At 69.9% G+C, this 114,363-nt stretch carries 106 protein-coding genes and 1 pseudogene (2 of these 107 cut by a window edge); 64 read left to right on the top strand and 43 right to left on the bottom strand.

The genetic code is table 11. The features are described 5' to 3' along the window. Positions 1-715, top strand: the 3' portion of a protein-coding gene (locus ACFYTQ_RS04890) for an epoxide hydrolase family protein (RefSeq protein ID WP_387357315.1). It extends 440 nt beyond the left edge of the window; only the last 715 of its 1,155 coding nucleotides appear in the window; its start codon lies beyond the left edge, outside the window; it ends in the stop codon at positions 713-715. Between the two features lie 20 nt (positions 716-735). On the opposite strand, the gene ACFYTQ_RS04895 is transcribed toward ACFYTQ_RS04890, so the two are convergent. Then, positions 736-1,116 carry a PPOX class F420-dependent oxidoreductase gene (locus ACFYTQ_RS04895; protein WP_387357316.1) on the bottom strand — a complete coding sequence of 127 codons (381 nt, stop codon included), beginning with the start codon at positions 1,114-1,116 and terminating at the stop codon, positions 736-738. 40 nt (positions 1,117-1,156) lie between these two features. Then, positions 1,157-1,924 (bottom strand): type I methionyl aminopeptidase, encoded by a 768-nt coding sequence (map, locus tag ACFYTQ_RS04900; protein WP_387357317.1) that lies wholly within the window; start codon positions 1,922-1,924, stop codon positions 1,157-1,159. A 78-nt stretch (positions 1,925-2,002) separates the two neighbouring features. Between map and ACFYTQ_RS04905 the strand changes: the two genes are divergently transcribed. After that, positions 2,003-2,266, top strand: a complete 264-nt coding sequence (locus ACFYTQ_RS04905; RefSeq protein WP_387357318.1) for a helix-turn-helix transcriptional regulator — start codon at positions 2,003-2,005, stop codon at positions 2,264-2,266. Positions 2,267-2,270: 4 nt separating this feature from the next. Here the strand turns inward: ACFYTQ_RS04905 and ACFYTQ_RS04910 are convergent, their stop codons facing one another. The 6 genes from ACFYTQ_RS04910 to ACFYTQ_RS04935 all read right to left on the bottom strand — a co-directional run bounded on the left by ACFYTQ_RS04910 (position 2,271) and on the right by ACFYTQ_RS04935 (position 7,058). Beyond that, positions 2,271-3,230 (bottom strand): S1C family serine protease, encoded by a 960-nt coding sequence (locus ACFYTQ_RS04910; RefSeq protein WP_387357319.1) that lies wholly within the window; start codon positions 3,228-3,230, stop codon positions 2,271-2,273. Positions 3,231-3,307: 77 nt separating this feature from the next. After that, a complete protein-coding gene (locus ACFYTQ_RS04915) occupies positions 3,308-3,793 on the bottom strand; it encodes a hypothetical protein (RefSeq protein WP_387357320.1) in 486 nt (161 codons plus the stop codon). A gap of 204 nt (positions 3,794-3,997) precedes the next feature. Further along, positions 3,998-4,537: a hypothetical protein gene (locus ACFYTQ_RS04920; protein ID WP_387357321.1), complete on the bottom strand. Its 540-nt coding sequence runs from the start codon at positions 4,535-4,537 to the stop codon at positions 3,998-4,000. 121 nt (positions 4,538-4,658) lie between these two features. Then, positions 4,659-4,979, bottom strand: a complete 321-nt coding sequence (locus tag ACFYTQ_RS04925) for a hypothetical protein (protein ID WP_387357322.1) — start codon at positions 4,977-4,979, stop codon at positions 4,659-4,661. A gap of 345 nt (positions 4,980-5,324) precedes the next feature. Then, complete coding sequence (locus ACFYTQ_RS04930; protein ID WP_387357323.1) at positions 5,325-6,692, bottom strand: hypothetical protein; 1,368 nt, start codon at positions 6,690-6,692, stop codon at positions 5,325-5,327. A gap of 12 nt (positions 6,693-6,704) precedes the next feature. After that, entirely contained in the window at positions 6,705-7,058 is a 354-nt protein-coding gene (locus ACFYTQ_RS04935; RefSeq protein ID WP_387357324.1) for a hypothetical protein, read from the bottom strand. 1,425 nt (positions 7,059-8,483) lie between these two features. Between ACFYTQ_RS04935 and ACFYTQ_RS04940 the strand changes: the two genes are divergently transcribed. Together ACFYTQ_RS04940 and ACFYTQ_RS04945 are read left to right on the top strand one after the other, a co-directional pair. Then, positions 8,484-8,729, top strand: coding sequence for a recombinase family protein (locus ACFYTQ_RS04940; RefSeq protein ID WP_387357325.1), 246 nt, complete (start codon positions 8,484-8,486; stop codon positions 8,727-8,729). A 182-nt stretch (positions 8,730-8,911) separates the two neighbouring features. After that, positions 8,912-9,823 (top strand): hypothetical protein, encoded by a 912-nt coding sequence (locus ACFYTQ_RS04945; protein WP_387357326.1) that lies wholly within the window; start codon positions 8,912-8,914, stop codon positions 9,821-9,823. A gap of 1 nt (position 9,824) precedes the next feature. On the opposite strand, the gene ACFYTQ_RS04950 is transcribed toward ACFYTQ_RS04945, so the two are convergent. After that, positions 9,825-10,634 carry an ESX secretion-associated protein EspG gene (locus ACFYTQ_RS04950; protein WP_387357327.1) on the bottom strand — a complete coding sequence of 270 codons (810 nt, stop codon included), beginning with the start codon at positions 10,632-10,634 and terminating at the stop codon, positions 9,825-9,827. 2 nt (positions 10,635-10,636) lie between these two features. Further along, positions 10,637-10,882 (bottom strand): hypothetical protein, encoded by a 246-nt coding sequence (locus ACFYTQ_RS04955; protein ID WP_387357328.1) that lies wholly within the window; start codon positions 10,880-10,882, stop codon positions 10,637-10,639. Between the two features lie 1,633 nt (positions 10,883-12,515). Between ACFYTQ_RS04955 and ACFYTQ_RS04960 the strand changes: the two genes are divergently transcribed. Then, complete coding sequence (locus ACFYTQ_RS04960) at positions 12,516-12,722, top strand: hypothetical protein (protein WP_387357329.1); 207 nt, start codon at positions 12,516-12,518, stop codon at positions 12,720-12,722. A gap of 144 nt (positions 12,723-12,866) precedes the next feature. Further along, on the top strand, positions 12,867-13,130 hold the full coding sequence (locus ACFYTQ_RS04965) for a hypothetical protein (protein ID WP_387357330.1): 264 nt from the start codon (positions 12,867-12,869) through the stop codon (positions 13,128-13,130). A 64-nt stretch (positions 13,131-13,194) separates the two neighbouring features. Here the strand turns inward: ACFYTQ_RS04965 and ACFYTQ_RS04970 are convergent, their stop codons facing one another. Together ACFYTQ_RS04970 and ACFYTQ_RS04975 are read right to left on the bottom strand one after the other, a co-directional pair. Continuing rightward, on the bottom strand, positions 13,195-13,608 hold the full coding sequence (locus ACFYTQ_RS04970; protein ID WP_387357331.1) for a hypothetical protein: 414 nt from the start codon (positions 13,606-13,608) through the stop codon (positions 13,195-13,197). Positions 13,609-13,822: 214 nt separating this feature from the next. Beyond that, the gene (locus ACFYTQ_RS04975; RefSeq protein WP_387357332.1) at positions 13,823-14,410 is read right to left on the bottom strand and encodes a TetR/AcrR family transcriptional regulator; all 588 of its coding nucleotides are present in this window, start codon (positions 14,408-14,410) and stop codon (positions 13,823-13,825) included. A 91-nt stretch (positions 14,411-14,501) separates the two neighbouring features. Here ACFYTQ_RS04975 and ACFYTQ_RS04980 point away from each other — a divergent pair, with 91 nt between their 5' ends. Then, complete coding sequence (locus ACFYTQ_RS04980; RefSeq protein WP_387357333.1) at positions 14,502-14,972, top strand: nitroreductase/quinone reductase family protein; 471 nt, start codon at positions 14,502-14,504, stop codon at positions 14,970-14,972. Here ACFYTQ_RS04980 and ACFYTQ_RS04985 read toward each other — a convergent pair whose 3' ends face one another. The 3 genes from ACFYTQ_RS04985 to ACFYTQ_RS04995 all read right to left on the bottom strand — a co-directional run bounded on the left by ACFYTQ_RS04985 (position 14,973) and on the right by ACFYTQ_RS04995 (position 18,241). Next, positions 14,973-15,203, bottom strand: coding sequence for a hypothetical protein (locus ACFYTQ_RS04985; protein WP_387357334.1), 231 nt, complete (start codon positions 15,201-15,203; stop codon positions 14,973-14,975). Positions 15,204-15,335: 132 nt separating this feature from the next. Beyond that, positions 15,336-16,718, bottom strand: coding sequence for a metallopeptidase TldD-related protein (locus ACFYTQ_RS04990; RefSeq protein WP_387357335.1), 1,383 nt, complete (start codon positions 16,716-16,718; stop codon positions 15,336-15,338). Further along, positions 16,715-18,241 (bottom strand): TldD/PmbA family protein, encoded by a 1,527-nt coding sequence (locus ACFYTQ_RS04995; RefSeq protein WP_387357336.1) that lies wholly within the window; start codon positions 18,239-18,241, stop codon positions 16,715-16,717. Before ACFYTQ_RS04995 ends, ACFYTQ_RS04990 begins: the two co-directional genes overlap by 4 nt. Before the next feature lie 194 nt (positions 18,242-18,435). On the opposite strand from ACFYTQ_RS04995, the gene ACFYTQ_RS05000 reads away from it, so the two are divergent. Beyond that, positions 18,436-19,089, top strand: a complete 654-nt coding sequence (locus ACFYTQ_RS05000; RefSeq protein WP_387357337.1) for a TetR/AcrR family transcriptional regulator — start codon at positions 18,436-18,438, stop codon at positions 19,087-19,089. A gap of 1 nt (position 19,090) precedes the next feature. Here the strand turns inward: ACFYTQ_RS05000 and ACFYTQ_RS05005 are convergent, their stop codons facing one another. After that, positions 19,091-19,858 carry a TSUP family transporter gene (locus ACFYTQ_RS05005; protein ID WP_387357936.1) on the bottom strand — a complete coding sequence of 256 codons (768 nt, stop codon included), beginning with the start codon at positions 19,856-19,858 and terminating at the stop codon, positions 19,091-19,093. A gap of 84 nt (positions 19,859-19,942) precedes the next feature. Here ACFYTQ_RS05005 and ACFYTQ_RS05010 point away from each other — a divergent pair, with 84 nt between their 5' ends. The 8 genes from ACFYTQ_RS05010 (at position 19,943) to ACFYTQ_RS05045 (ending at position 41,798) form a co-directional block, all read left to right on the top strand. Continuing rightward, positions 19,943-21,121, top strand: a complete 1,179-nt coding sequence (locus ACFYTQ_RS05010) for a sensor histidine kinase (protein ID WP_387357338.1) — start codon at positions 19,943-19,945, stop codon at positions 21,119-21,121. Positions 21,122-21,125: 4 nt separating this feature from the next. Beyond that, the gene (locus ACFYTQ_RS05015) at positions 21,126-21,785 is read left to right on the top strand and encodes a response regulator (protein WP_387357339.1); all 660 of its coding nucleotides are present in this window, start codon (positions 21,126-21,128) and stop codon (positions 21,783-21,785) included. A gap of 85 nt (positions 21,786-21,870) precedes the next feature. Then, positions 21,871-22,353: an FxsA family protein gene (locus tag ACFYTQ_RS05020; protein ID WP_387357340.1), complete on the top strand. Its 483-nt coding sequence runs from the start codon at positions 21,871-21,873 to the stop codon at positions 22,351-22,353. A 314-nt stretch (positions 22,354-22,667) separates the two neighbouring features. Continuing rightward, positions 22,668-24,266, top strand: coding sequence for an amidohydrolase (locus ACFYTQ_RS05025; RefSeq protein WP_387357341.1), 1,599 nt, complete (start codon positions 22,668-22,670; stop codon positions 24,264-24,266). A gap of 79 nt (positions 24,267-24,345) precedes the next feature. Next, on the top strand, positions 24,346-25,983 hold the full coding sequence (lnt, locus tag ACFYTQ_RS05030) for an apolipoprotein N-acyltransferase (protein ID WP_387357342.1): 1,638 nt from the start codon (positions 24,346-24,348) through the stop codon (positions 25,981-25,983). A gap of 376 nt (positions 25,984-26,359) precedes the next feature. Beyond that, on the top strand, positions 26,360-39,946 hold the full coding sequence (locus ACFYTQ_RS05035; protein ID WP_387357343.1) for an amino acid adenylation domain-containing protein: 13,587 nt from the start codon (positions 26,360-26,362) through the stop codon (positions 39,944-39,946). After that, on the top strand, positions 39,943-40,929 hold the full coding sequence (locus ACFYTQ_RS05040) for an ATP-binding cassette domain-containing protein (protein WP_387357344.1): 987 nt from the start codon (positions 39,943-39,945) through the stop codon (positions 40,927-40,929). Before ACFYTQ_RS05035 ends, ACFYTQ_RS05040 begins: the two co-directional genes overlap by 4 nt. 86 nt (positions 40,930-41,015) lie before the next feature. Then, positions 41,016-41,798: an ABC transporter permease gene (locus tag ACFYTQ_RS05045; RefSeq protein ID WP_387357938.1), complete on the top strand. Its 783-nt coding sequence runs from the start codon at positions 41,016-41,018 to the stop codon at positions 41,796-41,798. A 57-nt stretch (positions 41,799-41,855) separates the two neighbouring features. Here ACFYTQ_RS05045 and ACFYTQ_RS05050 read toward each other — a convergent pair whose 3' ends face one another. Further along, positions 41,856-42,194, bottom strand: coding sequence for an RNA polymerase-binding protein RbpA (locus ACFYTQ_RS05050; protein ID WP_387357345.1), 339 nt, complete (start codon positions 42,192-42,194; stop codon positions 41,856-41,858). 176 nt (positions 42,195-42,370) lie between these two features. Between ACFYTQ_RS05050 and ACFYTQ_RS05055 the strand changes: the two genes are divergently transcribed. Both ACFYTQ_RS05055 and ACFYTQ_RS05060 read left to right on the top strand, forming a co-directional pair. After that, positions 42,371-42,697 carry a hypothetical protein gene (locus ACFYTQ_RS05055; RefSeq protein ID WP_387357346.1) on the top strand — a complete coding sequence of 109 codons (327 nt, stop codon included), beginning with the start codon at positions 42,371-42,373 and terminating at the stop codon, positions 42,695-42,697. Positions 42,698-42,756: 59 nt separating this feature from the next. Further along, positions 42,757-43,527: pseudogene (locus tag ACFYTQ_RS05060) on the top strand (2-phosphosulfolactate phosphatase). 1,846 nt (positions 43,528-45,373) lie between these two features. On the opposite strand, the gene ACFYTQ_RS05065 reads toward ACFYTQ_RS05060, so the two are convergent. Further along, positions 45,374-46,051, bottom strand: a complete 678-nt coding sequence (locus ACFYTQ_RS05065) for a M23 family metallopeptidase (RefSeq protein ID WP_387357347.1) — start codon at positions 46,049-46,051, stop codon at positions 45,374-45,376. Positions 46,052-46,237: 186 nt separating this feature from the next. Between ACFYTQ_RS05065 and ACFYTQ_RS05070 the strand changes: the two genes are divergently transcribed. Continuing rightward, complete coding sequence (locus ACFYTQ_RS05070; RefSeq protein ID WP_387357348.1) at positions 46,238-46,564, top strand: ArsR/SmtB family transcription factor; 327 nt, start codon at positions 46,238-46,240, stop codon at positions 46,562-46,564. 627 nt (positions 46,565-47,191) lie between these two features. Here the strand turns inward: ACFYTQ_RS05070 and ACFYTQ_RS05075 are convergent. After that, complete coding sequence (locus tag ACFYTQ_RS05075) at positions 47,192-48,178, bottom strand: glycosyltransferase family 9 protein (protein WP_387357349.1); 987 nt, start codon at positions 48,176-48,178, stop codon at positions 47,192-47,194. Positions 48,179-48,446: 268 nt separating this feature from the next. On the opposite strand from ACFYTQ_RS05075, the gene ACFYTQ_RS05080 reads away from it, so the two are divergent. From ACFYTQ_RS05080 to ACFYTQ_RS05120, 9 genes are all read left to right on the top strand, one after another. After that, positions 48,447-48,740 carry a hypothetical protein gene (locus tag ACFYTQ_RS05080; protein ID WP_387357350.1) on the top strand — a complete coding sequence of 98 codons (294 nt, stop codon included), beginning with the start codon at positions 48,447-48,449 and terminating at the stop codon, positions 48,738-48,740. A 124-nt stretch (positions 48,741-48,864) separates the two neighbouring features. Further along, positions 48,865-50,190, top strand: coding sequence for an NtaA/DmoA family FMN-dependent monooxygenase (locus ACFYTQ_RS05085; protein ID WP_387357351.1), 1,326 nt, complete (start codon positions 48,865-48,867; stop codon positions 50,188-50,190). Positions 50,191-50,196: 6 nt separating this feature from the next. Next, complete coding sequence (locus tag ACFYTQ_RS05090; protein WP_387357352.1) at positions 50,197-51,324, top strand: ROK family protein; 1,128 nt, start codon at positions 50,197-50,199, stop codon at positions 51,322-51,324. Positions 51,325-51,532: 208 nt separating this feature from the next. Continuing rightward, positions 51,533-52,429: an ABC transporter substrate-binding protein gene (locus ACFYTQ_RS05095; RefSeq protein ID WP_387357353.1), complete on the top strand. Its 897-nt coding sequence runs from the start codon at positions 51,533-51,535 to the stop codon at positions 52,427-52,429. A gap of 8 nt (positions 52,430-52,437) precedes the next feature. Next, positions 52,438-53,274, top strand: a complete 837-nt coding sequence (locus ACFYTQ_RS05100) for an ABC transporter permease (RefSeq protein ID WP_387357940.1) — start codon at positions 52,438-52,440, stop codon at positions 53,272-53,274. Then, positions 53,250-53,972, top strand: a complete 723-nt coding sequence (locus ACFYTQ_RS05105) for an ABC transporter ATP-binding protein (protein WP_387357354.1) — start codon at positions 53,250-53,252, stop codon at positions 53,970-53,972. The genes ACFYTQ_RS05100 and ACFYTQ_RS05105 overlap by 25 nt, the downstream gene beginning before the upstream one ends. Before the next feature lie 11 nt (positions 53,973-53,983). Continuing rightward, positions 53,984-55,327, top strand: coding sequence for an LLM class flavin-dependent oxidoreductase (locus ACFYTQ_RS05110; protein WP_387357355.1), 1,344 nt, complete (start codon positions 53,984-53,986; stop codon positions 55,325-55,327). Next, a complete protein-coding gene (locus tag ACFYTQ_RS05115; protein ID WP_387357356.1) occupies positions 55,324-59,073 on the top strand; it encodes an ABC transporter ATP-binding protein in 3,750 nt (1,249 codons plus the stop codon). The genes ACFYTQ_RS05110 and ACFYTQ_RS05115 overlap by 4 nt, the downstream gene beginning before the upstream one ends. A 2-nt stretch (positions 59,074-59,075) precedes the next feature. Then, entirely contained in the window at positions 59,076-59,978 is a 903-nt protein-coding gene (locus ACFYTQ_RS05120) for a TIGR03564 family F420-dependent LLM class oxidoreductase (protein ID WP_387357357.1), read from the top strand. Positions 59,979-59,981: 3 nt separating this feature from the next. On the opposite strand, the gene ACFYTQ_RS05125 is transcribed toward ACFYTQ_RS05120, so the two are convergent. Beyond that, positions 59,982-60,383, bottom strand: coding sequence for a Dabb family protein (locus ACFYTQ_RS05125; RefSeq protein ID WP_387357358.1), 402 nt, complete (start codon positions 60,381-60,383; stop codon positions 59,982-59,984). Between the two features lie 103 nt (positions 60,384-60,486). Between ACFYTQ_RS05125 and ACFYTQ_RS05130 the strand changes: the two genes are divergently transcribed. Continuing rightward, positions 60,487-61,113, top strand: a complete 627-nt coding sequence (locus ACFYTQ_RS05130) for a TetR/AcrR family transcriptional regulator (RefSeq protein WP_387357359.1) — start codon at positions 60,487-60,489, stop codon at positions 61,111-61,113. Here ACFYTQ_RS05130 and ACFYTQ_RS05135 read toward each other — a convergent pair. Continuing rightward, the gene (locus ACFYTQ_RS05135; protein ID WP_387357360.1) at positions 61,110-62,216 is read right to left on the bottom strand and encodes a TetR/AcrR family transcriptional regulator; all 1,107 of its coding nucleotides are present in this window, start codon (positions 62,214-62,216) and stop codon (positions 61,110-61,112) included. The genes ACFYTQ_RS05130 and ACFYTQ_RS05135 overlap by 4 nt on opposite strands. Positions 62,217-62,436: 220 nt before the next feature. Here ACFYTQ_RS05135 and ACFYTQ_RS05140 point away from each other — a divergent pair, with 220 nt between their 5' ends. The 3 genes from ACFYTQ_RS05140 (at position 62,437) to ACFYTQ_RS05150 (ending at position 65,300) form a co-directional block, all read left to right on the top strand. Then, positions 62,437-63,783: a cytochrome P450 gene (locus tag ACFYTQ_RS05140; protein ID WP_387357362.1), complete on the top strand. Its 1,347-nt coding sequence runs from the start codon at positions 62,437-62,439 to the stop codon at positions 63,781-63,783. Positions 63,784-63,811: 28 nt separating this feature from the next. After that, positions 63,812-64,714 (top strand): UbiA family prenyltransferase, encoded by a 903-nt coding sequence (locus tag ACFYTQ_RS05145; RefSeq protein WP_387357363.1) that lies wholly within the window; start codon positions 63,812-63,814, stop codon positions 64,712-64,714. Positions 64,715-65,087: 373 nt separating this feature from the next. Continuing rightward, positions 65,088-65,300 carry a histone-like nucleoid-structuring protein Lsr2 gene (locus ACFYTQ_RS05150; protein WP_387357364.1) on the top strand — a complete coding sequence of 71 codons (213 nt, stop codon included), beginning with the start codon at positions 65,088-65,090 and terminating at the stop codon, positions 65,298-65,300. Here the strand turns inward: ACFYTQ_RS05150 and ACFYTQ_RS05155 are convergent. Then, the gene (locus tag ACFYTQ_RS05155; protein WP_387357365.1) at positions 65,297-66,280 is read right to left on the bottom strand and encodes a terpene synthase family protein; all 984 of its coding nucleotides are present in this window, start codon (positions 66,278-66,280) and stop codon (positions 65,297-65,299) included. The genes ACFYTQ_RS05150 and ACFYTQ_RS05155 overlap by 4 nt on opposite strands. 182 nt (positions 66,281-66,462) lie before the next feature. On the opposite strand from ACFYTQ_RS05155, the gene ACFYTQ_RS05160 reads away from it, so the two are divergent. Continuing rightward, positions 66,463-66,933: a CinA family protein gene (locus tag ACFYTQ_RS05160; RefSeq protein WP_387357366.1), complete on the top strand. Its 471-nt coding sequence runs from the start codon at positions 66,463-66,465 to the stop codon at positions 66,931-66,933. On the opposite strand, the gene ACFYTQ_RS05165 is transcribed toward ACFYTQ_RS05160, so the two are convergent. Continuing rightward, the gene (locus tag ACFYTQ_RS05165) at positions 66,922-68,328 is read right to left on the bottom strand and encodes a helix-turn-helix domain-containing protein (protein ID WP_387357367.1); all 1,407 of its coding nucleotides are present in this window, start codon (positions 68,326-68,328) and stop codon (positions 66,922-66,924) included. The genes ACFYTQ_RS05160 and ACFYTQ_RS05165 overlap by 12 nt on opposite strands. A gap of 408 nt (positions 68,329-68,736) precedes the next feature. Between ACFYTQ_RS05165 and ACFYTQ_RS05170 the strand changes: the two genes are divergently transcribed. Together ACFYTQ_RS05170 and ACFYTQ_RS05175 are read left to right on the top strand one after the other, a co-directional pair. Beyond that, entirely contained in the window at positions 68,737-70,107 is a 1,371-nt protein-coding gene (locus tag ACFYTQ_RS05170) for a hypothetical protein (RefSeq protein WP_387357368.1), read from the top strand. A gap of 7 nt (positions 70,108-70,114) precedes the next feature. Next, entirely contained in the window at positions 70,115-70,996 is an 882-nt protein-coding gene (locus ACFYTQ_RS05175; protein ID WP_387357369.1) for a DUF5995 family protein, read from the top strand. A 19-nt stretch (positions 70,997-71,015) separates the two neighbouring features. On the opposite strand, the gene ACFYTQ_RS05180 is transcribed toward ACFYTQ_RS05175, so the two are convergent. After that, the gene (locus ACFYTQ_RS05180) at positions 71,016-71,462 is read right to left on the bottom strand and encodes a MarR family winged helix-turn-helix transcriptional regulator (protein WP_387357370.1); all 447 of its coding nucleotides are present in this window, start codon (positions 71,460-71,462) and stop codon (positions 71,016-71,018) included. Between the two features lie 69 nt (positions 71,463-71,531). Here ACFYTQ_RS05180 and ACFYTQ_RS05185 point away from each other — a divergent pair, with 69 nt between their 5' ends. The 6 genes from ACFYTQ_RS05185 (at position 71,532) to ACFYTQ_RS05210 (ending at position 76,522) form a co-directional block, all read left to right on the top strand. Beyond that, a complete protein-coding gene (locus ACFYTQ_RS05185) occupies positions 71,532-71,930 on the top strand; it encodes a 4-oxalocrotonate tautomerase family protein (protein ID WP_387357371.1) in 399 nt (132 codons plus the stop codon). A 176-nt stretch (positions 71,931-72,106) separates the two neighbouring features. Beyond that, entirely contained in the window at positions 72,107-72,913 is an 807-nt protein-coding gene (locus tag ACFYTQ_RS05190) for a GntR family transcriptional regulator (protein WP_387357372.1), read from the top strand. 4 nt (positions 72,914-72,917) lie between these two features. Beyond that, positions 72,918-74,345 carry an amidase gene (locus ACFYTQ_RS05195; protein ID WP_387357373.1) on the top strand — a complete coding sequence of 476 codons (1,428 nt, stop codon included), beginning with the start codon at positions 72,918-72,920 and terminating at the stop codon, positions 74,343-74,345. Further along, positions 74,342-74,485, top strand: coding sequence for a hypothetical protein (locus ACFYTQ_RS05200; RefSeq protein ID WP_387357374.1), 144 nt, complete (start codon positions 74,342-74,344; stop codon positions 74,483-74,485). Before ACFYTQ_RS05195 ends, ACFYTQ_RS05200 begins: the two co-directional genes overlap by 4 nt. A gap of 88 nt (positions 74,486-74,573) precedes the next feature. Beyond that, positions 74,574-75,530, top strand: a complete 957-nt coding sequence (locus ACFYTQ_RS05205; RefSeq protein ID WP_387357375.1) for a TIGR03620 family F420-dependent LLM class oxidoreductase — start codon at positions 74,574-74,576, stop codon at positions 75,528-75,530. A 14-nt stretch (positions 75,531-75,544) separates the two neighbouring features. Beyond that, on the top strand, positions 75,545-76,522 hold the full coding sequence (locus ACFYTQ_RS05210; protein WP_387357376.1) for a TIGR03619 family F420-dependent LLM class oxidoreductase: 978 nt from the start codon (positions 75,545-75,547) through the stop codon (positions 76,520-76,522). Between the two features lie 44 nt (positions 76,523-76,566). Here ACFYTQ_RS05210 and ACFYTQ_RS05215 read toward each other — a convergent pair whose 3' ends face one another. Continuing rightward, positions 76,567-76,992, bottom strand: a complete 426-nt coding sequence (locus ACFYTQ_RS05215; protein WP_387357377.1) for a MarR family winged helix-turn-helix transcriptional regulator — start codon at positions 76,990-76,992, stop codon at positions 76,567-76,569. 82 nt (positions 76,993-77,074) lie between these two features. Between ACFYTQ_RS05215 and ACFYTQ_RS05220 the strand changes: the two genes are divergently transcribed. From ACFYTQ_RS05220 to ACFYTQ_RS05245, 6 genes are all read left to right on the top strand, one after another. Then, complete coding sequence (locus tag ACFYTQ_RS05220) at positions 77,075-77,845, top strand: alpha/beta fold hydrolase (RefSeq protein WP_387357378.1); 771 nt, start codon at positions 77,075-77,077, stop codon at positions 77,843-77,845. A gap of 531 nt (positions 77,846-78,376) precedes the next feature. Further along, positions 78,377-79,468: a hypothetical protein gene (locus ACFYTQ_RS05225; RefSeq protein ID WP_387357379.1), complete on the top strand. Its 1,092-nt coding sequence runs from the start codon at positions 78,377-78,379 to the stop codon at positions 79,466-79,468. A gap of 314 nt (positions 79,469-79,782) precedes the next feature. Beyond that, positions 79,783-81,072 carry a cytochrome P450 gene (locus tag ACFYTQ_RS05230; protein ID WP_387357380.1) on the top strand — a complete coding sequence of 430 codons (1,290 nt, stop codon included), beginning with the start codon at positions 79,783-79,785 and terminating at the stop codon, positions 81,070-81,072. 96 nt (positions 81,073-81,168) lie between these two features. Continuing rightward, positions 81,169-81,978 carry an alpha/beta fold hydrolase gene (locus ACFYTQ_RS05235; RefSeq protein WP_387357381.1) on the top strand — a complete coding sequence of 270 codons (810 nt, stop codon included), beginning with the start codon at positions 81,169-81,171 and terminating at the stop codon, positions 81,976-81,978. A 2-nt stretch (positions 81,979-81,980) separates the two neighbouring features. Beyond that, on the top strand, positions 81,981-83,225 hold the full coding sequence (locus ACFYTQ_RS05240) for a SpoIIE family protein phosphatase (RefSeq protein ID WP_387357382.1): 1,245 nt from the start codon (positions 81,981-81,983) through the stop codon (positions 83,223-83,225). A gap of 99 nt (positions 83,226-83,324) precedes the next feature. Next, positions 83,325-83,618 (top strand): hypothetical protein, encoded by a 294-nt coding sequence (locus ACFYTQ_RS05245; RefSeq protein WP_387357383.1) that lies wholly within the window; start codon positions 83,325-83,327, stop codon positions 83,616-83,618. Here the strand turns inward: ACFYTQ_RS05245 and ACFYTQ_RS05250 are convergent. Next, entirely contained in the window at positions 83,557-83,808 is a 252-nt protein-coding gene (locus tag ACFYTQ_RS05250) for a hypothetical protein (RefSeq protein WP_387357384.1), read from the bottom strand. The two genes, ACFYTQ_RS05245 and ACFYTQ_RS05250, sit on opposite strands and share 62 nt — an antisense overlap. 390 nt (positions 83,809-84,198) lie before the next feature. On the opposite strand from ACFYTQ_RS05250, the gene ACFYTQ_RS05255 reads away from it, so the two are divergent. From ACFYTQ_RS05255 to ACFYTQ_RS05265, 3 genes are all read left to right on the top strand, one after another. Beyond that, positions 84,199-84,381 carry a hypothetical protein gene (locus ACFYTQ_RS05255; protein ID WP_387357385.1) on the top strand — a complete coding sequence of 61 codons (183 nt, stop codon included), beginning with the start codon at positions 84,199-84,201 and terminating at the stop codon, positions 84,379-84,381. An 86-nt stretch (positions 84,382-84,467) separates the two neighbouring features. Next, complete coding sequence (locus tag ACFYTQ_RS05260; RefSeq protein ID WP_387357386.1) at positions 84,468-85,112, top strand: dihydrofolate reductase family protein; 645 nt, start codon at positions 84,468-84,470, stop codon at positions 85,110-85,112. Positions 85,113-85,222: 110 nt separating this feature from the next. Continuing rightward, positions 85,223-86,158 (top strand): cutinase family protein, encoded by a 936-nt coding sequence (locus ACFYTQ_RS05265; RefSeq protein ID WP_387357387.1) that lies wholly within the window; start codon positions 85,223-85,225, stop codon positions 86,156-86,158. 52 nt (positions 86,159-86,210) lie between these two features. Here ACFYTQ_RS05265 and ACFYTQ_RS05270 read toward each other — a convergent pair whose 3' ends face one another. Then, positions 86,211-87,071 (bottom strand): oxygenase MpaB family protein, encoded by an 861-nt coding sequence (locus ACFYTQ_RS05270; protein WP_387357388.1) that lies wholly within the window; start codon positions 87,069-87,071, stop codon positions 86,211-86,213. 326 nt (positions 87,072-87,397) lie between these two features. Between ACFYTQ_RS05270 and ACFYTQ_RS05275 the strand changes: the two genes are divergently transcribed. Continuing rightward, complete coding sequence (locus tag ACFYTQ_RS05275) at positions 87,398-88,927, top strand: acyl-CoA synthetase (protein ID WP_387357942.1); 1,530 nt, start codon at positions 87,398-87,400, stop codon at positions 88,925-88,927. Positions 88,928-89,052: 125 nt separating this feature from the next. On the opposite strand, the gene ACFYTQ_RS05280 is transcribed toward ACFYTQ_RS05275, so the two are convergent. Further along, positions 89,053-89,721 (bottom strand): GntR family transcriptional regulator, encoded by a 669-nt coding sequence (locus ACFYTQ_RS05280; RefSeq protein ID WP_387357389.1) that lies wholly within the window; start codon positions 89,719-89,721, stop codon positions 89,053-89,055. 58 nt (positions 89,722-89,779) lie between these two features. Here ACFYTQ_RS05280 and ACFYTQ_RS05285 point away from each other — a divergent pair, with 58 nt between their 5' ends. From ACFYTQ_RS05285 to ACFYTQ_RS05295, 3 genes are read left to right on the top strand one after another with little or no spacing between them, the layout of a single operon-like run. Further along, the gene (locus ACFYTQ_RS05285) at positions 89,780-91,135 is read left to right on the top strand and encodes an LLM class flavin-dependent oxidoreductase (protein ID WP_387357390.1); all 1,356 of its coding nucleotides are present in this window, start codon (positions 89,780-89,782) and stop codon (positions 91,133-91,135) included. An 18-nt stretch (positions 91,136-91,153) separates the two neighbouring features. Beyond that, on the top strand, positions 91,154-92,338 hold the full coding sequence (locus ACFYTQ_RS05290) for a CaiB/BaiF CoA transferase family protein (protein ID WP_387357391.1): 1,185 nt from the start codon (positions 91,154-91,156) through the stop codon (positions 92,336-92,338). A 14-nt stretch (positions 92,339-92,352) separates the two neighbouring features. Then, a complete protein-coding gene (locus ACFYTQ_RS05295) occupies positions 92,353-93,285 on the top strand; it encodes an HpcH/HpaI aldolase/citrate lyase family protein (RefSeq protein WP_387357392.1) in 933 nt (310 codons plus the stop codon). On the opposite strand, the gene ACFYTQ_RS05300 is transcribed toward ACFYTQ_RS05295, so the two are convergent. Genes ACFYTQ_RS05300 through prpD form a run of 3 tightly spaced genes read right to left on the bottom strand, consistent with a single transcriptional unit; the run spans position 93,282 to position 96,828 of the window. Beyond that, entirely contained in the window at positions 93,282-94,385 is a 1,104-nt protein-coding gene (locus tag ACFYTQ_RS05300; protein WP_387357394.1) for a bifunctional 2-methylcitrate synthase/citrate synthase, read from the bottom strand. The genes ACFYTQ_RS05295 and ACFYTQ_RS05300 overlap by 4 nt on opposite strands. Beyond that, positions 94,382-95,326: a methylisocitrate lyase gene (gene prpB / locus ACFYTQ_RS05305; protein WP_387357395.1), complete on the bottom strand. Its 945-nt coding sequence runs from the start codon at positions 95,324-95,326 to the stop codon at positions 94,382-94,384. Before prpB ends, ACFYTQ_RS05300 begins: the two co-directional genes overlap by 4 nt. Continuing rightward, entirely contained in the window at positions 95,323-96,828 is a 1,506-nt protein-coding gene (gene prpD / locus ACFYTQ_RS05310) for a 2-methylcitrate dehydratase PrpD (protein ID WP_387357396.1), read from the bottom strand. The genes prpB and prpD overlap by 4 nt, the downstream gene beginning before the upstream one ends. A 212-nt stretch (positions 96,829-97,040) precedes the next feature. On the opposite strand from prpD, the gene ACFYTQ_RS05315 reads away from it, so the two are divergent. Continuing rightward, the gene (locus ACFYTQ_RS05315) at positions 97,041-97,991 is read left to right on the top strand and encodes an SAM-dependent methyltransferase (RefSeq protein ID WP_387357397.1); all 951 of its coding nucleotides are present in this window, start codon (positions 97,041-97,043) and stop codon (positions 97,989-97,991) included. Here the strand turns inward: ACFYTQ_RS05315 and ACFYTQ_RS05320 are convergent. Genes ACFYTQ_RS05320 through ACFYTQ_RS05330 form a run of 3 tightly spaced genes read right to left on the bottom strand, consistent with a single transcriptional unit; the run spans position 97,955 to position 99,350 of the window. After that, positions 97,955-98,524, bottom strand: a complete 570-nt coding sequence (locus ACFYTQ_RS05320; protein ID WP_387357944.1) for a DUF5753 domain-containing protein — start codon at positions 98,522-98,524, stop codon at positions 97,955-97,957. The two genes, ACFYTQ_RS05315 and ACFYTQ_RS05320, sit on opposite strands and share 37 nt — an antisense overlap. Next, complete coding sequence (locus ACFYTQ_RS05325; RefSeq protein ID WP_387357398.1) at positions 98,525-98,995, bottom strand: helix-turn-helix domain-containing protein; 471 nt, start codon at positions 98,993-98,995, stop codon at positions 98,525-98,527. Next, positions 98,898-99,350, bottom strand: a complete 453-nt coding sequence (locus tag ACFYTQ_RS05330) for an NUDIX domain-containing protein (RefSeq protein ID WP_387357399.1) — start codon at positions 99,348-99,350, stop codon at positions 98,898-98,900. Before ACFYTQ_RS05330 ends, ACFYTQ_RS05325 begins: the two co-directional genes overlap by 98 nt. A gap of 199 nt (positions 99,351-99,549) precedes the next feature. Here ACFYTQ_RS05330 and ACFYTQ_RS05335 point away from each other — a divergent pair, with 199 nt between their 5' ends. After that, positions 99,550-100,920, top strand: coding sequence for a hypothetical protein (locus tag ACFYTQ_RS05335; RefSeq protein ID WP_387357400.1), 1,371 nt, complete (start codon positions 99,550-99,552; stop codon positions 100,918-100,920). Here the strand turns inward: ACFYTQ_RS05335 and ACFYTQ_RS05340 are convergent. Further along, positions 100,904-101,440, bottom strand: coding sequence for an NUDIX domain-containing protein (locus tag ACFYTQ_RS05340; RefSeq protein WP_387357401.1), 537 nt, complete (start codon positions 101,438-101,440; stop codon positions 100,904-100,906). The two genes, ACFYTQ_RS05335 and ACFYTQ_RS05340, sit on opposite strands and share 17 nt — an antisense overlap. A gap of 264 nt (positions 101,441-101,704) precedes the next feature. On the opposite strand from ACFYTQ_RS05340, the gene ACFYTQ_RS05345 reads away from it, so the two are divergent. Next, positions 101,705-102,085, top strand: coding sequence for a hypothetical protein (locus tag ACFYTQ_RS05345; RefSeq protein ID WP_387357402.1), 381 nt, complete (start codon positions 101,705-101,707; stop codon positions 102,083-102,085). A gap of 20 nt (positions 102,086-102,105) precedes the next feature. Continuing rightward, complete coding sequence (locus tag ACFYTQ_RS05350; protein WP_387357403.1) at positions 102,106-102,990, top strand: phosphotransferase enzyme family protein; 885 nt, start codon at positions 102,106-102,108, stop codon at positions 102,988-102,990. Positions 102,991-103,146: 156 nt separating this feature from the next. Here ACFYTQ_RS05350 and ACFYTQ_RS05355 read toward each other — a convergent pair whose 3' ends face one another. Together ACFYTQ_RS05355 and ACFYTQ_RS05360 are read right to left on the bottom strand one after the other, a co-directional pair. Continuing rightward, positions 103,147-103,434: a DUF6968 family protein gene (locus ACFYTQ_RS05355; protein ID WP_387357404.1), complete on the bottom strand. Its 288-nt coding sequence runs from the start codon at positions 103,432-103,434 to the stop codon at positions 103,147-103,149. Positions 103,435-103,576: 142 nt separating this feature from the next. After that, complete coding sequence (locus ACFYTQ_RS05360; RefSeq protein ID WP_387357405.1) at positions 103,577-103,753, bottom strand: DUF6011 domain-containing protein; 177 nt, start codon at positions 103,751-103,753, stop codon at positions 103,577-103,579. Between the two features lie 310 nt (positions 103,754-104,063). Between ACFYTQ_RS05360 and ACFYTQ_RS05365 the strand changes: the two genes are divergently transcribed. Then, positions 104,064-104,345 (top strand): hypothetical protein, encoded by a 282-nt coding sequence (locus ACFYTQ_RS05365; protein WP_387357406.1) that lies wholly within the window; start codon positions 104,064-104,066, stop codon positions 104,343-104,345. 9 nt (positions 104,346-104,354) lie between these two features. Beyond that, the gene (locus ACFYTQ_RS05370) at positions 104,355-104,753 is read left to right on the top strand and encodes a hypothetical protein (protein ID WP_387357407.1); all 399 of its coding nucleotides are present in this window, start codon (positions 104,355-104,357) and stop codon (positions 104,751-104,753) included. Between the two features lie 81 nt (positions 104,754-104,834). Here ACFYTQ_RS05370 and cutA read toward each other — a convergent pair whose 3' ends face one another. Beyond that, positions 104,835-105,167 (bottom strand): divalent-cation tolerance protein CutA, encoded by a 333-nt coding sequence (cutA, locus tag ACFYTQ_RS05375; RefSeq protein WP_387357408.1) that lies wholly within the window; start codon positions 105,165-105,167, stop codon positions 104,835-104,837. 19 nt (positions 105,168-105,186) lie between these two features. After that, positions 105,187-106,404, bottom strand: a complete 1,218-nt coding sequence (locus ACFYTQ_RS05380) for a cytochrome P450 (protein ID WP_387357409.1) — start codon at positions 106,402-106,404, stop codon at positions 105,187-105,189. A gap of 63 nt (positions 106,405-106,467) precedes the next feature. Here ACFYTQ_RS05380 and ACFYTQ_RS05385 point away from each other — a divergent pair, with 63 nt between their 5' ends. After that, entirely contained in the window at positions 106,468-107,001 is a 534-nt protein-coding gene (locus tag ACFYTQ_RS05385) for a TetR/AcrR family transcriptional regulator (protein WP_387357410.1), read from the top strand. 3 nt (positions 107,002-107,004) lie between these two features. Here the strand turns inward: ACFYTQ_RS05385 and ACFYTQ_RS05390 are convergent, their stop codons facing one another. Next, complete coding sequence (locus ACFYTQ_RS05390) at positions 107,005-108,243, bottom strand: multidrug effflux MFS transporter (RefSeq protein ID WP_387357411.1); 1,239 nt, start codon at positions 108,241-108,243, stop codon at positions 107,005-107,007. 116 nt (positions 108,244-108,359) lie between these two features. Here ACFYTQ_RS05390 and ACFYTQ_RS05395 point away from each other — a divergent pair, with 116 nt between their 5' ends. Next, entirely contained in the window at positions 108,360-108,944 is a 585-nt protein-coding gene (locus ACFYTQ_RS05395; RefSeq protein WP_387357412.1) for a dihydrofolate reductase family protein, read from the top strand. Between the two features lie 130 nt (positions 108,945-109,074). Beyond that, positions 109,075-109,893: a hypothetical protein gene (locus tag ACFYTQ_RS05400; protein WP_387357413.1), complete on the top strand. Its 819-nt coding sequence runs from the start codon at positions 109,075-109,077 to the stop codon at positions 109,891-109,893. Here ACFYTQ_RS05400 and ACFYTQ_RS05405 read toward each other — a convergent pair. Then, on the bottom strand, positions 109,874-112,216 hold the full coding sequence (locus ACFYTQ_RS05405; protein ID WP_387357414.1) for an ATP-binding protein: 2,343 nt from the start codon (positions 112,214-112,216) through the stop codon (positions 109,874-109,876). The two genes, ACFYTQ_RS05400 and ACFYTQ_RS05405, sit on opposite strands and share 20 nt — an antisense overlap. A 173-nt stretch (positions 112,217-112,389) precedes the next feature. On the opposite strand from ACFYTQ_RS05405, the gene ACFYTQ_RS05410 reads away from it, so the two are divergent. After that, on the top strand, positions 112,390-113,298 hold the full coding sequence (locus ACFYTQ_RS05410) for a universal stress protein (RefSeq protein WP_387357415.1): 909 nt from the start codon (positions 112,390-112,392) through the stop codon (positions 113,296-113,298). Between the two features lie 6 nt (positions 113,299-113,304). Here ACFYTQ_RS05410 and ACFYTQ_RS05415 read toward each other — a convergent pair whose 3' ends face one another. Together ACFYTQ_RS05415 and ACFYTQ_RS05420 are read right to left on the bottom strand one after the other, a co-directional pair. Next, positions 113,305-113,952, bottom strand: coding sequence for a response regulator (locus tag ACFYTQ_RS05415; RefSeq protein ID WP_387357416.1), 648 nt, complete (start codon positions 113,950-113,952; stop codon positions 113,305-113,307). Positions 113,953-114,007: 55 nt separating this feature from the next. Next, positions 114,008-114,363, bottom strand: partial view of an Acg family FMN-binding oxidoreductase gene (locus ACFYTQ_RS05420; RefSeq protein ID WP_387357417.1) — the end only. It continues 649 nt past the right edge of the window; the window shows 356 of its 1,005 coding nt (coding positions 650-1,005); its start codon lies beyond the right edge, outside the window — the gene reads right to left on this strand; its stop codon occupies positions 114,008-114,010.

A 114,363-nucleotide genomic window follows, 5' to 3' on the forward strand; every position in this document is an offset into this window, starting at 1 on the left:
CTCAACGCCGCTGTCGGCCCCCGGATGGGAGCTGGCGCGCACCACCGACGCCTTCGCGGAACTCATGCGTCGCCTGGGATACGAGCGGTTCGCGGCACACGGCGGGGACGTGGGGGCCGGGGTGACCGGGCGGCTCGCCGCCCTGTTCCCCGATCGCGTGATCGGCACGCACGTCACCAGTGACCGCGGCTCACTCGGTTTGGCGGGCGAGCAGTTCCCCATTCCCGAGGGCCTCGACGAGAACGAACTCTCGGTCATCGCCGCCGCGCGGGAACACTGGTCGCAACGCAAGGGATATCTGGTCCTGCAAACGACCCAGCCCAATGGTCTCGCCGTCGGCCTCACCGATTCCCCGGTCCTGCAACTGGCCTGGATCGCGGAGAAGTTCACCACCTGGACCGGCACCGCGAACGCCATCGGCCGCGACCGGATCCTCACGAATGTGAGCGTGTACTGGTTCACCCGGACCGGAGCCTCCGCGGCTCGATTCCTGTGGGAGGCAGCGCATTCCGGCCTCGCGTGGACCGCTCCGTCGGCGGTTCCGCAGGGCTGGGCCGTCTTCGACGCCGATCCGGTCCTGCGCAAGGTCATGGATCCCGGGCAGTGCGTCGAGCACTATCGCGAATACGCCGAGGGCGGGCACTTCCCGGCGTTGGAGGTCCCCGCCCTGCTGACCGCGGATCTGCGTGCCTTCTTCGGTCCGCTGCGCGCCTGATCAGAAATTCGCGCCCGGGTTCACTCGGGCGCGATCTCGATCCCGATCGTCCCGCTCCGGCCGCGGCGCAGCACGCTGCCGCTCACCGTCAGCCATCCCATGATCCCGTACTTGCGTTTGATCAATCCCCGTACCCGCTCGGTACCGGCCTCGTCGAGCACCCGGCCGGTCCCGCGCACCACCTCGCCTCGCGGCTTCCCCGACACCGAACACGGCTGCAGGGTAACGGCCGGATTGTTCCGCACCCGCTTCACCTTCCAGCTGTCACTCGCGGTCCACACGTACAACTTGCCGTCGTCGAGCGCCGCCCACAGCGGCGTCCCGACCGGATTCCCGTTCTTACGGAACGTCGTGAGCAGCACGTACTTGGCGGTACCGGCCGCACCGAAGGGATTGTCCACTCGGGCAGCCTAACCCGTCCAAGTCCGGACGGGGATCCGCTCAGGCCGCGAGGGTCAGCACCGTCGGCCCGTCCTCGGTGACGGCGATGGTGTGTTCCGAATGCGCGGTCCGCGAGCCGTCGGCGGAGCGAAGCGTCCAGCCGTCCGGATCGGTGAAGATGCGGTCGGTGGTGGCGGCGAACCACGGTTCGAGGGCGAGGGTGAGGCCCGGGACCAGACGGAAACCGCGGCCCGGCTTGCCGTTGTTGGGGACGTGCGGATCCTCGTGCATGGTGCGGCCCAGGCCGTGGCCGCCGAACTCGGTATTGATCGGATAACCGTACGAGCGGGCGACCCCCGCGATGGCCGCGGAGATGTCGCCGATCCGATTGCCCGGCACCGCCACGGCGATGGCGGCCGCGAGGGCCTCCTCGGTGGCGCACACCAGGCGGCGATCCTCCTCCGACGCGGAACCGACGATGACCGTCACGGCGGAATCGGCCACCCAGCCATCGATCTCGACCGCCAGATCCATGCTCAGCACATCCCCGTCGCGCAGCGTGTAGTCGAACGGAAGACCGTGCAGCACAGCGTCATTGACCGACAGGCAGATCGTATTGCGGAACGGGCCGCGGCCGAAGGAGGGCGCGTAATCCCAGTAACACGACGTCGCCCCGCGCTCCTGGATGCGGCGGCGCACATGCTTCTCCAGATCGAGCAGATTCACCCCGACCTGGGCGCGCTCACGCAGCTCGCTCAGGACATCGGCGACGAAACGCCCGGTCACCCGCATGCGCTCGATCTCCGCCCGACTCTTCAACTCGACCACGACCACCTCCGTTTTCGGTATTTAAATACCGACCATAGCGGTTGCGGTATTTGAATACCAACCCGTAGGCTGACCCGCATGGTCCGCCTTCCCCTCACCCCTACCCAGGTCGAGGCCGGTCGGCGACTCGGCACCTACCTCCGGGCCGCCCGCGCCGACCGCGACCCCGCCGACATCGCCCGCGCGGCGGGCATCTCCCCGGAGACGCTTCGCAAGATCGAGACCGGCCGCCTCCCGAGCCCCGCCTTCGGCACGGTCGTCGGCTTGAGCCGCGCCTTGGACATCCCGTTGCAGGAGTTGGCCGAGGTGTGGCAGTCCGCCGCGCTGGCCGAATCCGCCTGAGTCGTCACTCGCCCGTCAGTTCGGCGGGCGTGGCCACCACATCCACCATCGCCCCGTTCCGGAGCACCGTGACGGGCAGCTCGCGGCCGATGCTATCGGCGAACAGATGACGCTGGATGCCCTGCGCGTCACGGATTTCCGCGCGATCGATGCTGAGCAGCAGATCGCCCCGGCGAAGTCCGGCCCGGTCGGCCGGACCGTCGCGCACGACATCCACGATGCGCAGGGCGGCGCGCTGCCCCGTGCGTGCGGCGACGGCGTCGGGTAGGGGAGCGGGCACCCCGACGATGCCGAGATAGCCCCGGCGGACCCGTCCCTCGCTGAGGAGCGTCGTGATGATGCGCCGGGTGGTGGCGTTGATCGGAATCGCCAGTCCCAGCCCGATTCCGGCCACCGCGGTATTGATCCCGACCACTCGGCCCGACGAATCCGCCAGCGCCCCACCGGAATTCCCCGGGTTGAGCGCCGCGTCGGTCTGGATGACGTCCTCGATCACCCGCGTCGTGCGCCGCGTCCCCACCGGCACCGACCGGCCCAGCGCGCTCACGACCCCCGCGGTCACCGATCCCGCCAGCCCGAGCGGACTCCCGACCGCGACCACCAACTGACCCACCACCAGCCCGTCCGCGTCCCCCAACACGACCGCGTCCGGCGCCCCGCCCCGCGCCCGCACCACCGCCAGATCCGACAGCGGGTCCACCCCCACGACATCGAACCGCCCCTCGTTCCCATCCGCGAACACCACGCTCCCGGCGTTCGCGCCCCCCACCACATGCGCGTTCGTCAACAGGAACCCGTCATCGGTGAACACCACCGCCGACCCGCCCCCGCGCCGCACCTGAACGCTCGCCACATGCGGCGTCACCGCCCGGGCCACCGACACCACGACCCGCGAATAGGCATCCAGCGCAACGGAATCCGCGTCCAACGCGTCCGCCTCGCTCGAGATCGCGTCCTCAGCCACGGCGATCACCACCTACCGATTACAGAATTACACCGTTTACTCCAGCATCCCCCGTCCTCCCGTCCCTGCCACCGTGTTCACCACCAGCGCAATACCGTTCCGGACCGTGTCGATCCAACGACGCGCAGCAGGTCGAGTTTGCTCGCGGCGTCGGTTCCCGGGCGAGCGCTGTACACCATGACTCGGAGGTCCGAATCCAGCGTCGTGAGCACATCGCAGTCCAGCGTGACGAGGCCGACCGTGGGGCTCTCGATCGTCTTGGGCTGCGATCCGCGCGGCGCGAGAGCGAATGTGTCGTAGTGCTCGGCGAATTCGGGACTCCCATCGCGGAGATCCCGGACCAGCTCCGCGAGGGCGAGGTCGTCCGGGTACACGGCGCTGGCACGCCGAAGGTCGGCGGCGAGTTCCCCTCCGAGCCGCCGATGGTCCTCCTCGGTGTGGACGACGCGATTCGGCAGTCCTCGAAAGTGGCGCCAGACCACGTTCCGCTCCCGAATCGGTTGTTGCTCAACGGGTTCGAACAAGGAGATCCACAAGCTGGCGGCGATCTGCGGGTCACGCATCGTTATGAGGAGCCATCGGATCGAGTTTGTCGCGCCTCCGTGTCATCGTGGGGCGCCGGACGCGGCCGAGTAGCTAGGTATAGATCCAGATTTTCCTCCAGCAGCTTCAGTCAGGTGACGTCCATCCCCGGCCGCTTTCCAGCATCCGCCAAGTCGCCGAGGACATCGCGATCATCCGAAGTAGCTGCCACAGAGCCTGTTCGGTCATTCGAGGGTTATCCCTCGCTGGACTGCGGCGGCTTCGAATTCTTCGGCCGAAATCATCTGTCGGGCCATGAGCCGACGTCGCGCGCGGGCTTCGTCGCTGTGGCTGTCGGTGACATCGAAGCACTCAGCGATCAGGGAGACGTCGTGCTGGAGCATCTCGCCCCAATGATGATCTCCATTTACCTCGTGGCGCGGATGCCGGACCAATGGCAAGGAGGTCGTGAACTCCCGCAGATCACGAGTCTCGGTGGATGCGATCGTGCACCACTGGCTGACGTCGACCCAGCCCTCGTCGATAAGCATCTGCTCGCCATGTCCGACCAGCTGCCATGCCAACGGCGGGAAGAACACTGAAGCCCAGGTCATCGACACACAGGGGTTCCCGTCGGGCGTGCGGTCGGTCGATCGTGGCCCGCTGATGTAGCCACCCGCGCCGGTTCCCGAAATGTACGCTGTCTTTCCTTTAGTCATGGCAAGACACAGTTTCCAATTGGCGGGAAGCGTCAACTTTGAGGTCGGATCGAGCAGACGTGGCATATCGGGCCATTCCTGGCGAGCATGATTGTTGTCGTGCCCATCCCGGCCAGAAGTGACCGGGCTACCGCGCCCGGGCTGAACTCCACCGACGGCATCGGCATATGGCCGGACGACGGCCGGGTCAGCGACGCGAGCCATAGCGGCCGTAGCGCGCCGGCGAGTTGAGCGTAGGCAGGATCGAACACCCGGCCCACAGCGGAGTTGCATGAACGGCACTGGCTGAGGAACCAGATCCCGCCTTCGTCGGCGCGGCCAGGGTGACGGTGCTGCCCGTGCGCATCCAGTGCCCGCGTGTTACCGCGCCCTCATTGCCCGCGCATTGGGGCGGCACGTGCGCCTTGCTCATCTTGCCGACCGTGCCGCAGACGCCACATTCGTAGCGCCCTTTCCTGGTTTGGTAACCCATTGCCAGGCGGGTTCCGGGGCGATCGGTCCGGGTCATGTCACTCCTCGGTCGCGCTGGTGATTGGTAGATTGTCGCGCTACCCACCGACATCTCCGCGCACAGGCTGCACAGGCTATTGAAGAGTGCGTAACCGACGTGTGACCCGGCAAGCTGTGCGAGATCTGCACTCCGTACGGTCGGAACAGGTGGGCTATACCTCACGCCTACGGCCGTAGATAACCCCCGAGTCGAACAGTTCGCAGGTCGATCAGCTCGTCCTTCAAGTGGCCGAAGCCCACGGTGGCCGGCTGGAGTTCTCGTACTGAGAACGCCGCGAACCGGCTACCTAAAAATCTAAAGCCTTCCCGGTCCATTGATGATGGCGCATCCAAAGCAAGGACGTTATTCGCGGCTGTTATAAAATTCATCCATTGGCAATTGCATGAAAACCAGCCTTCTCTTCAGGCGCCAGGGATCATCGGGATTCTGCCTCTGCAGTTCTTCGAGACCCTCTATTACTACGTTCCAAGATTCTTTTATGCTTTGCGGAGTTGCAGATTCGAGTGCCACCAGCGCATATAGGTGAGAGGATATATCTCCAAGGCTTGTGCGGAGCATGTCTTGCGCAGTCCACATAAGCATCGCTCGTCGATGTTGCAGGGATAGCCCCTGTAGGTCAATCGTTTGGTCGTTAGCAATTCCTTCCTCAAGTCCGTCAAAATCTAGTTGTTTTCGCAGGAGTTCGTAGGCGCTAACCAGATTCTTCGTGAGTTCACTGATATCTGCATGCATGGATCGTGCAGTGTTGGCCAGTGTGGACATCGCAATTCGGAGCTCATCCTGCAACGCGTCGCGCTTTTGAACAACTCCGCGAGCATAATCGCGGTTATCGGTAATTAGTGCCGCTTGCTGGTCGACTTGATTGATCGCCGTGTCAGTTCCAGATCGCGCCGGATTTGGGAATAATGGCATATTGCACAGGTCGACTGAGCGTTGATCGGGTGCGTGAAGTTCTGGCAGAGGCGCATTATCGAACCCTTCTAGGTATCGCCGGGTAAGCTTGTAGACATGCCCCAAACTCATGGCACCGTGTAGCTCAGCGTCCCCTGCCTTAAGGACTTCGAGCATGGCGTGTCCGAACATTGTCGCGAGCCCCGATCTGTCCAGCTGAGCTGGATTTCTTGCGCTGGCTGAGCAAAGTAGGACGACACCGCGTGCATCGACTTCACGGAGGTCATTTTCTATCTTCTGATAGCCGATCTGCTGGATGTCGCTTTGAAAGTCTTTAAAGGCAACCCCGGCAAAGCAGGCATCGAGGACTATGAACTGTGAGCTCTGAGGCGCGCGGGCTCTCAGTGCGTTTGCAAGGTCGGCGACACGGAGGCTTGTTGCCGCAAGATGCGGTTCATGCGTATCGCGCAACAGTAGGCAGTACATTCGTTCACGTCCGAAGAATGCTCCATGTCCAACGTAAATAAGAACTATTGTCACCGCAGCGCCACTCGGGGCTTCAAAAATTCGAAACCTTTCTTCAAAAAAGGCATCGATTTGATCGAGCTGGTTTATAGATCCTTCCGGTGAGTCGAACAACCATAGTAAATTCTCCGGCCTGATCCGTAATCCATTCTCACTAGTCAGATATCCACTTAATTGGTTGGCAGTATTGCTAAATCCTTGATTTGACTCAAAATTATTCAGTCTGGGCCAGCGACTAGCTCCACATATTATTGCAAGTGTGCGTTGCTCTTGCGTAACCTCAAATCCGGTCATATCTATGCACACCTAATCGGCGAAGAACTTTTCGATCAGTTTCTCTGTCTGTCGCGCTCCCAGTCGGCCGTTGACAGAGACTTCAACTTCCTTGCCGTCCATGTCGACCCTTCGCATATGCAGCTTTGCATCTGATCGACGAGCCAGCCATTTCGCGATACCGCCAGCCAGCTTTGCCATGAAGGGGGCTCCCACAATCGCCACAACCGTTGCCCCAAAGTCCTGGTTTTGCTTGTCGGTCCTAGTCCGCGTCACCGAGACTTCAGGGAGTTGCTCGCGTAGGCTCTCAGTCAGATCGCCAGCCAGCGCATCTGCCTCGGAGGCATCCGTATCGGCGAATGAGAAGGTGATCGAGTGATCCGTCATGTAGGAAGGGTCCTTGCTCGGCTGGTTTGCTGGCGGTACTGCTGGACTGCATGATCGTAGCGCTCGTAGTCAACGCGGCAATGGAAGATCACGCAGCCAGAGAGCAGCCCTCCTCCCAATTACCGGAACACCTGGTCGCTCCGGTTACCCTGTCGGAGTGAGCACGTCCAGACGACTACATGAGCCCGATCTCGTGATCAATGGTCGAGTGGTCATGGAGTGCGAAGGGCCTTCTCTCCTCGGAAAGACTCGTGCCCCGGAGCTTGTGAACTGGCTAGTGGAGCGCGCGAATCGTCGCCGCACTGGCATCGACGACAGCGCGGTTGTCCGCTGGGCTCACACCGGTTCAGGAAAGACCGAAGCCGCGCTCGCTTTTGCTGCTGTTCTCCGGCGAAAGTGGGACTACTGCGACAGTGCCACACTTCCGCAAAATGACTGCTGCGACTGCTCTCACGTCAACATCCGGTGGCCCGACTCGGCCGGCATGTTCGTCAGTCGTGCCACAGTCGCCAGCACCGGCCATGACATAGGTTTCCGTCTCGGCGGGCTGCGCCGAGGAGTGGTCGACGTCGAGCAGCGGGTATTCGGTACAGCGGTCGACGAACCACAGCTTGGCGCGCTGCCCCGGTGTTCGTCCAGCTACACGTCTGCCCGCACGCTGGCCTCACGGGTACTGTCGTCGCCTCGCTACGCTGACGATGCCGCCCGAGCTGAGCCGTCCTACAGCCCGACGGAAGGCGCTCTGGACCGACGGTACGACGCAGCTTGTCGACTGCCAGTTGCTTGGTGGTCCAGTCGGTTGAGTCCCTTCAAGGCTGCAGTGACGGCGATGGCGAACGTGGTGTCCGCAGCCCTCGCTGTGGAGTACCACCACGCTTTCCAGTCCCTGTACTCGGCTCAGAGCATCGCGGGTTTCGCCGAGGGGGACCGCTCGGTTCGTCGACGCCTGGACACGACTGTGAGGCAGGCGATACTCACCGCGATGCGTATGCGTGCGCTTCGGCGCGCGACCAGGCTCAGATCTCCCGGCCGGGTTGTCACCGCGTTTCCGTGCGTATGCCGAGGTCCCAATCCTGTAGGCGGTTCTGTTCATCCAAATCGTCTGCGGGGCAAGCACATCCATCGATAGACACCGTGCGCCCCTTGTCTTCCACAGGAGTGCACTGTGCCGAACCTGTTCCATCTTCCTTGGGCCGCGGCGTCCACCGTAGTCAGCTTTCTGCTCCTGACACCGTTGATCGCGCTGACGGTGTTGGCGTCGCTGGCGGCGTGTGTAGCTCTGTTTGGACCGAAATGCCTCCGTAGCAACGCGATCCGGCTCCTGGAGATCATTCTTGACGCTCTACTGCGACTGATGTGCATCGTTCTACGGTCCAGCCAGTTCTCGGAGAGGCATAGTCGGCGGCGCGGCCGAGGACGTCGGAAATGACCTCCGCTCGTCGGCGTGGGCGGCCTCGCTGCTGTCCTGACGAGGTACTCCTCCGGATCGTCGCCATGCATCACAGCGGCATCGGGTATCGCGCTATCTGCCGGATCCTCAACGAGGAAGGCACGCCCACCGCAGCGGGTCGGCCGCAGTGGTACCCCTCGTACGTTTGGCGGCTGTTGAACACCGCGAACGTGATCGAGCAATTCGGACGACCTCGGTCGCGACGAGGTCATCGTACGTGACGAGGCGGGCTTGACGATCTAGTAGCGCGCCACCGTCACGATAAACGACGTCCGAATTCGCCAGCGCAGCCACCACATGCCTCCATCTCGGCTGCCCACCGCTGCTGCAGGCTGAACGGCCCGGAGTAGGCGAAGCGTGGATCGATTGGGCTGAGCTAGTCGGACGGTTCAGTCGGTAGTGGGTGACTTCATCGATCGGTGCGGCCCTCTGGCCCGCACCCCGCCGCATCGGACAGAGCAACCCGTTCGTCTGGGCCATCGTGGACGAGGCCAACGCGACCACGCCGCAATTCCCGTTCGGCAACGGGTCGCTGACGCTGAAAGACGTTGGCCCCGGCGGTATTTGGCCGGAGTGGGCGCGGGTCGACAGCGAACCCGGAATACGGTCACCCAGTTTCGCCATCGATTACGTTCCCACGTCGAACAGCTGGCACGTAATGGCCCGGTCCCCGCTCGCCTCGGCCGACTTCACCGCGGACCATCCCGTGCCCGGCTCCTTCTATCGGGTTCCCGTCGACGGGGACGGCACCGAACCCACGGATGTCGACGCCGTGATCAACAGTCGGGTGACCGGCAGCGTCACGATGAACGGCCGCACCATCGATGTCACCGGCTGGCGCGGCGAATATTGGCGAATGAGCCTGTTCCCCAGCCTGATCGGCAGTCAGCTCGATCCGGGCACGTCGTGGCGCGGGTGGGAATGGACCGATGTCATGGAGCCCGACGGCGGGTCCAGTCAGTTCTACGGATTCATCGGCCCGAACGGGCGCTACAGCGGGGTCCTGGTCGACGCTCGCCCCACCGGCACCCGGATCTGCTCGAAAACGACCGTGGAATTCGGGGACTACGCGCCCGGCAGGTCGATGTACGGGGACCATACGCCACCGATGCGGCAATACGCGGTCCCCGGCCGTATCACCGTTACGTGCGCTCCCGGCGAGAGATTCCATATGACCAAGACGTTCTATCCCGACAGCCGAGACTACGCGGACGTCGGCATCGTGGACTTCACGGAGCTGCCCGTGCACACGGTTCCCGGCTCCTTCGGCAGTTATGAGCACGAGCGGTACGCCACTTATCGCGCAGGGCATTGAATCAGGGGTGGCGGGTTACCGGGGTGGGGAGGGAGGCGGGGAAAGTCGTTGTGTCCTCGATGTATTCGTGGTATTCGGTGAGGGCGTGGTCGAGGAGGCGGGTGAGGGCGGCTTGGAGGGTGGGGGGTTCGGCGGGGCGGACGGTGAGGGTGCGGGTGCCGGTTTCGAGGTAGCGGCCGTCGTTCTCGATGTCGTACCAGCGGACCGTGCCGACCTTGCGGGGTTGGCGGTTGCCGACGTGGCGGGGGCCGCGGAAGACGGTGATGACGCCCGCTCCGGTGGCGGGGCGGCGGACCAGGCGGCGGTAGCGCTGGAGGGGGGTGGAGTCGCCGGGGTAGTGCAGGGTGGGTTGGTTCTCGGGGTAGAGGTCGGCGGCTACGAAGGCCTCGGCGGGGAGGGTGCCGGGCGGGGTCGGGGGGAGGTGGCCGAGGAGGCGGGCGGGGAGTTGTTCGGCGGTGGTGATGGTGAGTTCGATGCGGGGGTCGCGGGTGAACTGGACGGCGAGGGCGGCGTGGCGGTCGTGGCGGGCCGCGGCGACGCGCAACGGGCCGAATTCGTCGGAGACGCCGTGTATTTCGGCCCACGCCTCCGGGGCCGTGAGGACGGTGAACGCCCGCCGCAGCAGGTCGGCCTCGTTCCAGCCGAGGCGGCCGTGCTCGGAGTACTCCGCGCGCACCCGAGCCCAGAACTCGTCGCGCTCGTTGACGTGGCTGAACCTGGACAGATAGTCGAGCGGATAGAGCATGCGATCGTTGGCCGGGCCGTACCAGAGCGCCGCGAACTCCTCCATATCGAACGACCAGGTTGCCATCGCTACTCGCCGATCGTCGGTGGGACGTTCTGATCCTTACCCGGATCCGCCCCCGAGGTCTCCCGTCGTCCCTCGTACTTCCGGCCCATCCGATCCCGATCCCCCGTGAACCGCACGCGAATCCGCGGCATCCGATGCTCATCGGACTGTGCCGGCGGAACATCATCGGCGGCATGCACCGCCGCGGCCCCGATAACCCCCGCCGCCGCGGGCCCGGCCTCCGGCATGATGTCGACGGGCTCCTCCACCCCGACCGCCTCCCCAGTCGGCGGCGGCTCGGGCGTATTCGCCAGCGGCGCAGGGGGAACCGGCTTCGGCGGTGCGGGCGGCGGGGTGCCGGGGCGCGCCGAATCCGGCGAGCCGTGGGGCGCGGGCGGCGGAGTGCCGGGCCGCGCCGGATCGGGCGAAACGTGGGGCGCGGGCGGAAGATTCGGCCGCGTCGAATCGGCTCCGTGGCCCGCCCCGGGCGAAGGTCCGGGTACGCCACCCTGATTCGGTGGTACCTGGGCGTGCGGCGCGGCCCCGCCCGGTGCCGGAGATCCACCCCCGGCCGGGGGCGCCCCACCATCCGGAACCGGAAGCGACGGAACATGCGGCACCACACCCCCTTGTGGCACCGGCACGAAAGGCGCATGACGCGGAGCCGAAAGCCCCGGTCCCGCAGGCGCATTCGTCTGCGGAGCCGACCCGCCACCTCCCGAACTCGGCGCACCGGGCGACCCCGATGATCCGCTCGCCCCGCCCTGCACCGAGGAACCCGAGGGAGCGGGCGCACTCGGAGCCGGACCACTCTGGGGACCCGGCGCGATGGGCGTCTGCGGGGCAGAAGGACTCGGCGCGGGCGCGACAGGCGTTTGCGGCCCCGATGGAACTGGGGTGGGCGCGACCGAATTAGCCTGCGGCCCAGGCGAAACCGGTGAACTGGGCGTATGGGAAGACAGGCCCGGCCCCGGGGCGGGTGTATTGCTCTGTGGCGCAGGCATGTCCGGCGCGGCGGGCGAGTGCGGCACCACGGGGCTCGCTGGGCTCGGCGCGGGAGCGAACGTGTTGGCCCCGAGCGCATTCGGTGTCGAGGGCGTCTGCGGGATCGAGGGGCTCGGCGCGGGGGCGAAGGTACTGCTCCCGGGCGCACTCGGTGTCGCGGGTGTGTGCGGTAGCGACGGATTCGGGGTGGGGGCGAATGTATTGGCCCCAGGCGAATTCGGTGTCGCGGGTGTCTGCGGCAACGACGGATTCGGTGTGCCCAGGGTGGGGGCATTGCCCCCGGGCGCATTCGGTGTGGCGGGTGTATGGGGTAGCGACGGATTCGGTGTACTCGGGGTGGGGGCGAAGGTGTTCGGCCCGGGCGCGTTCGGTGCTGTGGGTGTGTGCGGTAGTGCGGGATTCGGTGTGGCCGGGGTGGGAGTGAACGTGCTGCCTCCCGGCGCGGGCGCGCTCGGTGGCGAGGAGGGGCCAGGGGTGCTCGGTGCTGGAGCGGGGAGGCCGTGGGATGTGGGTGTATTCGGGGTTGGAGGGGTGGTCGGGGGCGGAGTGGCGGTGTGTGGTTGGGGTGCGGGGGCGTTGTGGTCGGTGACCGGAAGGGCGGGGGCCGAGGAGGGGAGGGTGGCGGGCGGGGCGACGTTGTCTGTGGCCGTGAGGGTTTCGGGAGGAAGCGAGGCGGTCGTGCTCTGGGGTAGGGGAGAGGTGTGGGGCTGGGGGAGGGTCGGCTCTTGGGCAGGGGGTGCCGTGGCCGATGCCGGGGTGCCGTGGGCCTCGTCGGCAGGAGGGGACCACAAGCCGTCGCTGTGTGATCCGCCGGGCTTGTCCGACGGCGTGTAGGACGCCGGGAGGACCGGTGACGAATCGCCGTGCGCCAGTTGACCCGTCGTGTACGAGGCGGTCGTGATCGATCCGTGCGCCGGAATGTCCGAGCCGGTCGACGCGGAATCGGCCCCGTTCCGCGGAATCCCGGACACGGACCCGGCCGCCACCGGCGAATCCTCGCCCACCCCACTCCCCGACAGCGAACTGACCGAATCCCCCGTCGCCGCGGCCGCCCCGGACCCCACCTCCATCGCCGCCGGAAACGTCGGCAACTTCCCGGACTGATCCGTGAACGGAATGACGTACCGCTGCAACATCACCTGCCGCGCGTCGTCCTGCGCCTTCTGCGCCGCCCGCGACTGGGTGTCGTAACCCGTCGGATCCTGCTTCGGGTCGGCGGTCGGGGTCTGCGGTTCGGGGATGTAGGACTTGGTCGTCAGCGCGGCCTGGGCCGTGGTGGCGACGGCCTGCCCGGTCTGCTCGAACAGCTCGCCCAATTGCCCGGCGTGCTGCGCGTACCCGGACAACGAGGTGACGGCCGTCTCCGCCGCCGTGCCGGTCCACTTGCCGTCGACCGCACCGCGCACCGCGCGCAACATCTCGTCGGTCGAATCGCGCCACTGGCTGTGCGCCTGGGTCCACGTGCCCACCACGTCGGAGCTGCGGTCGGCGACGGTCTGGAAGGCGTCGTAGATCTGGCGATGGGTGAGGGCGTCGACGTTCTCGGGATCGGTGACGGCGGGCTGGTCGTACTCGGTCATGCCAGTTCCCCGGTCTGCTGGGCGGCCTCGGCGGCGCGGATGCGGGCGGCGAAGTCGGCGTCGGTCTGCTCCAGGCGTTCCCGGATCGCGCGGAACAGCGTCTGGAGTTCGTCGGCGACCTGCCAGTGGCTCTGCAAGGTCTCGGTCGCGCTGGCCGGACCGCCCGCGGCCTTCTCCCGGAACCGCCGCACCATCGCCTGCGCCGAGGTGAGCACGCTGGCCTGTTCGCCCAGCCCCCACGACTCGTGTTGCGCCACCGAACGAGTGAGCCGCTGAATGGCCTCGATATCGGACTTGCGCTTGCGCATCGCGCGGTCCAGCGCGAGGAACGCCTCCGGATCGGCCTTCAGCGAAACCGCCCCCGCCCTGGCCTGTTCGATCAAAGGACCGAAACCGCCGCTGTGTTGCATGCTGTCCCCGCTCGACTGTGTTCCCTGCGTTCGCTTGGACGCGTCCGGGGCCCTCGCGGTTCCCGTCGATATCGGCGGAGTTCCGAACCCCTTGGGCGACAAGGCATTCGCGCACGATATCCGCGGAATCCGCGGCCCGGCAGGCGTCGCGATCGAACCGGTGGGGCGATTCTGTCACACGCGCGCCGGTCGCGACAGCCGATGCGCGGATCGATCACCGGCGCGGATCGGGGGTGAACAGGGGTAGCGCCGCGTCGACGACGGCGTCGGCGGACGGCAGCGCCGACAGGGCCGCGGGCGGGCTGAGGTGCCGTTGCAGTGCCCGCTGATGCGCCGCCCCGACCAGCAGCAGCGCGGCGGGCCGCAGTTCGGCCGCGTCCGGGGCGAGCTGGGCGAGCACCGCGTCCACCGCCCGATGCGGTCCCAGATCCAGGTCGCGGCTGCGTGTCTCGTAGGTCGCGCGCAGTTCGGCGTCGGACAGGATCGCGGCCATGATCGGAATCGCCGCCAGGAAGAACTCCTCGAGCGTCGCCACCAGCGCCAGCAGATCCGCGCGCAGGTCGGCCGCGCCGGAACGCTCGCCGAGCATCTCCTTCAACGGCCGCAGATGCTGCTGGATCACCGCGTGCAGCAACCCCATTCGATCACCGAAGTGATAGAAGATGCTCGATTCGGCGACCCCGGCGCGCGCGGCGACCTCCTTGGTCGACAGGCGGGCCACCCCGGATTCGGTCAGCAACCGCTGCGCGCTGTCGATCACGGCCTCGCGCACACCCGTGCGCGGGCGGCCCCGAGGTGTCACATCGTCTCCTTCACCCTCGTCGAACTATTGCAGTATGCCGTACTGCCCCGTATTTTTTGAGTATCTACTCAGTAAATGGAGGTGTTCGTCGATGACCAGTCCGACCACGACCCCGCCGAGCAGGCTGCGCGCCCAATCCCTCGTCGACTCCGTCATGCGGGCCCTGCTGCGGTCGCCGCTGCACCGGGCGCTCAGCGGGAAGCTCATGATCGTCACCGTCGTCGGCCGCAAGACCGGACGCGTCTACGCCAATCCGGTGGGCTACGCCGAACACGACGGCGCGCTGCTGGTGGGCACCGCGGCGGGATGGCGGCGCAATCTGCAACCCGGCGAGCCCGTGCGCATCACCTGGCGCGGGCGCACGCTGCTCGCGGACTGGGAGGTGATCTCCGATGAGGAGGCCCTGGTGGAGCCGTACCGAATCATCCTGAGCCACAACCCGACCCACGGCCGGTTCGCGGGCATCGAACTGAATCCGGACGGCGGCGTCAACCGCGAACAGCTGCACGCGGCCGTCGCCCGCGGCACGGTCGTGGTCCGGCTGCGCCCGCGCGCGGCGTAGTCAGCGGTCGTCGGGGCGGCACTTGTGCAGCCACTCGTCGAGTTTGTCGAGGCTGCCGGTGCACACCACGGACCCGGACTCCTCCTCGACGAGATTCCAGCCGTAGGGCGGGCGGAGTTCCCGTTCGATGTGGAAGCCCGTGCCGGCCTCGGATTCCAGGGCGCACAACCAGGCCCGGATCGACTCGGGTTCCCGGGAGTGATCCGGTTTGCGCGGCGGTGGCGTGGTCACCGCGGACCCGCCCCGAGGACGCGGGCCCGAACGACGAGTGGGCGCACCTCTCGAATCGTATCGAGCCGCACCCGTCCCCCGGGGCGGTTCGGCCCGAATCCGTGCCCGCGAGTTACCGTTCAGCAGCCGCGCTCAGGTGGCCCGGCTGACCGAGGACATGTGGAAGTCCGGAATCCGCAAGGGCGGCATGGCCGTTCGGGTGAACCAGTCCTTCCACTCGCGCGGCAGGGTGACCTCGGTGGCCCCGGCCTCGGTGACCCGGCGCAACAGGTCCACCGGACTCTCGTTGAAACGGAAGTTGTTCACCGCCGCGCTGACCGTGCCGTTCTCGACCAGATACACCCCGTCCCGGGTCAACCCGGTGAGCAGCAGCGTCGCCGGATCGACCTCGCGGATGTACCACAGGCACGTCAGCAGCAACCCGCGTTCGGTGCGGGCGACCAGATCGTCGAGCGTCGCGTCCGAACCGCCCGTCATGAGCAGGTTCTCGCCGGGAGCCGTGACGGGCGCGTCGTATTCGGCGGCGATCGCGCGCGGATAGATGAGCGAGGACACGGCCCCCTCGCGGATCCAGTCGACCCGCTCGGCGGGCAGCCCGTTGTCGAACACCGACACCGACTCCGAGGACGCGCTGGTCGCGACGAACGGGCGATACTCCAGTCCGGCGGCCGACGGATCGGAGTACAGGGTGAGCGGAATGTCGCTGAGCCGCTCGCCGATTCGCGTGCCGCCCGCGCGGGCGAACGCGGTGTGCCCCTCGTGCGCGCCCCGGCCCTCCATCGACCACACCATGTCGATCATCAGATCCGCCACCGCCGAGGGCGGCAGCAGGGTCTCGTACCGCCCGGCGGGCAACTCGACGCGGTGCTTGCACCAGTCGAGGCGTTTGGTCAGCTCGCCCAGCAGGGCCGCGGTGTCGACGTCGGTGAAATCGAGCGTGCCCGCGCCCACCCACGCGCTGGCCCCCGAGTCGGGATCGCCGCGCTTGCCGTTGATCTCGATCGATCCGGTGGGCTGGGTCCAGCGGCTGCGGATACCGGTCGAGGTGCCCAGCCAGGTGGTGTGCAGCTGGTGGTGGGCGAAGCCGTAGAGGCGGTCCGCGGCCTCGAATCCGATGGCCAGATCGCGGGCGAGGTCGGTGAAGACCTCGATGCCGGTGGTGGCCGCCGCGTCCGCCCAGTCCGGCGCCGCGAGCCCGGTCTCCAGCAGCGGCATGGCGTCGCGCGCGGGTTCGGCGTCGGCGGCGGCGGCCTCGGCGGCGCGGACCACGGCCGCGATGTCGTCGGGGTCGACGCTGGTCGAGCTCACGCTGCCGACCCGGGCATGGTTCGGTCCCGCCCGCAGGATCGATACGACCGCCCACTGCCGCGACACCGAGGAACCGTTGGTGGTCATGGAGTTTCCGGCCCAGCGCAGCGACGCCTCGTGCGCGTCGGTCACGATCACGATCGTCTCGTCCGCGCGCGCGGCCGCCAGCGCGCGTTCCACCACCGCACCACCGTGTGGAATCGTCATCGCCCCGCCTCCGCCTGAGTGTTGAGCACATTGACCCCCCGCACCAGCACCGACGGGCAGCCGTGGCTGACCGCGGCGACCTGGCCGGGTTGGGCCTTACCGCAGTTGAACGCGCCGCCCAGCACCCACGTCGACGGGCCGCCGACGGCCTCCATCGCGCCCCAGAAGTCGGTGGTGGTGGCCTGATAGGCGACGTCGCGCACCTGACCGGCCAAGCGCCCGTTGCGAATTCGATAGAATCGCTGGCCGGTGAACTGGAAGTTGTAGCGCTGCATATCGATCGACCAGGACTTGTCGCCGACGATGTAGAGGCCGTCCTCGACTCCCGCGATCAGCTCCTCGGTGCTGGTGTCGCGCGCCGGGTCGGGCCGCAGCGAGACATTGGCCATGCGCTGGATGGGCACGTGGTGCGCGGAGTCGGCGTAGGAGCAGCCGTTGGAGCGGTCCAGCCCGAGCCGGGGCGCGAACACCCGATCGAGCTGATAGCCCACCAGGACCCCGTCGCGGATGAGATCCCAGCGCTGCCCGGCCACGCCCTCGTCGTCGAAACCGACCGTGGCCAGGCCGAATTCCTCGGTCCGGTCCCCGGTGACATGCATGATCGGGGTGCCGTAGCGCAGCGTGCCCAGCTTGTCGGGCGTGGCGAACGACGTTCCGGCGTAGGCGGATTCGTAGCCGATGGCCCGGTCGTATTCGGTGGCGTGACCGATGGATTCGTGAATGGTCAGCCACAGATTCGTCGGATCGATGACCAGATCGGTCGGGCCGGGTTCGACGGTGGGCGCCTTGACCTTCTCGGCCAGCCACTCCGGGATCCGCGCGAGTTCGCCCGGCCAGTCCCACACCCCGTCCGCGCCGGTGACGTACTCCCAGCCGCGCCCGGCCGGGGCGGCCAGCGTGCGCATCGTCTCGAACCGCCCCGCCGCCGGATCGACCGTCACCGCCTCCAGTTGCGGATAGACCCGCACCCGTTGCTGGGTGATCGACGAACCGGCGGTGTCGGCGTAGAAGACCTGCTCCTTGACCTGATACACCGACGCGGTGACGTGATCGACGCCGTCGGCGGCCGACAGCCGCTCCGAATAGTCCTGTAGCAGCGCCACTTTCTCGCGGGTCGGCACCGCGAACGGATCGATCGCGTACGACGAGACCCACGACGCGTCGGCGTAGGCGGGCTCCGCGGCCAGCTCCACCCGCTCGCGGTTCAACGCGCGCAGCGTGGTCGCGACCGCCACGGCCCGGCGCGCCACGTCGGCGGCCGTCGCGGGGGTCAGATCCGCGTGCGAGGCGAAACCCCAGGTGCCGTCGACGATCACGCGCACCGCGAAGCCCAGATCGGTTGCGTCGTGGACGGATTCGACCCGGCCGTCGCGCAGGGCGATCGACTGGGTGACGAGCCGATGCACGCGCAGATCGGCGTGTTCGGCACCGGCGGCGCGCGCCGCGGCGAGCGCGGCGTCGGCCAGCGCGGCCAGCGGTAGCGCGCGGAACTGTTCGTCCACGTCCCGGGTAGCGATGCTCACCCCGGACACGCTAACCGCTGGTGAACGTCGGGTTCAACCGGAACGCCAGGTGAGCGGCCGCGCCCGCGCGACACGCCGTGCAAACCGGCATCGAGTGCAAACCCGCACGAAATGCGGCCTGGCACAAGGTGAAGAACGCGCACGACACGCAGCTTGCCGCGTGTTCGCCGATCCATGCCGTACTGTCTGCCCGCGTGCCGCCATCCGCACTCCGTGACCGTAAACGAGAACGTACCCGTCGCGCCATCCTCGAGGCCGCCGTCGACCTGTTCGAGCGCCGTGGCTACGAGGCGACCACCGTCGCCGACATCGCCGCGACGGCCGAGGTGGGCACGCGCACGTTCTTCAACTACTTCGAGAGCAAAGAGGAGCTACTCTTCCCCGAACCCGACGATCGGGTGCAGGCCGCCGTCCACGCCATCGCCACCCGGCGCCCGGACGAACGGCCCGTCGAGGTGCTCTTACGCGCCTTACGCGCGGCCGGGGACAACCCCGGCGACCACATCGGCGACGATCTCGCCGCCCGCATCGCGGTACTGCGCGCGCAGGTTTCGCGCACGGTGCCCGCGGTGAGCGGCCGCGCCGCGCACGCGCAGCTGGCCGCCCAGCAGGAGATCGCCCGGCAGTTGCGCACCGCGTTCCCCGACGAACTCGACGAGGTCGGCGCGGCCGCGTTGGTCGGCGCGGTCGTGGGCGCGGTGTCGGGCGCGCTGACCGTGTTGTTCTCCGGCCGGTACGCCATCGAGGACGGCGATCGGCTGCACCACAAGATTCGCGAGACCACCTCCCGCGTCCTCGCGCCCTGGCTGTCCTCGGGGCGGCACATGACCGCCGAGATGGTGCGCTGACTCAGCCGAACTGCTGCCAGCCCAGTCGAATCACCATGGCCGCCACCACGATCAGCAGCACCGCGCGCACGAATCCGGCCCCGCGCGCCAGCGCCATGCGCGAACCCACCACGGCCCCGGCGATATTCGCGATCGCCATCACCAGGCCCAGCGCCCACAGCACGTGCCCGGTGGCCGCGAGCAGCACCAGCGAGCCCAGATTGGAACCGCAGTTGATCACCTTCGCCATTGCCGCCGCGCGCACGAACTCCGTGCCCAGCAGCGTGGCGAACGCGATGATGAGGAACGTTCCGGTGCCCGGTCCGATCAGGCCGTCGTAACAACCGATCAGCCCCGCCGCGAGCAACACCACCAGCACCGTCTTGCGCCGGGTCGGTGGATGCGTGGCGAGGGTGACCCCGATCGAGGGCCGCAACGTCACGACGAGCGCCACCGCGGCCAGCACCACCATCACGATCGGGATGAAGAACCGGCGTTCGATCAGTCCCACCGCGGCCGACCCCGCGGCCGAGGCGATCGCGGCGACGAGCGCGCCCGGCACCAGCACGCGCCAGTTCATCGGCACCCGGCGCGCGAAAGTGGCTGCCGCAGCGCTGGTTCCGCAGAACGCGGCGAGCTTGTTGGTGCCCAGCACGGTCTGCGGGGCCAGGGTCGGGGCGACCAGCAGCAGGGTCGGCAGGATGATCAGCCCGCCGCCGCCGACCACCGCGTCGACCCAGCCCGCCGCGGTCGCCGCCGACACCAGCGCCGCCCAGTCCGCGAAATCCACGCCGCCGAGACAATCAGACATCGGAGGAATCCGGCAAATCACCGGACAACCCGGCGCGGCGGGCGCGGCGCATAGGCTGGGGCCGTGCGTCGATTCAGTCTCTGGCTGCGCGGCAAACCCGTGGTGGCCGATTCGATCCTGGCCTTCGCGCTGCTGGTGATCGATGTGCTGTCCGGGCGCACCAGCACCCACCCGTACATCGATCTGCCGCTGAGCGTGCTGATTCCGCTGCCGCTGGTGCTGCGCCGGGTGTATCCGCGGGCGGCGGCCGCGGCGATGCTGGCGTTGTCGCTCGCGGTCACGGTGATCGATGTGGTGCTGCACGGCGAGCCGGAGTATCCGGCGTTGCTGGCGCTGGGGATCATGCTCTACACGTTGGTCGCCTACGTGGGTCGTCGCGACGGGTTGGTCTATCTGGTGGGCCTGGCGGCCGACGGGGTGCTGTCGGTGACGCTGGACGATCAGCCGGTCGGCTCGACCCTCGCGTTCCTGACCCTGTACTACGCGCTGTGCTGGACGCTGGCCGAATTCCTCGGCGCGCGACACGCTTACGACAGCGAGGTCGCCGCGCGGCTGGCCGTCGCCGACTACGACCGGGAACGCGGTGCGCACGAAGCGGTTTCGGTCGAACGCACTCGCATCGCCCGCGAACTGCACGACGTGGTCGCGCACGCGGTGAGCGTGATCGTCGTCCAGGCCGACGGCGCGAAGTACGCCCTGCGCCGCGACCCCGACGCCGCCGAACAAGCGCTGGCCACCATCGCCGCGACCGGGCGCGACGCCCTGCGGGAACTGCGCCGCACGGTCGCGCTGCTGCGGACCGAGCACGCCCCCGAACAACTCCCGCAGCACGGCACCGCGGGCCTGGCGAAGGTCGTGGAGATGATGCGCAACGCCGGGCTGGCCGTCGAACTGGAACTCACCGGCGAACTCGACGACGTGACACCCGAGGTGAGCCTCGGTGTGCACCGCATCGTGCAGGAGTCGCTCACCAACACCTTCCGGCACGCGGGGACCGATCCCACCGCGTGGGTCAAAGTGCGCCGCCGCGCCGACGACGTCCTGGTGGAGGTGATCGACTCCGGTCCGCTCTGCGGCACCGAGGCCGCGGGTCCGCGCAGCGGGATCATCGGCAGCGGGCTGGGACTGGTCGGGATGCGGGAGCGGATCGCGGTGCTCGGCGGCACACTCGAGGCGGGGCGGCGGCCCGAGGGCGGTTGGCGGGTGCGTGCCACCATCCCGTTGGCGCGGCCGATAGATTGAGGGCGTGCCGATCACCGTTCTCGTCGTCGACGATCAGGAGCTGATGCGGGCCGGGCTGAAGATGGTCCTCGGGGCGCATCCCGACATCGAGGTGATCGGCGAGGCCGACAACGGGGCGGCGGCCGTGCGGCACACCGTGGATCTCGTGCCCGACGTGGTGCTGATGGATGTCCGGATGCCGGTCGTCGACGGCGTGACCGCGACCGCGCAGATCCTCGAATCCGGTTGCGGCAGCAGGGTTCTGGTGATGACGACGTTCGATCTGGACGAGCACGCGCTGGGCGCGCTGCGCGCCGGGGCGAGCGGCTTCCTGCTCAAGGACACGCCACCCGAGGACCTCATCTCGGCCATTCGCAGCGTGGCCGCCGGGGACGCGGTGGTCTCACCGAAGGTGACCAAGCGGCTGCTGGACCGGCTCATCGCCGACGACCCCGGCGGCATGCGCGATCCGTCGGTGCTCGATGTGCTCACCGCCCGCGAACGCGAGGTGCTCGAGCAGATCGCCGCCGGGCGCTCCAACGCCGAGATCGCCGCCGAGCTGTATCTGTCCGAGGCGACGGTCAAGACGCACGTGGGCCGGGTGCTCACCAAACTGAATCTGCGCGACCGGGTGCAGGCGGTGGTGCTCGCCTACGAGACGGGTCTCGTGCGGCCCGGCGCCTGAATTCTCAGTCACCCCACAGGCCGGGCGGGAGAAAATTCGGACATCCGCGCGTTGGATCGGGTAGAGAGTCGCCGAAAGGACCGCCATGCCCGCCCTGCTGTTCGCCCTCTATCTGGTCGCCGAGGTCGCCACCCTGGTCGTGGTCGGCCACGTCCTCGGTGTCGTACCCACCATCCTGCTGCTCATCCTCGGTTCCGGCCTGGGCCTCGTCCTGGTCCGCGCCCAAGGCCGCAAGGTCTTCGACCAGTTCCGCCGCGCGAGCCGCGGCGAGATCGCCCCCGGCACCGCCGTGGCCGACGGCTTCCTGGTAGCGGTCGGCGCCGTCCTCATGTTCGTCCCCGGCCTCCTCACCTCCCTGGCGGGCCTCCTGTTCCTCCTCCCCACCCGAGCCCTCCTCCGCCCCCTCCTCACCGCCTTCGCCGCCCGCCAGGCCACCCGCCTAGCCACCTCCCCCCGCTACCGCGGCGTCGTCATCGACCCCACCGGCGACATCATCGACGCCACGGTCACCCACGAGTACTACGACGACGGCCAAGGCCGAGCCCACCGCATCATCGACGCGAACTGAGCGGCCCTACCCGGCCTTCGGCCGGGCAGGGACAAATTGGTGCGCCCGGCCGGGAATCAGGGACTGATCGGTGCCCCCGGCCGGGGATCAGAGACAGATCGGTGCCCCCCGCCGAGGATCAGAACAGATTGGTGCCCCCGCCCGGGGAATTGGGTGAGACTGACCCCACCGAATGCTTGGGCGACCCAGGTGGACAGGCAACCCAGCCGCACCCTTTATTCGGATCCGCACCCGTTGCAGGGCTATACAACGGGTGCGGATTCGAATAAGGGGTGCGGGTGGGGTGGTGGGGGTGGGGTGGCAGACTCGGCGGGGTGAGTACGCGGTTGCTGGTGGGGGGTCGGATCCATAGTTCGAGTTCGCCGGATGCGACGGCTATGGCGGTCAGTGATGGGATCGTGGTGTGGGTGGGGGCGGATCGGCCGGGGCGGGCGTTGCATCCCGAGGTCGAGGTGGTGGAGTTGGATGGGGCGTTCGTGGCGCCGGGGTTCGTGGATCCGCATGTGCATGTGACGGGGTTGGGGTTGCGGCTCATCGGGTTGGATCTGTCGGGGGCGGGGTCGCTGGGGGAGTGTCTGGAACTCGTGCGGGAGTACGCGGCGGCGCACGACGACGCGGTGCTGACCGGACAGGGATGGGACGAGACGAGCTGGCCGGAGGGTCGGCCGCCGACGCGCGAGGAGATCGACGCGGCCGTGGGGGCGGGCAGGCTCGCGTATCTCGTTCGGGTGGACGCACATTCGGCCGTGGTGTCGACCGCGATGCTCGACGCCGTGCCGCGGGTGCGCTCCGCCACCGGCTACACCCCCGGCGAACCGCTGCGCGCCGAGGCCCATCATCTGGTGCGGCAGGCCATGATCGAGCGAATGGACCGCGCGCAGCGCGACCGGGCCCGCCGCGCGGCGCTGGATCACGCGGCCGCACACGGGGTCGTGGCCGTCCACGAATGCGCGGGTCCGGAGATCTCCGGCCGCGCCGACGTCACCGAACTGCTCGAATTCCCCCACGGCGTCGAGGTCCGCGCCTACTGGGGTGAAGCCGTGCGCGACGCGGGCGAGGCCGCCGCCCTGACCAAGGAACTGGGCGTGCACGGATTGGCGGGCGACCTGTTCGTCGACGGCTCGATCGGCTCGCACACCGCCTGGCTGCGCGCCCCCTACGCCGACCGCGACACCACCGGTGTCGGCTACCTCGACGCCGACGCCATCGCCGCCCACGTGCGCGCCTGCACCGAAGCGGGCGTGCAGGCCGGCTTCCACGCCATCGGTGACGGCGCGATCGACGCTGTGCTGCAAGGCTTTTCGCGGGTGGCCGCCGAACTGGGCACGCCCGCCGTCGCCGCCCGCGGCCACCGCCTCGAACACGCCGAACTGCTCGACGCCGACCAGATCGCGAAACTCGCCGAATTCGGCGTCATCGCCAGCGTGCAACCCGGCTTCGACGCCGCCTGGGGCGGCCCCGACGGCATGTACGCCCAGCGCCTCGGCCCCGACCGCGCCGCCGCGCTGAACCCGTTCTCCGCCCTGGCCGCCGCGGGCGTCGCCCTGGCCATCGGCTCGGACGCACCCGTCACCGCCCTCGACCCCTGGGCGGCCGTGCGCGCCGCCGCCCACCACCGCACCCCCGGCCACCACCTCTCCCCGCGCGCCGCCTTCGCCGCCGCCACCCGGGGCGCCTGGCGGGCGGGCGGCGTCCGCGACGGCATCGCGGGCACCCTCGTCCCCGGCGCGCCCGCCTCGTACGCCATCTGGGACGCAAGCGAATTGGTGGTCGCCGCCGCCTCGGATTCGGTGCAGCGCTGGTCCACCGATCCGCGTTCGCGCGTGCCCGGCCTGCCCCGCCTCGATCCGGACGCGCCCCTGCCGACCTGCCTGCGCACCGTCCACCGCGGCGAGACGATCTACCGGGCATGAACTGTTCACACCCCGATGGGACGGATGTACCAACGGTCCGTAGCATCGGCCGCGTGCCGAGATCGCCCGAGTGCCCGCGATGAGTGAGTCCGATTCGTCCGGGACGCGGGCACATTCGATCGACGCGATCCGCGGGTTCTGGACCCACCACCCCGTCCTCGGCCGCAGCCTGCTGTCCGTCGCGGCGGGCCTGCTGATCTTCGCCAGCTTCCCGCCGCGCACCTGCTGGTATCTCGCCCCGCTGGGCATCACGCTGCTCACCCTCGCCGTGCGCGGCGAGGGTCGCCCGCGCGGCGGATTCGGCTACGGCATGCTGGGCGGGCTGGCCTTCTTCCTCCCGCTGCTGCCGTGGACCGGAATCTACGTCGGCCCCGTCCCGTGGCTCGGACTCTCCGCGGCCTGCGCGGTCTACGTCGGACTGTTCGGGCTCGCGGCCCGGCTCGTCGGCGGCCTGCCGGGCTGGCCGCTGTGGGTGGCGACGGCGTGGTCGCTCACCGAATGGGGACGATCCAGCTTCCCCTTCGGCGGATTCCCCTGGGGCAGGCTGGCGTTCGGGCAGGCCGACGGCTGGTATCTCCCGCTGGCGATGCTCGGCGGCGCGCCGCTGGTGAGCTTCGCGGTCGCGCTCACCGGAACCCTGTTGGCCGCCTTGGCCATTCGCGTGTACCGTCGCGACGCGCGCGGCCTGCGCCGCGGAATTTTCGCTGTCGCAACACTTGTGGTTATCATCCCGGGTACCGGAGTGATCCTCCGGGCCGCGCTGCCCGCCCCGGACGACGGTAACCGGCCGATCACGGTCGCCGCGATCCAGGGCAGCGTGCCGCGCCTGGGCCTGGACTTCAACGCCCAGCGCCGCGCCGTCCTCGACAATCACGTCCGCCGCACCGAGGAGTTGGCCCGTGCGATCGACGCCGGGCAGGCGCCGCGGCCGGATGTGGTGATCTGGCCGGAGAATTCGTCCGATATCGACCCTTTGCGCAATTCCGACGCGGCCGCGGAGATCACCGCCGTCTCCCGCCGCGTCCACGCGCCCATCCTGGTCGGCGCGGTCCTGGTCAACGACGACGACACCACCACCAATTCGGTTCTGGTGTGGGACGGCGACCGGGTGGGGGAGCGGCACGACAAGAAGATCGTGCAGCCCTTCGGCGAGTACCTGCCCTATCGCGACTTCTTCCGGCACTTCTCGAAATACGCCGACCGCGCGGGCTATTTCGTGCCAGGCCACGGCGACGGCGTCGTGCACGCGACGCCCGCCCGCGGCGGTCCGCCCGTCGCGATCGGCGTGGCCACCTGCTACGAGGTCGCCTTCGACCGCGCCTTCGAGGACTCCCTGCGCGCGGGCGCCCAGATCCTCACCGTGCCCACCAACAACGCCACCTTCGGCCGCAGCGAGATGACCTATCAGCAGCTGGCCATGTCCCGCGTGCGCGCGGTGGAACACGGTCGCGCCCTGGTCGTTTCGGCCACCACCGGGGTGAGCGCCATCATCGCCGCCGACGGCACGGTCACTCAGCAGACCGAGCAGTTCGTCCCCGCCGCCCTCGTGGCGACGCTCCCGCTGCGCGACGCCACCACCCCCGCCACCCGGCTGGGCCCGCTGCCGGAACGCCTGCTGGTGGTCGTCGGCGCGCTCGCCGTCGGCGTTGCGGCTATCCGGCGGCGAACCTCGCGGCCCGCATCGCCCGCGCCCGCCGAGGGTCGGGTCGACGCGTAGCCGGGCACGGGATCGCCCCGGCGCGCGCACCTTTCGGGCGTACCCGTGACCGCAACCGCGCGGGCACGGCGGCAGCGGGCGTTTCGCAATGTTTGCCCGAACTTAGCTGAATTACCAACGTGTGACTTGCTTCTGCCGTAGCATGCCTGTTTACTTGATCTTCGTCCTGTGATATCGACGGTTGCGGTTCGTTAGCCTCTCGAAGATCGCCTCCGCCAACGTCGTTCGAATCGAAACAAGTCGGGGACCTTACCGATCCGCCCGACTCGATGCTCCGAATCATAGGACGTGAATCACGATCACGGTCGGCGCTGCGCGCGCCGGCCGTGGCGGTGCTTGCGCAGATGCGTCTACGGCGGCAGAAACGGAGTGATTGATGAGTTCATTGGCCACGGATCGGGTCGACCACCGCCCCTCCGGCGAACTCTCAGCACCGCCCTTCGCTCTCTCACCCGCGCAGACCGCTCTCTGGTACGCCCAGCGCATCCGGCCCGACGTGCCGCTCACCATCGCGCAGTACGTCGAGATCCACGGCGATCTCGACGTGGGCCGATTGCTCTACGCCATCGAACGTTTCGGCGCCGAATCCCAGGTGGGCCAGGTCCGCCTGCTGGAGATCGACGGCGTTCCGCACCAGGTGATCGATCCCGCGCGCCGACCGGGCTGGGCACGCATCGATCTGCGGCACGAGGCCGATCCGCGCGCCGCCGCCCTGCGCTGGATGACCGACGACGCGGCCACCCCCATCGATCTGGAACGCGACCCGCTCACCGCGAATGTCGTGCTGCGCACCGGCGATCAGGACTACATCTGGTACGCGCGGGCGCATCACATCGTCATCGACGGCTACGGCGCGATGAACGCGCTGCTGCGCACGGCAGAGATCTACACGGCCCTGGAACAGCGCACCGAACCGGTGGCCTCCCGCGCGACCCCGCTGGCCGAGCTCTACCTCGAGGAGTCCCGCTACCGCGACACCAGCCGCTTCCGCGCCGACCGCGAGTACTGGCTCGAACAGCTCGCGGGCGTCGGCGCGCCGATGAGCCTGTCCGGCACCGCGATCGCCGCCGGCACGCCGGACGCGGGCCGCCGCCTGGCCACGGCCGTGCTGGACGAGGCGGTCGAGGCCCGGCTGGCGGAGGTCGCGAGCGAATTCGGTACGCAGCCTTCGGCATTGGTGGTGGCGGCGCTGGCCTGCTACGCGCGGGCGGCCACCGGCAATCCGGACGTGGTGCTGAGCCTGCCGGTCTCCGCGCGGACCACGGTGGCCCTGCGGCGTTCGGCGGGCGTGGTGTCCAATGTCGTACCCATCCGCGTGCGCTTCGACGACGACACCAGCTTCCGTCAGGTGGTGCGCACCGCCGAATTGCAGATCACGGGCGCGCTGCGGCATCAGCGGTACCGCCACGACGACATCAGACGCGACTGCGGCTACTCCCGCGACGCCCGCGGCTTCTTCGGGCCGATGGTCAACATCATGCTGTTCCACAGCGAACTGCGCTTCGGCGGCCTCGTCGGCTCGCTCAACGTGCTGGCCACCGGACCGGTGGAGGATCTGTCGATCAACCTCTACAACGGCGAGGGCAACCGCATCCACGTCGACTTCGAGGCCAACCCCCAGCTCTACGGCGCCGCCGAGGTCGCCGCGCACCACGGCCGTTTCCTCGATTACCTGGGCCGCGTCCTCGCCGGGGACCCCGACGCCGCCGTCACCGCACTGCCCGTCATCACCGACGCCGAACGCGATCGGGTACTGCGGCAATGGAATTCGACCGCGGTCGCGCGCCAGGAGGGCACGCTGGCCGACCTGTTCGCCACCCGCGCCGCGGCCTGCCCCGATGCCGTCGCACTCGAATTCGGCGACGAGACCCTGACCTACGCCGAGTTCGCCGCCCGCGCGAACCGCTGCGCCCGCGCGCTGATCGCGCGGGGGGCGGGCCCGGATACCGTGGTGGGCCTGGCGATTCGACGCGGCATCGATCTGCTCGTCGGCATGTACGCGATCACCCAGGCGGGCGCGGCGTACCTGCCGATCGATCCCGACCATCCCGCCGAACGCACCGCCCACATCCTCGACGCCGCGCGCCCGCTGTGCGTGCTCACCGCCGCCCGCGACGAGGTCCGACTCCCGGCCGGGGTCGAGCGCGTCGGCATAGATGCGCTCGACGCCTCCGGTCACGCGGCCGATCCGATCACCGACGCCGACCGGCGCGCACCGCTGCGCCCCGACCACCTGGCCTACGTGATCTTCACCTCCGGCTCCACCGGAAAGCCCAAGGGCGTGGGCGTCTCCCACGCCGCCATCGTGAACCGGCTGCGCTGGATGCAGCACGAGTACCCGCTCGACGCGACCGACGCGGTGTTGCAGAAGACGCCCGCCACCTTCGATGTGTCGGTGTGGGAGTTCTTCTGGCCGTTACAGATCGGGGCGCGGCTGGTGATCGCCGCCCCCGACGGGCACCGCGACCCCGCGTACCTGGCCGCGCTGATCGCCGAGAAGGGCGTCACCACGGCCCATTTCGTGCCCTCGATGCTGTCGGTGTTCGTCACCGACACCGATGTGCGCGGCTGCGGCTGCCTGCGCCGGGTCTTCTGCAGCGGTGAGGCGCTGCCCGCGGCGACCGTGCGCGATTTCCATGCGGCGCTGGGCGATTCGGCCCCCGCGCTGCACAACCTGTACGGCCCGACCGAGGCCGCGGTGGACGTCACCCATTGGCCGTGCGCGCCCGAACAGGACACGGTGCCGATCGGCGCGCCCGTGTGGAACACCCGGGTCTACGTCCTCGACGAGCGGCTGCGCCCGGTCCCGCCCGGCGTGGTCGGCGAACTGTATCTGGCCGGTGTCCAACTGGCCCGCGGCTATCTCGGCCGTCCCGGCCTCAGCGCCGAACGCTTCGTCGCCGACCCCTTCGAGGCCGGGGAGCGGATGTATCGCACCGGCGATCTGGTCCGCTGGCAGGTGCGCGACGAGCCCGTCGGCGCGCTGGAATATCTGGGGCGCAGCGACTTCCAGGTCAAGATCCGCGGGCTGCGCATCGAACTCGGCGAGATCGAGGCGGCCCTGCTGGCCGACGCGCGGGTGGCCCGCGCGGTGTGCGTGGCGCACGCCGCGCCCGGCGGCGACGAACTGGTCGCGTATGTGGTCGCCGTTCCCGGCGTCGCCCTCGACACCGCCGAACTGACCGCCGCGCTGCGCGGCCGACTGCCCGGCTACATGGTCCCCGCTCACCTGCTGGTGCTCGACGAACTGCCGCTGAGCCCCAACGGCAAGGTCGACCGGAAGGCGCTGCCCGCACCGCGTTTCGCGGCCCGGCGCACCGACCGCGGATCCGCCGCCCCGCGCACCGAGGTGGAACGCCGCCTGGCCGCGGTCTTCGCCGAGGTGCTCGGCGTCGAGGCGATCGATGTGGCCGACAGCTTCTTCGATCTCGGCGGCAACTCGCTGTCCGCGGCGCGCGCGGTCGCGCGGATCAACGCCGCCCTCGGCGCCGGTCTCACCATCCGCGACCTGTTCGAATCCTCGACGGTGGCCGCGCTCGCCGCCCGCCTGGACGAACACAACCCCGACACCTCCTCGCCGAAACTCGTGGCGGGCCCACGGCCGGAACGGATTCCGCTGTCGCTGGCCCAGCAGCGGCTGTGGATCCTGAACCGGTTCGCCGAGCACGCCTCGGCCTACAACATGCCGCTCGCGGTCGAGTTGACCGGACCGCTGGACCGAGAGGCGTTGCGCGCCGGGCTGATCGACGTGCTCGAGCGGCACGAGAGCCTGCGCACCACCTTCCCCGACTCCGCCGACGGCCCGACCCAGGTCGTGCATCCCGCCGCGGAGATCCCGCTCACGCTCGACCCGATCGACGCCACCGACGACGACGCGCTCGCCCTCGCCGCCGAATACGCCGGGTACGGTTTCGATCTGCGCAGCCAGGCCCCGATCCGGGTGGCGCTGTACGCGACCGGGCCCGACCGGTACATCTTCCTGGTGGTGCTGCACCACATCTGCGGCGACGGCTGGTCGGTGGCCCCGCTGGCTCGTGACCTGATGACCGCGGTCGCCGCGCGGGCGGGCGGCCACGCGCCGGACTGGGCGCCGCTGCCGGTGCAGTACGCCGACTTCGCTCTGTGGCAGCGTGAATTGCTCGGCGACGAAACCGATCCCGCGAGCGCGCTGTCGCGCCAGCTCGCCTACTGGCGGTCCGCGCTGGCCGACCTGCCCGATCAGCTCGACCTGCCGATGGACCGCCCGCGCCCGCCGCGACGCACCGCCGCCGGGGCGAGCGTGCGGTTCACCATCCCGGCGCAGACCCGGCGCGCTGTCGCCGCGCTGGCCGCCGAGCGCGGCGTGTCCACCTTCATGGTGTTGCACGCGGCGCTGGCGACCCTGCTCGCGCGGCTGTGCAACAGCACCGACATCGCGATCGGCACCCCGATCGCCGGCCGGTCCGATCCGGCGCTCGACGACCTGGTCGGCATGTTCGTCAACACGCTCGTGCTGCGCACCCGCGTCGACCCCGCCGCCGGATTCGATCGAATGCTCGACCGCGCCCGCGAAACCGACCTCAACGCCTTCGCCAATTCCGATGTGCCGTTCGAACGGCTGGTGGAGGTCGTGAACCCGGCCCGCGACGCGGGGCGGCACCCGCTGTTCCAGGTGATGCTGTCCTACGAGAGCACCCCGGAACTGAGCATCGAGCTGCCCGGCGTGGCCGCGCGGGTGCTGCCGCTGGCGGTCGGGGTCACCAAATTCGATCTGCAACTCACCGTGCAGGACACCGTGCCCGCCGACGCCGCTGACCCCGAGGACCGGCCGTTCACGGCCGAATTTGGTTACGCCACCGACGTTTTCGACGACGCCACGGTGTCGGCCCTCGCGGGCCGGTTCGTGCGGTTGCTCACCGCCGCCGTCGCCGCGCCCGACGTCCCGGTCGGCGATCTGGACCTGCTCGACGTGCGGGAGACCGGCCGGCTGGTGCCCATCACGGGCGCGCCCGGCGAACCGTCGGTGACCCTGGCCCGGCTGCTCAGCGAGACCGCCGAGCGCCTCCCGGACGCGGTCGCGGTGCGCTACCAGGGCCGCGACACCACCTACCGCGAACTCGACGAGCGCTCGAATCGCCTGGCGCGCGTGCTGATCGAGCACGGCGCGGGGCCGGAGGTGGTGGTGGCGATCGCGCTGCCGCGCGGCCTGGAATCGATCCTGGCGGTCTGGGCGGTCGCCAAGACCGGCGCGGCCTACGTGCCGGTCGATCCCGACTACCCGGCCGACCGGATCGCGCACATGCTCTCCGACTCCGGTGCGATGCTGGGCCTGACCAACGCGACATGCCGTGCGGCGCTGCCGGATTGGCCGGTGCGGCGCGGGCGGCACCGCAAGCAGTACGTGGACTGGCTGCTCATGGGCTCGGCCCAGCTGGCGGCGGAGTCGGCGCGCTACCCGATCACCCCGGTCACCGACGCCGAGCGGCACCATCCGCTGCGCGTCGCGCACCCCGCGTACCTGATCTACACCTCCGGTTCGACCGGCACGCCCAAGGCGGTCGTCGTCACCCACGCCGGGCTGGCGTCGCTGGCACACGAGCAGATGCATCTGTTCGGCGTCACCGATTCCGCACGGACACTGCTGTTCTCGTCGCCGTCGTTCGACGCGTCGGTGCTGGAACTGCTGCTTGGCTTCGCCGCCGGGGCGACCGTGGTGGTGGCCCCCGCGGGCCTGTACGGCGGCGCGGAACTCGCGGCGCTGCTGCGCGCCGAGCGGATCACCCACGCCTTCGTCACCCCCGCCGCGCTGGGCACGGTGCCGCCGGACGGCCTGGCCGACCTGGAGGCGGTGATCGTCGGCGGCGACGCCTGCCCGGAGGAACTGGTCCAGATCTGGACCGCGAACCACCGCATGCACAACATGTACGGCCCCTCGGAGGCGACGGTCGCCGCCACCGCGACCGGGCCGCTGATCGCGGGCCGCCCGGTGCCGATCGGCCTGCCCGTGCGCGGGATGCGGCTGTTCGTGCTCGACGCGCGCCTGCACCCGGTGCCGCCGGGCGTGCCGGGCGAGCTGTACCTGTCCGGGCCCGGCCTCGCGCGCGGCTATCTGGGACGGCGCGGGCTGACCGCGGCCCGCTTCCCGGCCAACCCGCACGGCCGCCGCGGCGAACGCATGTACCGCACCGGCGATCTCGTGGTCGCCGACGCGGCCGGACAGCTGCGGTTCCTCGGCCGCGCCGACGACCAGGTCAAGATTCGCGGCTTCCGGATCGAGCTGCGCGAGATCGACCATGTGCTGCGCGCCCATCCCGGCGTCCGGTTCGCCGTCACCGTCGTGCACACCGGCGAACCCGGCAGCACCCGCCTGGCCTCCTACATCACCGCCGACGAGGGCACCGATCCCGCCGCGGTGCTGGCGACCGCCCGGCAGCGGCTGCCCGGCTACATGGTGCCCGCCGCGATCACCGTGCTGGACCGCGTGCCGGTCGGCCCGTCGGGGAAACTGGACCGGAAGTCGTTGCCGGAACCGGTGTTCGGCAGCAGCGGGCCGTCGCGCGCGCCGGAGACCGAACTGGAACATCGGGTCGCCCGCGTCTTCGAGACCGTGCTCGGACATCCGGTGCCGGGCGCGGAGGACAGCTTCTTCGATCTGGGCGGCAACTCGTTGCTCGCCACCCGGCTCGCCGCCGCCCTGTACGACGAATGCGGCGTCGACCTTCCGGTCCGGGAGATCTTCGACGCCCCCACCGTCGCCGGGGTCGCCGCCCGGCTGGCCGACGCGCCGCGCGCCCGGCGCACCGCGCTCGTCCGCTACGACCCGCGCCCCGCGCGGGTGCCGCTGTCGCCGCCGCAGCGGCGCCTGTGGTTCCTCAACCGCTACTCGCCCGAATCCAGCGCCTACAACATCGCTTTCGTCGTCGGCGTCGACGGCGACCTCGACGTGGCCGCGTTGCGCGCCGCGCTGACCGACGTCATCGACCGACACGAGGTGCTGCGCACCGTGTTCCCCGAGGACGCCGACGGGTCGGGGGCCCACCAGGACGTGCTGGACCTCGAGACGTGCGTCCCCGCGCTGGAGCCGATCGCGGTCGACGACGACGAGGCCGACCGGCTGCTGGGCGAATTCGCCCGGCGCGGTTTCGATCTCACCGTCGAACCGCCGGTGCGAATGATGTTGCTGCGCACCGGCCCCCGCGCCCACCGGCTCGGCATGGTGCTGCACCACATCGCCGCCGACGGCTGGTCGCTGGCGCCGCTGACCCGCGACCTCGCCGTCGCCTACGCGGCGCGGCGCGGGGGAGCCGCCCCGGCCTGGACGGTGCTGCCCGTGCAGTACGCGGATTACGCGCTGTGGCAACACGATTGCCTCGGCGACACCGGGGACGCGACCGGTCCGGCCGCGGAACGCCTCGCGTTCTGGCGCGAGACGCTGGCCGACCTGCCCGCGCGCATGCCGCTGCCCTACGACCGGCCGCGCCCGGCCGAACCGGCGCAGCGGGCCGGCACCGTCACCCTCGCGGTGCCCGAGGAGCTGACGGGCCGCATCGAGGAGTTGGCCCGCGCCGAGGGCGTCAGCCGGTTCATGGTGCTGCGTTCGGCGCTGGCGGTCCTGCTGCGCATCGTCACCGGCACGCGCGACGTCGTGATCGGCACGCCGATCGCCGGGCGCACCGATACCCGCCTCGACGACCTCGTCGGCATGTTCGTCAACACGCTGGTGCTGCGCTCGAACGTCGACCCGGATCACGGCTTCGCCGAACAGCTTCGGGCCGACCGCGACGGCGAACTGGCCGCCATGGCACACGCCGACCTGCCGTTCGACCGCATCGTGGAGGAACTCGGCCGCGGCGGCGCCGACCCGCTCGTGCAGGTGGCGCTGACGGTCCAGGACGGTCCGGCCCCCACCTTGGAACTGCCCGGGCTGCGGCTCACCGCGGACGAACTCGACATCGCCACCGCCAAATTCGATCTCGAACTGCGCGTGCCCGCGACGGGACCGTTCGAATTCGTCTACGCCGCCGAGCTTTTCGATCGCGACACCGTGGCCACGCTGGCCGAGCGGCTGGTGTCGGTGCTCGCTGCGGTCACCGCCGATCCGCGGATCATGGTGCGCGACATCGACGCCCGCACCGAGATCGAGCGCGAGCTGTTCACCCCGGCGTACGGCCCGGTGCCCACCCCGCAGTGCAGCCTGGCGAACTACTTCACCGCCACCGCGCATCTCAACGTGGACCGCCCCGCCATCCGCAGCGGCGGGGTCGAACTCACCTACGGCGAGGTCGACCGGTACTCGAACCGGCTGGCGCGCACCCTGATCCGGCGTGGCCTCGGTCCCGGCGACCGGGTGGCGATGGGTCTGACCCGATCGGTGGAATCGGTCGTGACCATGCTCGCCATCGCCAAGGCGGGCGCGGCGTTCGTCCCCATCGACCCGAACTACCCGGTCGATCGGCAGCGCCACATGCTCACCGACGCCGACTGCCGGGCCGGGGTGTCGCTGTCGCGGCACCTGGCCGGGCTGCGCGCGGCGGCGGACGACGATCGCTCGACCGAATGGCTGCTGCTCGACGATCCGGAGCTGACCGCCGAACTCGACGAATTGTCGGACAGCACGGTCACCGACGCCGAGCGGGTGCGCACCATGTGGACCACGGATCTGGCGTACGTCATCTACACCTCCGGTTCCACCGGAAAACCCAAGGGCGTGGCCGTGACCCACGCCGGGCTGTCGAATTTCGGCGACGAGATCCGCGACCGGATGCGGGTCGACCGCGAGGCGCGCACCATGCACTTCGCGACGCCCAGCTTCGACGCCGCGATCTTCGATCTGCTGCTGGCCCTCGGCGCGGGCGCGACCATGGTCATCTGCCCGACCGACATCTACGGCGGCGACGAGCTGGCCGCGCTGATGGACCGCGAGCGGATCACCCACACCTTCATGACGCCCGCCGCGCTGGCCACCATCGACCACGAGCGCTGGCCGCTGCCGCACCTGCGGTCGCTGCTGGTGGGCGGCGAGGCGCTCAGCGCGGAACTGGTCGCCCGCTGGGCCCCGAACCGCTTGCTGCTCAACGGGTATGGCCCCACCGAGACGACCGTGGTCATCACGGTGTCGCCGCAGTTGGCCGTCGGCGAGCAGATCACGATCGGCACTCCGGTGCGCGGCGCGCGGGTGGTCGTGCTCGACGAGCGGTTACGCCCGGTGCCGATCGGGGTGGCGGGGGAGCTGTACCTGGGCGGCCAGGCGCTGGCGCGCGGATATCTGGACCGACCCGGACTGACCGCGGGCCGGTTCGTCGCGGACCCGTACGGTCCGGAGGGCACCCGCATGTACCGCACCGGCGACATCGTCCGCTGGAACGAGCGCGGCGAACTCGTCTACCTCGAGCGCGGCGACCAGCAGGTCAAGATGCGCGGCTTCCGCATCGAACTGGGCGAGATCAACGAGGTGCTGGCCGCCCACCCCGCGATCCGGTTCGCGCACACCGAGGTTCGCGAGATCGCCGGGACGGACCGGCTGGTGTCCTACGCGCTGCCCGCCGATCCGCGGGCCGGGATCGACGCCGAACAGCTCCGCGCGCACATCGCCCGGCAACTGCCCGCGCACATGGTGCCCGCCAGCATCACCGAACTCGACCACATCCCGCTCACCCCGGTCGGCAAGCTGGACCGCGCGGCCCTGCCGCGGCCGCGGCTGCTCACCACCGCCGCCCGCGAACCGGACTCGGAGGCCGAACGCCTGGTCGCCGAGGTGATGGCCGAACTGGTCGGCGCGGATCGCGTCGGCGCCGACGACAGCTTCTTCGCCGTCGGCGGAAACTCGCTGCTGGCAACGCAATTGGTGGCCCGGCTGGCCGCGGCCACCGGCGTCCGGCTCGAGGTGCGCACCGTCTTCGCCGCGCCGACCGTCGCCGAACTGGCCACCCTGCTCGAGGTCGGCGGCGGCACCGACACCTCGCCCCGGCTGCGTCGCCGCCCGCGCCCGCCGCGCGTACCGTTGTCGGCCGCGCAACGGCGGCTGTGGTTCCTGGCCCGGTTCAACCAGACCGCGGGCGCGGCCCTGTCCGGGGTCTACAACGTGCCGGTCGCGCTGCGGCTGCGCGGCGAACTCGACGGCGAGGCCCTGCGCGCCGCGCTGCACGCGGTCCAGGAACGGCACGAGACGCTGCGCACGGTCTTCGGCGAACTCGAGGGCGAACCGTTCCAGCGGGTGCTGAGCCCCACCGAGGCGGCGATCGACCTGCCCGTCGCCGAGGTCACCGAGGACGAGGTGCCCGACGCCGTCCACGCCGTCGCCGCACCGGGATTCGACCTCGCCACCGCGGCCCCGCTGCGGGCGCGACTGCTGCGGCTCGCCGCCGACGAGCACGTGCTGGTACTGGTCGTGCATCACATCGCCATGGACGGCTGGTCGCTCGAGCCGCTGGCCGCCGACCTCGCCGTCGCCTACACCGCACACCGGGCGGGAACCGCGCCGCAGTGGGACGAACTGCCCGTGCAGTACGCCGATTACACGCTGTGGCAACGGGATTCGCTCGGCAGCGAGGACGACCCCGGCTCGGTGATCAGCCGCCAGCTCGACTACTGGCGCACGGCTCTGGACGGCATCCCCGAACTGCTGGCCCTGCCCGCCGACCGCCCCCGCCCGCCGACGCCGAGCTACCGCGGCGGCACCGTCGAGGCGGAGATCGACCCCCGCACGCACCGGGAGTTGCAGGCGGTCGCGCAGCGGCACGGCGTCACCATGTTCATGGTCCTGCACGCGGCCCTCGCGGCCCTGCTGCACCGGCTCACCGCGGTCGGCGACATCACCGTCGGCACCCCCACCGCGGGCCGCGGGCATCCGGCGCTGGATCGGCTCGTCGGCATGTTCGTCGGCACGCTCGTCCTGCGGACGCGGGTCGACGGCGGGCAGTCGTTCGCCGAACTGCTCGACGGGGTGCGGGAGACGGATCTGGCGGCGTTCGACCATCAGGACGTGCCGTTCGAGCGGCTGGTCGAGGTGCTCAATCCGGCGCGCTCGCAGGCGCATCACCCGCTGTTCCAGGTGATGCTGTCGGTGCGCAACCAGCCGGTGGGCGCGCTGGAACTGCCGGAGCTGCGCATCGAGGCGGCCGACGCCGACCCGGGCATCGCGAAATTCGATCTCCAGTTCACCGTCACCGAGGCGTGGACCACCGAACGGGAACCCGGCGGCATGACCGTGGCGGTGAACTTCGCCCGCGACCTGTTCGACGAGACCACCGCCGCCGGACTCGGCGCGCGGCTGGTTCGCCTGCTCACGGCCGCCGCGGCGAATCCCGCACTGCCCGTGGGTGATCTGGAGCTGCTCGACGGCGCGGAATGGTCGAGCCTGGCCCCGGTGCGCGGCGCGGCGGCCGACCGGCCCGTCACCCTCGCCGAGGTGTTCGAGGCCGCGCTGCGGATGAACCCGAAGGGCGTCGCGCTGCGCAGCGAGGGCACCCAGGTCACCTACGACGCGCTCGACCGCTGGACCAACCGGCTGGCCCGGGTGCTGCTCGCGCTCGGCGTCGGCCCGGAAACCCTGGTGGCCGTGGGCATTCCGCGCTCCGCCGAATCGGTGGCGGTGACGCTCGCGGTGGCCAAGGCCGGGGCGGCGTTCGTGCCGATCGACCCGACCTATCCCGAACACCGCATCGCGCACATGCTCACCGATTCCGGTGCGACGCTGGGCATCACGCTGTCGAGCCACCGCGAGCGGATGCCCGACGGCGCGACCTGGACGGTGCTGGACGCGCCCTCGTTCCGCCGCCGGGTGCTGCGCACCTCCGACGCGCCGCTCACCGCCGACGAACGGCCGCTGCCGGTGCGGATCGGCAATCCGGCCTACGTCATCTACACCTCCGGTTCCACCGGCGTGCCCAAGGGCGTGGTCGTCACCCACGGCGGCCTGTCGAACTTCGCCGCCGAGACCGCGCGGCGTTTCGACGTGCGGCCCGGCTGTCGCGTCCTGCATTTCGCCACACCGAGTTTCGACGCGGCCATGCTGGATCTGCTGCTGGCCCTGGGCGGGGCGGCGACGCTGGTGATCACGCCGCCCGGGGTGTACGGCGGCGCGGAGCTGGCCCGGGTGTTCATCGAGGAGGCGATCACCCACGCGTTCATCACCACCGCCGCACTCGGCACGGTCGACCCGACCGGGGTCACCGCGCTGCGGCACGTGCTGGTCGGCGGCGAGGCGCTGCCCCCGGAACTGGTGAACCGCTGGGGAATCGGCCGCGACCTGCACAACGTGTACGGGCCGACCGAGACCACGATCGTCACCGCCATCTCCGAGCCCATCCGGCCCGGTATGCCGATCACCATCGGCGGCCCGATCCGGGGCGTGGCCGCGACCGTGCTCGACGCGCGGCTGCATCCGGCCCCGGCCGGGGTGACCGGCGAGCTGTACCTGGCGGGCGCGGCGCTGGCGCGCGGATATCTGCACCGGCCGGGCCTGACCGCGCAGCGATTCGTGGCCAACCCGTACGGCAAACCGGGCGACCGCATGTACCGCACCGGCGATCTCGTGCGCTGGGTCGCCCGCGACGGCCGCCGCGACCTCGAGTACGTGGGCCGCACCGACCATCAGGTCAAGATCCGCGGCTTCCGCATCGAACTCGGCGAGATCGACGCCGCGCTCGCGCGCCACCCCGCCGTCGAATTCGTCACCACCATCGGCCACACCACCCCCGCGGGGGCGACCGCCCTGGTGGCGTACGTGAAGCAGCACCGCGGCCACGAGGTCACGGTCGCGGAGCTGACCGCGCACGTGGCCGAGTTGGTGCCGAATTACATGGTGCCGCAATCGATCACATTGTTGAACGCGGTGCCGCTCACGCCGGTCGGCAAGCTCGACCGCAAGGCGCTGCCCGAACCGGTGTTCGGGGCCGGTTCGGGGTATCGGGCCCCGTCGACGCCGGTGGAAGAGGCGCTGTGCACCGCGTTCGCGGAGGTGCTCGGCGTCGAGTCCGTCGGCGTCGACGACGGCTTCTTCGAACTGGGCGGCAACTCGCTGCTGGCGACCAAGGTGGTGTCCCAGTTGCGTTCGGCGGGCATCGATCTGCCGGTGCAGGCGATGTTCGGCGACTCCAGCCCGGCCGCCATCGCGCGCCGACTGGCCGTCAGCACCGGTGACGCGCTGGCGGCCGCGCTCGAGCCGATGCTGGCCATCCGGTCCGCGGCCGGATCGTCCACGCCGCCGCTGTTCTGCGTGCATCCGGCGATCGGATTGTCGTGGTGCTATTCGGGTCTGCTCGCGCACCTGCCCGCCGACCGTCCGCTCTACGGCCTCCAGGCGCCGCACGTATCCGGCGGCGTCGAGCACGACTCGATCGTCGAGGCCGCCGAAAGCTATGTGGCCCATATCAAGTCGGTGCAGCCGGAGGGGCCGTATCATCTGCTCGGCTGGTCGCTGGGCGGGTTGATCGCCCAGGAGATCGCCGTGCAGTTGCAGCGGGCGGGGGAGCGGGTGGCCCTGCTGGCCATGATGGACAGCTACCGGCTCTCCGACGATCTGCTCGACCACGCCGTGCCCGGAATCGCCGACATCATCGGCGAATTCGGCAGCGATCTGCTCGGCGGCGACCACGCCGTCGATCCGAGCCTGACCCTGACCGACGCGGCGGAGCTGCTGCGCAACCGGCCGGGACCGTTCGCGGCGCTGACGGTGGAGCATCTGCGACGGCTGCACACCGGATACGCCAACGGCGCCGTGCTCGCGCACGGCTTCCACCCCCGCGTCTTCGACGGCGACCTGTTGTTCTTCACCGCCGCCGACGACGAGATCAACCGGGCCGACCCCACCCGGTGCGCGCAGGCCTGGGAGCCGTATGTGACCGGCGCGATCCACGATCAGAAGGTGCGGTGCCGCCACTCCGGCATGACCACGCCGGAGGCGCTCGCGGTGATCGGACCCGTCCTGCGAGAACACCTGGGCGGCAACGACGTCCGCGCCGACCAAGCGAAGGAGATCAAGTGAGTCTGGCGGTGGAGGTCGCGGGCCTGGTGAAGAACTACGGCCGGGTTCGTGTCCTCGACGGAATCGACCTGGAGATCCCGCGCGGCACCGTCATGGGGTTGCTCGGCCCCAACGGCGCGGGCAAGACCACCACGGTGCGCATCGTCACCACACTGCTACGGCCCACCGGGGGCGCGGTGCGGGTGGCGGGGATCGACGTGCTGCGCGATCCGGCCCGCGCCCGCACCCGCATCGGGTTGTCGGGCCAGTACGCGGCGGTGGACGCGAACCTGTCGGGTTTCGAGAATCTGCGGATGGTCGCCCGGCTCTACGGGATGAACCACAAACGGGCCGCGGCCCGCGCGGGCGAACTGCTGTCGGCGCTGGGCCTCGACCACGCCGCGGGCCGCCGGGCGGGCACCTACTCCGGCGGCATGGCCCGGCGGCTCGACCTGGCCGGGGCGCTGGTGGCGCGGCCGCCGGTGGTGGTGCTCGACGAGCCGACGACGGGTCTGGATCCCCGTGGGCGCCTCGACATGTGGCGTGTCATCGGCGATCTCGTCGACGACGGCACCACGGTGCTGCTCACCACCCAGTACCTGGAGGAGGCCGACCTGCTCGCCGACCGCATCACCGTGATCGACCGCGGGAAGGTGATCGCGCGCGGCTCGGCCGACGAACTCAAGACCGCGATCGGCGGTGACCGCCTCACCGTCACCCTGGCCGCCGGGCAGGACCCGAAACAGGCCATGTCGGTGCTCGCGCAGGTCGGGGTCGGCGAACCCGCGCACGAGGCCGGGACCGACGAGGTGTCCGTCGTGGTGGGCGACGGCTCCCGGACGATGGTCGAGGCGTTGCGCCGACTCGACGACGCCGGGGTGTGCGTGGTCGACGCCACCGTGCACCGGCCCAGCCTCGACGAGGTGTTCCTGGCGCTGACCGGAACCCCCACGGCGGCAGCCGAACCCGAAACCGACGATGTTGCAGAGGAGATCATGTCGTGACGACCGCGGAACTGATCGACCGGCCGGAAACTCCGGCGGCCGAAGGGTATTCGACGCGGGTGAGCCCGATTTCCGCGCCCGTCAGGGTGTTTCGCGACAGCGCGATCGTCGCCTACCGGAATCTGCTGACTATTCTGCGGGTGCCGACGCTGCTGGTGACCGCGACCATTCAGCCGTTGATGTTCGTATTCCTGTTCGCCTACATCTTCGGGGCCTCGCTGGGCGGCAGCCAGTATCGGGAGTTCCTGCTCGCGGGCATCTTCACCCAGACCGTCGCGTTCAACGCCGCGTTCACCACCGTCGGGCTCGCCAACGACCTGTCCAAGGGCATCATCGACCGGATGCGCACGCTGCCGATGTCGCGGCTGGCGGTGCTGATGGGCCGCACGCTGTCGGATCTGGTGGTCAACGTGCTGGCGCTGGCGGTCATGGTGGGCTGCGGGTACGTGGTGGGCTGGCGCGTCAACGGCGGATTGGCCGATGCCGCACTGGCTTTCGGGGTGATCCTGCTGTTCGCGTTCGCCATGAGCTGGGTGGGGGCGCTGACCGGACTTCTGTCGCCGAGTGTGGAGGTGGCGCAGAGCGCGGGACTGATCTGGCTGTTCCCGTTGACGTTCATCTCCTCGGCGTTCATCTCCGCCGAGACGCTGCCGGGTCCGCTGCGCACGATCGCGGAGTGGAATCCGATCACGGCGGTCGCCGCGGCCGGGCGCAAGCTGTTCGACAACGGGGCGCCGCCGAGTTTCGTGCCGCCGCACGGGTGGGCGGCCGAGCACTGCGTCGAATACTCGGTGTACTGCTCGCTGGCGATCCTGGCGGTCGCGGTGCCGCTGGCGCTGTTGCGGTACCGCAAGGTGGCCAGCCACTAGCCCCGGATACGCGAAAGGCCGCATCCGTCTCGGATGCGGCCCTTCGGCGTGGGTGCGTTAGACGCGGCCCCGGCGGGTCTTGAGCAGCTCCAGACGCTCCTGCAACAGCTCCTCGAGCTCGTCCTTGGAGCGGCGCTCGAGCAGCATGTCCCAGTGGGTGCGCGGCGGCTTGACCTTCTTGGGCTCCTGGGTGGTGCCCTCGATCAGCACGCCCTCCTGGCCGTTGCGGCACAGCCAGGTCGGGGGGATCTCGGCGTCGTCGGCGAAGGGAACGTCGAACTCCTCGCCGTTGTCGGTCCGGTACCGCGCCACCCGACGCGGCGCCAGGTCGTGGTCGCGGTCGGTCTCGTAGCTCACCGCTCCGAGCCGGCTGCCTCGGAGTACGCGATCTGCCATGGTGTGCGGTCCTCTCTTAGCCTGTCGGCGTCGTTCTACGTGTCGTGTAACGCGCCGTGCTCTATAACAGTTCCCGGCGACGGTCAACCCCATCATTTTAGTCGCTCTCGCGCGGGTGCGGAAATTTCGGCGCGCCCGCCACCGTAGCGGGCCGGATGCCGTTAAGGTGTCGCCTCATGCCGCGTCGTGACCTGTCGTCCTGTTCGTGGTGCGGACGGGAGATCGCCGAATCCGAGATCGGCAGGCGCCGCCGCTACTGCCGCCAGTCCTGCCGCCAGCGCGCCTACGAACACCGCAAGAACCTGGAGGGCACCGGCATCCCCGAAGACGCCGTCGTCCTCTCCGCCCAGGAGGCCGCCGACCTGGCCGACCGCTGGTTCGCCGCCCGCTGCGCCGCCGAGGATGTGGCCACGGCGGTGGCCGAGGGCGCCGACCACACGGAACTGGCGGCGCTCACCGAAACGCTCGTTCTGCTGACGAAGGACGCGGAGCGGTTGCGTTGACGGGTCGCCGGTACGCTGGCGGATTCGTCTGTCCCGTGTGAGGAGCGCTCCGAATGGCAATGGCCGACACCGAATTCCCCGCCTGGGCGAGCCAGGCCCCCGCCGGGGTGCGGTTCGAGTGGGGCGTGGCCGGTGCCCGGGCGCTGGCCCCGCACTGCGCCGCGCTCGTGGTGGTCGACGTATTGTCGTTCACCACAACGGTTTCCGTGGCGGTGGAGGCCGGAACCCGCGTCCTCCCGTACCCGTCGCGCGGCCCCGACGCCGCCCGTTTCGCCGCCGACCACGACGCGGAACTGGCCGTCGGCCGCACCGCCGTCTCACCCGAGCACCCCTGGTCCCTCTCACCCGCCGCCCTCCGCCGGGCACCCGCCCCCGCCCGCCTGGTCCTCCCGTCACCCAACGGTTCCGCCATTTCCGCTGCGGTACAAGGCATTCCACTGATAGCGGCCTGCCTCCGCAACGCCACCCCCGTCGCCCACTGGATCCGCGATCAAGGCTGGGCCACCCCCGACCACCCCGTGGCGATCATCGCGGCGGGTGAACACTGGCCCGCCCCCCACGGCCTCCGCCCCGCCCTCGAGGACTAGGCAGGAGCCGCCGCCGTCATCACCGCCCTGACCCACACCACCACGACCCTCTCCCCGGAAGCCCACGCCGCCGCCTCCGCCTACCGTCACATCGACGACATCCCCGCCGTGATCCGCGACTGCGCCTCGGCCCGCGAACTCGTCGCCGCGGGCTTCGCCGCCGACGTCGCGATCGCCACAGAACTGGACACCAGCCCGACCGTGCCCGTATTGACTGACGGCTCCTTCGTGAACGCCATCTGACCGAACCGAGCCCCTCCCGCGACTCCCAGCCGCGAAGGAGCCCGACCCTACGCCTTACCGCCCTGGGCGAATCACATTCGCTACCTCGCCGTCCGGGCCGGGCTGTATCCAGCTGGGCGAGCCATTCTCGATTACCCCGCGATCCTCCGCCGCTGGTGTCCTCTGAAGCCTCGACCCCAGCCTCCGGCGAGGTCCCGTTCCCGCTCTATGGCGAGGTCCCGTCTGTGTTCCTGGGGGAGGTGCCTCTCCTGTTCCCGGGAGAGGTGCCGTTTCTGCTCTATGGCCAGGTTCCGTCTGTGTCCCTGGGGAGGATGCCGCTTCTGTCTCTCGGCGAGGCCCCGTTTCAGTTCCTCGGCGAAGTCGTTCCTCTGATCCTCGAAGACTCTTCGCTGTTCCTCGGCGAGGCCCCGTCTCTATTCCTTGACGAGCACTCTCCTCCGTTCCTCGGCGGCCACTCTCTTCTGTTCCTCGGTGAAGTCCCGCCTGTGTTCCTGGGCGGGCGCTCTCTTCTGTTCCTCGGCGAAGGCCCTTCTCTGTTTCTCGCCAAAGGCTCTTCTCTGGTCCTCGACTGCGGAGCAGTCGAGGACCGCGGGCCCACCCCACAACGGCCCCCGTCGCGGCGATCCACGCGAGCGCCAAGCACGCGAAAGCGGTGGCCGTCCGGGCATCGGGATGGATCAACGGCTGGGCACGGAGGGCCTGCCAGAGCAGGAGGGCCACGGCGGTCAGATAACTGAGCCCGAGGATGCCGATCAGGCGGGCGCGGACTCGCTCGGTGAGCCAAGGACGGCGGCGGGAGAGATAGCCGAGGGTGAGGGTGGCGAGGAGCAGGACCTGGATGCCGTGCAGCCCCGCGAAGTGGGGGACGCGGAGGTCGCCGCCGACCGTGCTCCAGTGGGTGACGGGAAGGCCCGGGAGATCGTCCCGGACGGGGAGGGAATGGGGGAGGACCGTATGGCCCGCGGCGAGTTCGACGGGCCGGCCCGCGGCGTCGCGGACCAACTGGGAACCGGTGCCGCCCATCAGATAGGCGAGGGCCATACCGAAAACGGCGATCGTCAGGCCCATGTGGATGGCCCGAGCGGTAGGCCGATCGATCAGCCGCTGCCACGAAACCACCACGGCGATAACGAGATTGGCGACGAACAACCCCGGCACCCCGGACGTGAAGATCACCTGCCCGATCCGATTGACACCGTCGACATCATCCATATTGAAATGACTGAACGTCCCCCGCGCCGCCTGCAACACGATGAACCCGACATCCACCAGCCCCGTGACCGCGAACACCGTCCCCAACCACCACGTGACCCGAGACCCCTTGTGCGGCAACGACAACAACCACGCCAACGTCGCAGAATACAACGCGAACGCCACCCCGAACTTCAACGGCTTAAGCCACACCGACTCCCCGAGCAGCATCCTCCCATCGAAAATCATTGCGACCGAACAAAACCCGGCCAACACCCCCATGACCACGGCCAACCACCCCAACGGCCGATGCCACCCTCGAACAAACCCCGCCCCATCAGTTATCCCGATCATGCCCCGACGCTAAAACCCCCACCCCAAACCCCACCTCCCCCCAAAGTGCTGCCCCCACCCCCTACCCCAGTACCAGCCGCACCCTCTATTTGGATTCGCACCCCCTGCAAGGCCCTGAAGGGGGTGCGAATCCAAATAAGGGGTGCGGCTGAGCTTCGCGAACCCCTGACTCGTCCGCGAAGCGGCCTGGGTTCCGCAGGCCTCTCGTCGGTCCGCGGTGTCGCCTGGGTTCCGCGGGCCCCTCATCGACCCGCGGAGCCGCCTGGTTTTCGCGGGCCCCCTCATCGGCCCGCGAAACGGATCAATCCTGGGGCCTGCCCAGTTCGAGGCCGCGGGCGAGGAGCCAGGGGAGGGGGTCGAGTTTGGCGCCGCCCTCGTCGGCCCAGACCTCGTAGTGCAGGTGTGGGCCGGTGGAGAAGCCGCGGTTGCCGACGGTGGCGATGATGTCGCCCGCGCGGACCTGTTGGCCGAGCGTGGCGAGGATGTCGTTGACGTGGCCGTAGACGCCGATGGTGCCGTCGTCCTGGCGCACCCGGACCCACATGCCGAAGCCGGAGGCGGGGCCGGCCTCGACGACCACCCCGTCGGTGACGGCCGCGATGGGTGTGCCGATCGGATCGCCGAAGTCGATGCCGCCGTGCAGCGCGCCCCAGCGCATGCCGAAGCCGGAGGTGAGTACGCCCGCCACCGGGCGGACCGTGCGCTTGATCTCGCGGGCGGCCTTCGCCTCGAGCCAGGGGCCGTCGTCGGCGGGGGCGGGCTGCGGCCGCGCCACGACGGGCTCGACGGCAAGGGGTGCGGGCGCGGCGGGAGCGGTCTCCAGCGAGCGGGCGACGGCGGCCAGTCCGGGCGCGGAGCCGGAGCCGTGGCGGTCGGCGGCTCCCAGCGTGGCGATCGACGCGCCGACAACCGCGGTCATCGCCACGGCCTGCGCGGCGCGCCGGGCCCGCCGCGTTGGTAACGAAACGGTCACGGGCATGCAGGGAAAGCTACGACAGCCAAACCCGAGGACCGTAATCCTGTCGTGACCATCACAGCCGGGCACTACGCACCACCAGATCGACCAGCAGCCGCGTAGAGACGGACGAACTGCCAGGTAAATCGCCCTACGCAAACCGGCAAAAGAGACCTTGACCCCACCCTGGCTAACCCACAGACTACTTAAGTGGCCACTAACGGTACCCAAGCCCTATCCGCCCTCGCAGACCCCACCCGCCGAGCCATCTTCGAGGCCCTCCCATCCACCCCTCGCTCGGTCACCGACCTGGCCACCACCCTCGGCATCACCCCCTCGGCCGTCTCCCAACACCTGCGCGTCCTCCGAGAGGCCCGCCTCGTCCTCGTCCGCCCCGAAGGCACCCGCCGCCTCTACTCCCTCGACCCCCGCGGCCTGGCCGCCGCCCGCGACTACCTCGACCAGTTCTGGCCCTCCGCCCTGGCCTCCTACTCCGCCGCCCTGACCCACGCCGAATCCACCAGCCCCGAACCCTGACCACGCCTCGACCGCACGGAATCCGTTTACACCCACCTGACCGAGGTCCCCGCAACACCCTTCCCGCCTCGGCCCACTGAACGGCGGAACCTGATCGCGGCCCCCACGCGCGCTCGGCCCCTCGATCCCGCCGCCCGGCCTGGTCGAGCCCCTCAGCCCACCGTGAGCGCCCGCGCTGGAATCAACCACGCCGTGCCTGATGAGTTCCCGCGACTCCGCCCACCTTGCCCGTGCTCAATCCTTGGTCGAGTACGCGCAGCGCGAGCAGCCCGGCAGCGCCGCGCCCTGCCTGGGTGCACTCATCGCCCCACCCTCCTCACCCTCGCCAACGCCGCTCCCATCGTCGCGCCTCGACCCACTGCCGCCTCAGCAGTCACCCCCTCGCCACGCGGCCTCCACCACGCGCCTACTCGGCCCACGAACGCGACATGCCAGTTCGGCTCCATCCACCCGAATCACGCTGCGCGAAAGCACATTTCGAACACCCCCGACCCAGAATGCCCCACCGCTACCCGCGAGCGCCGCCCCCTCCACAGCCAGCCCACCGCCACCCCTCACCCCAAACAACCACGGGCAACGGCCCCTCACGCCGCTGCCCGCCACCGAAACCCTTACCCCAACCCCTTCTCACCCCACCCGCCGAAACGCCGACCGCCGCCGCTCCAACGCCGCCCCCGGCCAACTCCGCTTGCTGAGCTGCTTGTCGACCGCCTCGATCACCTCCGGCACCTCGATCTCGAGCAGCCCGGGATCGGGGGAGTGCTGATCATGCTCGCCGGTCCGTCCCGCCCACAGCACCACATGCCGGTTCAGCAGATGCGGCGGTGGGCCCCCGCGGCTCGGTGGCGTCGGGCCGAACAGCAGGACCGTGCGGGTGCCGAAAGCCGTTGCCAGATGGGCCACTCCGGTGTCGCCACACACCACCAGGGCCGCCTCGGCGATCGTCGCGCTCACCTCGAGCAGGGTCTGCCGACCCGCGAGCACCTGGTGGGTGGGCAGCCCGGCGCGCGCCGCGATCGACAGCGCGATATCGCGTTCGAATTCGTCGCCGGTGAGCACCACCTCGCGGCCCTGCACCAGCAGATGCCGCACCACCGCGGCGAACCGGTCCGGCGGCCAGCGTCGCGCGGGCGATCCGGCGCCGACGTGCACGACGACGCAGTCGCGATGACTCGTGGTCGAAACCGGCGGCACCAGACCGAGATTGCGGCGGTCGGCCGCGATGCCGTCCGACTCGAGCAGATGGCACCAGCGGTCCACCTCGTGCATATCGTGCTGCCAGTCCGGACCCTCGAGATCCGGGAAGGCCGGATTGCGGTAGGTGAGGATGCGCGCCGGATTGGTGCGGGCCAACTCCACGATGCCCTCGGCGCCCCCGCTGTGCAGATTGACCGCGAGCGCGGGCGCCTCCCCGTCCCAGCGCATGCTCTCCGGATCGGCGGTCGGCACCATCTCGTCGATCGACGCGATCAGATCCACGATCGGCTCGAGCCGCAGCGGCGCGGCGAGCGCGATGTGATCGCGGGGCCGGGCCCGGCGCAGCGCGCGTAAAGCCGGGACCGCGGTGAGGAGATCACCCAATCCGCGTGCGCGCAGCACGAGTACAACCGCCACCCTCTTCTCCTAGCCTCCACCAAGCGATCCATGCGGTCCCGAGACCCCCTCGGCCCCCCGCAGGACGGCACGGCTGAGAAGAGCCACCAGAATGGGATACCCGGCGCCCCGATGGCCGAAACTCGTCGATCCCCCGTGATATCGGCCGCATTCCACCCGCCGACCCGATAGCATGCTCCGGACGGCTCGAGCGACCGGTGTGTGGTGCCCGGCGCGGCCGCGAGTAGCCTGTCGTCGGTCGGGACGTCGAATTGGACTGGAGGATCACATGATTCGGACCGCTGGATTCGCCGCCGCCGTGGTGGCGGTCGGCGCATTCGGGGTGCTGGGCGCCGGGACGGCGCAGGCCGCGCAGGGCACGGTCAGCATCAACGGCAAGCTGTACGACAACCCGACCGGTTGCATCGATACCGGCAACTCGTTCCAGACCACCGTCGGCAACACGACCGACAAGGTCGTCGAGGTGCACGCGGGCCGCAACTGCACCGGCCCCGTCATCGGCCGCGTCGACCCCAACGGCCTCGCCCTGGTCCCCAACGGCAGCCTGCTCATCGTCGAATAATCCCGCCGCCCAAACCCTTCCGCGCCCCGGTCCCGAAACCGGGGCGCGGTCGTGTCTTCCGGCGAAAAGATCTCGCTGAGCGGAACCGGGGGCCGCGGCCCCGACGCTGATTAGCGTCGACAGGATGGCGAGCAGGTCGGAGCGGCGCAGGCCGTTGAAAATCGTTACGGGCGTGAGCGGCTCACCGAAGGTGTACGACGCCGCGCTGGATCCGGACCGGTCCACGCTGGCCGACGCGGTGGAGATCGCGCGAATCGCCGAGGCGCACGGCTTCGACGCCCTGTTCGCCGCGGATCTGCTCACCTTCGGGGCGCAGGGCGCGATCGGCGCGCAGGAGCCGCTGATCTATCTGTCCGCGCTGGCTGCCGTCACCGAACGGGTCGGGCTCATCGCGACCGTCACCACCACCTTCCATCACCCGTACAACCTCGCACGGCTGTTCGGCACGCTCGATCACGTGAGCAACGGCCGCGCGGCCTGGAACGCGGTCACCTCCTCGGTCGGCGAGGAGAACTACGGCGACGGCGAATTGCCCGGCCCCGAGGAGCGATACGCGCGCGCCGCCGAGGTCCTCGAGGTGACCGACGCGCTGTTCGACAGCTGGCAACCCGGCGCGCTCACCCGCACCGACTCCGGCGCGCGCCTGGACCCGGCCCTGGTGCGGCCCATCGATCACGCCGGCCGCTTCTTCACCGTGCGCGGCCCGCTCAACATTCCGCCGCTGCCGCAACGCCGCCCGGTCCAGTTCCAGGCCGGGCAGTCCGCGGGCGGCATCGAACTCGGCGCCCGCTTCGCCGAGGTCGTGTTCACCTCGCTGGCCACCCTCGAGGACGCGGTGGTGTACGCCAAGCGAATCCGCTCCCGCGCCGCCGAACTCGGCCGCCCGCACGGTCTTCCGCTCATCTTCAGCTCCCTGCACGCCACCTACGGGGCCACCGAGGAGGAGGCGCGCCGACTGGTCCGCGAACGCGTCGAGGCGATCGACCTCGACGCCGCCCGCAGCACCCTCGAGGACATGCTCGGCGGCGTCGACCTCTCCGAGCTGCCCCTCGATCGGCCGATCCCCGACCACGTCCTGCCCGACGTCCACGCCGTGCACCGCCGCCGCGGCCGCGTCGAGATCTTCACCACCCTGGCCCGCACCGGAAAAACCCTGCGCGAGTTGATCATCGCCGCCCAGGACACCGGCCACTGGGCCGCCGCGGGCACCCCCGAACAACTCGCCGACGCCATCGAGGAGCGCTACACCGCCGGTGTCCTCGACCTCATCGGCCTCGGCGGCCTCGATGACCCCCGCACCCGCGACTTCCTTCTCAACGGCCTCCTCCCCGAACTCCGCCGCCGCGGCATCGTCGCCCCCGAACCCGCCACCGGCACCTTCCGCGAAATCCTCGAACTGCCCCCGCTGCCGGACCGCCCCACCGCGCGATCCGAGCGGGTACCCGCGTAACCACCTGTGACCGCGGACAACAGCGCGGGGGCGGTGCTGCGGGCGGTGCTCGAGCAGGGGGCCGTGCCGCGCAGTGCCATCGCGCGGGCGGCGAATCTGTCCCCGGCGACGGTGACCGCGCAGGTGCGGGCGCTGGTGGCGGCCGGGCTGCTGGTGGAACTGCCGGAGACCGCGGGGCCGGCGAAGGTGGGGCGGCCGCATTCGCCGCTGAGCCTCGACGTGACCGGGAACGCGGTCATCGGGGTGCACATCGCCGCCGAGCACGTGACGGTCGCCGTGCTGGATATCGCCGGGGGCGTGCGGCTTTCGCATCGGCTGCCCCATCGCGGCCCGGATCCGGACGAGATCCTCGCCACCGCGGCGGCGGAGGTGCGCCGGATCCGCGACGAGTTGACCGAACGGGTCATCGGCGTCGGCGTGGCCGTCGGCGGCTGGGTCGATCCCCGCGCCGGGGAGGTCGTCGACCACGCCACCCTGCACTGGCGCAATGTGGCGGTGCGCCAACACATTTCGGAGCACACCGGCCTGCCGGTGTCGCTGGACAGCCACACCCGCGCCCTGGTGCACGCCGAGCAGTTGTTCGGCCACGCCCGGGACGCTGCGGCCACCGTGGTCCTGTTCGCGGGCAATGTGATCGACGTGGCCTTCGCGGTGCACGGCCGGGTGCACTACGGTCCGCGATCGGCCGCGGGGGCGATCACCCGGCTGGTCGGCGGCGAGGCGGCGGAGGACGAGCTGGCGGGCTGCGCGGATCGGGTGCTGGTCGCCCGGGCGCGCCGCGCCGGACTGGCGGTGCGCACCCTGCCCGACCTCATCGCGGCCGCCGCCGAGGACGAGACGGCGCGGGAACTGTTCGCTGACCGCGCGCGCGTGCTCGGCCGGGTGGTGGCGGTCGTGATCGATCTGCTCGACCCCGACGCCGTGGTGATCGTCGACCCGGCCCTGGTCCGGGTGCCGGGGGTGCGGGCCGCGTATCTGGCCGCGGTGCGGGAGTTCTCGGCCTGCGAGCGACCCGAGGACGTGGTGCGCGGCTCGTCGTTCCTGGGCCGCGCCCTCGAGACCGCGGCGGGCGCGGTGGTGTTGCAGCGCTTGTTCACCGACCCGCTCGGCGTCACCGCCGCGGCCCGACTTTGATTCCGACTAATTTTAAGTCGAACGAATATTGCCCTCGCGCAAGGGTTTCCGCGAAAGTTCAAACATGTATCCCGCCATCAGAAAAATAGGGATCGCGCTCACGGCGGCGCTTTTCCTGGGCGCGTGCGCCACCCACGGCGACGGTGACGCGGCCCTGTCGGCACCGCTGCCCACCTCCGTGCCACCGGGCACGAAACTATCCATTTCCGTGAACACCACCCGGGTCGCGCTCGAGGCGTCCGGCCAATCGAACACCCTGCCGTTCACCGTCTCCGACTGGCCCGTCGTCACCGCCGGACCCGATGTGATCCAGGCGTTCCGCGGCGGCGCGGTCGATCTGGCCACCAACGCGGGCATCCCCCCGATCCACGCCCACGCCACCGGGCTCGACGCCCGCATCGTCGGCGTCAAGGTCCGCTCGACGCCGCTGTATCAGCTGGCCACCGCGCCCAATTCGACCATCGGGTCGCTCGCGGACCTGCGCGGCAAGCGCATCGGCTTCTCACCCGGCCAGGCGCAGGGCGTGGTGGTGCTGCGCACCCTGCGGACCGCCGGGCTGAAACCCTCGGACGTCCAATTGGTCGAGCTGAACAGCCCGCAGTTCCTCACCGCGTTGCAGGGCAAGCAGATCGACGTCGCCCCGCTCGCCGAGCCGTCGCTCACCAAATACCTCGCCCAATACCGCGATCAGGGCGCCCGCGCGATCACCACCCCCGCGGTCGACGCGCTCACCATTCTGTGGGCCCCCACCGCGGTGCTGAAGGATTCCGCGAAACTCGCCGCCGTCGCGGAATTCGTGAAGGTCTGGGCGCGCACCGACGTCTGGTCGTGGGAACACCCCGACCAATGGCTCGACGCGTATTACGTGAAGGATCAGAAGGTTTCGGCCGAGGACGGCCGCCGCATCATCGGCACCCTCGACAAACCCTATTTCCCGGCGAATTGGGACGCCGCGATCGCCTGGGAACAGGAAACCGTCGACCTGGTCACCGCCTCCGGCTATTTCGGGAAGAGTTTCGACGCCCACGACCTGTTCGACCGGCGCTTCGAACCCCTTGCGGCGCAAGCGGTTCCGGAGCAGTACCGAACCAAGGAGGCGTCGTGACCGTCGCCCTGCCGCGCACCGCGGTATCGATCCCCCAGCCCGAGGAGGGTTTCGTCGAGCGACGTCGCCTGCGCCGCCTCGGACTGCGCAAGCCGATCCCCTTCGCCCGCCTGCTCGGCGTCGCGCTGGTGCTCGCCGCCTGGGCCGCGGGCATCCACTTCGGCCTGCTCGACCAGCGCAAACTCTCCGCACCGTGGACCGTGCTCGACACCGGCTGGCGACTGGTCCGCGACGGCACCCTCGGCGAGAACACGCTCGCCTCGCTGCGCCGCGCCGCCATCGGCCTCGGCATCGGCGTGCTCGTCGGCACCGGTCTGGCGCTGCTGTCGGGCCTGTCCCGGCTGGGCGAATCGCTGATCGACGGCCCGCTCCAGGTCAAGCGCGCCATCCCCAGCCTGGGGCTGATCCCGCTGCTGATCCTGTGGCTGGGCATCGGCGAGACGTTCAAGATCGTGCTCATCACCCTCGGTGTCGTCATCGCCATGTATCTGCAGACCCACGCCTCGCTCACCACCATCGACAAGCGCTTCGTGGAACTGTCGGAGGTGCAAGGGGTTTCGCGCGGCGAGTTCATCGGCCGGGTGGTGATCCCGGGGTCGCTGCCCGGCTTCTTCCTCGGCCTGCGGCTCTCGGTCACCGGGTCCTGGCTGTCGCTGGTGGTCGTCGAACAGGTCAACGCCACCGACGGGCTCGGCAAGCTCATGTTCAACGCCCAGAACTACGGGCAGGCCGACGTGATCTTGGTCTGCCTGGTCGTCTACGGCGTGTTCGGACTCGTCTCCGACTCCCTCATCCGGCTGATCGAACGCAAGGTGCTGTCATGGCGTCGCACGATCGCGACCTAGGCGTGCGGACCCGGGACCTGGTGCGGTCCTTCGGGGATCGCACCGTCCTGGACCGGATCACGCTCACCATCCCGCCCGGCCAGTTCGTGGCGCTGCTGGGCCGCAGCGGCTCGGGCAAGAGCACCCTGCTGCGGGCCCTGTCGGGACTGGACCACGACGTGCCCGGCACCGGCTCGCTGCGGGTGCCCGCGAAAACCTCGATGGTGTTCCAGGATTCGCGGCTGCTGCCCTGGCAGCGGGTGCTCACCAACGTGCTCTACGGCCAGCCCCGCGCGCGGCGGGCGGCCGGACGGGCGCTGCTGGCGGAGGTCGGGCTCGCCGGACGCGAACGCGCCTGGCCCACTGAGCTTTCCGGGGGAGAGCAACAGCGGGTGGCGCTCGCGCGGGCCCTGGTCGGCGAGCCCGACCTGCTGCTGGCCGACGAACCGTTCGGGGCGCTGGACGCGCTGACCCGCATCCGCATGCACGAACTGCTGCGGGCGCTGATCGCCCGGCACACCCCGACCGTACTGCTGGTCACCCACGACGTGGACGAGGCCGTCACCCTCGCCGATCGCGTGCTGGTGCTCGACGACGGCCGCATCACCGTCGACCTGCCCATCGACCTCCCGCCCGCCCGCGACCCGGGCGGACCGGAGTTCCAGCGCATCCGCCGCTCCCTGCTCACCGCGCTGGGCGTCGTGCCCACCGCCGTCTGAAAGCGAATCCCATGCCGAAACAGTTGCACCTCAACGCCTTTCTCATGTCCACCGGCCACCACGAGGCGTCGTGGCGGCTGCCCGAATCCGATCCGCACGCCAACACCCGGATCGAGCACTACGTGAACCTCGCGCGGATCGCCGAACGCGGGAAGCTGGACTCGATCTTCTTCGCCGACAGCCCGGTCCTGTTCGGCGACACCGGCCGCCGCCCGGCGGGCAAACTCGAACCCACCGTGCTGCTCACCGCCATCGCCGTGCAGACCTCGCGGATCGGGCTGATCGCGACCGCGTCCACGAGCTACAACTCGCCGTTCAACCTCGCGCGCCGGTTCGCCTCGGTGGACTGGGTCTCCGGCGGGCGCGTGGGCTGGAACATCGTCACCACCGCGGGCGCGGACGCGGCCCGCAACTTCGGTCTCGACGACGTGCCCGACCACCGGCTGCGCTACGAGAAGGCCGCCGAATTCGTCGATGTGGCAACGAAACTGTGGGACAGCTGGGCCGACGACGCCGTGCTCGCCGACAAGGAGGCGGGCCTGCACACCGACCCCGATAAGGTGCGCGCCATCGACCACGAGGGCCGGTTCTTCAAGGTCGCGGGCCCGCTGAACGTGCCGCGCCCGCCGCAGGGCTATCCCGTTCTGGTGCAGGCGGGTTCGTCCGAGGACGGCAAGGAGTTCGCCGCCCGCTACGCCGAGGCGGTGTTCACCGCGCAGCAGACCCTCGACGACGGGCTGGCCTTCTACACCGACCTCAAGCGCCGCGCGGTCGCGCTGGGCCGCGACCCGGAGACCATCAAGATCCTGCCCGGCATCGTGCCCGTCATCGGCGACACCGAGGAGCAGGCCCGCGCCCTGGACGCCGAACTCGAGCGGCTCATCTCCCCCGAGTACGCCAAACGCCAATTGGCGCGCACCTGGGGCATTCCCGTCGAGGATCTGGATCTGGACGCCGAACTGCCCGCGGACCTGCCCACCGAGGACGACATCCAGGGCGCCAAGAGCCGCTTCACGCTCATCGTGAATCTGGCTCGGCGCGAACGGCTCACGCTGCGCCAGCTCATCGGGCGGCTCGGCGGCGGCCGCGGGCACCGCACCTTCGCGGGCACCCCGGAACAGGTCGCCGACACCATCGAGGAATGGTTCACCCGCGGCGCGGCCGACGGGTTCAACATCATGCCCGCCGTGCTGCCCTCGGGCCTGGAGCGCTTCGTCGATCAGGTGGTGCCGATCCTCCAGCGGCGCGGCCTGTTCCGCACCGACTACACCGAGACCACGCTGCGCGGCCACTACGGCTTGGCGCGGCCGGTCAACCAATTCGACGGGGCGGACGAGCTCGTGGTCGCCGGATGAGTTCCTGTCCCGACTGGATCCGCTATCTGGTCCGGCGGTGCGCGCGGCACCGCCGGACCGTCCTCGTCGCCGCGTCGGGCTCGGTGGTGGCGGCGGTGCTCACTGCCGTGCTGCCGCTGCTGGTCCGGCACGTGGTCGACGCGCTCACCACCACGACCGCGTCGGTGCTGCCGTGGGTGGCGGTGCTGCTCGCGGTGGGGGCGGCCCGATTCGCGGCCGCCTTCGCGCGGCGCACCGGATCGTCGCGGCTGTCGCTGGACGTGCAGCACGATCTGCGCCGCGACCTGTTCGCGGCGCTGCTGCGGGTGACCGGGCGGCAGCGCTCCGGGCTCTACACCGGACAGGTCGTGAGCCGGGCCATCACCGACGTGACGCTGATTCAGATGTTCCTGCAACTGGTTCCGCTCGTGGCGGGCAATGCGCTGCTGGTGGTCGTGTCGCTGGCGCTCATGGCGACCCTGTCCCCGGCGCTCAGCCTGATCGCGCTGCTGGTGATCCCGGCGCTGTGGCTGATCACCCGGCGCAGCCAGCGCGACCTGTTCCCCGCCAACTGGGATGCCCAGGCCCGCGCCGCCGAGGTCGCGATGCGGGTGGAGGCCGCGGTCACCGGGGTGCGGGTGGTCAAGGGTTTCGGGCAGGAGTCCCACGAACTCGACGGGCTCGCCGCGTCCGCGCGCGACTTGTACCGGTCGCGGCTGCGGGTCACCCGGCTCACCGCCAGGTACACCCCGGTCATGCAGGCCGTGCCCGCCGCCGGGCAGGCGCTGGTGCTCGTGGTCGGCGGCCTGCTCGCGCTGCGCCACTCCCTCACGCTCGGAACGTTTCTGGCGTTCATGACCTATCTGGGGTCGTTCGTCACGCCCGTGCGTATGTTCACCATGCTGCTCACCGTCAGCCAGCAGGGGCGGGCGTCGCTGGAACGCGTGCGCGAGGTGATCGAGTCCGCGCCCCCGGAGACGGTCGCGCCGCGGCCGTCCGGCGCGGTGGGTCCGCCGCCGCGCCTCGAATTCCGCGGCGTGCGTTTCGCGTTCGAGGACCAACCGCCGGTGCTGCGCGGCCTGGACCTCACCGTCGCGGCGGGGGAGACGGTCGCGATCGCGGGCGCGGCCGGTTCCGGGAAATCGGTGCTCGTCCAGCTGTTGCCGCGGCTGTTCGAACCGGACGCGGGCCGAATCCTGCTGGACGGCACCGACATTCGGGAGCTGCCCGACCTGCGTGCCCGGGTGGCGATGGTGTTCGAGGACACCGCGCTGATGGCCGACACCGTGCGCGCCAATGTCGCCTACGGCCGCCCCGACGCCACCGACGCGCAGGTCCGGCACGCCCTGTACCTTGCCGCCGCCGACGACTTCGTCGCCGCCCTGCCCGAGGGGCTGGACACCCTCATCGGCGAACGCGGGCAACGACTCTCGGGCGGGCAACGGCAGCGGATCGCGCTGGCCCGCGCGCTGCTCACCGACGCCCCGATCCTCGTCCTCGACGACGCCACCTCCGCCATCGACGCCCAGGTCGAGGAGGAGATCTTCCGGCGCGTCGCCGCCGAGGTCCGCCAGCGCACCACACTCGTGGTGGCGCACCGCGTCTCGACGCTCGCCCTGGCCGATCGGGTCACGGTCCTCGACGAGGGCCGCATCGCCGAACAGGGCACCCTCACCGACCTCCAAACCTCCGGGGAACTGTTCCACGCCCTGTTCACCCCGCCCGACCCGGTGAGCATCGCCGCCGACCTGAGCGCCGTGCGCGACCCCGTGCCCACGGCCGGGCTGTGGGCGGCCGGGGACGGCGACGGCGACGAATCCCGCGCCCTGGAGCAGATGGCCAAGGCGTTCGCGCGCCGCGCCGCCAGCGCGCCCGGGGCACTGGGCGGGCACCTCGGCGGCGGGCTCATGTCCAGCGCCCCACCCAGCGGCGACGTCCGCGCCCGCATCGATCGGCTCCCGCCCGTCTCCGGGGAACCCGATGTGCCGCACTCGTTCTCGCACACCCCCGATTCGCGGTTCGATCTCGCGCGGCTGCTGCGGCCGTTCGCGATCCCGCTGCTGGCCGGGCTCGGGCTGGTGGCCCTGGACGCGCTGGCGCAGATCGTGATCCCGGTGCTGGTGCGGCACGGCATCGACCGCGGTGTGCTGGCCGGATCGCGCGCGGTGCTGCTCGGCGCGGCCGGGGCCGCGCTGACGCTGGTGCTGGTGGACTGGGCGATCACCGTTGCCCAGGTGCGGGTCACCGGCCGGGCCGGCGAGCGGCTGCTCTACGGCCTGCGGGTGAAGGTGTTCGCGCATCTGCAACGGCTCGGGTTGCGATTCTACGAGCGAGAGTTGGCCGGGCGCATCATGACCCGGATGGTCACCGATGTGGACGGGCTGTCGACGTTCCTGCAAACCGGTCTGGCCGTCGCGCTGACCAGCACCCTCACCATCGCGGGAGTGGTGGTGGCGCTGCTGGTGATCGACGCCCGGCTCGCGCTGGTCGTACTGGCGGTGCTGCCGGTGCTGGCGGTCGCGACGATCGCGTTCCGGCGGGCCTCGGTGCCCGCCTATCATCTGGCGCGCGAACAGGTCAGCGCCGCCAACGCCTATCTCCAGGAGAACGTCGACACCATCGCCGTCACGCAGGCGTATCGGCGCGAGGCGGTCAATCAGCGCGAATTCGAGCGCCGCTCCTGGGGTTACCGTAACGCGCGGTTGCGCAGCCAGACCCTGATGGCGTTGTTCTTCCCGTTCGTGGAGATCATGTCGGTGGTCGCCACCGCGGCCGTACTCGCCGTGGGCGTGCACGAGGTGCGGGCGGGCGCGCTCACCGCGGGCACGCTGATCGCGTTCCTGCTCTACATCGATCTGCTGTTCGCGCCGATCCAGCAGCTGTCGCAGGTCTTCGACAGCTATCAGCAGGCGGTGGTCGGGGTGGAGCGGCTGGGCGCCCTGCTGCGCGAACCGGTCGACACGCCGGACGAACCCGATGCCCGCCCGGTCGAACGGCTCGCGGGCCGAATCGAATTCCGCGGCGTCGGATTCGCCTACGATCCGGCCGGGGCGCGCGTGCTGTCCGGCATCGATCTGGTGATCGAACCGGGGCAGCGGGTCGCCGTGGTCGGCGAGACGGGCGCGGGCAAGTCCACGCTGGTGAAACTGCTTGCGCGGCTGTATCACTCGACGGAGGGGGCGGTGCTCGTCGACGGCGTCGACGTCCGGGGCTATCGGCTGCGCGACTACCGCAAACGGCTCGGCGTGGTCCCGCAGGAGCCGTTCCTGTTCGGCGACACCGTCCACGCCACCATCGCCTACGGCCGCCCCGAGGCGAGCCCGGCCGACATCGAATGGGCGGCTCGGGCGGTCGGGGCTCACGAGATGATCGCCGCCTTGGAACACGGCTACCGTCAGCCCATCGGCGCGCACGGCGCGGCCCTGTCCGCGGGCCAGCGTCAGCTGCTCGCCCTGGCCCGCGCCCAACTCGTCGAACCCGACATCCTCATTCTCGACGAGGCCACCGCCTCCCTGGATCTGGCCACCGACGCCCGCGTCCGCGCGGCCATCGACGTGCTCACCGCCGGACGCACCACGATCGTGGTGGCGCACCGCCTGGCCACGGCCGCCGACGCCGACCTCATCGTGGTCATGGGGGAGGGCCGCCTGCTCCAAACCGGTTCGCACGCCGACCTTTCCGCGATCGACGGCCCGTACCGGCGGCTGTGGTCGGCCTACGTGGGCGACGACGAGTCGCTCGCCGATCATGATCGTGCGAAGGTGTGAGGATGCGCCTGGGGATCTATCTCGCCGACAGCCCGCCCGTGCCGGAGGTGCTCGCCCTGGTGGCGAGCGCCGCCGAATCCGGTTTGGACAGCGTGTATTTCAACCAGGCGTTGAGCTGGGACGCGGCGACCGTGGCGGCGGTCGCCCTGCGCGAGGTGCCCGGCATCGAGGTGGGCACCGCCGTGGTGCAGACCTATCCCCGGCATCCGGTCGTGCTCGCCGCACAGGCCCGGACGATCGCCGCCCTCGCGCCCGGCCGCTTCACCCTCGGCATCGGCCCCAGCCACCCGCCGATCATCGAGGGCACCTTCGGGCTGTCCTACGACCGCCCCGCCCAACACCTTCGCGAGTACCTGTCGGTGCTGATGCCGCTGCTGCGCGGGGAGGCGGTCGACGCCGACGGCCCCATGATCCGGGCCGCCGCGACGATCACCGTCTCCGACGCCCCCGCCCCACCCGTCCTGTTGTCGGCCCTGGGACCGAAGCTGTTGCGGGTGGCGGGTGAACTGGCCGACGGTGTCGTCACGGTCTGGAGCACAACGGAATTCGTCGCCGATCACATCGCCCCCGCCGTCCGGGCCGCCGCCGACGCCGCCGGGCGGCCCGCGCCCCGCGTCGCCACCATCGTCTCCGCGGTCGTGACCGACGACCCGTCGCCGCACCGCGCCCAGCTCGCCCACCAGCTGGCCCCGGTTTCCGCGCTCCCGAGCTATCGCCAGGTGCTGGACCGGCAAGGCTTGCGGGGCGTGCACGAGACCGCCCTCATCGGCCCGGAAGACGTTGTGGCCGAGGGCATCCGGGCGTACGCGCGCGCCGGGGTCACCGATCTGCTGGTGAGCTTGCGCGGCGACCCCGCCGAACGTGCCCGCACCCGAGAGCTGCTGGCCGCCGTGCGACGCGACTGAGCCTCAGCCGAAGCTCAATTCGGGAATGGCGTTCATCAGCTGTTCCCACTCGGGATATCGGGCGAGTTTGGCCTCGTAGATCGCGGTGATCTTCGCGCCCAGCTCCGGATCCGGGTCGTCGGAGACGTCCGGTCCCACATGCAGTTTGGCGAAGTGCGGCAGGATCTCCGGATCCCCGGCCAGATGCGCGGGGTCGTACATGTAGCGCTCGAGGGCGTCGAGGTCGGCCAGCCCGAACGAATAGGCATGGGTGAAGCCCGAATCGGGGTCGCCGAGAAAGCGGCCGACGGTGGCGAAGGACACCGATTCGGCCGCGGCCGTGCGTCGTATCAACGCCAACACCCGGGCCTTCTGCTCCTCGGTGGTCTCCGCGCGAAACGCGAAGCGCAACAGGTGGACGATCACGACGGCCTCCTCATAATTGAACTCATGAGTTCAATCTAATTGCCCTACCGGTCAGGACGCAATACTGAACGGGAGAGTTCATCCGACCGCGTACCATCGCACCGTGACCCCCGAGAGCCCGACCCGCGGACGGATCGACAAACGCCACGCGATCCTCGCCGCGGCGTTCACCGTCTTCGCCCGGCGCGGATTCGGCCGGGCCAATGTGCAGGAGATCGCCGCCGCGGCCGGGGTCGCCAAGCCCACCGTGTACAACCATCTCGCCGACAAGGAGACCCTGTTCCGCGGCGCGGTCGCCGCCGCGGCCGACGAGGTCGCCGCCGAATGCCTGGCCGCGCTCGACCCGCTGCGCGAGACCGGCCCCGACCTCGGCCCTCGCCTGCGCACGGCCGCGGCACGGCTGGTGCGAATCTGCGCGGGCGAACGCGCACACGCCTTGCGCGCCTTGGCCTATGCCGAATCGGCGGCCTTCCCGGACCTGGTGCTCACCGTGCAGGAGCGCACCTCGCTGGAGTTGGCCGAGGCGCTGGGCGACCGGCTCGCCCGGCTGTCCCTCGCCGGAGTCCTGCGCCCGTGCGACCCCACGCGCGCGGCCGAACATTTCCTGGCGCTGCTGACCGGACCGCTCGAGGCCCACTCCCGGCTGGGCACCCGCCCGGTGGCCGACGACGAACTGGACGCCATCGCCGACGCCGCCGTCGACGTCTTCCTGCGGGCCTACGGCGGCTAGGACACCGAATTCGCCCGCGCCGCGACGGCCGCGGCGGCCGCGCGCCCCTCGGCCCGGGTCACGACATGGTCGCGCGCCACGAGCAGCGCGGCCTCGGAGCCGTCGTCGACGGCGGGCACGCCGCAGGCCACGGCCACGCCCGAATCGTCCACCACCACTTGCAGATTCGCCAGGGCGGCGGCGGGGAAGGCGTGCCGCAGGGAGCGGCTGACGTCGGCGACGGCGAGCCGGGCCAGCGGCGCGGTCTCCGCCGGGTCGGCCGTGCCGATCACGACGGTCACCGGGAACTGCGCGGGCAGCACGACCAGCGCGTCGGCGATGGTGGCCAGCTTATCGATGCCCAGCACCGCGATCAGCTGCCGGGCGCCGAACCGGGCCGGGCGATTGTGCAGCAGATCGACGCACTCGGGCGCGATCCACGCCTCGACGACCGCGCGGGCGCCCCGGCCGCCCGGTCGCGGGGCCGGGTCCACCTCGGGCGGTTCGTCCAATGTGGCGACCTTGCCGCACAGGGCCATCACATGCGCCGCGTTGACGAATTCGGGTGCGGCGAACGACAATTGAGTCGCTCCGTACAGAATGGTCAGAATCGACTCCGCCGTCGCGACATAGCTGGGCAACGTGGACGGCTCGCTCCGGCCCTCGAGAGACTGCATGGCGCGTCCCAGCAGAATCGCGTCGAACGCGAGCAACTGGGTGAACGGCCGCCGCAGCCGCTCGTCGCTCGTGATCTCGGGAATGAAGTCGATGCTGAGATTGGGGGACTGCAATTGCGCCGAGCCGCCCGAGTCGTAGGACGTCGACCGTGGAATGCGCTGCATCCACGTCCCGGCGAAGCTCTCCAGCGCCGCGGGCAGGGTGCGCGCGGGCTTGCGGCCCGCGGGCGGCGGCGCGTGCTCGGCCTCGTGGGCCAGCACGGACAAATACAGCGCGCGCTTGCCGGGGAAGTTCGAGTAGACCGCGCCCCGGGTGAGGTCGGCCCGCTCGGCGATGCCGTCGACCGTGGCCCCGCGGAATCCGCGCGCGGTGAACTCGGCCTTGGCCGCCTCCAGAACCTTGCGCCGGGTGCGGATCTGCTGTTCCGCTCTGGTCAGACGAACCATGGCCCTTTCACCCGTCTCCGTGCGTCCGTCGACGTCGACGTCCGACCGCCGACGCTAGTGGATGAGTATCAACCCTTGACGAACAGGCTCGCGACCGGCCCGTGCGCCGGGGTCGTCAGCACCGCGCTCGAGATGTATGAGGCATCGGGATGTTGCTACCATCCTGATGATATCCGGGAACGTCGGCGGCCGTTGCTCCCGCGCCGAAGAAGGGACCGGCATGAACGAGATCGATGACATCCCCCTGGTCCCCGGCGGTCTGCCGCTGCTGGGCCACGCGCTCCCGCTGCTGCGCGATCCGCTGGGATTCCTTGCCGCCCTTGCCGATCGGGGCCCGCTGTGCCGACTGCGGGTCGCCGCGCAGCAGGTGGTCGTGGTCTGCGATCCGGCGCTGGCCTGGAAGGTCTTCGCCGACGACCGCACCTACGACAAGGGCGGCCCGTTCTACGAGCGGTCCCGCGAGGTCGCGGGCGACGGCCTGGGCACCTGCCCGCACAGTCGCCACCGCCGCCAGCGCAAGCTGTGCGCGCCCGCGTTCCGCACCGACCGCGTCCGCGGGTACGCGGGGATCATGGTCGGCGCGATCGACGACACGATCGGCGGCTGGCACGACGGCGAGGTGGTCGACGTCAGCGACGAACTGTCGACCATGACCTTCGCGGTCGCCGTCGAGACCATGTTCTCGACGTCGTTGTCGCAGCGCCAGATTCGCGATGTCGCCGCCGATCTGCGCGCGATCGCCGCGGGCCTGTTCCGGCGCACCGTGCTGCCCGGCTGGATCAACGGGCTGCCCACCCCCGGCAACCGGCGCTACAACGCCGCCGCCCGCCGGGTGCGCACGCTCGCCGCCGAGGTCATCGCCGAGCGCCGCGCCGACGAGCACGACCGCGGCGATCTGCTGTCCGCGCTGATCCGGGCGGGCGGCGCGGACGGTGAAACCGGCTGGAGCGACGTGGAATTGGTCGATCAGGTCTTCACCTTCTTCCTCGCGGGCGCCGAGACGACCGCCAGCTGCGTCCTGTGGGCGCTGTACTCGCTCGATCGCCGCCCCGAAACGCTGCGCGCGGTGCAGCGCGAGGTCGACGAGGTGCTCGCGGGCCGGGCCGCCGCGCCCGCGGACCTGTCGCGACTTCCCCTGGTGAGCAATGTCATCGACGAGACGCTGCGACTCTATCCCCCCGGCTGGCTGCTGACCCGGGTCGTCGCGAGCGATACCGAACTCGACGGCGTCCGGCTGCCCGCGGGCAGCACCGTCGCGGTGAGCCCGCACATCATCCATCGCAACCGCGAACTCTACGACGATCCGGACACGTTCGCGCCGGAGCGCTGGACCGATCCGGACCTGCGGCGAAAGCCGTACCTGCCGTTCGGGATCGGCGCGCGCCGGTGCATCGGCGAACAGTTCGGCCGCATCGAGGCGGGCCTGACCCTCGCGACCGTCCTCGCCCGCTGGCGGCTGTCGGCGGTGGCGCCGCTGCCCGCCACGCTGCCGCTGTCCCAACTGCCCGCCCCGCGCGCCCTCGCGATGCGCCCGATCCGGCGCGAACCGTCGGTGTCGCCGGTCTGACCCGCGCGGTTCCCGAGAGGTCGATGCGATGCAGCTGTCGATTCCCGTGCGGCGGCCCGTCGGCCGGTTCGCCGCCGCGATCGCGCGCGAGGCGCTCGTCTGCTGGTCGTTCACGTGGGGCGATCTGACCGCCACCGTGATCCCCGCGACGACCTTCGCGCTGGCGGCCTGGGCGCACAGCGGACGGTCCGCGGCGGCGCTGCCGGGGATCGTGCTGTCCTGCCTGATCTACTTCTGGCTCTACATCTACACGTTCAACCTCTCCAACCAGCTGACCGGCATCGAGGAGGACCGGCACAACAAGCCGCACCGGCCGCTGGTGTCCGGATTGATCGACGAGCGCGGCGCGCGGTGGCGGCTGTTCGCGGTGACGACGGTATTCCTGGCGGCGGGGCTGGCCCTCGGCGTCGTCGAGTGGACGCTGATGTGGGTGGGCGCGTGGATCTTTCACGATCAGCTCGGCGGTGCGCGCCGCTGGTGGGGCAAGAACGCGGCGATGGTCGCGGGCACCGTCGCGCAGCTGGCCGCGGCCTGGCGGATCGTCATGCCCCTGGACGCGTCGGCGTGGACGTGGATCGCCGCGATCGCGGTGCCCCTGGGGGTCTTGGTCTCGTTGCAGGATCTTCGCGACGTCACCGGTGATCTCGCCGCCGGGCGCCGCACCGCGGTGGTCGTGCTCGGAGATCGCAACGCGCGGTGGCTGTTCGGGATCGCCTTCGCGGGCTACCCGGTGGCCCTGGATGTCCTGCTGTATCGGCACGCCGGCCTGGCCGCGCAACTGCTCGGCGGCATCGCGGCGGCCATGTCGCTGACCATTTCCTGGCGGGTGCTGCGCCTGCGCGACCGGCACGCGGACAACATCACCTATGTGCTCTACACCTGCTGGTACTGCGTGACCCTGGCCAGCGCGATCCCCGCACTTGCCCGCTGAGACAGGGCAATTCGGACACTTTCCATGCCGTCCGTTCGGTCTCGATTCGGCATTGGGATGTAGCAAACATTCAGATGTTGATACCATCTGAACTACCGAGTCCTCGGTGTTTCGATCTCGACCCCTGAGTCCCACCTGGCGACGGCCACGCGAAGGAGAACGTGCATGACCGGCGGAGAAGACGGGATGGCCGAAGGTCGGAAACGGTTCCGTTCCAGCCGAACGCGAGCAACAACTCAGCGGTCGCGCCGGGGACTACGGCACGGTTGCGATACGGCCTTGCGGCCGTGGCCGCCGTTCGGTCGGGGAATGCCGCGTCGAGGAACTCGGGCGGAGGGATATCGAGTGTGCAGTACCTGGAGGGTGGTTTGAAATGGCGGAAGATCAGGCCGCCGAGCTGGGACGCGCGAGCGTCTCGACCGTGGTTTTCGAACTGGATGGCATCGTCTACGAAACCGAGCTGACGTCGGTGGAAGCGGACCGGCTGCGGGCGACGTTCGACGAGTGGATCGCGCACGCGCGGCGTCGGCGCGAGCCCGCGCGCCGGAGCGCCGCGATGACCGGGCACCGGCGCGCGGTCCGTTAGGGGCTCCCCGCACCCGGGCGCGAAACCTCTTGCGCCCAGCGAAGATTGCCCGACATCAGGTGGCCGAGGCCGTCCACGTACGCGCGGACGTCGCTGCGCGGGCCGAGGTCACCGGCGAGGATGTCGGTGCGACGCTCGAGGAATCCGATCTCGGTCTCGTCGAGCACCTGGGCCAGCCGATCCACCGCGGCCTGCACGCTCATCCGCCCGCGGCGGACGAGTGCGCCGACCGCGTTCGCGGGGTGCGGGTCGGCGGGCTCCGGGGCGAAGAAGTAGAGGTCGCGCACCAGGACGAGATGATGCACGACCGCCCGGCGCAGCGCGGTGAGCCGCGGCGCGACGGCCAGATCGCAGAGGTCGATCCCGAGCGCGTATTCGAGGTGAGTGGTGAGCCACCACCCGAGCGCGGTCGTCCGGCGCGCCTTCAGATAGCGGTCGAGATCGACGGTGGTCGCGCTCGGCCAGCGCTTCGCCTCGTCCAGGTGGCTGTCGGCGATCTCGCGCCACGCGCGGCGCGCCCGCCGGGCCAGGTGCGGGGTCATCTGTCGTTCGGCCGCCTCGATCGCGGTGAACACCATCCGGAACACCGGATCCGCCGACGGCGGCGGCTCGCGCCCGGCGAAGACGCTGCTCCAACGGGTGTGCAGGGCCTTGGTGGCGCCGTAGTTCTCCGTGACGCCGGGGTCGCGAAAGGTCTCGTCGCACAAGGCGACCGGGATCATCAGGTTGGTCAGGTCCAGGGCCCGATCGCCGCGCATGGTCGGAAAGGCCGAGCAGGCGAAGTGATTCGGGCGGCGGCGCAGGTACCGCCGCGCGATGTCCGCGTCGCCGAAGTGTTTCTCCAGATACGGCCGGGCCCATCGCTCGCTCTGCCGGTCGAGTTCGGCGCAGGACCGGTGACAGCGGTCGGGGAGCCGAGTTCCGATGGGCGGCAGGCGATGCGACGTTCCGGGCGGAAGGGGGTGCGCCTGGGTAGCCATCGCTGTCCTGTCTTGCCGACGATCAGCCGAGTCGGGCCGATTGGGATGGTATCAACATTCGGATGTCACCAGTATCTCCGGGTTCGGGCGCACTGTAGGCCACTTGCCGGATTCCGCGTCGTGCCGACACCTTCGTCCCGTTCGCCGGTAGCGTGGCGGGACCCGCGGAGAGAGGTGAGGTTGTGTCGGAGAACAAGGACGATCCCGCTCGGCTGGCCGAGGTGATCGAGGCGGCGGAGGTGACCGTCGCGGTGGCCGAGTCGCTGACGGCGGGCAAGCTGTGCTCGGCCCTGGGGGCGGCCCCGAATTCGGGGGAGTGGTTCCGGGGCGGGGTGGTCGCCTACGCGACCGAGGTGAAGCGCAAGGTGCTGAACATGCCCGATGTGCCGCCGGTCTGTTCGGAGGCGGCCGCGGCGCTCGCCACGGGCGTGCGGTCGCTGCTCGAGGCGGACCTCGCGGTCGCGACCACCGGCGTCGGCGGCCCGGGCCCGCAGGACGGCGAACCGGCCGGATCGGTATGGTTCGGCGTGGCGACCGACAAGGGTGTCGACACGATCCACCGGCAGTTCTCCGGCGAACCGGAGGAGGTGCTCGACCAGACCGTCGCCTTCGCGCTGCGGCTGCTGTTCGAGGCCGCCGAACTACGCGTGTGACAGCTCCCCGGAACCGTTGTGCGCCACGGTGTCCGGATCCTCCTGGTCCGGGCGGCCGGGCTGGTCGTGCAGATCGGCGACGATCCGCCCGACCGTGCGCCGACTGATGCCCACCTGGGCCGCGATCTCGGTGAGCGGGAGATTCGCCGCGTAGAGTTCCCGCACCCGCGCCCGGACATCGGGATCGCGGCGCAGTTGCCGGGCCGCGGAATCGCCGGAGGGAAGGCGTAGTTCGGCGGTGGGGTAGGGATCGGCGGGCGCGTCGTGTCCGAAGGGATTGTGGCCGTTGGTCTCCGGGGCGCGGTCGAAACCGTTGTGGCCGTTCGAGATCGGGGCGGTGGGTTCCGGCGGCGTCGCGTCGTCGGGCGCCGGGTCGTCGACCGGGTTCCCGTTGTGCGGTCGCGCCTCGTTCTCGAGGGTTACGATCGGTTGCCCGTTGTGGGCGGGTGCGTGGTGGCCGTTGTGCCCGTTCTCGGACGTGACGGCCGTGGCGATCGGCGGATGGTGTCCGTTCGTCGACGCGGACTCCTCGGTGGCGGGCGCGGGGTCGCGCGCCTCCCACGGATTCGGCAGCCGCATCTCCAGCAGCGCGGAGGTGCTCGACAGAATGGCGATGGTGTCGAGCAGGACCGTGCGCTGACCCTGTTCGGTGATCAGGCCGCCCTCCTCGACCGCGTCGCGCATGGCCTTCTGCAACCCCCGCTTGGCGCGTTCGACCCGGCGGCCGCGCGCGCCGGAATCGAGGAGGGTGCGGACGCGATCGTGTGCCAGGGCGACGCCGATGAGCCGGCGCTGGGTGGCGACCTCGCTGGGTGTGCGGTCGGTCGGGTCGGCCAGGCCGAGGCGGATGAGGATCCGCTCGGGGGTGAGCCGCCAGTTGATGCCGCGGAAATGCCCGGCGCGGCGGCGTTCCAGCGCCATGCTGCGCTCCCACCCCCACGCCGCGACCAGCGGGGCGGACAGCCGGATCAGCAGCGTGCCGAGATTGTCCGCGTCGGTGGCGGCCAGCACCGCGGACAGACAGGTCAACACCCACATGGCGACGCCGTCGACCCCGGCCGACCCGCCCGCGCGCTGCGCGGCCCGCGCCCGCAGCGCCGAGGTGATCACCATGATCTCGAGGAACGAGAAGAACATGACCCGCAGCGACGCCGGCAGATGCAGGGATTCGTCGAAGAACACCCACATGCCCTGCGCGCTGACCCCGGTCGCGATGGCCGCTGCGACGACCGTGCCCGCCTGTTCGGCCGTGATCACGTGACGTCTGGCCGCGCGCAGCGCCTTGCGCAGCACGACGACCGCACCGGCCGCGACCGCCAGACCCACCAGGGTGAAGACCACCGCGGGAATCGGATGCGACTCCACGGCCGCCACGGCTCGATCGATCTGCCTCATCAGGTGCAACGGTCCTTCCTCACGCGAGCGGGCGGTGTCGGCCCGCTGACCGAGGGCTGGGCGTCCGGCGAGGCCGCGCAAACCGATCCGCGGCCTCCGGCGCCCATTCCCGGCCGGGTACACGGTACTGGCATCGCCGGATCGACGCTCGGGGACGAGCACCGGGTTGTCCCGAAAACACTGCGCGGCAACATGTTTCGTGGTCACGATCGTGCGGCGTGTCGGGTCCGGAAGAGGCCGGATCGATGTCCGGAGACCGCCGACGCGGCGGCGTCGAGCGGCGTTCGGAACGACCCTCGAGGACCAACAGCAACTATTCGGCAACCGAAACTAGAGGCGATCGTTACCCCGCCCCGTAAGGATTGCCATCAGATAACAGGTCGCTCCGCTCGACGACAGGAGGCTCGCGTGCGCGTCGGCGAGATCCGCCCCGCCGAGCTCCCGGGGTACCTGGGCATCCACGGCCGCGGTGACGCGGTCCGCGTGATCGCGGTCCTGCTCAGCTCGATCAGCGCGGGCCTGGCGATCATGATGCCGATCTCGTTCAGCTGGTTCGCGCTGGCCGCCTCGCCCACGATCGATCTGCTCATCATGAGCGTGCCGCAGTCCATGGCCGCGGGCGCGATGGTCGCGGTGATCGCGGTCGCCGTCCCGATCGGGCTGTGCAGTCGCCGCGTGGCCTGGTACGCGGCGGGGGTCGCGCTCGCGGGGATGTTCGTCAATCACGCGGCGCTGCACTGGGCGAACTTCGACTCGCTGAGCACGCTGAACTACATCGATTCGCTGCTGGCCGGGGTGGTGATCGGCGCGATCCCGGCGGCGGTGTGGACCAATCCGGCGGCCACGGGCGCCTACCTGTTCGGCTGCCTGGGGTCGATCGTGCTGGGCGATCTGGCCCAGCCGCCCGCCGAGACCGGCTCCACCAACCGGTTCGAGGCGCTGCTCGGCGACGCGCCGCCGATCTGGCTCGTCGGCCTCGCGGTGGTGTTCATCGGCTGGAATCTGGCCGTCGACGCCCACCGGGCGCCCGCCAAACATCCCGGTTCGCTGCTCCCGCTCGCGCCGATCGTGGCCGGAATGATCGCGGTGCTCGGCATCCTGATCTCCTCGACCTGGTTGGCGCACAGCACCTCTCGGCCGGGCGTGCCGGTGGCCGGGGTGGCGCTCGTCGTGGTCACCTCCCTCGTGGCCGCGCTGATCCTGCCCGCCCGCGACGGGGTGATGCTCCTGCTGCTGGTGGCCTACGCCGCGTCGGGCAGTGCCGTTGTCGCCGTACCGCATCCGTGGTGGGTGAGCGTGCTCGTGGTGGTCATGGTGGCGATCGGACTGCTGCTGGCCCGGCGGTGGCCGCGCCCGTGGCTCGCGCTCGCGGCGTCGGCGGCGCTCGCGGCCGCGGCGGCCCTCACCGCCGCGACCGGTCTGTCGGGCGGGGTGTGCGCGAGCCTCGGGGCCCTCGCCATCGGACTGGTCGGTGGCTACAACGTGGTCGCCGCGCTGCCCGGACGGGCGACGAGCGCGGTCGTGGCCCTCGTGGTGCTGTTCGTGCCGTCGGCGGGAGTCGCCCTGCGCGGCCGATCCTTCGGGCGGATCAGCTATTCGCCGCGCTGGTACCGGCTCGTCCAGGTCACCCACGATCCGGGACCCGCGCTGGCGGCGCTCGTGATCACGGCCGGATGCGCGGCCGGGATCTATCTGCTGTGCCGGGAACGACCGCCGAGCGGACGCCGTAGGGGTCCGAGCCGTGTTCGGCGCGACGGGGAGCGGCGCGCGCTCGTATGATCTGCCGATGCCCGCGAGACGAGCGTTGCTGGCGATCCTGGTGTTCATGGTGCTGCCGTGGAGCGCCCTGCCGGTGGTCGAGGCCCAACCGCTCCCGGTGGCCTGCGGAACCCCGCTGTCGGACAGCGAGATCGGCGACCTCGCGGCCCTCAGCGATACGACGACGCTCACCGGAGATCCGCTGCGGCGGCTCGAGGACGCCGTCGACCGCCATCACCGGATCACGGAAATCCTTGTCGCCCACGGTGATCGGCGCGGCCTGTTCTCCCTCGGGCTGGACACCGTCGAACAGTCCGCGGTCATGCCGCTGCAACACGATCCGGCCGCCTTCGCCTCGCCCGACTACGCCCACGCCATCAGCCTCGAACTGCTGCGCCGCTACCTGGACAACCTGCACGGCGAATTCACCGGGGGCCCGGTCGAATCGCACTGGGCGAACTACTTCGACCTCGCCCGGCGGTGCGACGTCTCCCCGGCCCGCGCCGCCATGGCCGGATACAACGCCCACCTCACCGTCGACCTCGCCTACTCCGTCGCGGCCGTGGGCACCCGCCCCGAGAACGCGAGCGACTACTTCCGCATCGTCGGCGCCATCGGCGACGCGGGCTTCGAGATCGTCGACCGCACCAAGGCCGTCTACGCCGCCGACCTCGGCCCGCTGTGGCGCTTCTACTTCCTCGGCGAGGGCCTGGACCGCCTCCTCGGCGCGGGCGTCGCCACCCGTCCCCTGCTCCGCACCGCCGACCTCGGCTTCAACGTCGTCGTCTTCGGCAACGGCCTGGCCCTGCGGAACCCCGCCGCCCACGACGCCACCGCCGCCGAGATCCGGGCCCTGTTCACCACCGCCGACGTCGCCTTCGAGGTGCTGGCCCGCCTGCACGCCCTGTGATCCCCGGCTCCGCTCGGCCTCAACGCTGTTCGCCGAGGGCCCGCTCGTAGGCGCGCAGCACGCGCACCACAGTCTCCCGTTCGGCGCTCGTCGTTCCGTGCAGGGCCGTGCGCCACGCGGCCGCGCTGCCGCCCAGCCAGGCGTCCACCGCGGCGAGCTGGTCCGGGGCGATGGCGACGATGCGGCGGCGGCGGTCGGTGTCGTCCTCGCGGCGGACCAGGATGCCGCCGCGCGACAGGTCGGCGACCATGAGGCTCACGGTCGTGGGCGCGATCTCGAGCCGTTCGGCCAGTTCGCCGACCGTCAGCGAACCCTCGAACTGGAGATAGGCCAGCAGCGACAGATGCCGCGGGGCGAGGTCGTGACCGCGCAGGGCCGCCGGGACGCCGAGGCGTTTGGCGCGCCCCACGAGGCGGGGCATGAGCAGCAGCAGCGCCCGCACGGTGTCGTCGGTCGAGAATGCCATTGCGCGGCCGATCCTTTCGACTTACCTTTGACTACAAAGATGTTTTGTCCACAACGCTTCGGAGCCATCATGCCGCACCTCACCCTGTACGCGCTCGAACCTCAGCTCGCCGGGCGCGAGGACGCCCTCGTCGCCGGGCTCACCGACGCGGTCGTGGCCGTGTACGGCGAGTGGGCGCGGCGGTTGGTGGCGGTGCGGCTCGTCGGCGTGCCGAGCGGGCGCTGGGCCGTCGGGGGAGTGCGCGGCGAGAACGTCGCGCCCAGTGTCGAATTCGGGATCAAGGCCGGTGCGCTCGCCCGTCCCGACGGTCCGGAGATCGCGGGGCGGCTGGCCGCGGGGGTGACCGATGTCCTCGCGGAGGTCTTCGGCGAGCGGTTCCGCGACGACATCATGATCGAATTCCATCCGCAGCACGACGCGCGGATCGCCCTCGGCGGACGCCTGCTCGACGCGGCCGGGTCCGCGTAACCTCCCCCGCACTGCCCCGAAGCGGGTCGCCGGGCCGGTCACCGGGCGACGCGAGCGACCGCCACCGCAGGTGAAACACCTGGTCACGGCCGGTGCGGAGGCCGTGCCGGACAGCGTAACTGGACGTTTACCTCCCGTGCTTGTCGCGTAACGCGGCCCCGGCGCACGCTTCGGACATGTCGTTCCCCACCCAGGCGAGATTCCGTGACCAGCTCCGCGAGGTGCTGCCCTCGGCCTCGCAGCTGCTGGCCCGCCGTCTGCACGACGTGTTGCGGGCGGCGCTGCGCGGGGGCGCCTTCGCCGAGGGCAGACTGCCGGGCGAGGCGGCGCTCATGGCCGAGTACCAGGCCCCGCGCGACGCGGTCCGCGAGGCCCTCGATCTGCTGCGCCGGGCCGGGTTGATCGAGCGGCGGCGGGGTATGGGCACCATTCCCGTCCGCGCGGAATACGTTGTGCCGAGCGCGCTTCCGCCGGTCGGTCGCCCGCTCGAGGAGCATCTCGCCCTCGGGCACATCACGCCCCGCCTGCTGCACTGGGCGTGGCTGCCCGCGCCCGCGGTGATCGCCGCGCGCCTGGACGCGGTCGAACCCGGCGCCGACTGCCTGTGTGTGGAATACGTGCTGCGCGTGGACGATCGGCCGATCGCGGTGTTCACCAACTACCTGCGCGCCCCCGAGGCCGGGCGGGTCGATCAGGCCGCCTTCGTCGGTGACTTCTACGCGCTGCTGCACCACGGCGGCGTCGACATCGACAGCTTCGACATCGGCATGCAACCCGCCCGCGCCGACGACCACACCGCCGCCCTGCTGCACATCCTGCCCGGCGAGCCGGTGATGCTGCTGGAGCAGGCCATTCGCAACCGGGACGGCGAGATCGTGGACTACGCCCTCGGAACCTGTTGCGGCGACTTCCAATTCCGCGTCGACCGCGTCACGCGGGTCGACGTCAACGGCACCGTGCGCCGAGCACCGTTCGAGGAGTGAGATCATGACCACCGTCGTACCCACCGTCCGCACCCTGAGCGAGGCCGCGGCGGCCCTGCGCGGCCGCGAGATCAGCGCGACCGAGCTGATGGAGCAGGTCCTCGCCGCCGCCGATCGCCACGACGACGAGGTGGGCGTGTTCCTCCACCGGTTCGACGAGGACGCCCGCGCCCGGGCCCGGCAGGTCGACGAACGCCTCGCCGCCGGGGACGCGCTCGCGCCGCTCGACGGAATACCGTTGGGGCTGAAGGACATTCTCGCCCATCCCCAGGGGCCCACCACCGCGCAGAGCCTGGTGCTCGATCCCGCGTGGGGGCGAGCCGAAGGTCACAGCATCGCCGCGGCGCGGTTGGAGGCGGCCGGGGGGATCTTCGTCGGCAAGACCACCACTATGGAGTTCGCGATCGGAGTTCCCGACCCGGACAAGCCGTTCCCGGTTCCGCGCACTCCATGGGATCTCGAGCGCTGGGCGGGCGGTTCGAGTTCGGGCTCCGGCAGCGGCGTCGCGGCCGGGATGTTCCTCGGGGCGGTGGGCACCGACACCGCGGGCAGTATCCGGATCCCCGCGGCGTTCAACGGCATCACCGGCCTGAAGCCGACCTTCGGGCGGGTGCCGAAATCCGGTGTCGTCCCGCTGGGCTACACCCTCGACCACGTCGGTCCCATGGCCCGCAGCGCCGCCGACTGCGCGCTGCTGCTGTCCGTGCTCGCCGGGCACGATCCGTCCGATCCCTACAGCGCGCGCGTCCCGGTCCCCGACTACCCGGCCGCGCTCATCGGCGATCTGACCGGGATCACCGTCGGCGTGGACACGCTGGACCGATTCGCCTCGGGCGGAACAGATCCCGCGCAGCCCGGCCGTTTCGCCGCCGCCGTCGACGTGCTGCGCGCCGCGGGCGCCGAGATCGTCGAGGTCGAACTGCCGATGTATCCCGAACTGACCGCCGTCGACATCGTGGTCATGCTCGCCGAGGCGCACGCCTATCATCGCGGCGACCTGCTCACCCGGTGGGACGACTACGGTCGCGGCACCCGCATCATCCTCGCCGCGGGCCAGGCCGTCAGCGGGGCGGATTACGTTCAGGCGCAACGGGTCCGGCGCGTCGCCGCCGCCCGCGTCGCCGCGCTGTTCGACACCGTCGACCTCATCGCCACCCCCACCGGCCACCTCGGCGCCCCGCGCCTGGACTCCATCGACCAGCACGAGCCGCTGTCGGTGCTGCCCTCCCTGCACACCCCCTACTGGAACCCCCTCGGCAACCCCACGCTCGCTCTCCCGATCGGCCTCTCCGACGCGGGCACGCCGCTGTCGATGTCGTTGTCCGGCAGGCACTTCGACGAGGCCTTGGTCCTGCGCGCCGGGGACGCCTTCCAGCGCCGCACCGACCACCACCTCGCCCTGCCCATCGCACTCACGAAAGGCGCCCGATGACCACCTGGACCACCGACCCGCGGGAGCACGAGGCGGTCGACACCCTCACCCGCTTCGTCGCCGACCTCGCCGCCTCCCTGCACACCGTCGCCGACGCCCGATACGCCGATCCCAGTGGAGGTTTCGTCGTCGCGGAGTGACACGCCCACCCCATTGTCAAACGGAGAAGCTCTCCATATAGTGATACCCGGAACCGGAGAAAGTCTCCGGTAACGGGAGGGGAGAGCGATGGCGGCGACGGTGACCGTGGCGCGGGCGCGCGAGCGACTGGGCCGGGTAGGCGTCTGGGTGAACAATCAGGTGACGGCCGTCGCGCCCGCCGAGGAGCAGCGGCGGGCGGTGGCCCGGATCGAGGAGCTCGGCTTCGGCTCGGCCTGGACGGGCGAAAGTACCGGCGGCAGAGACATTTTCGCCAAACTCGGCATCTGGCTCGCCGAGACCGATCGACTGGTCGTCGGGTCCGGCGTGGCGAATCTGTGGGCCAGACCGGGGATCACCATGGCCGCCGGTGCCGCGACCCTCGCCGAGGCGTACCCGGAGCGGTTCGTGCTCGGCCTCGGCGTCGGATTTCCCCGCCAGGCCGAGAGCCTCGGCCGCGCCTACGGCCGCCCGCTCGCCCGGATGCGGGAGTACCTCGACGAGATGGACACGATCCCCGACCCGGCTCTCGTCCCCACGGCCGCGCCGGAGGCGCCCCATCCCGGGGTACTCGCGGCGCTCGGTCCCAAGATGCTCGCCCTCGCGAAAGACCGTGCCGACGGGGCACATCCGTACGCCGCCCCCGTCGAGACCACCGCCCGGGCCCGGGAGATCCTCGGACCCGACAAGCTGCTGATCCCGGAACAACTCGTCGTCTACCATCCGGACCCGGCCCAGGCCCGGGAACGCGCCCGGCAATACCGCGCGCGAACACTGTCCGCGATGCACGTCATCGGCGGCGCGACGGGATCGCCCTACGGCCGCAACCTGCTTCGCCTGGGCTACACCGAGGAACAGATCAGCACCGTCGACGACGCGGTCATCGACGCCCTCATCGCCCACGGCGACGAGGAGGCCATCGCCCGCCGCCTGCGCGACCATCTCGTGGCGGGGGCCGATCACGTCCTGGTGAATCCCGTCGGCGCCGACCTCGCCACCATCGTCGCCACCCTCGAACGCATCGCCCCGGCCGTCACCGGCCTCTGATCCGAGGAGCCGTCATGCCGATCTCGCCACAGCTGTCCCTGCCCCTGCGCACCTTCACCGACGATCCGGCCTTCGACTGGAGCCGGATGCTGGCCGCCGCCCGCGCCATGGACGACGCCGGAGTCGACCGAGTGGTCGTCTCCGACCATGTTGTGTTCGGGGCGAATTCGGACGCCTACGCGGACCCGTCCGTGGGCGGTGTCGCGGGCGGGCGACAACCCACCGGCCCCGACGGCCAGTGGCTCGAACCGCTGACGGTGCTCACCGCCCTGGCCGCGACGACCACGAGAATCCGGCTCGGCACCGCGATCCTGTTGGCGGCCCTGCGGCGACCGGTGGTGCTGGCCAAACAGCTGGCGACCCTGGACGTCCTCTCCGGCGGGCGGATCGATCTCGGGGTGGGCGTCGGGTGGCAGCGCGAGGAATACGACGCCGCGGGCCTGCCGTTCGAGCGCCGGGGCCGTCTGCTGGACCACACCCTCGAGGTCTGCCGCGAACTGTGGACCGAGCGGCGCGCCACCTATCGCGGCCCCGAACTGTCCTTCGACGGCATCCACCAGATGCCCAAACCCCGCCAGCCGGGCGGCATTCCGGTCTGGGTGAGCGGCACCGTGAACGACGCGGTCGCCCGCCGCCTCACCCGCTTCGGCACCGGCTGGATTCCCTGGGGACCGGCCCGGGACGATCCGGCGGGGGCCATCGCGGCCATGAAGGACCGCGTCGCCAGCCTCGGCGGAGACCCCGGCCACCTTCAAATCCAAGGCACCGCAACGATTGTCGAGCGCCCCGATGGAACTCTCGACATCGACGCCACTCTCGCCTCGGTGCCGCCGCTGATCGCCGCCGGGGTGACCGATGTCCGCATCCCCCTGCTACTACCCGGCGACGAACCCCGCGCGGTCGACCTCCTGCCCGACCTCGTCGCGGCCTTCCGAGCGGCGACCGACCGCCCGACGCCGGTCCTCGCCGCGCACGGCGAACCCGTGGAGTAGCCGCGCCGCCTGCTCGGCGGGATCGCGGTACGTGGTACCGAATCTCATTGAGTGGCACCGTCGTTCCCGGTGGCTCGGGTCAGCAGGCGATACAGACTGGCCCGGTCCGCCGCCGAGAGAGTGCCCACGGTCTCGTCGAGCACCTCGCCGACCAGTGCCGCGCCGTCACGCCGGGCGCGTTCCCCCGCGGCGGTGGGGCGATGCCGGATCGCCCGGCCGGGGCCGGGCACTCGCTCGATCAGCCCGCGTTCGATCATGCGCGTCGCGAGTGTGCCCATGGATTGGTCGGTTTGGAACGTGAGCTGCGCCAGCTCGCGTAGTGAGGCGTCGGGGTGTTCGTGCAGGTTGCGCAGGACGTCCCAGTGGGCGAGGGAGAGGCCGATCGTGGCCAGCCGCCGGTTGGCCTCGCGGTGATGACGCCATTGCAGACGCTTGATCGCCTGTCCGACTTGATACACGGAGGGTTCCACGCGGTCAGCCTAACGCAGAATCAGGTTGCTTGATTAAGGATATTGAACTAAGGTTCCTGATATAGCGATCGAGGAGAATAGCGTGAACGTCACCCTTGCCGAATTCGGCTCCACCACAGTCACTTACACCGATCAGGGCTCCGGCGCGCCGGTCCTGCTGTTGCACGGCGGCGCCGGACCCGCGTCGGTGGCGGAGTTCGCCACACTGCTCGCCGACCGTCCGGGCCTGCGCGTGATCACCCCCGTACATCCCGGATTCGACGGCACGCCCCGCCCGCCCGAACTCACCGACATCCCCGGCTTGGCCCGGCTCTACGCCGCGCTCCTCGCCGAACTCGGGCTCACCGAGGTGACCGTGGTCGGCAATTCGATCGGCGGCTGGATCGCCGCCGAACTCGCCCTGCTCCGCGACCCGCGGGTCGCCCGGCTGATCCTCGTCGACGCCGTCGGCCTCGACCTACCCCAAACCCCCATCGTCGACTTCTTCGCCCTCGCCCTCGATCGCATCGCCGACCTCTCCTACCGCGACCCCGACGCCCACCGCATCGACATCGATTCCCTTGCCCCACACCGCCTCACCACGATGGCGGCCAACCGGGCCACCCTGCGCGAATACGGCGGCACCACCATGTCCGACCCAACCCTCCTCACCCGCCTCCCCGAGATCCCCGTGCCCACCCTCGTGATCTGGGGCGCCCACGACGGCATAGTCCCGCCCGACCACGGCCACGCCTACACCACCGCCATCCCCTCCGCCGAATTCCACCTCCTCTCCGACGCGGGCCACCTACCCCAACTCGAAACCCCCACCGCCCTGGCCGAACTCATCGCGAGCGCAACGGCGAAAGCCTGAGCGTCCCGGGCGCGGGCCCGCCGCGAATCCCGAGTGCCCACCGCGACTTCCCCGCTGTCGTGCGCGACCCCGGCCGCGCCTCCCGAATGTCCAGCGCGAGTTCGCCGCTGCCCTGCCCGACCCAGCGAATGTCCAGCGCGAGTTCCCCGAGGCCCTGCGCGAGTCCAGCCGCGCCTCCCGATTGCCCAGTGCGAATTCCCCCACCGCCCCGCGCGAGCCCAGCCGCGCCTCCCGAATGTCCAGTGCGAATTCCCGCTGCCCTGCACGACCCCGGCCGCGCGTCCCGATTGCCCAGCGCGAGTTCCTCAGCGCGCCCTGCACGACCCCAGGCTGCGGGCGTGGCGGTGAAATCGCGGGTGTCGCAGGGCGATTGATCATCCGGTCATCCCACGGTAACCGGGGCCCGGGGTCTCGGTTACCGGTACGCTTGTACGGCTGCCGGACAGCGTGCTCGAGTTCGACCTCGCCGTATCGATGGGGATTGACATGCAGAATTCGCTAGAGCCACACCAGTTCAGGATCGCGCACTTCGTGGGAACCCTGCCCGAGAAGCTGATGGCGGGGGGTGACAGCGCGGTATTGAGTTGGTTCGCCGACCAGAGCGCGGGCTGGCCCGTCACGGCGATCCCCTGCGATCTGGATCCGGAATGGATCATGGACTACCTGCGCGGCCGCCGGGAGCACGACGTCTTCGAGATCCGCACGCCCGGCGACTACGCCGACTACGGCGATTTCCCCAGCTACGGCCTGCGCAAGGGCCGCACCCTCGAACCCGAACACGTCTCGATGGGCCGCGTCGAACGGATCGATCAGGTGCTGGCCGCCTTCGACGCGCTGCGTCGCGAACGCCCGGCGCTGGCCGAGGCGAAAGTGCAGCTCAGCCAGCCCAATCCGCTGGATCTGGCGATGTTCGTCTTCGCGGGCGCGGCCGTGTCCGGCGGCCTGCCCGTCGGAAAGGCGCTGCGGCACAGCGATGTCGTGGTGCGGGCGCTGCGCAACCTGCCGGTGTTCACCGAGGCGATCGTGCGCGATGTCGCCACCGTGACCGAACGGTACGGCGACCGCGTCGTCTGGCAACTCGAATCGCCCATCGCGCTGCTGAGCATGGTCAAGGCCCAGCAACTCGGCGCGCAATGGGCCCTCGGCCCGCTGGTCGCGCGCCAGCTCGCGGGCGTCCTCATCCGGATGCGCGAGGTGGGCGCCGACACGGTGGTGCACCTGTGCTACGGCGACTACCAGCACAAGAGCCTGCTGTCCCCACGCGACCTCGCCCCCGCGGTAAACCTCCTCAATCGCGTTGCCCCCCAATTACGTTCGCGCGACATCCCCCTACCGCCTGTGCACGTGCCATGCGCCTTCGGCGCCGAACCCGCCCCCCTCGAACCCGAGTTCTACACCCCCCTGCGCAAACTCGATCCGGCCTGGCCCCTCATCGCCGGTGTCGTCGCCCCCGAATCCGAGGACGACAGCCTCCACGCCCGAAACCTGTTCGAGCGCGCCGCCAACCGCCCCGTCCACGGCGTAGCCACCGCCTGCGGCCTCGGCCGCTGCACCCCCGAAACAGCCGAACGCGCCGCCGCCCACACCGTCGCCGTCGCCCGCGCGACGACCACCCCCACCTAACCCCGACGTCCGCCCGCCTAGCCCCCTGACAACCCGTAGCGCGGGAATCGGACACGGGTTCGGGCGTTCGCTGTCGGTGTTCCCGCGTGAAGGGCCACGTGGCCGCATACCTCCAGGTGGAAAGGTCCGGATCGTCGGGATCGTGGAACCGTATGCCCTTCGGTCACATTCGGGACCGAAGGGTACCTTCCGGACCGTATCGCCCGCACGTGCCGTGCGGACAGCAAACCGTTGCTATGTTGCTTCGGTGGGCGAATCGCCCTGCCCACCGAACAGTTCGAGACCCTTCCGTTCCACTGTATGGAGTCATCTCGTTGACCACCCCACACTCAGCGACACATTCCGCACCCGAGGGCGCACCCGGTGGCTGTCCCGTCGCGCACGGCGCCGCCGCCTACGCCGAGGAGCGAATTCCGCTCTACACCCAGCGATTCGTCGATGATCCGCACGCCGCCTACGCCGAGATGCGCCGCCGGTTCGGCGCGTTGGCCCCGGTCGAGCTCGCCCCGGGCGTGCCCGCGACCCTGGTGATCGGGTACAACACCGCGTTGCGAATCCTCAACGACCCCGACCACTTTCCGTCCGATCCGCGCAGTTGGCAGAAGACCGTCCCGCAGGACTCACCGGTCCGCCCGATGATGGCCTGGCTGCCCGCCGCGCGCTACAACACCGGCGCCGCGCACGCCCGCTACCGGCAGCCCTCGGTCGCGGCGATCGACGGCATCGATCTGCACGCCGTGCCCGGCATGGTCGAGCGGGTGGCCATCCCGCTGATCAACAGCTTCTGCCGCGACGGGTCCGCGGATCTCATGCGGCAGTACGCCTTTCCGCTCGTGCTCGAGGTGCTCAACCAGATGGTCGGCTGCCCGGCCGACATCGGTGAGCAGGTCGCCGCGGGCATGGCCGCCCGGTTCGAACCGGCGCGCGGCGCGGAGGGCATGCAGATCCTGAAAGTCGCACTGATGGAACTGATTCGGCTCAAGCGCGAACAGCCCGGGGACGACGTGACCTCGCGCCTGGCGGCCCACCCGGTCGGTCTCGACGACGTCGAGGTCTTCGCCCAGCTGATGAGCTTCTACGGCGCGGGTTTCGAGGCGCAGCGCAACCTCATCTGCAACGGCCTGCTGCTCATGATGACCGACGAGCGGTTCCGCTACGGCGATGTGCTCGGCCGCAACCTGTCCACGGTCGACGCGCTCGACGAGGTGTTGTTCAACGACCCGCCGATGGCGAACTTCTGCACCACCTACCCGCGTCAGCCGATCATGATCGGCGGGGTCTGGCTGCCCGCCGATCAGCCGGTGCTGATCAGCATGGCCGGCTGCAACAACGATCCGGAGGTGCGCGGCGACGGCGATCCGGGCGGCAGCCGCGTCGGCAACCGCTCGCATCTGGCGTGGAGCATCGGCCCGCACGCGTGCCCGGCGAAATCGGTGGCGTACCTCACCGTGCAGCGCGCGATCGACGAATTGTTCGACGCCCTGCCCGATCTGGATCTGGCCGTGCCCGCCGACCAGCTGACCTGGCGACCCGGTCCGTTCCATCGCGCGCTCGCGGCGCTGCCGGTCGTGTTCCCGCCGTCTCCGCCGTTGACCCTCCGCTGAGCCCGACCCGTCGCCGTGACCGCGCGCGGTCACGGGCGGGGGGCGGCGTGTCGCCCGAAACTCCCCGAGCGGCCACCCTCTGCAATGATGGGATGAATGAGCGACGTCTTGCGCAGGAATCGGGTGGTCGTCACCGGTCCGCCGGAAGCCCCCACGCTGGTCCTCGCGCACGGATTCGGCTGCGACCAGGGCTTGTGGCGCCTCGTGGCGCCGGTGCTGGCCGAGCGGTTCCGGGTCGTGCTGTTCGATCACGTCGGTTCGGGCGGATCGGATCTGTCGGCGTGGACGCCGCAGCGGTACTCGACCATGGCCGGATACGCCGAGGACGTCCGCGAGGTGTGCCGCGCGGCCGGGCCGGAACCCGTTGTGCTGGTGGGGCATTCGGTAGCCGCGATGATGGGCGTGCTGGCCGCCGCGACCGAACCGGAGTTGTTCCGCGGGCTGGTGTTGCTCGCGCCGAGCCCGTGCTTCCTCGACGACCCCGCGACCGGCTATCGGGGCGGTTTCAGCGCCGCCGACATCGATGAACTGCTCGAATCCCTGGACGCGAACTACCTCGGCTGGTCGGGCGCGATGGCCCCGGTCATCATGGGCAATCTGGAACGCCCGGAGCTGGCGGCCGAACTGGAGACCAGCTTCTGCCGCACCGATCCCGAGATCGCGCGGATGTTCGCCCGCGTGACATTTCTCTCCGACAATCGCGACGATCTGGCCGCGGTCTCGGTGCCGACGCTGGTGGCCCAGTGCTCGAACGACGCGATCGCCCCGCGCGAGGTGGGGGAGTTCGTGCACGCTCGCATTCCGGGCAGCCGCCTGGTGACCCTGGACGCGACCGGGCACTGCCCGCAGCTCGCCGCCCCCGAGGAGACGGCCGCCGCGATCACCGAATTCGTGCGTAACCTGTGATGATGATGTGCCGCGCGGGCGGCCCGGATCCCGAGCGGCTCGGTCTCGACCCGGACGATCCCGACCAGCGGGCGGAATTCACAGCGCTGTTGGAGGACGACGTCGACGATCTGTACGAGAACGCACCCTGCGGATACCTGTCCACCCTGCTCGACGGCCGCATCGCCAAGATCAACACCACGCTGCTGACCTGGCTCGGTTACCGGCGGGAGGATCTGGTCGGCCGCCGCCACTTCAACGACCTGCTGACCGTCGGCGGCCGGTTGTATCACGAGACCCACTTCGCACCCCTGCTGCGGATGCGGGGTCACCTCAGCGGCATCGCCCTGGAACTGCAAGCCGCCGACGGCACCCGCCTGCCCGTGCTGGTGACCTCGACGGTCAAGTCCGGTGACGACGGGCAGCCGCTGCTGATCCGCACCACCGTCTTCGACGCCCGCGAGCGCCGCGCCTACGAGGCCGAACTGCTGCGGGCCCGCCGCGAGGCCGAGCGCGACCGCGAGCGCCTGCAACGGCTCAACGCGACCCTGCAACGCACCCTGCTGCCCGCCGCGCTCGAATCCGTCCCGGGCATGGACGCCGCCGCGCACTATCACGTCGCCTCGGTCGACGAGGTCGGCGGCGACTTCTACGACCTGTTCCCCATCACCGACGACACCTGGGGGTTCTTCCTCGGCGACGTGTGCGGCAAGGGCGTCGGCGCGGCCACCGTCACCTCGCAGATCCGCTACACCCTGCGCGCCGCGGCGGTCCACAACCCCGAACCCGCCGCCGCCCTGACCCATCTCAACGAGGTCATGGTGCGCAATCACGAGCCCGGCATCCTGCGCTTCTGCACCGTGATCTACGGTCTGCTCGCCCTCGACCGCGATCATCCCGAGGGCCCGCGCGTCACCGTCACCCTCGCCTCCGGCGGCCATCCCGCGGCGATCCTGTTGCGCGGCAACGGTTCCGCGGCCTACCTGCCCACGCCGGGCGGTCAGCTGATCGGCGCGCTGCCGGAACCGGACATCGTCACCGTCACGCGCACCCTGCGGTCGGGCGACACCCTGCTGCTCTACACCGACGGGCTGATCGAGGCCCGCACCGACGACGGCTACTACGGCGAATCCGCCCTCCTCGATTTCGCCCGCTCCCAGGCTCCGGCGTCGGCCACCGAGATCGTCTCGGCGGTAACCGAACTGCTCGAATCGTTCGGTTCCGGCGTCACCGACGACACTGCCGTCCTGGCCTTGCACGTGCCGTAACGGGCTGCGGCACAAGCGGCGACGGTCGCGCACTGTGACCGCGCACGACGATCGGCTAATTCCCGGTGAACCAACCGGCCGGTGCGTACCGTGCCGCGTATGGAGCCTGCCGGATCGATTCTCGTCGCCGCCGTGGGCATCGAGCCCCCGGTCCGCACCGGCGTGCCGTGGCTGCGCTGCACCGACGGCACCACCTACCGCATGCCCGCCGGACAGCTCGACTGGGCGCTCGGCCTGATCGCCGCCGAGACCGAACACCAGCGCCTCACCGGCACCACCATGTTCCCGCTGCGCCTGCCGATCGGCGAAGGCTGGTGTGCCACAGCCGATCTCACCGGTCGGCGGCCCAGCGCCTGTGTTCCTCGGGGAGCGCCTCCGCGTCCAGCCGCTTGATCTCGGTGAGTATGCGGCCGGAATGCCTTGCCGCACGGGCCTTTTCGGCGTACTCGGCGGCACCGACCGCCTTCGTGGGCATTGTCGGCCCGCTGCTCGCCGCGAGTTCGATCGAGGCGCGACCATGGCCCTCGGCGCGACCCTGCACACCGTCGGCGTCCACCTCGCCGACGTCGATCGCGCCGTCCACGAGGGGAGACCCGCACGGGCCCGGCGATAACCATCGCGAGCCTTGGACACGGGGAACGTGATGCGCTTGGATGCGCTGGGGAGTCACTTCACGAAACGGGGATCGTCCGATGTCCTACCAGCCCTGGGTTCATACCGCTCCACCCACCGGCGCTCCGCCCACGGGCGCTCCACCTGCGGGCGCCTCACCAGTGGGCACCCCACCTACGGACGCGCCACCTGCGGGCGCTCCGCCTGCGGGTGCCCCACCCGCGGACGCTCCACCCACGGACGCCCCACCTGCGGGCGCCCCGCCTGCGGGTCAGGGGCCGCCACAACCACACCAGGGCATGGGCTTGCCGTCGCCGCGATCTTCCTCGCCCTCGACGGCCTGCTTCTGCCCTTCCTGCCCGTGGACCTGACCGGCGTCCGCCCGTTCATCGGCATCCCGTTCGCGCTGGCCGGTCTCGTGCTCGGAATCGTCGGCTGCACGGGCCCGCGCCGCGGCAAGTGGCTCGCCGCCCTCGCGGTGGCCATCGCCGCACTGGGGCTCGCCGCGGAATTCATCATGATCGTCGGGGCGGCCCGGCCATAACCCGTGGCCGAAAGTGGTTGCGATTCGAGATCGGTTGGGGTTAGGTTACTAGCGATTGCACATTGCAACCAGAAAAGGGTGCTTCGATGACACAGTTGGTTCGCGTTCAGAATTTCGGGTTGTCCGCCGACGGATATGGCACGGGGGAGGGGCAGAGCGCCGAGCGCCCGTTCGGGCACGCCGATCCGAACAAACTCTTCGCCTGGGCACTGGCCACCGCGCACTGGCCCAACCGCTCCGAGCCCGGTGGCACGTACGGTCTGGACGACTACATCGTCCGCGACTTCGCCAACAATATCGGCGCGGAGATCATGGGCCGCAACAAGTTCGGGCCGCAGCGCGGGCCCTGGGAGAACCACGACTGGCAGGGCTGGTGGGGTGACGAACCCCCGTTCCACACGCCGGTGTTCGTGCTCACCCACCACCCGCGGCCCTCGTTCGCCTTGAGCGACACCACCTTCCACTTCCTCGACGCCTCCCCGAAGGAGGCGCTGGCCCGCGCCCTCGAGGCCGCCGACGGCAAGGACGTGCGCATCGGCGGCGGCGTCGCCACCGTCCGCGAATTCCTCGACGCCGACCTGATCGACACCCTGCACATCGCCGTCGCCCCGTTCGAACTGGGCCGCGGCGAACGCCTTTGGACCGCCCCCGAGGATCTGACCGACCGCTACCACCTCGAACGCGTCCCGAGCCCGTCCGGGGTCACCCACCACTTCCTCTGGCGGCGCTGATAACCTTCCCACCAGCCCTCTCGTCTTGCTAAGTTAATGGTGATTACCTTTCCGGTGGATGTCGCACCGGGACCCCTCGGTTAGTCGGGCTCGACGAGGAGTGGCGGAAGATGGGTCGTTTCAGCAGACGCAATCGGTGGAAGGCCAACGCGGCCTTGGGTATTGCCGCGCTCCTGGTCGGCGCGGCACAGGTCGGCGGGGCCGGCGCCTCCCGGGCCGCGCCCGCGCCGGGGTGCCCGGATCTCTACGTGGTCGCCGTCCCCGGCACCTGGGAGACCTCCAATTCCGACCCGGGCCGGGGCATTCTCGCGGTGAGCGCGGACGGGCTGCCCGGCAATGTGCGCGTGGACTACGTGAGCTACGCGGCGACCGCCTTCCCGTGGGAGGGGGATGTGTACGGCCGCTCCAAACAGGAGGCCGTCGAGAAGGCCCGGAACCTGGTGGCCGCCATGGGCAGAGCGTGCGGGGCGACCCGCATCGCGCTGCTCGGCTACAGCCAGGGCGCGGACGCGGCCGGTGACGTGGCCGCCGAGATCGGCACCGGTCTCGGCGTGGTGCCCGCCGATCGCGTCGTCCTGGTCGGGTTGATCTCCGATCCGCGGCGCTCGCCCACCGACAATCTGATCGGACCCCCGGTGCCCGGCGCGGGCGCGGTCGGTCCCCGGCCGGGCGGCTTCGGCTGGGTGTCCGGGCAGACCTACACCTTCTGTGTCGCGGGCGACCTGTACTGCTCGATGCCCGACGGCGACTTCGCCGGGCGCATCGCCGGATTCTTCGTCCAGCTGTCCAATCCCGATGCCGCCCAACTCGGCCGGTATCAGCAGGAGGCCGGCGACCTGTTCGGCGACGCCATGCGCGCGGGCGGCCTCGGCCTGCTGTCGGATCAGCTCAACGCGAACGCCTACGAGGAACGGCAGCACCAGATCGACCAGTTCCTCCAGTCCGGCGTGCACCAGAGCTACCCCGGCTACATTGTCGCGCCGGGCAATCTGACCCCGCTCACCTGGCTTCGCCAGCGCCTCATCGACGCGGCGCGGTCGTCCTGAGCTCGAGTGGGGCCGGTGATCACCGGCCCCACTCGAACTCCCGCCCGTCTGGTCACACCAACGGTTTGCCCTGCGTGTACCGTTCGCGCATCTCGCGCAGGTAGGTGTCGAAGGGATAGACCCGCCAGCGTTCGGGCAGCGTGATCATGACGCGACCGAGGGTGCGCATGACGACCTCGAACACGCGTTGCCGCCGTGGTCCCCAGTCCAGGCCGAGTTCGTCCCGAAACCGTTGCGGCAGAAAGCCGGTCGTGAAGAAGCGGTTCACCCGCCGGAAGGCCACCCGCTCGAACCGGCCGTACGGACCCAGATCGACGACCTGATCGAGCAGGTATCGCCGCACCTCGTCGTCGACGGACAGGTTGCGCGCCTGGGCATTCCAGTACTCCTCGAACGCCGCGCGGTCCGCGGGCCATAGCTGGGCGGGCATCTGGAGGGTGGTGCCGAAGCGCGCCGCGTCCTGGTAGAGCTCGTCGGCGAGCGCCTCGTCGATCCCGCCGTAGAGGAAGGTGAGGGTGTCGACCGTGCCGCGGTACAGGCACGCCGCCACCCACAGTTGCAGGCGCGGGTCGAAGGCGTTGTACTTCACCGGACTGTCCGCCGTGGACCGCACCTGGCGGTGCGAGCTGTTCACCGCCTCCCGGTAGATCGCGCGATCCTCGTCGGTGCCGAGCATCGCCACGGCGAGATAGGTGAGGGTGGTGCGCCCGCGCTTGCGGGGATGCCGATCGAAACGGCCACGCTCGACCCGACTTTCGATGACGCCACGGCCGACCGGGGGATGGCTCAACTGCATGATCACGTTCGCGGGGCCGCCGAGCAGCGCGGCGGGTCCGGACATGTAGCGCCGACCGCGCCGCGGTTCGGGTTCCGCCGGGCCGGGCTGTCGGAGGGATTGCGCTGGTCGAGACATGGCCACTCCGCGAGTAGATGAGAGCTTCTTCATAGCATCATGTCAGCCCGTGTCGACCATGGCAACGGACTTCGCCCCGCGACGGCCTTGGCGTCGGGGAATGCGTTAAGTTACTAGTCATTCTACCTGTAGAGACGACCTGATCCTGTTGGGTATAGGGGTAATCTACTGTTCAACAAACATATTCGGTCGAGTGCTGACGGATGCGGGAGTGATAAGTGAAGTATTCATCCAGCAAGGCTGGGGATCTGGTGAGGTCGGTTTCCGAACCCTTCGCGGCTCTGTCGGTCCTCCTCCGCCGTGGCGTCCTCGACCCCCGGCATCCGATGGAGATCATGCGGACCATGCGTGACGCGGACGTCTACGGACCGTTCGTGACGGTGCTGCGACACGCCCGCCGCACGCGCGGTGCGGCGACCGCCGTCATCGACGAACACGGCCCGCTGACCTTCGCCCAACTCGACGCCCGATCCGATTCGCTCGCAACGGGTTTGGCGGCCACCGGCATCGCGCCGGGAACCGTGCTCGGGGTGCTGTGCCGCGATCATCGCGGGATGATGCTCGCGCTGCTGGCGGCGGGCAAACTCGGCGCGCGGGTGGTGCTGATGAACACCGGATTCGGCGGGCCGCAGCTGGCCGCGGTCGCCGAGCGCGAACGGGTCGCGGCGCTGCTGCTCGACGAGGAGTTCGTGGGTCTGCTCGACGCGGTGCCGGAGCCGATTCCCCGATTTCTCACCTGGTCCGACGGCGCGGCGGCGACCGCGATCGCGACCATCGATTCGCTGATCGAGGCCCATCCGGCCGGTTCGGTCCCGACGCCGAAGCGGGCGGGTGGCCTCGTCATCCTCACCAGCGGAACGACCGGCATGCCCAAAGGCGCTCCGCGGGACAAGGTTTCGCCGTTGCAGTCGGCGCAGTTCCTCGACCGCATCCCGTTGCCGCGCGACGACACCATGGTGATGGCCGCGCCCACCTTTCACGGCACCGGTCTGTCCCAGCTGACGCTCGGCTGGGCGCTGGGCAATGCCGTGGTGTTCCAGCAACGCAAGTTCGATCCCGAACGGGTCGTGGCCGCCGTCGCGAAACACCGTGCGGCGACGCTGGTTCTGGTGCCCACGATGTTGCAGCGCATCGTCGACCTCGGCCCCGAGGTGCTCGGGCGCTACGACACCTCCGCGCTGCGGGTGATCTTCGCCGCGGGCTCCGCGCTCTCGCCAGACCTCGTGCGCCGCACCGCGCGAACCTTCGGCGACGTGCTCTATAACCTCTACGCCTCCACCGAGGTCGCCGTGGCCGCCGTCGCTACGCCCGAGGATCTGCGCATCGCCCCCGGCACGGTCGGCCGCCCACCGGTCGGCTGCCGCGTCGCCCTCTACGACGACCGGCGCCGCCGCATCACCGAGCCCGACCGGATCGGCGCCATCTTCGTCTCCAGCGGCCTGAGCTTCTCCGGCTACACCGACGGCGGCCACAAGGAGATCGTCGACGGCCTGTTGTGCAGCGGCGACCTCGGCCACTTCGATTCGGACGGAAGGCTTTTCATCGACGGCCGCGAGGACGACATGATCGTCTCCGGCGGCGAGAACGTCTACCCCCTGGAGGTCGAGAACCTCCTCGCCGAACGCCCCGACATCCGCGAGGCCGCCGTCGTCGCCGTGGACGACCGAGACTTCGGAAAACGCCTGCGCGCCTTCATAGTCCCCACCCCCGACTCCCCCCGAGACCCCGACGAGATCAAATCCCACATCAAATCCCACCTGGCCCGCCACAAGGTCCCCCGCGACATCATCTTCATCGACGAACTCCCCCGCAACGCCACCGGCAAACTCCTCCGCCGCCACCTCGAAACCCCCTGACCCCCAGGCCGACCAACCCAGCCGCACCCCTTATTCGGATCCGCACCCCTTGTGGGGCCCTACAACGGGTGCGGATCCGAATAAAGGGTGCGGCTGGGTTCGTGTACCTGGGGTCAGGGGGCGGGTTACTGGTCGACCGCCTGCGCGGTGTCGGACTGCTCGTCCAGCCAGCGTGCGAGCGATCTTCCCGCGTCGAGCACATGTGCCTCGGCGACCCTGCGCGCCCGCCCGCTGTCGCGGGACTCGAGGGCGTCGAGCAGCCGCTCGTGGTCGTCGAGCGAATGCTTCTCGTGCTCCGGGAAGACCGTGAGGAAATTCGACGGCACCACCCGTACCGCCTGACGGATCTGGGTGAGCAGTCGGGGTGACTGCGCGGCGCGGTGAATCCGTTGGTGGAAGCGCCAATTCGACTCGCCGATCTCCGCCGCGCCGGACTTCGCGGCCACCTCCGCCGCCAGGTCGCGGAGTTGGCGCAGCTCGTCGTCGGTCGCGCGCTCGGCCGCCCAGGCCGCGGCCTGTCCGGTGAGGACGCCGAGGATGGTGAAGCTGTCCACGATGTCCTCGGCGCTGATGCCGATCACCGTGATCCCGCTGCGCGGGGCGATCCGCACCAAACCCTCGTAGGACAGTTCCAGCAGCGCCTCGCGCACCGGCGTGCGGCTGGTCGCGAACTCCTCGGTGATCGCGTCCAGATCCACCCGGCTTCCCGGCCGGAGCGCGCCGGTGAGGATCCGGTCGCGCAGTTCGCGGGCCGCGCGTTCGCGGACCGTGCCGGAGATGTCGACAGCTGCCATGGCGGCAGTCTAACAACTGACACTTGATATCTGAAATATCAGATGTTACATGTTAATTATGGCGGTTCGTAGCGGTGACAAGATGACCCTGGTCGCGTTCATGCAGGCAGGCAGCACGTCGGTCTACGCCGGGTCGTGGCGGCACCCGGCGACCGAGCACGGCTATCTCGACGCGTCCTATTACGCGAAGATCGGCAGGCAGCTGGAAGAGGGCTGCTTCGATCTGATGTTCTTCGACGACCGGCTGGCGATGCCGGGCATCTACGGCGGTTCGGTCGCCGAGGCGGTCCGCTACGGCGCGCGCCCGGTGAAGCTCGACCTGGGCGTGGTGCTCGGCGTGCTCGCGCAAGCCACCACGAAAATCGGCCTGGGCGCGACGTATTCGACGACCTACTACGCCCCCTTCCACGTCGCGCGCACCTTCGCCACGCTGGACCATCTGTCCCACGGCCGCGCGGCGTGGAACGTGGTGACCTCGGTCAACGACAGCGAGGCCCAGAACTTCGGCGTCGAGGCCCACCTCGGGCACGACGAGCGCTACGACCGCGCCGACGAATTCCTCGAGGTGGTCGCGGGACTGTGGGACGGCTGGGACGACGACGCCCTCGTCCACGACCGCGCCGCGGGAATCTACGCCGACCCCAGCAAGGTTCGCGAACTGCGCTACCGCGGCCGCTACCTGTCCGCGCGCGGCCCGCTGACCGTCCCGCGCACCCCGCAGGGCCGCCCGGTGCTGTTGCAGGCGGGTTCGTCGGGCCGGGGCCGCGACTTCGCCTCGCGCTGGGCCGAACTCATCTTCACCGGCGACCCCGGCCTCGAGGTGGCCCGCGACCACTACGCCGATCAGAAGGCCCGCCTCGCCGACGCGGGCCGCGATCCCGCGGCGGTCCGCATCTGCCCGATGGCCTACGCGGTGGTCGGCGAGTCCGAACAGCACGCCCGCGAACGCGAGGCGATGCTGCTCGACGACCTGGTGCATCCGACCGCCTCGCTCACGCTGCTGTCGGAATTGATGAATTACGACTTCGCCCAACACGATCCGGACGATCTGGTGACCGACGAGCTGATCGCGTCGGTCTCGGGCATCCGCGGCCTGGTGCAGAACCTGCGCAGGCACATCGGCGGCGACACGGTGACCGTGCGCGATCTGGCCGGCCACCGCGCCACCCTGCTGCAAGGGCCCCGCTTCGTGGGCACCGGCGAACAGATCGCCGAGCAGATGGCCGAGTGGTTCCACAGCGACGCCTGCGACGGATTCGTCCTGGCCGCAACGCATCTGCCGGGCGCGTTCGAGGACGTGGTCCGCCTGGTGGTGCCGCACTTGCAGCGCAAGGGCCTGTTCCGCACCGAGTACGAGGGCACGACGCTGCGCGATCATCTCGGCCTGGACCGGCCCGCGGGATCGGCGGCCTAGGTGTCCGGGGACGCGGCGATGTTGCGCGGGATCCGGGTCCTGGATCTGGCGACCCTGGCGGCGGCGCCGCTGGCGGCCACGTATCTGGGCGAGTTCGGCGCGGAGGTGATCAAGGTCGAGCAGCCCGGTCGCGGGGATCCGTTGCGCGGCTGGGGAAATCAGCGCGACGGGGTCGGACTGATGTGGAAGTCCATCTCCCGCAACAAGCGCGCGGTCACCCTCGATCTGCGGGTGGCGGAGGGCCAGAAGTTGTTGCGCCGCATGGTCGAACACGTCGACGTGGTCATCGCCAACACCCGCCCGGGGACGCTGCGCGGGTGGGGGCTGGACTACGAGAGCCTGCGCGCGGTCAACGACCGGATCGTCATGCTGCACATCACCGGTTACGGCCTGTCCGGACCCAAGAGCGAACGCCCCGGCTTCGGCACGCTCGGGGAGGCGATGAGCGGCTTCGCGCACCTGACCGGTCAGGCCGACGGCCCGCCGACGCTGCCGCCGTTCATGCTGGCCGACGGCATCGCCTCGCTCAACGCCGCCTACGCGATCATGATGGCTCTCTACCATCGCGATGTGCACGGCGGCCCCGGCCAACTGATCGACATCAACCTCATCGATCCGCTGGCTCGCCTGCTCGAGCAGACCCTGCTCGGTTACGACCAGCTCGGCCTGGTTCCCACCCGGTCGGGCAACCGATGGGACATCTCCGCCCCGCGCAACACCTACCGCACCGCCGACGGCCGCTGGCTGGCCATGTCCGGCAGCTCACCGGCCCTGGCGCTGCGCGTGTTTCGCGCCATGGGCCGCGCGGACCTGGTCGATCACGCCGACTTCTCCGATCCGCAGCGCCGCCTCGCCCGCGCCCGGGAGGTCGACGAGGTGGTGGTCGAGTGGGTGGCGAAACACACACTGGCCCAGGCCATGTCGGTATTCGAGGCCGAGGAGGTGGCCGCCGCGCCGGTCTACGACATCGAAGACCTGGTGAACGACGAGCAACTGCGCCACCGCGAGGTCTTCGTGCGTGTCGACGACGACGAACTGGGCCCCATGACCGTGCAGGCGCCCGTGCCGAGGCTCTCGGCGACCCCGGGCGGGATCGCCCATCTGGGTCCGCGCCTGGGTGAACACAATACCGAGGTCTACGGCGAACTGCTCGGCCTGAGCACGGCCGACGTGGACGCACTGCGCGCGCGGGGCGTGCTGTGAGAGAAGGGAATTCGATGACGACTCCGCTGCGCCGATCCGAGCTGGCGGTCCCGGCCGCGAACGAGCACATGTTCGCGAAGGCGGCCGCCTGCGGCGCGGATCTGGTGTTCCTGGATCTCGAGGACGCCACCCCGGTGGCGCTCAAGGAACGCTCCCGGGAGCTGGCCGTTTCCGCGCTCACCGAGCTGGATTGGGGCCGCACCGCCCGCGCGATCCGGATCAACGGCCTCGACACCGAGTGGTGCCACGACGACATCATCGAGGTGGTCACCCGCGCCGGACGCGACCTCGACACCATCGTGGTCCCGAAGGCCCGCACCGCCCGCGACGTGTGGTGGGTGGACGTGCTGCTCACCCAGTTGGAGACGAAACTCGGTCTGTCCCGGCCGATCCGGCTCGAGGTGCTCATCGAGGAGGTGGAGGGGCTGGCCAACGCGGAGGCGATCGCGGCCGCCAGCCCCCGGGTCGACGCGCTCATCTTCGGCGTCGGCGACTTCTCGCTGTCGCAGGGCGCGCGGGTGGACACGAATTTCGTTCCGCTGGGCGACTATCCGGGCGATTTCTGGCACTACGCGCGGGCCAAGGTGATCGTCGCCGCCCGCATCGCCGGGGTGCTCGCCATCGACGCGCCCTACCCGGACTACGGCGATCTCGCGGGCTACGAGCGCGACGCCCGCCGCGCCTCACTGCTGGGCTACTCCGGCAAATGGGCGATCCACCCCAGCCAGATCGAGGTGGCCAACACGGTGTACTCCCCGACGCCGGAGGAGATCGCCCTGGCCCAGCGCAATCTGGCCGCCTACCGCGCGGCCGAGGCCGACGGTCGCGGCGCGGTCGGGGTGGACGGGGTGCTCGTGGACGCGGCGCACGTCAAGATGGCGATGGCGACCCTGGCGCGCGCGGCGCAGATCGATCCGGACCGCTACGGCAAGGCGATATCGGCCTAGCCGACCACGGAACGCTGTGGGACGCCGACGTATTCGCTCAACGGGCGGATGAGCGCGTTGGACCGTCCCTGCTCGATGATGTGCGCGGTCCAGCCGGTGATCCGGCTCATGACGAAGATCGGCGTGAACACCTCGACATCGAAGCCGAGCAGGTGGTACGCCGGGCCGGTGGGGAAGTCGAGATTGGGTTCGATCCCGGTCTCGGCGCGCATGGTGCGTTCGAGGATGTCGGCCATGCGCACCCACCGCTGCCCGCCGGTGGCGGCGGCGATGTCGTGCAGGGCACGCCGCATGGTCGGCACCCGCGAATCGCCGTCCCGGTAGACCCGATGCCCGAACCCCATCACCTTCTCCTTCCGAGACAGCTTGGCGCGCAACCATTCCGCGGCGCGGTCGGGGTCGCCGATCTCGAGCATGTCGCGCATGACGGCCTCGTTGGCGCCGCCGTGCAGCGGACCCTTGAGCGCGCCGATGGCGGCGGTGACGGCGCTGTAGATGTCGGACAGCGTGGAGGTGACGACACGGGCGGCGAAGGTGGAGGCATTGAAGCCGTGCTCGGCGTAGAGGATCAGCGACACCTCGAACGCGCGCACCAGCTCCGGCGCGGGCGGCGTACCGGAACACATGGTGAGGAAGTTCTCGGCGAACCCCCGATGGGAATGCGGCGCAAGGGGTTCCAGGCCGCGCCGCCGCCGCTGATCGGCGGCCACGATGGTCGGCAGCACCGCCGTCATGCGTAATGCCTTGGCGCGGTTGGCCTCCGGGGAGTTGTCGTCCTCGAGCGGATCCTCCGCGCCCAGGTAGCTGATCGCGGTCCGCACCACGTCCATGGGGTGACAGGTGTCGGGCAGTTTGGCGATCAGCGACAGCAGCGACCGGTCCGCGCGGCGCGCGGCGCGCTCCCGCTGGCAGAACCGTTCCAGTTCGGCGTCGGTGGGCAACTCGCCGTACCAGAGCAGATACGCGACCTGCTCGAACGTGCAGTGCGCGGCGAGGTCCTGCACCGGATAGCCGCGGTAGGTGAGCGAATTGGTCTCCGGCACCACCTTCGAGACGGCGGTCGTGTCCACCACGACCCCGGTCAACCCCTTGTGGATCATCGTTCGCCTCCAAGGCTGAAATCGGTTGTGCCAAAGAGGGATTCGGCGAAGTTCGCCACTTCCGCGTCGAACTCGGTGTACCGGTCGTATCGGAGCAGGTCGTAGAGCCGGTCGCGGGTCTGCATCCGGTCCAGCAGTCCGGCCTGGGTGCCCCGTTCGTGGATCTCGCGCAGCCCGGCCTCCGCCGCCCACAGCGCGAGCCGCAGTGTGGTCACCGGGTAGATGACCGCGTTGTAGCCGATGGCCTCCAGGGTTCGCGCGGTCAGCAGGTCGGACTTCCCGAACTCGGTCATGTTCGCCAGCAGGGGAGTGGCGACCGCCGCCCGGAACCGCTCGAACTCGCTGGCGTCGCGCAGCGCCTCGGTGAAGATCAGATCCGCGCCCGCGTCGGCGTAGGCCCGCGCCCGCTCGATCGCGGCGTCGACGCCCTCGATCCCGGCGGCGTCGGTGCGGGCGCACACCACGAAACCGGGGTCCCTGCGGGCGGATACGGCCGCGCGGATCCGGCGCACCATCTCGGCGGTCGGCACCACCGCCTTACCGTCGAGGTGCCCGCAGCGTTTCGGATTGACCTGATCCTCGAGATGGCATCCGGCGAGTCCGGCGTCCTCGAGGACGGCGACGGTGCGGGCGGCGTTCATCGGTTCCCCGAACCCGGTGTCGGCGTCGATCAGTACCGGCAGATCGGTGACCCGCGCGATCTGCTGGCCCCGCCCGGCGACCTCGGTGAGGGTGGTCAGGCCGATATCGGGCAGCGCCAGATCCGCCGACAGCGCCGCGCCGGAGACGTAGACGCCCTCGAAGCCGATCTCCTGAATCACCCTGGCCACCAAGGGATTGAACGCCCCCGGCAGGCGCTGGATCCGGTTCGACGCCAGGCCCGCGCGGAACGCGGCGCGCTTGTCGGCGGCGGAGGTGGGGGCGGCGAGTGGTCCGGTCATCGGAACAGTCCTTCCGGCGGGCGCGGTGCGCGGGCGAGTACGTCCTCGGCGACGGTGAATGTGAGCCGGGACAGGTCGGCGGGGGTGAGTTCGGCTGTGCGCTGGGCGGTTTCGAGGAACCGGTCCTGTTCGGCGGGCGCGATGACGCCCTCGGCGAGGGCGCGGAACTTGGCGATGTACTGCGCGCGCCCGAACGGCCGCGCGCCGAGTGGATGGGCGTCGGCCACGGCGAGTTCGTCCACGATCACCTCCCCATCGGTGAGGGTGATCTCGGCGCGCGCGCCGAACGCCCGCTCGGCGGGATCGGTGGCGTGGTAGCGGCGGGTCCACTCCGGATCCTCGGCGGTGGAGACCTTGTGCCACAACGCGATCGTGTCGGGCCGCCGCGCGCGCTCGGGCGCGTAGGACCGCTCGTGATGCCAGGTGCCGTCCTGCAACGCGACCGCGAAGATGTACATGACCGAGTGATCGAGGGTCTCACGGGAGGCGAGCGGATCGAACTTCTGCGGATCGTTGGACCCGGTGCCGATCACGACATGCGTGTGGTGGCTGGTGTGCAGCACGACCGAGGCGATCCGGTCGAGATCACCGATCCGGTCCCGCAGGCGGCGCGCCAGATCGATCACCGCCTGACTCTGGTACTCCGCGGAATGCTCCTTGGTGTAGGAGTCCAGGATCGCCCGTTTCGGCTCGCCCGGAACGGGAAGCGGCACAGCGTATTCTGCGTCCGGACCGCCCAGCAACCGCGCGATCACCCCGTCCTCACCCTCCCAGATCGGCGACGGCGCGCCCTCGCCGCGCATCGCCCGATCCACGGCCTCGACGGCCATCTTGCCCGCGAACGCCGGGGCGTACGCCTTCCAGCTGGAGATCTCGCCCTTGCGGGACTGCCGGGTGGCGGTGGTGGTGTGCAACGCCTGGCCGACGGCCCGGTACACGGTGTCGGTGTCCAGTCCGAGCAGCGTGCCGATCCCCGCCGCCGCCGACGGTCCCAGATGGGCGACGTGGTCGATCTTGTGCTCGTGCAGGCAGATTCCGCGCGCCAGATCGATCTGGATCTCGTATCCCGTCGCCAGCCCGCGGATCAGGTCGCGGCCCGAGCGCCCCGCGTGCTGGGCCACGGCCAGGATCGGCGGGATGTTGTCGCCGGGATGGGAGTACTCCGCGGCGAGGAAGGTGTCGTGGAAGTCCAACTCCCGCACCGCGACTCCGTTCGCCCACGCCGCCCACTCCGGCGAATACGTCCCGTCGATCCCGAACACCCGCGCGCCCGGCCGGTACGGGTGGGCCGCCGCCTGCGCGCGGGCGTTGGTGACGGGCCGCCGGACGAGCGCGGCGGCGGCCACGGCGGCATTGTCGATGATCCGGTTGACGATCATCTCCTCGACCTCCGGCGCGACCGCCACGGGATCGGTCGCGACCTCGGCGATGCGCCAGGCCAACTGCTCCTCACGAGGGAAAGGCTCCGCCGAGCGGCGGGGGCGGATCAGATGATTCTTCACGGGGAGGACGCTAACCCGGGGGTGAACCCGCGGAGACACCTCGCAACTGCCGATTTTTGCGGACCGGGGGTTGTGAAGTTGCGAACGTCGCCAAGGCGGACGAGGGCTCGGCGGTCGATGCATCGCGGACGGGCTCGATCGGAACGTTCGGCGTCGCAGCGGATTTCGAGACGGGGCGGGAGTTGTCGGTGGCCCGGCGTAGATTGCCGCCCATGGACGCGACAGCGGGACGGAATGCGACTTCGACCAGACACGACGGCGACACCTGGGATCTCGCGTCGAGCGTCGGCACGACCGCCACGGCGGCCGCGGCGGCGCGCGCGATCGCGACGCGGCAGGATCCCGCGCGCATCGACGACCCCTTCGCCGCGCCGCTCGTCCGCGCGGTCGGCATCGACCTCCTCACCCGGCTCGCGACCGGTGAGCTGGCGCCCGACGGACTGGTGGAACAGATCGCGATCGATACGGCCAAGGTGCGCACCGGTTTCTACGACGAGTTCTTCCTCTCGGCGACCCGCGCGGGCATCACCCAGGCCGTGATCCTCGCCTCCGGCCTGGATTCCCGCGCCTACCGCCTGCCGTGGCCCCCGGGAACGGTGGTGTACGAACTCGACCAGCCCGCCGTCATAGAATTCAAGTCCCGCACCCTGACCTCCCTCGGCGCCACCCCCACCGCCGACCACCACCCCGTCCCCGCCGACCTACGCGCCGACTGGCCCACCACCCTCCGCGCCACCGGCTTCGACCCCACCCTCCCCACCGCCTGGAGCGCCGAGGGCCTACTCGGCTACCTCCCACCCGAAGCCCAGGACCGCCTGCTGGACACCATCACCCACCTCAGCGCCCCCGGCAGCCGCATCGCCACCGAAAACCGCCCCAACCCGAAACCCGGTGAGGAGGACAGAACGAAGCAGAGCCTCACGCGATTGTCCGAGCGTTGGCGGGAACACGGGTTCGAGGCGGATATGGGGAAGGTGCGGTATTTCGGGGAGCGGAACGAGGCGGGGGCGTATCTGCGGGGGTTGGGGTGGGTGGTGAAGGGGCGCACGGTACGAGAGTTGTTCGCCGCCAACGCCCTTCGGTCCCTGGCAGACCAGGACGACGATCTGCGGGTGGGCGATCTGACCTACATCGTCGGCGTGCTCGGTGCGGAGTCCGAGTAGCCGCCGTTGAGAGCCGCCAGTATCCTTGCGCCGGAATCGGATTCGTCCAACGCCACCCGCCGCAGCTCGGCGATCGCCGCTTCGTACCGGCAGATCTCCTCGGGCCGCTCGAGGTAGAGGTTGCCCGCGTACTCCTCGATGTGGACGATGGGCGGCTCGGTGAGCCTCGAATGAGCGAGCATCGGGAACTCCATCAGCGAGAACTCACCGACCAGCCCACCGATATGACTACGCGCATCGAACGGAACCACCCGTACGGAAACATTGGGCCGCCGCCCGACCGCGACGAGATATCGGCGCTGCTCGTCCATCACGCCGGGGCCGCCCCACTCCTCACGAATCGCCGCCTCGGACACGATGATCTCGGCCGTGAAGTCCGGATCGTCCAAACGGCCTCGCCGATTCAGCGATCGCGCCACACGCTCCTCGATCCGCTCGGTCGGGAGATTGGGCCAAGCGGCCCACGCGACCGCGCGGCAGTAGTCGGGAGTCTGCACGATCGTCGGAAGCCGCAGTATCCGCCACGCGGTCAGTCACCGAGCGGAATCCTCCAATACCGTTCGCGGATCGAAATCATCAGTGCCGCAATCCATATCCGCCCGCCACCACCCGCCGCCGTGCCTCGCCGTACTCCGAACCTCCCGCGCCAACGCCAGGACGGCCCGGCGCTTCTCATCGGTTACGCCGTAGTGATCGCACAGGGCATTCATGTACAGATCACTCGCCGAACGGACGGAAACCCCATCCTCCAAGCGGCCCATCGTCTGCGGGGAAATCCCCAGCACCCGAGACGCTTGGAATTGACTCACCTCCGCCCGTTTCCGCAATTCCTGCAACTGCCGCCCCAACGCCCGCCGCGCGAGGGTCGAACCTATTGCGCCCATTGAATTTCCCTTTCTCTTGGTTCTATCGGCCGGAGACCCGCTCTTGATAGTGCGCGAGTATTCGCCGCACCGCGTCCGTGACCGGCGGCTCCTCCACGAGCGCCGTCCATGTGTAGGCATCGTGCTCGTGAAGCACGATCGGCTCGGGGGAAGCCACATCAACAGTGAAATTGAACTGCCGGATCTTCTCGCCGCTACCGGACTCGTAGTCGAAATCGCCCAGGTAGTGGACGATCCGGGTCACGTCGAGGCCTGTCTCCATCTTGACCGCCCTGATGAGGGCTTGATCGATGCCCTCGTGGGGCTCGACCGTTCCGCGGGGGAGATCCCGGAAGCCGCCCATGAAGTCGTCCGAAGGTTGTTGCAACAGAAGCACCTTGCCGTTGAACTGAATTACGGCACCGACAGCGAGGTGCTGAATTTTGTCCCGGGTGGCATCGGCGGTCAGCTGTCCGAGTAAGGACGAGTGCACCATGCGTTCCTATCCTTTCAGATCGGTGTAGTACCGCGGAGAATCGCCGCTCCCTCCGCGCACTCCAGAAGACCACACTGGCAGGCTCCAAATAAGGTGCGTTGCAACGGTAGTTGTCCGCAGCGGGGGTTGGGGTGTGCAGCGGGGGCGTGAGAAATCGGAAGAGCTTGGCGCGCAGCGCGGAACGTGTCAGACTCGCGTCATGGGACGTGCTCGCGTTTCCAAGCAGCCGAATAGGGAACTCGAGGAACTCCTCGACGAATCGAGGATGCCTCGAGCGGGACTTGCCCGCCGGGTCGTGGACCGCGCCCGTGCAATCGGTATCGACTTGGCCTACGACCACCGGTCTGTGGGCCGCTGGCTCGCGGGCGAACAACCACTGCATCCGTGTCCCGAGTTGATTGCGGAAGTCATGAGCGAGGCCCTCGGTCGTCGAATCACGCCGTCGGACTGTGGAATGACAACCAAGTGCGCGGCGGCTGATCTCGGGCTCGAGTTTCCACTGAGTCTGATCGAAGCGACCGCAGCGGTGACGGCCCTTTGGAGGAGCGACGTGGAACGTAGGAAGTTTCTCCAAGGAGCTTCGTACGCGGTGGCGGTGTATCCCGCCGCGTCGATGCGCTGGCTGACGCTACCGGTCCCGGAACATCCCGTGTCCTCGGGCAGCCGACGTGTCGGGCAGAGCGAGGTCGACGCCGTGCGCACAATGACTGCTGCCTTCCGCGACCTCGACAATCAAGTTGGTGGCGGCCGTGTCAGACCGACCATCGTGCAGTACCTGCACAGCTCGGTGTCACCTCTTTTGCGGGGAAGCTACGCGGAAAGCATTGGGCGGCAATTGTTCGCGACGACAGCTGAACTGACGAAGTTGGCCGGATGGGCAGCCTACGACCAAGAGGAACACGGCCTTGCGCAACGGTATCTGATACAAGCACTCCGCTTGGCCCGAGCGGCGGGCGTCGCGGGACTGGGTGCTGAGATTCTCGCCGCGATGAGTCATCAAGCCACATACGTCGGCCGTCCCGGTGATGCTGTGGACTTGGCCCGTGCGGCTCGAATATCCGCTCGGACCGCCGGATTGGCAGCGTTGGAGTCCGAGTGCCACATGGTCGAAGCGCACGGTCATGCGTCGCGCCGAGACGCCTCGTTGTGTCGAGTCTCGCTCAGTGCCGCCGAGCGCTCGTTCTCCCGAACCGAATCCGGAGATCGACCCGAGTGGCTGAGCTACTTCGACGCCGCCTATCTGTCGGCCAAGACGGCACACTGTTTCCGGGACCTCGGCGACAACGCGAGAACGGCGCGTTTCGCCGAGTTGTCGCTCGACATGAGCAAGGGATACCTGCGCGGGCGGGCCTTCAATCTGGCGTTGCTGGCTTCGGCGCGGGTCGATACAGATCCGCACGAGGCCGTGCGTGTAGGTCGTCAATCGCTGGACATCGCTGTCGGCTTGACGTCGCAACGCTCCTACTCGTATCTGCGAGATGTACGAGCCCGGCTCAGGCCACACGCGCAACTGCCGGATGTCGCCGACTTTCGCCGAGAGGTGTCGGAGCTGACTAGGCGTCGAGAGTGAGCGCGCGATATATTGCGACAACTGTTGCAGCACCGACTATCTCGCCTCGATCGATCATCGCTGCTGCCTCGGCCAGCGGGAACCAGCCAATCTCTTCCGCTTCGTTGACGTCCGGATCGGTGCCGGAGAGATCGGCCCCGCGGGCCAGATATATCTCCTGTGGCTGATCGAGGGTTCCGATCGCTGGCTGATAGGTGACGAGGTGCTGCATCGATCGTGGTCGCCAGCCCGTCTCCTCTTCGACTTCACGAGCCGCAGCCGCGGTCACATCCTCGGCGCCGTCGACATAGCCACCGGGCAGTTCCCACACCCACTTGTCGATGATGAACCTGTGCCGGTACATGAGCAGAGCTTCGCGATCTTCGTTCAGCACCAAGGTCATCGCGCAACGCGGCATCCGTGCGACGTACTGGGTGAACTGCACTCCGTCCGGTAGCTCCACATCGACCGTGCTGAGCCGAATGTGCCGGTTCTCGTCGACAAGCCTCTCGCCGTGAATCGTCCACTGCGTGCGCGTCACCCTTCGACAGTAGCGCGTGCCGGAGTTCGAGCGATGCGCAGGCGCGAAGCTTTCCGAGTCAGCCGCCCGTGTTCGTCGTCCGTGTGCATCCGATCGTTAGCCCCTGTCTTTCGGGTGGAACACGCGCCAGCACAATGGAATTCGTCGACATAAGGGAGGCCGGATCAGCGCCGAACAGTAGGCGGCGAACCCAGCCGAGCCTGAATCGGTAGCTGGAATCAGGTTTGCCCGGCGCATGGTGGTTTGGGAGGATGGAATGGAAGTGTGACCACAATGATCGTCGATCAGGGTGTGGATGAGCGGGTCACCGCGATACGGCGGCTGATCGGGAAGACCCAGCAGCAGCTCGCGCGGGAGAATGTCGATGTCTGGAGCGTCGGACTCGCGGTCGAGGCGATGGACGGCACCGAGGCGGTGAAACGCAACGAGAAAGTCCATCTGGCCGCGGACACGCCTCGGGAACAAGTGGGCCCCCACTACATTGACATGGCCCGAGGCTTCCCCTTGCACGGCGACCGCGAGGGCGCATTCGACGCCCTGCAAGTGGCGAAGCGGACAGCGCAGATGCAAACGCGGTATCACCCCGATGGCGCACGAGACGATCCAGCTGGCCCGCGCCTCGGAGACCCGGGGTTCACGGCGTAGTGCGGAACTCGAAGCATAGGTTGAACAGCCGCCTGCACTCGGATCAGGTGCTGCTGGAGGCCGCTCGCGTGGCCGGGCTGAAACTGACGGAATACGAGCTCGTCCGAGAGGGCTCGCACGCCGTCTACCGGCTCGCCGGTGACATCGTCGCCCGAATCGGCCGGCCGGGCGCTGGGGACGCGGCCGCGCGAGAGGTTCTGATCTCGCGATGGCTCAACCGCTCCCGCATCCCGACGATCGAGCCGGTGGCGTCAATACGGCAGCCGACGGTGATCGATGGGCGTCCGGTCACCTGGTGGCACCTGATTCCCGATCATCGACCAGCGACACCACGCGAACTCGGAACGATGCTGCGCGCACTGCACGCCCTGGCTCCGCCGACGAATCCTGCTCTGCCGGAACATGATCCATTCCACGATCTGCGGTCCCAATTGTCCGGTGCGACGGCGGTGAAAGAAGGGGACCGCGACTGGCTGTTGGGGCATCACGACGAATTGCGTCGCCGATACGACGAGCTGCCGAAAGCGTTCGCGCCGAGCGTGATTCACGCAGACGCTTGGCAGGGAAACCTGATCGTCCCCCCTTCGGGCGTGCCCACGCTCCTCGACCTGGACAGGGTTTCGCTCGGCCGCCCGGAATGGGATCTCGTTCAGCTCGCGGCCGACCACGCGGACTTCGACCGAATCCCCGATCTCGAGTACGGCGAGTTCGTCGACGCCTACGGCGGCTACGACCTCGCCGCACAACCGAGCTTCCGGGTTCTCGCCGACATCCAGGAACTCAGATGGGCGGCCTTCGCCCTGACTCGCGCCGAAACAAGCCACATCGCCGCCGCGCAGGCAGACCATCGGATCGCGTGCCTGCGCGGCGAGGTGGCGAAGCCGTGGCAATGGGACGCTCTGTGACACACCTGAGCGTTGATCAACCGTCGAGCACGAGAGCCCGGTGCGCAGAAGCTGGATGAAACTCGATTAAAGATCAGAAGGTTGGGAGTTCGAGGGGGTCCCGAGAACGCCAACGGCGTCGGCCGTAGGGCGAGCGCGCCCACGCAGTCGGGGTGGTTAGGGGTGGGGGAACCCGCTGTCGGCGGGAAGGGTGTCGAGGAAACGGAGATCGTCGTGGCGGCGCAGGATCGCGCCGATGGTTGTCAACGCCGATACCAGCGCTTGGATGTCGTCGACTCCCCAGCTGGTGCCCTCGTGAACCGTGGGGTTCAGGCCGGTGATCAGGTACCGGCATGCCACAGCCCCGTCGGGCTGGACGGCCGGAGCGAACACCTCGACCGTCACCTCCTCGCCACCGGACTGGATGCGGCGCAGGGTCCGCGTGGCTATGGGCTTGTCCGTCATGGGCGTGACGTTAGAGCGTGTACAGAGACCGGTAGGGGAACGGGATGTAGTCCCCGCGCAGGCAGACCACCGGATCGCGTGCTGCGCGGCGACGCGGCGAAGCCGTGGCACTGGGACGCTCTGTGGCACCCCTGAGCGTTGGTCAACCGATCTCGAACAGGGTGAGCGTCTTAGTGGCGGTCGCGCGGGCGTCGGCGCGTTCGCGGGCCGCGCAGGTGGGGCCGATGCCCTCGGCGACCGAGGTGGGGGAGACCAGCCAGCCGTGGCAGCGGCGGCAGTGGGCGACGAGGCGGACCTCGGGTCTGTCGGCGGCGGCCATGGATTCCTCCTGGGGCCTGGGTGGTGCGTGTATCTGCCGCCGATCCTGGCATGGGGCACCGACAACCTGGTGGTGGTGAGTTTGCGAGCCCGTGGTGGAAGGGAGGGAACCGGCCGGGCCGTGGCTGCGTCGAATCAGGTGTGGGGGTTGGTCGACGGGGATCACCCGCACGGTCGGTAACCGAAAAACGGGGGGCTGGGTGCCGGTGCATCGGCGGGGGTGATTCGTCGCTTTCCTCGTTGCCTGGGCCCGCGGTGACCGCGTGTCCGCGCGGCTACCGACCTCCCACACCATTCCTGAAGGGGGAAACATGAAGCGAGGGTTCATATCTCGGGTGGCGGTAATCGCCGCGACGGCGGCGGTCGGGTTGTGGCTCGCGGCGGGTCCGGCGGGTGCGGTCACTCCGGCGCAGTGTGAGAAGGAGGGCGGCGGTGAGGTGGATGTCGTCCTCGATCCGGGCACCAACTACACCGCTGTCTGCACGTGCAAGGGCGGGTTCTACACCGGGCAGGAGGTGTTCGGACCGCATATCTACCACATCGGCGATACCCCGATGCCGATCACGTGCGCGGGCCTGGAGATTCCGGCCTAGGCTCGTTCCATGGGGAGTGAACGCGATGAATGCAGTGTCACCATCGACGGCATAGCGCCCGCGCTGGTGGTCCTGTTCCGTCGGGCGGCCGCGATCGCCGCCGAGCACGGCCGCACCTGGGTCGGCGTGGAGGATTTGTACGCGGCGTTGGCCGAGGATGAGCGCGCCCCGCTCTGGTGGCCGCGTGTGGGGAAACCACGCCGCACCCGCGGCGTCAGTGTGGCGGTGCTGTCGACGGAGTTGCCCGAGGATACCGTTCCATTGTCCTACAACGAATTTCGTGACCTGGTGAACGAATGGATCCCGGGCCCGACCCCCGAGATCGGGCCCGAGGATCCGGCCACGGTCACCTACCAGATCAGCGGCCCCCACGCCGAGGAGTTCACGGCGATGATCGAACGGTCCTGACCCGAGGCGAGCGAGGTCAGCCGTGGTGGCCGCGCTCGCCTACCGGGACTCCGGTGCGTAGTGCCTGGATGAGGCCGAGCTTCAGACGCTGTCAGGGTCCGTCGTAGTCCGCTCGACCCACTCCGCGTAACTCTCCGAACACCACTCGACCGGCGTCGCGGTAACCTCCGGACTCTCCCACGGATGCAACTCACCCACCCGAGCGGCCAGACGATCGCGATAAAACGCCGACGTGCGCAGGTTGACCCGCCACTCCTGGCCCTCACCGAGCTCACCGAGATGCCAGAACACCGACAAAAACGGACCGGTGATCTCGCCCCCAGCCGCGAGCCGTTCCCCGACAACGGTTTTCGCGATCGCGATCGCGTCCTCCTGCGTCGGTGTCGTCGAGGTCACTGTCCATACCCGGGCCATCGACGTACCGTAGCCCGGACTACCTCACCCGCACCGGCACATTCGTCCACCCGGCCACACTCGTCACCCGGGACCGCCGCAACCCGGCCCGATCCACCTCGAACTCCGATATCCGATCCAGCATGGCGTGCAACGCGATTCGCCCTTCCAGTCGGGCCAAGGCCGCGCCCAGACACCGGTGAATCCCGTACCCGAAGCCGAGGTTGTGGCCCGTGAACGGACGGGTGATGTCGAAGCGGTCGGGGTTGGGGAACATGCGGGGGTCACGGGTGGCGCAGGCCAGTAGCATCAGGAGGGGGCTGTGGGCGGGGATGGTGCGGTCGTGCAGGGTCACGTCGCGCAGGGTGTAGCGGACGTCGTACTGGACCGGGCCCTCGTAGCGGAGCAACTCCTCGAACGCCCCGGCGATCAGCGAGCGGTCGGCGCGCATGGCTTGCCACTGGTCGAGGTGGTCGGCGAAGACGACCGTCGCGATGCCGATCAGCTTGGCGACGGTCTCCGCGCCCGCGCCCGCCAAAAGCGCTGTGAAACCGAGGATTTCGAGATCAGTCAGTCGGGTCAGCGTGCCGTCGTCGCGTTCCACCTCGACCTCGGTCAGGCGGCTGATCATGTCGTCGCGCGGGCGGGCTCGGCGTTCGGCGATCAATCCGGCGTAGAAGGCGGTGGACGCGCGGACCGCGGCCAATCCCTCCTCGTCGATACCCAGCTGGCCCTGCGCGCGTTGCAGGGGCGCGGTGAGCCAGGCGCGGAGCTGGGTGCGGTCCTCGGGTGGGACGCCCAGCATGGTCGTGATGACCTCGATGGGGAACAGGTCGGAGAAGTCGGCCACCATGTCGAAGGAATCCGGCAACGGGTCCAGGAAGCGGTGGACCGTGGCGGTGATCATCGGTTCCAGTTCGGCGATGGCGCGTGGGGTGAAGACCTTGCTCACCAGTTTGCGCATGCGGGTGTGCTCGGGCGGATCCATCGAAATGATCATCGGCACTTGCTGTTCCGGCGGTTCGGGGGCGAGGACCTGTTCCAGGGTGACGCCGCGGCCGGAGGAGTAGACGTCGAAGTCCTTCATGCCGGGGGCCACGTCGGCGTAGCGGGACAGCGCCCAGAAGCCGTAGCGGGCATTGTGATACACGGGAGCTTCGTCGCGGAGCCTGCGGTACAGCGGATACGGATCGTCGTGGAATTCCGCGGAGAACGGGTCGAAGTCGATGGCGTCGTCGGAGACGATCGTGTCGGTCATGATGCCTCTTCTCTCGAACGACCCGAGTATTACATTCGTTACAAAGTGTGTAAAGGTTGTAAAGTGGACTCGACTTCCGGCACCCGCGATGACAGCACCCGCGCGCGCATCCTCCGCGCGACCTTCGAGGTGCTCGGCCGCAAGGGGTACGGCAAGCTGAACCTGTCGGATGTGGCCGCCCAGGCGAAGATCTCGCGGCCGACGCTGTACCGGCTGTTCTCCTCGAAGGCGGAGTTGCTCACCGCGTTCGGCGCCTACGAGCAGGCCAATATCGAGAACGGCCTGCGCGCGGCGGCCGAGGGGCACACCGGGGTGGCGCGGCTGGACGCGGTGCTGCGGTTCATCGTCGAATTCCAGGAGTCGTACTCGCTGAGCCGCATGGTCCACGTCGAACCCGATCACGTGCTCGCGCAGATCGAGCGCGTCATCCCGATCATGCGGGCGCATCTGGAACCGCTTGTGCCGCAGGGTGATCCGGTGATCGTGGCGGGGACGATCGTGCGCCTCGCGATCTCGCACTATCTCGTGGGCGGCGACGACAAGGCCGACGCCCTCGCCCAGCTACGCCACGCGGCGGGTATCTCCGGGCAGGTGTGACGCTCAGCTCCGCTCGAGTTCGGCCGCGGCCGCGCCCGTATTCCGGCCGAGCGGTACGAGAGTCGTGAAAGCCGCTGCGCCGCAGGCCAGAACGACCAGCATGACCGCGGCCATGGGCAGCGCGCTGTGCCCGCCGAACGCCCCCGCCACGGGCGAGGCCAGCGCGCCGAAGAGGAACTGCGCCCCGCCGAGCAGCGCCGACGCCGCGCCGGAGGCCGGACGGCCCAGCGTCTGCCCGAGCGTCATGCTCGCGGGGAAGACGCCGCCCACGCCCGCGACGGTGAAGAACAGGCACACCCACGTGATCGCCGCGTTCCCGCCGACGGTGAGCACCAGCGCCACATGGACGGCCGCCGCGCTCGCCGCGAGCGCGCAGTAGGCGGCCAGCAGCACGGGCACCGCGAAACGCCGCGACAGCGCGCCGAAGAGGGCGCTCGCGGCCATCATCCCCCCGGCGTTGACCGCGAAGACCATGCCGTAGAACGCGGCCGAGGTGCCGTACACGTCCTGGAACACGAAACTCGAACTGCCGATGTAGGAGAACAGCGCCGCCGCCGCGAACCCGAGGGTGAGCCCGCACCCGACGAAGGCCCGGTTCCGCAGCAGCCCGCCCATCGCCCGGAAGGTGCCGCCGAAGCCGCCGGTGTGCCGCTCGGCGGGCGGCAGCGATTCGGGCAGCGTGCACAGCACGGCCACGAACAACGCCAGCCCGAACGCCGCGAGCACCACGAACACCGTGCGCCACGTCCCGGCCGACAGGATCGCGGTCCCGATCACCGGCGCGATCACCGGGGCCACGCCGAGCACCATGGCCAGCAGCGAGAAGTAGCCCGGCAGCCGGGGTCCGTGGAACAGGTCGGTCAGCACGGCCCGCGCCAGCACCGTCCCGGCCGCGCCCGCGACCCCCTCCAGGAACCGGAACCCGTTGAACAGCACGATGTTCGGCGCGAGCGCGCACGCCAGCGACAGCACCGCGAACAGCACGGTCCCGCCCAGCAGCAGCCGCCGACGCCCCAGACTGTCGCTGATCGGCCCGAGGAGCAGCTGGCCGACGACCATGCCCGCGAGAAAAGCCGTGAGCGACAACTGGATTCCGGTGTCGCTCGCGGTGAGCGAGCGGCCCATCTGCGGGAACCCGGGCACGTACATATCGATCGCGAGCGGCCCGACCGCGGTGAGCGCGCCCAACAGCACGATGACCGCGGCGGTGCGTCCGCGACCGGGTTCGGACTTCTTTACCATCGCTAAGTACGGTAGCAATTCGTCCTTCCCGGGCGTCGCGGGCCGCGGGGACCGATGAGTTTCGTCCTCCGGCCCGGTCGACACATTGACCACACCGATTCCCGAGGAGGCCCGCCATGGGCAGCGTGCTCACCCATATGACGATGTCGCTGGACGGCTTCATCGCCGACCGGGACGACCAGGTCGGCGAGTTGTTCGACTGGTACGACGCCGGGGACGTGACGATTCCGACGCCCAATCCGAACGTCACCTTCCACGTCGACGCCGCTGGCGCCGGGATGCTCGAGGAGCTGTTCGGGAAGACCGGTGCGCTCGTGTGCGGACGGCATCTGTTCGACATCACCGACGGCTGGGGCGATCGGCATCCGGTGGGCGCGCCCGTCGTGGTGGTCACCCATCAGCCGCCGGACGACGTATCCCGCTGGCCGCGAACGACATTCGTGGACGGCGTCGAGGCCGGGATCGCCCGCGCGCTCGAGATCGCCGACGGCAAGGATGTCGTCGTCTCGAGCACGACCGTCGCGCAGCAGGCGCTGGATCTCGGCCTGGTGGACGAGGTGTGCGTGAGTCTCGTGCCGGTGCTGTTCGGCGACGGCATCCCGTACTTCGGCGCGCTCACCCGCGGCCATCAGGTGCTGGACGATCCGGTCGTGGTGCCGGGATTGCGCGCGGTGCATCTGCGCTACCCGGTCCGCCGCTGACCCCCATCGCGATCACGAGGGTGCCGCCCGCCGACGACGATGGGGGACGTGTTTTCCGGTCGTCCGGGGCCTTGTGGCATCCTGGTCAGTCGACATCGGGCATCACGAGCTGAAGGTTGGTCGCGTCGTCGTGACATCGGAAAGTCCCACACCGCAACGGTTCTCGCTCGTGCCCTGGATCATCGTGCTCGTCGCGCTCGTGCTGGCCGTGGCCACGGTGATACTGCTCGTGTGGCAGACCGGCACGGCCGACGAACCGGCGGCCACCGGCACGCCGTCGAGCGCGGACAATGCGCCGCTCGCGGACGGCGCGCCGTCTCCGGCCGAAACCGCCGTCGCCGCAACGGATTTCGGGTATCAGCCGCTGTGGCCGTTCGACGGTGTCGACGAGGCGGTGGATTGGCAGCGGGAGGCGAACCCGGGCGGACACCAGCCGTGGCATCTGGACGCGGGCGCGACCGCGCGCATGTTCACCCGCGACTACCTCGGCTACGGCGACGTCGACAAGATCGTGAAGACCGATGTGCGCGGCGACGAGGCCTGGGTGAGTGTCGGATTCGACAACCCGAGCGGGGCGACGGTGACCGCGGCGGTCGTCCACCTGGCCCGGATCGGCGCGGGCGCGGACCGGCCGTGGGAGGTGGTCGGCACCGAGGACGGCACGCTGACGCTGAACAAACCCGGTTACGGCGCGCCGGTCACCTCGCCGGTCACCGTCGGCGGCCGGATCACCGGCGTCGACGAGAGCCTGCGCGTGCAGATCCGGACGCAGGGCCGCGCCCAGCCGCTCGCCGAGGCGTCCGCGACCCCGGCCGGTGGTACGGATGTGCCGTGGTCGGCGACGGTGAAGTTCCCCGGCGGCTGCCCGGGCGTGCTCACCGTCGCCGTCTCCACTGGCGGGCACGTCGCGGAGGTGGAGCGGTTCGCCGTCACCGGCGTGCGCTGCTGATCGGCACCGTCCACGTCCAAGTCGTCGTGTCGGGCGCGGGCGTGGCGACGGCCAGGGTCGCGCCGAGCGCGGTCAACGATCCGGGCAGCAACCGATCGACGCCCGCCCGCGCGGACGCCGCGCTCGCGCGGGTCGTCTCGGCCACGGTGACGACCAGATCGGCGGCGCTCACGGTCGCGTGCAGCGACAGGGCCGTCGCGGTGGCGCGGCCCGCGATGTCGGCGATCAGTTCGCGCACCGCGTCGTGCACGGGATCGGTGAGTTCGCGGTCGAGCGCGTCGACCGCTCCCGCGAACGACACCTCCGACCGCGCCCTCAGATGTTCGGCGCACTGCCCGAACAGGTCGAGCAGACCCGCCCGGAAGGCGACCCGGTCCGCGGCGGGCGGATCGAGTTCGTTGACGGTGTGGTGGATCTCGCCGATCACCGAATCCAGTTCCGCCACGGCCGCATCGATGCGCTGTCCCACCACGGGCACGCGGGCCATCGACCGAATCCCGCTGAGCTGCAAGCCGATCGCGAACAGCCGCCGCGTCACCGTGCGGTGCAGTTCCAGCGCGATCCGTTCCCGCTCCCCGGCGATGCCCAGCGCGCGCAGCCGTTCCTCGGTGAGCCTCAGGTTCACCAGATTGTCGACCCGCGCCTGAAGTTCGTCGAGCCCGAACGGTTTCGCCAGATAGTCGTTGGCGCCCGCGCGCAGCAGCGCCAGCCGGGTGGCGTCGTCGGCGCGGGCGCTGAGGATCAGGACGGGCGTGGTCGCCAGGATCGGGTCGGCCCGCACCCGGATCAGCAGGTCGTCGCCGCTGAGCCGGGGCATCATGATGTCGCAGACGATCAGATCGGGTTTGCGCGCGCGGGCCAGTTCCAGCCCGGCGAACCCGTCGAGCGCGGCCGCCACCTCGTAGCGGGCCGAAAGGGCTTGGCGGACAAGAGTGTTGAGATCGGCGTTGTCCTCGATCACCACGACCAGCGGCCGTGAGCGCGGCCGGGCGGTGTCGGGCGGCGCGTCGGGGACGGTCGGGGCGAGGTCGGTGAGCACCGCGACGGCCTCGGCGGACCGCTCGTCCGACAGCCGGATCGCGGCGTCCGCCCGCACCGGCGTACCGGCCGGGGCGCGGGTCGGCAGGTCCACCACCAGCAACGCGCCGCCCTCGGGCGCGTCGCCGATCTCGATGGTCCCCCGATGCAGGGCGACCAGATCGCGCACGATGCTCAAACCCAGCCCGGTGCCGCCGACCGCGCGGGCGGGGCCGCCGTCGACCTGCCGGAAGCGATCGAAGACGAGCGCGCGGTGCGCGGCGTCGATTCCCGGTCCGCTGTCGGCGATTTCGACGACGAGCCGGTTCGCCGCCGCCCGCAGCGCGCACCGCACGACGCCGCCCGCCGCGGTGAACTTGAAGGCGTTGGACAACAGGTTCACCAGGATCTGCTGGAGATGTTCGGGATCGAGTTCGGCCCGCACCGGCGCGGTGCGCACCACCAACTCCACGCCCCGGTCCACCGCGAGCGACTCGAAGAACGCCGTCGCGAGCCGCACCTGTTCGGCGGCGTCGACGCGCGCGTAATTCGGTTGCACCGCACCGGCTTCCAGCCGCGACGCGGCGAGCAGATTGTTCACCTGCCGCAGCAGCAGCCGGGCGTTGCGGGCGATCAGCTCGAGATCCGCGCGGACGGGATCCCCGGCCGGTGCCGCGTCGAGCAGCTTGCGCACCGGGGCCAGGATCAGCGTCAAGGGCGTGCGCAGTTCGTGGCTGACGGTGGCGAAGAACTGGCTCTTGAGTTCGTCCAATTCCTTGGTGCGCGCGTACAGTTCGGCCAGTTCGGCGTTGACCTCCTTGAGGCGGCGGCTGGCCTCGGCCACCTCCTGCGTGCGGGCGAAGACCTCCTGTTCCATCCGCCGCCGCTCCGCCCCGGAACTCTGGAGCCGGACGAATTCGGTGACGTCCTCCACGCGGTGGATGATGTACCGCAGCGCGCCGTCGTCGGCGCACACCGGGGAGTTGGACGGACTCCAGAAGCGGGTCTCGTAGGTGCCGTCCGGGCGGCGAATGTCGTAGCGCTGCACCGGCATCGAATCGGCGATCCGTTCGCGGACCACGCGGTCCAGCGACGCGCGCAGGTTGCGCACGCCCGCCGCGGCGGAATCGTCCGGATTGTCCGGGAACACGTCGAAGACGTGCCGCCCGACGATCTCGTCGCGCGCGGTCATCGTCGCCCGCGCGTAGGCGTCGCTCACGGCCGCGATGCGCAGATCCGGCCGCAGCACCAGATACAAGGCGGGCGACGCCTCGAACAGCATCCGGAAATCGATCGATTCGGTCACGACGTCGCTTTCCGTGCGGGCGGCGGTCGAGCGACTCTATCGCAGTTCGCGACCCGGCGTGCCGGTGACGGGCGTTCCGGCGACCTCGCCCCCTTTCGCTAGCATCGGAGAAGATCACCTGCTCCATCGGTTCGGAATTCGTCGCCCGGAACACCGATCATGAGGAGGGCCTGATGGCCGAGCACGGGGTCCCGCAGCGGATCGATTCGGATACGATCGTCGCCGCCGTCGACGGATCGGCGGTCTCCTATCACGCGGTCGGGTGGGCCGCGGCCGAGGCGGCCCTGTACGGCCGCGCCCTGCACCTGATCGCCTCGGTGTATGTGCACGTCCCGGCGGGGTGGGGTCCGGGAGTCATGCTCAGCGAGAGCAATATCGACGATCTGCACGCCGACGGGGAGCGCATCGTCACCGAGGCCACCCGCGTCGCGCGCGCCGCCGCGCCCGATGCCGTCGCGATCACCACGGCGGTGACCTTCGACCCGATCATTCCCGTACTCCTCGAACAGTCCGGTGTCGCCGCGATGATCGTGGTCGGCAGCCGCGGGCACGGCGCGCTGCGGCGCGGGCTGCTCGGTTCGGTCAGCACCGCGGTCACCCGGCACGCGCACTGCCCGGTGACCGTCGTGCGCGGCTGGTCGCCCACCGATCCGGTGGCCGCGAACAAACCGGTGCTGGTCGGCGTGGACGGCAGTGAGAACAGCGTGCCCGCCATCGAATTGGCCTTCGAGGCGGCGTCGCGGCGCAAGGTCGGCGTCACCGCGCTGCACGCCTGGAGCGATGCCGCGATGGGGCGGGAGGTGCCGATCATCGGCTGGGACGACGTGCTGCACGAGCGGGCGGCCGCCGACTTCTCGGCGAGCCTGGCGGGGTGGTCGGAACAATATCCGGAGGTGCCGGTGCGCCGAATCCTGGTGCCGGACAGGCCCGTTCGCGCCCTGCTCGAGGCGGCCGAGGACGCTCAGCTGGTCGTGGTCGGCAGCCACGGGCGGGGCGGGTTCACCGGCATGCTGCTCGGCTCGACCAGCGCCGCGCTGGCGCAGTCGGTGGACTGCCCGATCACGATCGTGCGGAAGCGCTGACCGCGCTCACCGCGAAAGTCGTTGCGTGCCGTGCAGTTTGGTGGCGTAGACGGCGGCTTGGGTGCGGCGTTCCATGCCGAGTTTGGCGAGGAGGCGGGAGACGTAGTTCTTGACGGTCTTCTCGGCGAGGAACATGCGTTCGGCGATCTGGCGGTTGGTGAGGCCGTCACCGAGCAGGTCGAGGAGTTTGCGTTCCTGCTCGGTGAGGGTGGCGAGGGGGCCCTCGGGTTCGGTGGCGCGGCGCAGGCGGTCCATGAGGGCGGCGGCGGCGCGGTTGTCGAGTAGGGAGCGGCCGGTGCCGACGGTTTTGATGGCGTCGGCCAGTTGCATGCCCTTGATGTCCTTGACGACGTAGCCGCTGGCTCCGGCGAGGATGGCGTCGAGCATGGCCTGTTCGTCGGTGAAGGAGGTGAGGATGAGGCAGTGCAGGTCCTCGACGCGGGAGAGGAGTTCGCGGCAGAGTTCGATGCCGTTGCCGTCGGGGAGGCGGACGTCGAGGACGGCCACGTCGGGGCGTAGGGCGGGGATGCGGGCGAGGGCCTCGGCCACGTTTCCGGCCTCGCCGACGACGGTGAGTTCGGGGTCGCTGTCGAGGAGGTCCTGGAGGCCCCGGCGCACGATTTCGTGGTCGTCGACCAGGAACACGGTGATCATGGCGGGCGTCCAATCGGGAGAAGAGGTGGGTGATCCTCGGTCGTCCTGCTCGGCCTCAGCTCGAGCGTACCTCGAACACCTCCGCCAGCGGGCGACGCGGCGTCGGCGGGCGCTGCTCGCCCTCGGGCGCGGTCCCGATCCGCAGCACGACCTGCGGCACGGTCTCGTGCGGCAGCAGCGTCGCCACCGTGCGCCGGCCCGCCGGAAGTTCGGTGATGTGGGTGACCGGGCAGGTCGCCAGCCCGGCGGCCGTGGCCTCGAGCAGGACGGCCGAGAGCGCCTCGCCGGTGCGCAGCCACCGCGGCGGCGCGTCCTCCTCGGTGCTGAACACCGCCAGCCGGGCCGCGTCGGTGAGGTCGGCGCGCCGGGCCGAATGCTGTGCGGCGGGGAAGGCGCGGCCGACGTCGACGC

This window comes from Nocardia sp. NPDC004068, assembly GCF_042874315.1.
Taxonomy (GTDB): domain Bacteria; phylum Actinomycetota; class Actinomycetes; order Mycobacteriales; family Mycobacteriaceae; genus Nocardia.

Excerpts from the sequence above, each read along its gene's own strand:
- ACFYTQ_RS05240 (WP_387357382.1), top strand. The coding sequence starts at position 81,981 with ATGATGTGCCGCGCGGGCGGCCCGGATCCCGAGCGGCTCGGTCTCGAC.
- ACFYTQ_RS04990 (WP_387357335.1), bottom strand. The coding sequence starts at position 16,718 with ATGACGATTCCACACGGTGGTGCGGTGGTGGAACGCGCGCTGGCGGCC.
- ACFYTQ_RS05055 (WP_387357346.1), top strand. The coding sequence starts at position 42,371 with ATGCCGCGTCGTGACCTGTCGTCCTGTTCGTGGTGCGGACGGGAGATC.
- ACFYTQ_RS05120 (WP_387357357.1), top strand. The coding sequence starts at position 59,076 with ATGCGCCTGGGGATCTATCTCGCCGACAGCCCGCCCGTGCCGGAGGTG.
- ACFYTQ_RS05210 (WP_387357376.1), top strand. The coding sequence starts at position 75,545 with ATGCCGATCTCGCCACAGCTGTCCCTGCCCCTGCGCACCTTCACCGAC.
- ACFYTQ_RS05105 (WP_387357354.1), top strand. The coding sequence starts at position 53,250 with ATGGCGTCGCACGATCGCGACCTAGGCGTGCGGACCCGGGACCTGGTG.
- ACFYTQ_RS04925 (WP_387357322.1), bottom strand. The coding sequence starts at position 4,979 with ATGACCCGGACCGATCGCCCCGGAACCCGCCTGGCAATGGGTTACCAA.
- ACFYTQ_RS04970 (WP_387357331.1), bottom strand. The coding sequence starts at position 13,608 with ATGCAACACAGCGGCGGTTTCGGTCCTTTGATCGAACAGGCCAGGGCG.
- ACFYTQ_RS05270 (WP_387357388.1), bottom strand. The coding sequence starts at position 87,071 with ATGTCTCGACCAGCGCAATCCCTCCGACAGCCCGGCCCGGCGGAACCC.
- ACFYTQ_RS05390 (WP_387357411.1), bottom strand. The coding sequence starts at position 108,243 with ATGGTAAAGAAGTCCGAACCCGGTCGCGGACGCACCGCCGCGGTCATC.
- ACFYTQ_RS05185 (WP_387357371.1), top strand. The coding sequence starts at position 71,532 with ATGCCGCACCTCACCCTGTACGCGCTCGAACCTCAGCTCGCCGGGCGC.
- ACFYTQ_RS05205 (WP_387357375.1), top strand. The coding sequence starts at position 74,574 with ATGGCGGCGACGGTGACCGTGGCGCGGGCGCGCGAGCGACTGGGCCGG.
- ACFYTQ_RS05175 (WP_387357369.1), top strand. The coding sequence starts at position 70,115 with ATGCCCGCGAGACGAGCGTTGCTGGCGATCCTGGTGTTCATGGTGCTG.
- ACFYTQ_RS05370 (WP_387357407.1), top strand. The coding sequence starts at position 104,355 with ATGGGGAGTGAACGCGATGAATGCAGTGTCACCATCGACGGCATAGCG.
- ACFYTQ_RS05295 (WP_387357392.1), top strand. The coding sequence starts at position 92,353 with ATGACGACTCCGCTGCGCCGATCCGAGCTGGCGGTCCCGGCCGCGAAC.
- ACFYTQ_RS05285 (WP_387357390.1), top strand. The coding sequence starts at position 89,780 with ATGGCGGTTCGTAGCGGTGACAAGATGACCCTGGTCGCGTTCATGCAG.
- ACFYTQ_RS04915 (WP_387357320.1), bottom strand. The coding sequence starts at position 3,793 with ATGCGTGACCCGCAGATCGCCGCCAGCTTGTGGATCTCCTTGTTCGAA.
- ACFYTQ_RS05050 (WP_387357345.1), bottom strand. The coding sequence starts at position 42,194 with ATGGCAGATCGCGTACTCCGAGGCAGCCGGCTCGGAGCGGTGAGCTAC.
- ACFYTQ_RS05395 (WP_387357412.1), top strand. The coding sequence starts at position 108,360 with ATGGGCAGCGTGCTCACCCATATGACGATGTCGCTGGACGGCTTCATC.
- ACFYTQ_RS05140 (WP_387357362.1), top strand. The coding sequence starts at position 62,437 with ATGAACGAGATCGATGACATCCCCCTGGTCCCCGGCGGTCTGCCGCTG.
- ACFYTQ_RS05200 (WP_387357374.1), top strand. The coding sequence starts at position 74,342 with ATGACCACCTGGACCACCGACCCGCGGGAGCACGAGGCGGTCGACACC.
- ACFYTQ_RS05085 (WP_387357351.1), top strand. The coding sequence starts at position 48,865 with ATGGCGAGCAGGTCGGAGCGGCGCAGGCCGTTGAAAATCGTTACGGGC.
- ACFYTQ_RS05065 (WP_387357347.1), bottom strand. The coding sequence starts at position 46,051 with ATGCCCGTGACCGTTTCGTTACCAACGCGGCGGGCCCGGCGCGCCGCG.
- ACFYTQ_RS05300 (WP_387357394.1), bottom strand. The coding sequence starts at position 94,385 with ATGATCCACAAGGGGTTGACCGGGGTCGTGGTGGACACGACCGCCGTC.
- ACFYTQ_RS05335 (WP_387357400.1), top strand. The coding sequence starts at position 99,550 with ATGGGACGTGCTCGCGTTTCCAAGCAGCCGAATAGGGAACTCGAGGAA.
- ACFYTQ_RS05265 (WP_387357387.1), top strand. The coding sequence starts at position 85,223 with ATGGGTCGTTTCAGCAGACGCAATCGGTGGAAGGCCAACGCGGCCTTG.
- ACFYTQ_RS04950 (WP_387357327.1), bottom strand. The coding sequence starts at position 10,634 with ATGGCAACCTGGTCGTTCGATATGGAGGAGTTCGCGGCGCTCTGGTAC.
- ACFYTQ_RS05195 (WP_387357373.1), top strand. The coding sequence starts at position 72,918 with ATGACCACCGTCGTACCCACCGTCCGCACCCTGAGCGAGGCCGCGGCG.
- ACFYTQ_RS04905 (WP_387357318.1), top strand. The coding sequence starts at position 2,003 with ATGGTCCGCCTTCCCCTCACCCCTACCCAGGTCGAGGCCGGTCGGCGA.
- ACFYTQ_RS04980 (WP_387357333.1), top strand. The coding sequence starts at position 14,502 with ATGACCAGTCCGACCACGACCCCGCCGAGCAGGCTGCGCGCCCAATCC.
- ACFYTQ_RS05365 (WP_387357406.1), top strand. The coding sequence starts at position 104,064 with ATGAAGCGAGGGTTCATATCTCGGGTGGCGGTAATCGCCGCGACGGCG.
- ACFYTQ_RS05275 (WP_387357942.1), top strand. The coding sequence starts at position 87,398 with ATGGAGATCATGCGGACCATGCGTGACGCGGACGTCTACGGACCGTTC.
- ACFYTQ_RS04935 (WP_387357324.1), bottom strand. The coding sequence starts at position 7,058 with ATGACGGATCACTCGATCACCTTCTCATTCGCCGATACGGATGCCTCC.
- ACFYTQ_RS05155 (WP_387357365.1), bottom strand. The coding sequence starts at position 66,280 with ATGGCTACCCAGGCGCACCCCCTTCCGCCCGGAACGTCGCATCGCCTG.
- ACFYTQ_RS04920 (WP_387357321.1), bottom strand. The coding sequence starts at position 4,537 with ATGCCACGTCTGCTCGATCCGACCTCAAAGTTGACGCTTCCCGCCAAT.
- lnt (WP_387357342.1), top strand. The coding sequence starts at position 24,346 with ATGAGTGAGTCCGATTCGTCCGGGACGCGGGCACATTCGATCGACGCG.
- ACFYTQ_RS04940 (WP_387357325.1), top strand. The coding sequence starts at position 8,484 with ATGACCTCCGCTCGTCGGCGTGGGCGGCCTCGCTGCTGTCCTGACGAG.
- ACFYTQ_RS05245 (WP_387357383.1), top strand. The coding sequence starts at position 83,325 with ATGGAGCCTGCCGGATCGATTCTCGTCGCCGCCGTGGGCATCGAGCCC.
- ACFYTQ_RS05410 (WP_387357415.1), top strand. The coding sequence starts at position 112,390 with ATGGCCGAGCACGGGGTCCCGCAGCGGATCGATTCGGATACGATCGTC.
- ACFYTQ_RS05235 (WP_387357381.1), top strand. The coding sequence starts at position 81,169 with ATGAGCGACGTCTTGCGCAGGAATCGGGTGGTCGTCACCGGTCCGCCG.
- prpB (WP_387357395.1), bottom strand. The coding sequence starts at position 95,326 with ATGACCGGACCACTCGCCGCCCCCACCTCCGCCGCCGACAAGCGCGCC.
- ACFYTQ_RS05260 (WP_387357386.1), top strand. The coding sequence starts at position 84,468 with ATGACACAGTTGGTTCGCGTTCAGAATTTCGGGTTGTCCGCCGACGGA.
- ACFYTQ_RS05280 (WP_387357389.1), bottom strand. The coding sequence starts at position 89,721 with ATGGCAGCTGTCGACATCTCCGGCACGGTCCGCGAACGCGCGGCCCGC.
- ACFYTQ_RS05315 (WP_387357397.1), top strand. The coding sequence starts at position 97,041 with ATGGACGCGACAGCGGGACGGAATGCGACTTCGACCAGACACGACGGC.
- ACFYTQ_RS05145 (WP_387357363.1), top strand. The coding sequence starts at position 63,812 with ATGCAGCTGTCGATTCCCGTGCGGCGGCCCGTCGGCCGGTTCGCCGCC.
- ACFYTQ_RS05135 (WP_387357360.1), bottom strand. The coding sequence starts at position 62,216 with ATGGTTCGTCTGACCAGAGCGGAACAGCAGATCCGCACCCGGCGCAAG.
- ACFYTQ_RS04930 (WP_387357323.1), bottom strand. The coding sequence starts at position 6,692 with ATGACCGGATTTGAGGTTACGCAAGAGCAACGCACACTTGCAATAATA.
- ACFYTQ_RS05325 (WP_387357398.1), bottom strand. The coding sequence starts at position 98,995 with ATGCCTACACATGGACGGCGCTCGTGGAGGAGCCGCCGGTCACGGACG.
- ACFYTQ_RS05035 (WP_387357343.1), top strand. The coding sequence starts at position 26,360 with ATGAGTTCATTGGCCACGGATCGGGTCGACCACCGCCCCTCCGGCGAA.
- ACFYTQ_RS05330 (WP_387357399.1), bottom strand. The coding sequence starts at position 99,350 with ATGGTGCACTCGTCCTTACTCGGACAGCTGACCGCCGATGCCACCCGG.
- ACFYTQ_RS05355 (WP_387357404.1), bottom strand. The coding sequence starts at position 103,434 with ATGACGGACAAGCCCATAGCCACGCGGACCCTGCGCCGCATCCAGTCC.
- cutA (WP_387357408.1), bottom strand. The coding sequence starts at position 105,167 with ATGGCCCGGGTATGGACAGTGACCTCGACGACACCGACGCAGGAGGAC.
- ACFYTQ_RS05415 (WP_387357416.1), bottom strand. The coding sequence starts at position 113,952 with ATGATCACCGTGTTCCTGGTCGACGACCACGAAATCGTGCGCCGGGGC.
- ACFYTQ_RS05180 (WP_387357370.1), bottom strand. The coding sequence starts at position 71,462 with ATGGCATTCTCGACCGACGACACCGTGCGGGCGCTGCTGCTGCTCATG.
- ACFYTQ_RS05020 (WP_387357340.1), top strand. The coding sequence starts at position 21,871 with ATGCCCGCCCTGCTGTTCGCCCTCTATCTGGTCGCCGAGGTCGCCACC.
- ACFYTQ_RS05165 (WP_387357367.1), bottom strand. The coding sequence starts at position 68,328 with ATGAGGCAGATCGATCGAGCCGTGGCGGCCGTGGAGTCGCATCCGATT.
- ACFYTQ_RS05360 (WP_387357405.1), bottom strand. The coding sequence starts at position 103,753 with ATGGCCGCCGCCGACAGACCCGAGGTCCGCCTCGTCGCCCACTGCCGC.
- ACFYTQ_RS05115 (WP_387357356.1), top strand. The coding sequence starts at position 55,324 with ATGAGTTCCTGTCCCGACTGGATCCGCTATCTGGTCCGGCGGTGCGCG.
- ACFYTQ_RS05190 (WP_387357372.1), top strand. The coding sequence starts at position 72,107 with ATGTCGTTCCCCACCCAGGCGAGATTCCGTGACCAGCTCCGCGAGGTG.
- ACFYTQ_RS05110 (WP_387357355.1), top strand. The coding sequence starts at position 53,984 with ATGCCGAAACAGTTGCACCTCAACGCCTTTCTCATGTCCACCGGCCAC.
- ACFYTQ_RS05080 (WP_387357350.1), top strand. The coding sequence starts at position 48,447 with ATGATTCGGACCGCTGGATTCGCCGCCGCCGTGGTGGCGGTCGGCGCA.
- ACFYTQ_RS05380 (WP_387357409.1), bottom strand. The coding sequence starts at position 106,404 with ATGACCGACACGATCGTCTCCGACGACGCCATCGACTTCGACCCGTTC.
- ACFYTQ_RS05150 (WP_387357364.1), top strand. The coding sequence starts at position 65,088 with ATGGCGGAAGATCAGGCCGCCGAGCTGGGACGCGCGAGCGTCTCGACC.
- ACFYTQ_RS05290 (WP_387357391.1), top strand. The coding sequence starts at position 91,154 with ATGTTGCGCGGGATCCGGGTCCTGGATCTGGCGACCCTGGCGGCGGCG.